This window comes from Streptomyces sp. NPDC059679 (assembly GCF_042734105.1).
Classification (GTDB): domain Bacteria; phylum Actinomycetota; class Actinomycetes; order Streptomycetales; family Streptomycetaceae; genus Streptomyces.
In genome coordinates, this window is sequence record NZ_JBHWES010000046.1 from 1 (window position 1) to 98,661 (window position 98,661).

Sequence of the window (98,661 nt, forward strand, 5' to 3'; positions counted from 1 at the left end):
GGCGGTTTTGGGTGGGGGTTGGGGGCCCCCCCCCCCCGCCTTGCCCGCCCCCCAAAGCCACCACGAACTCACTGGACGGGATCCGCCGGCCCCGTGATCACGGCCGTGACCCGGCTCCCCGGCGGCAGCCGCTCACCACCCGCCAGGTCGTATACGCACCGCAGCATCTTGGCGACGTAGCGGCGCTCCAGGGCCAGGCCGTGCCGCGCCTCGAAGTCCTCGGCGAAGGCCGCCAGCTCGGCGGGGACGCGGCCGTAGCCGCCGCCGTGGTGGTCGTGGTCGATCCCCCAGTTCGCGAAGGTGCGCCCCCACCCCCGCTCGTGCAGACTCGCCACCTCGCCGTCCAGATACCGGGCGCCCTTGACCACCGCGACCCCCAGCGCCCGGGCGTCCTCGGGGAGCGCGGCGGCGATTCCGGCCAGCGTGCCCCCGGTGCCCACCGCGCAGCACACCACATCGCCCGGCCCCAGGCCGGGCAGGTCCGCGACGAGCTCCGAGACGATCTCCGCGGCCCCGCGCGCCGCCGCCACGTTCGTACCGCCCTCCGGCAGCACGTAACACCGGCCCCACCGCTCCTCAAGGTCCCGGACCGTCTCCGGCTCCGCCAGCCCGCGCAGCGTCTCCCGGAACCGCGCCCGGTCCCAGAACGCCAGCTCCATCCCGTACCCCTCGGCCCGCGCCAGGGACCAGTTGCGCTCCGCCCGGGCCAGCTCATCGCCCCGTATGACCCCCACCGTCCCCAGCCCCACCGCGGCCCCGGCGGCGGCCACGGCGCGGATGTGGTTGGAGTACGCGCCGCCGAAGGTCAGCAGCCGCGAGTGCCCCTGGTCGAGGGCGGCCTTCAGGTTGAGGGCCAGCTTCCGCCACTTGTTACCGGGCACCGCCGAGTGCACGAGATCGTCCCGCTTCAGCCACAGCTCCACGCCCCGCCCGGCCAGCCGCTCGTCGCGCACCCGCTGCAGCGGGGACGGCAGCCGGGGCGCGAGGGCGACGGCGGGGTCGACGGGCGTGCTCATCCGTCCATTCTGCGGGGTCTCTGCCTGGTCAGGCACGCGTACTGGATCGCACTGCCTTTGGCGCGCAGCGTGAGCACTGGCACGGCGGCAGGTGCGGGTTGGGGCTGGCTTTGGGTGTCAGGACGACCTAGGTGCACGCACCGAACGACGCGCTGCGGGCCGTGCGCAGAGGTCCACGGCTCGGGGCGCACCCGTTGGCTCCGTCCTTCAGGCGGGGTCGCCGAACGGCGACCCCGCCCCGGACGCCTGAACGTACGCGCGCCCGTCAGGCGAACCGCGCGATGGCGGTCATCGTCGGCCGCATGTTCCGCAGGGCGGGCAGCCGGTACAGCACCGGCGTCAGCGCCCCGAAGTACGGGCCCCGGCCGCGCGGCAGACGCAGCTCGCGCACGTCGACGACGCCCGGGTGGGCCGTACGCACCTTCGCCAGTTCACCGGCGTTCAGGCCCCATGGCATGCCAGGCATGCGGTAGCCCCGCGCGGGGCGCTTCTCGCCGCGCTGGGTGCCGACGCTGAGCCAGCGGGGCACGGCGTCGAAGACCAGCGCCCCGCCCCGGAACCGCTCGGCGCACGCCGCGATCAGCTCCCGCACCTGGGGCGGGCGCAGATACATCAGCAGCCCCTGGGCGGTGAGCAGCACACCGCCCTCGGTGTCGACCTCGTCCATCCAGGACAGGTCGAGCACGGACTGGGCCAGGGTGCGCCGCCGCTCGGTGTCCGGCAGCAGGGCGCGGCGCAGTTCGGCGGTCTCCGGGAGCTCGACACCCAGCCAGTGCGCCCGGCCGTTGTCGATCCGCCAGAACTGGGTCTCCAGGCCCTCGGCGAGGTTGACGACCGTGCCGGTCGGGTGATCGTCGAGGAAGGACTGTACGGCGGCGTCAAAGGACCGTACGCGCAGCGCCTGGCCCTGGGCGAGCAGCGGGTGGGGCGGGCCGAAGGTCTTCTCGAAGGGGAAGTCGAGGCGGTCGACGAGCTCGATGGCCTTGGGGTCGTGGAGCACCGTCCGGGGCTGCCGGGCCTCGTACGCCCGGTGGTAGAGGTTCCATAACAGGGTCTCGGGGAGGCTGCTGAGTCGTACGGTCACCTTGTCCTGGTCCGCCACGATTCCTTGGCTCCTTCCGGCTGTCCATCTTCCGGCCGTATATCCGGGCGAATACCGCCGCGAACGCTAGTGGCCCGACCGGGCAAGGCGTGGGCGTCCACGCCGTATGAGATCAAATCGGGACTTGGGCCTGAAGTTGGGCGCCGGACGGCTGATCGCCGGCCGGTATCTGCTCCTGGACCGGCTCGGCAGGGGCGGTATGGGGACTGTCTGGCGCGCGCGTGACCGGGTGCTGGAGCGCGAGGTGGCCGTCAAGGAACTGCACATTTTCACCGACGGCGGCGAGGAGCACGGACGGCTGCTGCGCCGCATCGACGGCCCATCGCTCGTCCGCCTGCTCGCGGACCACGGGCCGCTGCCGCCGCGGCGGGCCGCCGTCCTCGGGCTGCAAATGCTCGGCGCCCTGGAGGCCGTCCATGCCGCCGGAGCGCTGCACCGCGACGTCAAGCCCGCCAATGTGCTGCTGCGCCGGGACGGCAGTGCGGTGCTCACCGACTTCGGCATCGCGATCCTGGATGACGGCGAGTTCCTGACGAGCACCGGAGAACTGGTCGGATCCGCCGACTTCATGGCGCCGGAGCGGCTGAACGGGGACGCGGTCGGGCCCGCGTCCGACCTGTGGTCGCTGGGCGCGACCTTGTGTGTCATCAGCTCGGGGGAGTCGCCCTTCGGGCGTACTTCGCGCGTCGCCACGCTCCACGCCGTGGCGTTCGGGGAGCCGATGATCCCGGAGCGGGTCGGGCCGCCGCGGCCGGTGCTGGAGGCCCTGCTGCGCAAGGCGCCCGAGCAGCGGCCGTCCGCGGCCATGGTGCGGGACGCCCTGCGGCGCGTCGCGGACGGCGCCACGGACCCCGGCCCGCTGCCGCTGTACGCGGGTCGCCACCGGACGTACGGCCTTTGCCGGCCGCGCAGACCGTGCTGTCCGCGTCGGCTGACGCCGTACGGACGTCGAACCTCATCGCGGACGCGGAGACCCGGACGCATGCGGGCGATCCGGCCTCCTGGGCGGGCGGTTGGGAGCCGACCGCCATCAGCGCCGGCCCCCTGCCCATCGGTCGCGATGACGGCCGCGACGACGATCGCCGACGGGGCCGGAAACGGACGTGGTGGGCGGTGGCGACGACCAGAGCTTGGACTTCGCCCAGAGCTGCAAGGTGAACCCCGGAGCATCAACGATGATTGCCTGGACGACAACAAAGGAACTCTCAACGTGACCGTCTCGGTCACCCACTGAGCCACTGAACCGTTACGGTTCCGGCCCGGGACGCGTCGTATGTCTCCCCTATGCTGGGAACCGTGCCGCATTTTCTCGACACACTGCCCTTTGACTGGAGCAGACCGGAGTCGCGTGAACTCCACGACTTCCTCGCGGGTATCCATTTCCGGGAAGGTCCGGTCGTCGAGTTCGCGGTGCGGGCGGGAGTGAAACCGGCGACGGTCGCATGGGGTCGGCCGATGCATTCCGTCTGGCACGACCTGATCACCAAGGCCCGTAACCAGAATCGACTCCGCGCGCTGCTCGAACAAGTGGCGGAAAACGATGAGGCGGTGGCGCATCGGCTGCGCGAGCTGATGGCGGCGGAGCCGGTGGTGGAGGCCCCGGCGGCCGTCGATTCGGGGGTCGCTTGGAAAGGGTTCGACGCCCGCGACGCATGGGAGCGGCAGATCTTCGACCAGCCGACCCTGCTCGACGTGGCGTTCATGCGGCGCGGGGTCGAGCTCGCCCCGGCCGTGGTGCGGCTGCTGGTGACGCTGGAGAGCGGCCGGGCCTACGGGACCGCGTTCCGGATCGGCGAGGACCTGCTGCTGACCAATCACCACGTCCTCTACGACATCGGCCTCGGCCCCGGTCCTGGCACCGGTCCTGGTCCCGGCCCCGGTTTTGGCCCCGCGACGCGCGTCGAGGCATGGCTGCACTACGAGCTCGACACCGCCGCCCGGCACCGCGCCCATACCGTGGTGCGCTGCCGCCCCGAGACGATCACCGGCGACCCGGCGCACGACTGGGCCGTGATCCGGGCGGACGGGCCGCTGCCGGACGATATTCCCGTCGTCGAATTGGCGGATTCCGAACCGGTCTCGGTCGGCGAGCGGGTCTCCATCATTCAGCACCCGAACGGCGGGGTGAAGAAGATAGGGATGCACCACAACATCGTCCGCCATGTCGATGACGATGTGATCCAGTATTGGACGGATACGGAGGCCGGTTCCTCCGGCTCGCCCGTCTTCAACGAACGGTGGCAATTGGTCGGGCTGCACCATCGGTGGGTGGCCGTCGAGGAGTTGGGGAAGCGGGAATTCCGTAATCAGGGACGCCGGATATCCCGGGTGGCGGAGGGGCTTGCCTCGGCGGGGGTGCTGTAAGAGATATGAGTCTGCTGGACAACGTCCCTTTCGCTGCCGACGATCCACAGGCGCGGGAACTGCTCGTCGCGCTCCTCACCGCATACGACCAGGGCTCCGAGGTACGGGCCTTCGTGCTCGCGGCGGGGATGCGCGCCGCCGAGTTCGCGTGGACGGCGCCCATGGCGGAGGTGTGGCCGCAGGTCCTGCGCCGGGCGGCGGACCAGAGGAGGCTGCGGCGCCTGGTCGGCCTGATCGCCGAGGACCCCAACAGCGCGGCGTACGGGATCATCGCCCGGCTCGCCGCCACCCCGCCCGTCGCCGCGTCTCCGGCCCCCGCACCCCCCTCCTATCAGCCGGGGGACGTACGCCGACTGGTCATGGACGCCCTGGACGACGATGAACTCAACGCACTCTGCCTCGACCATTTCCCTTCGGTGTACGGCGAGTTCGCCCAGGGCATGAGCAAATCACAAAAGACGCTACGGCTGATCGAGTACTGTGCGCGGCGTGATCGGCTACCGGACCTCGTACGACGGGTCGGCGAGGTCAACCCCGTCAGGCACCGCGAGTTCACCGACCGCCTGGAAAACCGAGACGAGAGGTGAGCATGGACGAGCGTGAGCTGAAACTCAATTCCCTGTCGCGGTACGCCAAGACATCACCGCATTTCATCCTCGAGGAACACGGACACTGCGAGGTGCCCGCCGGATGCGGCGGCGTGGTGCTGCGGTGGCGCAATCCGCGGGCCGGAGTTCCCTTCACCATGTGGCTGGAGACGGACGGCCCGGGCGAGATGTATCTCGACGGCACGGCGCCCTCCTCGTCCCGCCCGTTGGTCCCTTTCGGTACGCACGTCCTCGCGTTCGAGATAGCCGCGTACGACCCCGCGTACACCACGCTGATGTTCGCCGGGCTCTACAAGCAGGATGACGACATCCACGTGCGGACCACGGCCTCTGACAGGGGCGAGCAGACGTCCGTGCTCTCGGCGGCGGACGGCAGTTGGAAATACTGCCTCGACGAGCCGGAGGACGACGCCTGGACGCGCCCCGGTTTCGACGACGACGGCTGGCGGCCCATGGTGGAGCGGTCCGAGCGGCGGCCGCCGGAGGATCCGGAGCGGAATGCCGAGCCTTATCGGGTTCGAAAGCTGAGGGAATTCGGCGCGGCCGGCCTGGGGATTCCCGGTGCCGGTGCCGGTGCCGGTGCCGGTGCCGGTGCCGCTGCCGGTGCCGGTGGCGGTGGCGGCCGGGTCTGGGTCCGTAAGGTCTTCAACGTTTCCGATCCGGGCGCGGCCTGACAATTCACGGAGGTTAACGATGCCGGAACGGGCCCCGCTGGTGCTCATCCCGCAATTCTTCGGCAGCCTGGTCTTCGACCGCCGTACGTCGCGATATCTGCCCTTCGATGCCGAGGCCACGGACGTCCTGAGGCGGCTGCGCACGCACCCCATCGACCGCCTGCTCGCGGAGACGGACGACGCGGACCGGTGCGGCCGGCTCCAGCGGTTCTTCGAGCACTTCTACGACCTGGGGTTCTTCACCGTCGACGGCCGGTTCGCCGGTGCCGTCCACGATGACCTGGACGTGCCGCCGGACCATCTCACCGGCCCGCTGGCGGTCCATCTGGAGGTCATCGCTTCCTGCAACCTGGGCTGCACCCACTGTTTCGCCGGTGACCTCCCGCGCCGCGAGAAGCGGCTGAACCTGGAGGAGATCGACCGGCTGTTCGCCGAAATGGCGCGGCTCGGCGCCTTCCGGCTCGGGCTCACAGGCGGTGAACCGCTGCTGCGGAAGGATATTTTCCAGATCATCGATCTGGCCCTGGAGCATGGCCTGGCCCCGTGCATCACCACCAATGGCCTGCTCATCACGGAGGACATCGCCAAGGAATTCGGGAAGCGCGAGCTGGTCTGGCTGAATGTCAGCCTGGAAGGCGCGACCGCCGAGACCAACGACCGGGTGCGCGGGTCCGGCACCTTCGCCAAGGTGCTCGACCGCCTCGCGGTCCTCCGTGAACACGCCCGTTTCACCCTGGCGTTCACCATCATGCGGACCAATCTCGACGAGATCGACGCGTGCGCCGAACTCGCGCATGAAGTGGGCGCGGACACCGCGGTGTTCCGGCCGCTGTACCCGGTCGGCGTCGCCGAGCGGAATCAGGAGCTGATGCCGAGTTTCGCGGATTACACCGAGGCGTTGAACGGCCTGTCCCGACTGGGCGGCCCAAGCCCCGGTAACCCCGCCAGCCCCGGCGATCCCGTGGCTCTGCATCACATCGACCCGTTCAGCCCGCATTCCCGGCAGGAGACGCAGTCCGTCATCCACCAGAACTACGGCTGCGGCGCCGGAAACCTCGTGTGCTCCGTGTCCGTGTCCGGCGACGTCAACCCGTGCAGTTTCCTCGGCCCGGATTTCGTCGCCGCCAACGTACGGGAGACCTCCCTGGCCGAGATCTGGCACCACAGCGCCGGTTTCCAGGCCATACGGGCCCTTCCGCACACCGACCCGGCCAGCGGCCACGGCCAGACCGCCACCTTCGCGGGCGGCTGCCGCGCTCGCTCCCTCGTCCTGGCCGGCTCGGTCAACGCCCCCGACCCCTGGATCGCCGAACAGGTCCAGGCGGAGGCGCGCTCGGGATCGGCGGTCCGCAATCCGCTCGTCATCCTCGATGTATCGGCCCGCTCGCGCGGGCGCGGCTGCCACGGATCGTGCGGGTAGGGGCGATGGGATCCGAACACGAGACGGGCTCCGCCTACGGGACGGGCTCCGCGTACGAATGGCTGCGCACCGACCACACCGCCACCGGCAGCGCCCCCGAGCTGCTGCGGCTCGCCCGCGAGCTGGAGGCCCAGGGCGATCTGCGCACCGCCGCCACCGCGTACGACCGCGCGCGCATGGTCGCGCCGGCCGACTCCGAGATCGCCGAGGCCCGCGGCGCCCTGCTGGACCGGATGGCGGTGGAGGAGCACGGCATCCTCTTCCGCTATGTCCCGGCCGGCTCCTTCGCGATGGGCTCCGCCGACGGCGACCCGGACGAGCGCCCGGTGCACCCGGTCCGGCTCGACGACTACTGGCTGTCCGAGACCCCGGTCAGCTGGGCGGCCTTCTGCGACCTCATGGACTGGGAGCCGGCGCCCGCCGGAATGCCCCGGGAGAAGCGGAAGCGGAAGCGGAGCGCGGCGCTGGACCCCAGCTGGTATCTGCACGAGGCGAACAAGATCCGCCTCCAGTACTGCGAGGACGCGACCGTCCGCGCCACCGACTGGCACGCCCACGCGCCGAGCCACGCCTGGGTCAACGGAGACGGCGAGCAGGTCGACTCCCGCACCCTGTTCGGCACCCCGCGCCGGGACGACCCCCGGCGCCCATGGGCGTACGACCGTAAACCCATGGTCAGCGTGTCCTGGCAGGACGCCGAGGAGCTGTGCGAGCGGCTGTCCACCCGCGAGGTCCGATACGGCCTGCCGACCGAGGCGGAGTGGGAGCGGGCAGCGCGCGGCGGCCTGCCCGGCCACCGCTACCCCTGGGGCGACGCGCCCCCGACCCACGAGCGCTGCGACTTCGACCGCTTCGACCAGTTCGCCATCCTGCCCATGCGGCGCCTGCCGGCCAACGGCTATGGGCTGTACGGGATGAGCGGCGGGGTGTGGGAGTGGACGGCCGACTGGTACGACGCGGCGTACTACCGGACCGGCCCGGGGACCAACCCGACCGGGCCCGCCCGGGGGCAGGAGCGGGTGCTGCGCGGCGGCTCCTGGGCGGACTGCGCCGAGGCGGTCACGGTGTCCTTCCGGATGTCCCGTGAGGCGGGCAGCTGGCGGAAGGGCGGCTGGGGCGCGCATATGACCCCCAACATCGGCTTCCGGCTGTGCCGCAAGGGCCTCGCGCCCGCGGCGACGCGATGACGGGCGACCCCCACGGTGACGCGTACGGTGACGCGTACGGCGACCCCCGCGGCGATCCTCGAAGCGACGCGTACGGCGCCGTGCGCAACGCGGGCGCCGTACGGGCCCTGATCGACCGGGCGCTGTCCGAGGACGAGATCCGGGACCTGTGCTTCGACCACTACCCGGAGGTGTACCGGGAGCTCGCGGCGGCCATGAGCCGCCGCGAGTGCATCCGCAGGCTGGTCGCCTGGTGCCACGACCGGCACGAGCTCGGCGCGCTCGTCGCCCGCGTCGCCGAGATCAACGGGCAGGCCGTCGCCGCGCACGCCGAAGCGCTCGCCGCGCCCTCACGGGACTCACGGGACTCACGGGACTCACGGGACTCATGGGACTCACAGGCCCCACGCGACGCGGCCCCCGAGCCCGTACCGCCGAAACGCCCCCTGACGGCGGGCATCATCCACGCCCTGCCCCCCGCCCCCAGCTTCGTCGGCCGCGCGGACGAACTGGCCGCGCTCAGCCGCTTCTGGCAGGACGGCGAGCCGGGCGTGCTGGCGCTGCTCGGTCTTGGCGGTGCGGGGAAGACCGCGCTGGCGGGGGAGTTCCTGTCCCGGCTGAGGACAGCGGGGGACCCGCCGCCCGACGAGCTGTTCATCTGGAGTTTCTACCTCAACCAGGACGTCAAGGAGTTCCTGGAGGTCGCCTACGCCTACTTCAGCGGTGGCGCGATCGCGCGCGGCAGCCCCATGGGCACCTTCTACCTGCTCACCGAACTCCTCACCGGGCCCGGCCGCAGGCTGCTCGTGCTGGACGGCCTGGAGCGGGTGCAGCGCCCGGCCACCGACCGTCAGGGCGTCTTCGGCGATTTGACCGACCGGCTGCTCGCCCAGGTCATCGACCGCCTGGCCGACGGCCTGGGCGCCACCAAGTGCCTGATCACCAGCCGCCTCCCGCTGCCCCGGCTGGCGCCCTGGCACGGTCGCGGCTACGCCTGGCTCGACATCGACCAGCTGTGCCGCGAGGACGCGGTGTCCCTGATCCGCGACCGCGGCGTACGCGGCGACGACGATGCACTGCACGCACTGATCGACGAGTACGGCGCCCACGCGCTGACCCTCGACCACCTCAGCGGCTACCTGGTCGAATACGCCGCTGCCGACCCGGCCGGCGCCGCCTCCCTGCCCGAGCCGCGCGCCGACTCGGGAGAGCCGCAGGAGCGGCGGCTGGCGCGGGTGCTCGACGCGTACGAGACGGCGCTCAGCGAGCGGGAGACGGCCCTGCTCGCCCGGCTGTGCATCTTCCGCTTCGGCGCGTCCGCCGAGCAGCTGCACTCCGTCTTCACCCGCGCCACCAACCCCCAGATCGCGGGCCCGCTGCACGGCCTCGACCTGCGCGATGTCCTCGCCGCCCTGCGCCACCTCCGCCAACTCCACCTCGTCCTGAACGAATCCGCCGGCCTGTTCACCGTCCACCCCGCGGTCCGCGACCACTTCTACCGCTCCTTCACCGACCCGCGCTCCGTCCACCAGGCCATACGCCGCCACTACAGCGCCCTGGTCACCGGCCCCGGCGTACTGCCCCCCGACCACCCCGAGACCCTGGACCTCCTCGAAGAGCTGGTCCACCACTCGCTCGCGGCCGGCCATGTCGCCGAGGCCGAGGAGGTCTACCGGCTCCGCATGGGCGGCTACCAGCACCTCGCCTGGCAGATCGGCCAGTACAGCCGCTGCGTCCGGGTCCTGGAGGAGTTCCCCACCTGCCCCGACCCCGGCGGCCTCCTCTGGTGCTACCGCGCGATCGGCGACCTCCCCGCCGCTCTGGCCCGTATCGACCCGGACGACAGCTGGTGGCTCGCCATGATCGGCACCCTCAGAGGCCGCCTCGCCGAGGTGGCCGACCTCCTGCGCGGCAGCCGTCGCGACCCCATCCTCGCCGTCTCCCGCGCCCTCACCGGCGCCCTGCCCATCGACCAACTGGCCGACGCCCCCGTCTGGTTCGGCCTCCCGCTCTCCCCTGCCGAATGCCTCCTGGAGGCCGGCCTCCCCGAACCGGCCCGCGCCTACGTCTCCCGCGCCCGCTCGGAACTGGCCGACACCTCCCAGGGCGCCGACTGGAACGACGAGGTCGCCCGCTACGACCTGATCGAGGCCACCCTCGCCTGCCACTCCGGCGACCTCGTCATGGCCCAGAGCCTGCTGGACAAGGCCACCCAGTGGATCGTCACCTCCGGCTCCCAGGAACACCTCTGCCTCCTCCACCTCGCCCGCGCCCGCCTCGCCCGCGCCCAGCGCCACCCCACCCTCGCCGGCACCGCCCTCCGCGAGGGCCTCCGCACCGCCGAGCAGTGCGGCTTCGGCCTCCACCGTCTCGCCCTGCTCCTCGAAAATGCCGAACTGGCCCTCCCCGACGACCCCCACACCGCCACCACCCTCGCCACCACCGCCCTCCACACCGCCTCCGACCCCGCCTGTCACCACGTCTGGGCCATGTCCCGCGCCAGCCACCTCCTGGCCCAGTCCCACCACCGCCAGGGCGATCCCGCAGCCGCCCTGGCCGAACTGACCCGCACCATCGCCCTCCAACGCGACATCGGCGACCCCCGGCTGACCGGGTCCCTGGAGCTCCTGGACCGGATCGAGCGGCGCCGCGGGTGATGGGCGGCGCGGGTGCTCAGCTCAGCACCAGCAGCGTGGCCAGCGCCGGGCCCAGCGCCCCGCCCAGTTGGTAGCCGAGGGTGAACAGGCCGATGGCGGTGGGGCGTTGGGTGGGCGGGACGGCGGAGGCGGCGTCCATGGACTGGGTGGCGTTGGCGCCCGTCGCGCAGAAGACCGCCGCGCCCGCCGCCGCGAGGAGCGCGGGTGCGCTGTGGGCCCACGCCGCCGTGGTCGCGGCCAGGGTCCCGACGGTGAGCAGCACCGCCCGCACCCGGACCCGTCCGAGCCGCGCGGAGATCGCCGCGAAGCCGAGGGCCAGGGCCGAACCGGTGAGCAGGGCCACCAGTTGGCCCGTGGCCACCGCGCCCGTCGACCAGTCGGCCCGTCGGGCGATCAGCCGTGGCACTGAGAACAGCAGCACGAAGTACGACGTGGAGAGCGTGAGCGCGAGCAGCGCCGCTGTACGGAAGACGGGGGTGCGCAGCACCGCTGTCGGTACGAACCCGTCCGGGTGGCGGCGGATGTGCAGGGCGAGCAGTACGGCCGCGCACACCGCCACGCCGATGGCGGGCAGCGGATAGGTGGGCAGCAGGATGAGACCGGTGGCCAGGGTCGCGAGCAGCAGCGCGCCCCGGGTGTCGAAGCGGCCCTCGGCGGGTGTGGCCTTGGCGGCCGGGCCTTCGGCGGGCGAGCCCTCAGCCGGCGGGCCTTCGGCGGGCGAGCCCTCAGCCGGCGGGCCTTCGGCGGGCGTGGCCTTGGCGATGTGGCGCCCGACGGCCGGTACGGCGAGCAGTGCCAGCACCGACACCGCCAGCGCCGCCCGCCAGGACACCGCCTCGGTGATGCGCTCGCCGAGCAGGGGGCCGGAGGCGCCCAGCATGCCGAACCCGGCGCTGATCACACCCATCCGCCGGGCGTCGCCCGCCAGGCTCATGGCCACCGCGATCAGCCCCGCCGCGCCGGCGGCCTGCGCGGCGCGCCCGACGAGGGTGAGCGGTAGCCACGGCGACGCGATGAGCACCACGGTGCCGCCGAGCACGAGACCCGCCCCGGCCCGCAGCGCCGCCCGCGCCCCGCGCCGCCGTAGCAGCGTCGCCATCAGCGGCATCCCCACCGTCATGGCCCACGCGAACGCGGTGACCAGCCAGGCGGCGGTCGCCGTGCCGACGCCGAGCGAACGGCCCATGTCGTCGAGGATCAGGACCGGGGCGTTGGCCCCGGCGGCGACCGGGGTGGCCAGCAACGCCAGCCAGAGCACGGGGACTCGGCGGTTTCGGTCAGTGCTCGTGCCGGTGGCAGCGGTGCTCGTGCCGGCAGCGGCACCGCGTGGGTCCGGTCTTGCGGTGGTGGACAACGATTCCCCCGTCTCATTTGCCTTAAGTGCCTCAAGGTTGATTCTCTCAACGTTGAGATAAAAGCAAGCCTGCTTGTGCGGCGTCAAGTGTCTTAACATTGAGAAGGTCTACGCTGAGGAAGACCGAGCAAGCCGAGGGGAGCGCCGATGAGCGACGTCATCGACCTCATCGTCGAGCAATGGGTGAAGGAGCGCCCCGAGCTGGCGGACGAGCTCTGGCCGGTCCAGGTGCTCGGCCGCGTACAGCGGGTGCAAAGCATCGTCGACAAGTCGCTCAAGGCGTTCTGCGCCGAACATGGCCTGGAGCCGGGCGAGTTCGACGTCCTCACCACACTCCGCCGCTCGGGCCCGCCCTACGCCCTGACCGCCGGTGCCTTCCTCAAAGCCGCCATGGTGACCTCCGGAGCCATCACCAACCGCATCGACCGTATGGAGGCCAAGGGGCTGGTCGAGCGGGTGCGTGAGGGCGGTGACCGGCGCACCGTCCTCATCCAGCTGACCGAGCGCGGCCAGGAGCTCATCGACGCTGTGATGGCCGCGCATCTGCGCAACTACGCCAAGATCCTCGGCGCCCTCGACCGCGACGAGTGCGAGCAGATCGCCACGGGCCTGCGCAAGGTGCTTGAGGCCCACGGCGACGCGGCCATCACCTGAGAGCGGGCACCTGAGAGGCGGCGGAGAGCCGCGTGCTCAGTACCCCAGGGCGACGGTGTGGCCCGCGGTGGCCGGGTCGGCCGCCGCGGTGAGGATGGCGTCGGCAAGGTCGGCGCGTGCGATGGTGATGCCGCCGCGCACATTGCGGTCGGTGGCGGTGCGGTAGGCGCGGCGGCGGCCGTCGGTGAGGCGGGGCGGCCGCATGATCGTCCAGTCCAGGCCGCTGGCCTTGACGGCCTGGTCGGTACGGGCGAAGTCGGCGAAGCCGTCCCGCAGAAACCGCCGCAGCATGGGCTTGACCATGTTCCGGGTGAACGGCCCGTCGCCCTCGTCGACGATATGGCCGCTGGCCGTGACGACTATCAACCGGCGGCTGTCGGTGGCCCGCATCGCGGTGATGATCGCGCGGGCGCCGTCGCTGCACACCGTGATGTCGTCCTTGCCGCGCGGGCCCAGGGCCGATACGACGGCGTCCTGTCCCTTCACCGCCTCCGTGATCGCGTCGAGGTGCTGGAGGTCGGCTTCTACGACCGCTTTTACGACCTCGAGTCGCGGGTGGTCGGCCTGCGGCAGGCGGGCCGGGTCCCGGACGACCGCGGTGATGTGATGACCGGCCTCAAGTGCCTGGTTTACGAGGTGCTGTCCAGTTCCGCCGGTCGCACCGAAAACGGTGATATGCACGATGACCCCCTAGATCCCGTGGGCTAGTGAACACTAACCCCTAGGGTGGGCTAGTGTTTACTAACTGTCAAATCGAGACTGGGAGAGCAGTGGTGAGCACACGGGAGCGGATCCTGGACGCGGCGGCGGACATCCTCCGTACCCGTGGTGTCGTACACGCCACGACCAAGGAGATCGCGCAGACCACAGGCGTATCGGAGCCCACGCTTTACAAGTACTTCGGGGACAAGGAGCGGCTGCTGCTCGCCGTCCTCGAGGAACGGCTGCCCGGCCTGTCCGGCGTCTCGGTCCGTCCGGGCGCGGGCGACGTCGAGGAGAACCTTGCGGAGCTCGCCCACGCGGTCCTGCACTTCTACCAGCGGTCGATCCCGATGCTCGGCGCTCTCCTGGCCGATCCGCGGCGCATGGCGGCACACCGGGTGGCGATGGACCGGCACGGCGGCGGCCCCGACAAGGCGGTCGCCGGCTTCGCCGCCTACCTGCGGGCCGAACAAGACCTCGGCCGCATCGCCGCGGACGCGGACCCGGAGGCGTCCGCGGCGCTGCTGATCGGCGCGTGCTTCCAGGAGGCGTTCCTGCGCTACTACGCCCAGGGCCCGGACGCCGATGCCGCCCCGCGCTCCCAGGCCGAGGCTCTGGCCCGTGCGGTGGTCAGACCGCTGCTGTGACCACTCCTGTGGCCGCGACTAGCGCGACGCGAGGATCCGATTCAGGGCGCGGCGGGTGCGTTCCGCGGCCTCGGGCGCGGCGAAGAGCTGGATCTCCTGGTTGAGGGCCATGTAGAGGCCGACCAGCTCGTAGGCGATCTGCTCCGGGTCGGTGTCGGCCGGCAGTTCGCCCGCCGCGACGGCGGTACGCACCTCGGCGGCGAGCCGGCGCCGCCCGATCCCGAACAGCCGCGCCACCGCGTCGTGTACGAGCCCGTCGCGGGCGTCGAACTCGATGGAGGCGGTGGTGAAGAGGCAGCCGCCGGGGAAGGTGTCGCGGGCCGTCTCCAGGTAGGTGATCCACGCCTCGCAGATGGCGCGCAGCCGGGGCAGCCCGGGCTGCGCGCCCTGCGCGGGCTCCCACACCAGCCGGGAGTAGATGGCTGCCGCGGCGTCCAGGGTGGCGAGTTGCAGCGCCTGCTTGGTGCCGAAGTGGCCGAGCACACCGGCCTTGCTCATCCCCAGGTCGGTGGCGAGGCGCCCGATGGTCAGCCCTTCCAGGCCCTCGACGGAAGCGATGGCGACACCGCGTTCCGTGATGCGCTCCCGAGTTCTGCGGGCCTCGGCGACCGACTTGCGTGGGCTCATGGCGTCAGCATACCCAGCCGGATCCTATTTAGCTTCCGATCGATCGGTTGCTATATTCCGCGGCACGGTCTGCCGTACGTCGAACCGAGGAGAACCGCCGTGTCGCTGTCGCTGTCGCCGAAGCTGTCGCCGTCGCCGTCGCCGTCGCCGTCGCCGTCGCCGTCGGGAAGTCGCATCGCCGCCCTGGGGCACTACCAGCCCTCGCGCGTGCTTGGCAACGAGGAGCTGTCGACGATGGTCGACACCAGCGACGAATGGATCCGCCGCCGCACCGGCATCGCCACCCGCCGTATCGCCGCGACCGGCGAGTCGGTCACCGACATGGCGACCGCCGCCGCGGGCAAGGCGCTCGCCGGAGCCGGACTTCAGTCCTCCGACATCGGTCTGATCACCGTGGCCACCTGCACCGCGATCGACCGCTGCCCGTCGATCGCCGCCCAGGTCGCGGGCCGCCTCGGCATTCCGTCCGCCGTGGCCTTCGACCTGAACAACGGCTGCGCGGGCTTCTGCACCGCCCTCGCCTGCGCCGACCACTCCGTACGGGCGGGTGCCGCCCGCCATGCTCTGGTCATCGGCGCCGAGAAGATGTCCGACGTGACGGATTGGACCGACCGCAGTACGTGCGTACTGCTCGGCGACGGCGCGGGTGCCGCCGTGATCAGTGCCGCCGAGGACACCGGCATCGGCCCCGTCGCCTGGGGCTCCGACCCCACCCGCGGCGACGCCGTACGCCTGGTCGACGACTGGCACCCGTACTTCGCCCAGGAGGGCCAGACCGTCTTCCGCTGGGTCACCGGCGAACTCCCCGCCATCGCCCGCGAAGCCTGCCACCGCGCCGGCCTCGCCCCCGCCGACCTCGCGGGCGTGGTCACCCACCAGGCCAACCTCCGCATCATCGAGGCCGTCGTACGCCAACTCGACCTCCCCGAGGATGTGGTGATCGCCCAGGACGTCGTCGAGTCCGGCAACACCTCCGCCGCGTCCGTCCCGCTCGCCCTGTCCAAGCTGACGGCACGCGGCGACCTGCCTTCGGGCGCCCCGGTGCTGCTGCTCGCCTTCGGCGGCGGCCTGTCGTGGGCGGGCCAGGTGGTCACCTGCCCCTGAGCCCCTGAGGAACAGGCCATGAGAAGCTTCCGGCCATGAACGTTGGGGCGGCGGAACTGCTACTCGGCGGCGTCGTCCTGGTGGGCGCGTCCGTGCAGTGGCTGACGGGGATGGGATTCGCCCTCGTCGCCGTGCCCGCGCTCGTCCTGCTGCTCGGCCCGGCGTCGGGCGTCGCCCTCGCCAACTGCGCGGCCGGCGCCATCTGCGCGGTGGGCCTCGCCGGAGGCGGCTGGCGGCAGGTGCGGCTGAACGCGATGGTCCCCCTGGTCGCCGCCTCCGCCTGCACCGTCCCGGCCGGCACCTGGGTCGCCGCCCACCTGCCCGAACCCGTCCTCCTCGCCGTCATGGGCGGCCTGGTCACCGTGGCCGTCCTGCTCGTCATGGCCGGCACACGCGTACCCGCCCTGAGCGGCGTCAAGGGAGCGCTGACCGCGGGCGCCGCCGGGGGCTTCATGAACTCCTCGGCCGGGGTCGGCGGCCCACCCGTGTCCCTGTACGCCCTGAACGCGGGCTGGGCCGTCCGCGAGTTCGTACCGAACGCGCAGTTCTACGGGATCGTGGTGAACGCCTTCTCCATCGCCGCCAACGGTGTTCCCCGACTGGAGTCGGGCGTATGGGCGTTGGCGGTGGTCGGAATGGCGGCGGGCGCGGTCATCGGCAGGGCGCTCGCCGAGCGCGTCCCGGAGCGGGGCGCCCGGTTGCTGGTCCTCCTGATCGCGTTGGGCGGCGGGCTGTCCACGCTGGTCAAGGGGGTGTGGGAGCTGTGACCCCGGGATGCCCCGGGGGCGGCCCTCACCGTACGTCCGCGCACTTCGGGGTGTCCGGGGTCGAATAACACTCCCGCTTGTGCTGGTCCTCATGCGCGCTCGCGCCCATCGTGTTCGTCACCGCCATGGCGACGAGGGTGATGACCACGACCACCGCCTGGCCGTAGGCCGCCGCCCCCGCGCCGCGTACACCGGCTACAACCCCCGCCACGGCGGCGACGACGGCCACCACGCCCATCTTCACGATGTACGGGCCGACGGGTCCTGGTATGTGCTCCGGATCCCAGGAGAAGTACTCCTCGGCCCAGGCCCCGACAAAGAGCATCGCGACCAGGACCAGTTGGGCCGCGACCACCGCGCAACCCGCACAGCCACGACCGGGCGGCGGCTTCGTCACCGTCTCGCCTCGTCGCGAGGCGGGCCGGCCGCGGCTGTACGGGTGCGTCGGGTCAGCGTCTCGGCGGTCATGGCGTTTCCAGTTGCTCCTCGTGTCCCGTTGTGTCTCGCGTTGAGGTACTGCTCGACCCGGGCGCGTTCCCAGCGTGTCGACCAGGCCCGTGACGTTACGGGAACTCACCCCGCCCACACGGGTCAACTCGCCGATGTACAGCGCCTCTTCGGGAGTCGGCACGCTCGCACCCCTGTCGGTCAGCTCCCCTCCCGCTCCCGCTCCACCGGAAGCCACAGCTCTGCGTCGGCTTCGGCCTTGTCCGGCGACAGCCGGGTGCGCAGGATCTCCGGGCCGGGGCGGCTGCGGTACGGGTTCGACGGGAACCACTCCGTGAACACGTCACGCCACAGGTACTGGATGGCCTCCGGCGCCGGCCCGGAAGTGGTGAAGACCGCCCAGCTACCGGCCGGAACGGGGAGGACGGCCGTACCCTCGGGCGGCGCGACCGCCGAGGTGATCACCCCGTGGTAGTAGTCGAGTTCGGTGCCTTCGGCGCGGCTCGGGTCCAGGTCGTCGCAGACCGCGACGATGCCCTGCGGCTCCAGGTCCGACAGCTTCTCCAGACGCTCCAGGGTCCCTGGCTCGATCCCGCGGATGAAGTCGATGAGCGCCTGGTTCGGCCCCACGTGCACCAGCGGCACCCGGGCCTTGAAGCCGACGACACTGAAAGCCGGTCTGTCCACAACGCGATAACGCATACTGCTGCTCCCTTCGATGGTGAGTCGGAAGGTCAACCGCGGCTGAGAGACAAGCGCCGCACCGCTGCGCCGTGCCTCACCCGGCCCGACACCGTGCATCGCCCGGAACGCCCGCGCGAACGCCTCCCCCGAGCCGTAGCCGTAGCGCACCGCGATCTCCAGCAGCGACTCATCCCCCGCAAGCACCTCGGCCCCCGCGACGGTGAGCCGACGCCGCCGGATGTACTCCGACAGCGGCATCCCCGCCAGCGCCGAGAACATCCGGCGCAGGTGGTACTCCGAGGTGGCCGCGATACGCGCCAGCCCCGCCCCGTCGATGGACTGGTCGAGGTGGCGCTCGATGTGCTCCATGGCCTGGTTGAGCCGATCCAGCACGTCCGGTTTCCTTCCTCTCGTGCGCTCACCACGCTAGGCAGCACGCATCCCCCGGGACCCGACATCCTGTGCCCGATCGGGTCGGGTGCTCCGGACGCCCGCGTTCACGTCCGGCTGACGCCAGATGCGCCTACGCCGCGGTGAACAGCGCCTCGGCGCCGACCGGCCGGAAGCCCGCCGCCTGAAAGGCGCGCACACTGCGCGCGTTGCCCGCGGCCTGTTGCGACCAGACCGGCTCGCCGTCCGGCACCAGCTGCCGCGCGGCCGTGGCCAGCGCCCGGCCCAGGCCCCGGTGGCGTACGCCCTCGTCCACCTCGATCGCCGTCTCCCAGCGCCCGGCCACGCCCCGGCCGAGAATGACCACACCCCCGTCAGCTGCCCAGACCTGGACATCGTCCCGGCGTTTACGCGCCCTGGACACGCGCGGGTGATCGGGGTCGGCCAGCTCGCGCAGCGCCAGCGGGGGGTCGCCCGGCAGGGCACTCGCCACGGTGAGCAGGTCTATGGTGTCGGTCGACCGCCCCGTACGGTCCAGAAACGCCGCCAAGAAGCGCGGATGCATCGTGGCCGCCAACTCGTCGCAGTCGAGGGAGGCCAGCGCGGCGCGTACCCACTGCGGATCCTCGTCGGTGAACACCACGGAGTGCGCGGTGAACGAGATCACCCCGGCATCGCGGTGGCTCGGTTGCGGCACCACGGTCGTGCCGCCGTCGGGCGGTGGGAAGTGCCCGTGTGCCGCCGCGTTCAGGATGGTGGCCAGGGTTTGGCGCATGGCGATTGTCGGCTCCGGCCTCGGTGGGACGTGTGGGACGCATTGCTTTGCCAAGGCTGCCACCGTCAGTGGAAAGCACCGCAGGCGGGCGGACTCGGGCTGTGGCTCTAGGACCACGGCCCGAGGTGTTCGGGCCTCGTGTTCAGTACCGTCCCGGGACATGACCATCGCCAAGGAACCGCGCAGCGCTGAACAACGGCGGCGTGACGTACTCGAAAGACTGCGGACAGAGGAAGACGTCTGGGTCGCGTCGGCGGATGCGGACGGACTGCCGTGTCTGGTGCCGCTGTGGTTCCTCTGGGACGGCGCGGCGATGTGGATGTCGACCAGACTCACCAACCCCACCGGGCGCAACTTGCGGGAATCGGGCCGGGTTCGGCTTGCGCTGGGCGATACGCGGGATGTCGTTCTGATCGACGGGCGGGTGGAAACCTTCACCGCGGAGGAGGTGCCGCCCGCCGCGGCGGACGCGTTTGTGCGGAGGTGGGGCTGGGACCCGCGGAAGGATCACGCCTCCTACGCGTATTTCAAGGTGCTTCCGCAGGTGATACAGGCATCGCATGGGGAGCATGAGTTCAAGGGCAGGCATGTGATGCGCGACGGAGAGTGGACCGACGGGTGAGTTTCAGGATCGGCACACGGGGCTGGTGGGTTGGTCCGCGAGGTAGAGCGACCGTTCACTGCGGGTGAAGGACCTTTGGACCGCTTGGCAAACGTGCCTGATGGAAGAGGCTGGGCCGGGGAGAGAGACGTTCCGTAGATGGATTGTGCCGTCCATGCTGCCGCTGGCGAGGGTGCGGCCGTCTGGGCTGTACGCGACCGATGCCACGTCGTCGGTGTGTCCGGTGAGGGTGGTGCGTGGTCTGCCGGTGGCCACGTCCCACAGTCGCACTGTCGTGTCGGCGCTGCCGCTGGCGAGGGTGCGGCCGTCGGGACTGAACGCGACTGACCCCACGCTCCCGGTGTGTCCGGTGAGGGTGGCGCGTGGTCTGCCGGTGGCAACGTCCCACAGTCGGATGGTCTTGTCGAAGCTGCCGCTGGCGAGGGTGCGGCCGTCGGGACTGAACGCGACCGACTCCACGACGTCGGCGTCTCCGGTCATGGTGGCGCGTGGCTTGCCGGTTGCCACGTCCCATAGCCGGATCTTCCCGCCGTCCTCACCGCTGGCCAGCGTACGGCCGTCCGGACTGAAGCCGATCGACGTCACCCCTTTGCCTTGTGCGGTCAGGGTGGCGCGTTGTTTGCCGGTCGCCACGTCCCACAGCCGCACTGTGGTGTCGATGTCGCCGCTGGCGCCGCTGGCGAGGGTGCGGCCGTCTGGGCTGTACGCGAGCGATGCCACGATGTCGGTGTGTCCGGTCATGGTGGTGTGTTGTTTGCCGGTCGCCGCGTTCCACAGCCGGATCTTTCCGTCCCACCCGCCGCTGGCGAGGGTGCGGCCGTCGGGACTGAACGCGACCGAGTCCACGCTGTCGGCGTCTCCGGTCATGGTGGCGCGCGGCCTGCCCGTCGCCGCGTTCCACAGCCGGATCTTTCCATCCCATTCTCCGCTGGCGAGGGTGCGGCCGTCCGGGCTGAACGCCACGGACCACATACCCTCGCTGTGTCCGCTCAGGGTGGTCCGCGGCCTGTCCTTCGTGACATCCCACAGCCGGACGGTCTTGTCGTCGCCGCCGCTTGCCAGGGTCCTGCCGTCCGGGCTGAATGCCACCGACACCACGGTGTCGGTGTGTCCGGTCAGCGTGGTGTGTTGTTTGCCGGTCGTCACGTCCCACAACCGGACCTTCCCGTCACTCCCACCGCCGGCCAGGGTGCGGCCGTTCGGACTGAATGCCAGCGACTTAACGTCGTCGTTGTGTCCGGTCAGGGTGGCGCGTCGGTTGCCCGTCGCCACGTCCCACAGTCGCACCGTCATGTCGTCGCCGGCGCTTGCCAGGGTTCGGCCGTCCGGGCTGAACGCCACCGCGCCCACGCGGGCGTTATGCGCAGTCAGGACGGTGCGTGGCCTGCCCGTTGTCACGTCCCACAGTCGCACTGTCATGTCCTGGCTGCCACTGGCGAGGGTGCGGCCGTCCGGACTGAACGCCACCGAAGTGACGGCCTCTTTGTGTCCGGTCAGGGAGGTGCGTCGTTTGCCGGTCGCCGCGTTCCATAGCCGGATCTTTTCATCCCATTCCCCGCTTGCCAGGGTGCGGCCGTCGGGACTGAACGCGACCGAGCTCACAATGTCGGCGTCTCCGGTCATGGTGGTACGTGGCCTGCCGGTCGCCGCGTTCCACAGCCGGATCTTGCCGCCTCCATCACCGCTGGCCAGGGGTCGGCCGTCCGGGCTGAACGCCACCGACCACATATCCCCGCTGGATCCGGTCAGGGTGGTCCGCGGCCTACCAGTCGCCGCATCCCACAACCGGACCCTCCCGTCCTCCCCAGCGCTGGCGAGGGTACGGCCGTCCGGACTGAAGACGACCGAGTTCACGGCCTTGGTGTGTCCGGTCAGTCGGCGCTTGAGAGGAAGAGCCGAAGCGGTGAAAAGGCTGGCGGTGGCTTCCTTCGTGGGACTGGTCCGGTACGCCTGGACCGCCAGGAGCGAGGCCAGGTCGGGGTTGGAGTCCAGGAGGCCGGCCGACTGCGCGGCCAGCTGCCGTGAGAGCGCGATCTGTTGGGCGGTGAGCGCCTGGTCTCGTTGCTGCTCGCTGCTGCGGTATTGCTGCCAGGCGATCAGCCCGGCGGTCAGGGCGAGCACGAGCAGGACCGAGACGGTGGTGGCGAACTGGCGCAGGCGTCGGGTGGCGCGGGCGGTTGCCTGCTCTTCGCGGTGGCGGGCGGTGGAGCTGCTGGTGAGGAAGCCTCGTTCCAGAGGGGTGAGGTCGGCGTCAGCTGTGGGGAAGGACTCCTCGGCGGCGGCGAGTCGCGTGCCCCGGTACAGCGCGCCAGGATCGCGGCCGAGGTCCTGCCAGGTGTGGGCGGCGTCGGTGAGCTGGCGGTGGAGGCGCAGGCGGTCGCGGTCCTCGTCGATCCACTTGCGCAGCCGGGGCCAGGCGGCGATGAGGGCTTCGTGGGCGAGGTGCACGGTGTGGCCGTCGAGGATGACCAGCCGTGTTTTCGCCAGGCGCTCCAGTACTTCAGCGGTGGCGGGGGAGGTGTCGGTCTCCAGCTCTTCCCGGGGCGCGGGCCGCCGGGTGTCCTGTGCGCCCTCTCCCGGTGTGATCAGACGCAGCAGGATCCGTCGGGCACAGGAAGCCTGGTCGGGGGTGAGGTGGGTGTACAGGTCTTCGGCTGTCTGGGCAATGGCGCCGTGGACGCCGCCGGCCGCTTCGTAAGCGGTGAGGGTGAGAGCACGGCCTTTGCGGCGGTGCCAGGTCTCCAGCAGAGCGTGGGACATCAGGGGCAGGGCGCCGGGTTCGCCGTCGACTTCGTCGATGATGCGGGCGGTCAGGGTGCGCTCGACGATGAGGCCCGCGGCCTGGGCGGGTTTGACGACAGCCTCGCGGAGTTCGTCGCGGTTCATCGGCGGGACCAGGAGGGTGGCTTCGCGCAGCGCGTCGGCGAGGGGACGGTGGGCGGCCAGGTGTCCGAAGAAATCAGCCCGTACGGCGATCAGCACCCGCAGACGGCTGTCTGGCGCGGCAGCGGTCAGGAGGCGGTCGATGAACGTGGTGCGTTCTGCCGGGTCGGTGCAGAGGGTGTACAGCTCCTCCATCTGGTCCACGACCAGCCATGTGTCCCCCTCCTCGCCCTCTTTGGGGACAAGCCGCAGCTCGTGGTCGCGCAGGGGGTGGGCGCCAGGGGTGATGACGCGCAGGGCTGCTGGGCGTAAGTCCGCGTTGTCGGTGGTGCGTAGGCGCGGGATGAGACCGGCGCGCAGCAGGGAGGACTTGCCGCTGCCGGAGGCGCCGACCACCGCGGTGATCCGGTGGTGGCCGGTCAGGTGCAGCAGGTCGTCGATGAGCTGGTCGCGGCCGAAGAACAAGGCCGCGTCATCGGGCTCGAAGCGGGCCAGGCCCCGGTACGGAGGCTCGGCGTCCTCATCGTCCCGCGGCTCGACGGCTTCCTCTGCAGCAGCCTGCCGCCAGCGTTCCTCCCACTCCTCAGGGGCGCCGCCGCAGGCCCGTACGTAAGCGAGCACCACCGGCAGGCTCGGCAGCCGCTCCCCGGCGGCCGCCTGGGACAGCGTGCTCGCGCCGTGGTCGGTACGCGCGGCCATGGCCCGGTACGTAGGGCTGCCGGCCTCCGCCCGCAGCTTCCGTAACTCAAACGCCAACCGCTGCACCGGACCCGCGCTCGGATCCAGCGGACTCTCAGGACGCCCTGCCATCGGTCACTCCTCCCCCTACCGCCTCCCCCCGGACGCGGATCGACCGCCCGCCAAGCTACGCACGCCCTGCCGGGTCGGCAAGAGCTGTGAGCTGGGGCGCAGGCATTGATCAGACCGGCGGAACAGGGCTGCCATTCAATTCCGCAGCCGCTGAACTCGATGTCAGGCACCAACCGGGCCGACGCCAAGGGGCGTTCACCCCGACCGGTTTCCACATCTCCACTCATCTGGAAGGGCACATTCATCATGAACACACACAGGCGTACCGGGCTCGCCATCGCAGCCGTCATGTGCGGTGCGGCGGTCGCCGCCGGCCCGGCCGCGGAGGCCATCGCGGCTCCCGCGCCGACCTCGGCCTCGAGCGTTGTCACCCCGCAGCCGCTCTCTGTGCGGGGCTCCGCGGACACGGCGAAGGGGGCGGCCACCGTGCAGGCGGCGGCTCACCGTCAGTGGCGGAGCTGGATCTCCGGCGACTACCTCAACCGCCACGGTAAGAAGTGGGTGTCCCAGCCCTACAAGGCGAAGGGCAAGTGGGCTGGCGCTTTCGTGAGGTGCTACAACGACCGCGCGCAGATGCGGGTGCGCATCCTCAACGTCGACGCCGGGCGGTACATCGCGGACACGAAGAAGGTGTGCAACCCCGACGCCAGCATCAAGGTCTGGTCGAACAAGTTCCACCGCGGAGACAAGCTCAAGATCATCCTCATGGGCAACCAGGGCTCCTACGTCTCGGCCTACTACAAGAACTGAGCGCAACGGCGCCGGGCCGGGAAGTCGTACGCCCGCCCGGCGCCGCCGGCCCCGTGCCGCACTCCACTTCAGCAATCACCAAAGGGGGAACCACCATGTTCAGCACACGTGTGACCAGGATCCGCGCGGCGGCGGTGGCCGCTGTCGCCGCGGGTCTGCTGACCGGCGGGATGACCGCCGGAACCAGTAACGCCCTGGCCGCAGCCAAGCCCACGAGCACGAGCACGGTCGTCACCGACTCGGCCGTCAACGCGGCGGCGGCGCAGCCACTGAGCCAGTCGAAGTTCTACGGCAAGTTTCAGAAGCGGGACGAGTGCCCGTACCTCGTGACCTCGCGCGGCACCCACTACTACCTGCCGGGCTACACGGTCGGCGGCAATGGCGGCCTGTACAAGAAGGGCGGCGGCTTCATCGCCTACCCCGGCTGGCGGATCCAGGCGAACGGAACCAAGCAGTACAAGCCCGGCGGCACCACCCTGTGCACGACGTGGGGCGACGACCTCCGCATCAAGGCACGGTCCATCTACGCCCGCTGATCCAGCCCGGCCGCTCCTCGAACAGCGCCGGAGAGGTCCACGCCCCACGGGGCGTGGACCCCACGGGGCCTGGCTCGCAGCGTGCGCTGAGCCTGTGCCGGACACCCCCGCTGACCTGCGCGGACATTCCTGGACTGTCCCGGACACCCGAAATCGTTGCCGAGCCCGCCGGACACTCCGAGGCTCTTTCTCACCGCCCCATGTCGGCGGCTCCACGGCTCCACTCCATCAACCTCCGAAAGGGGTATCACCATGCACAGCACACCGCACAGCACACCTGTGAAAAGCCCGAGCCCGTACATCGTGAACTCGTCCGAGGACGACGACTACTACCAAGGCCGCTGTCTGGTCAGCAGGCCACGGGCAGCTCTCTGCAGTCGCGGCAGCGGGACGGCTCCGCCGCGCGGAAGGCGCGTTCGCAGCCGTCGCAGGTCTGCCACGGCAGGGGATCGGCCGGCAATGTCCGGGGCACGCCAGCGGCGGACTCAGGGACGGCAAGGGGCGGGTCGCTGAGGCGGCAGGCCAGGATGCGGGCTGGGCGGGCGAGTAAGCGGTCCGGGAGGCCGGTGGTGAGCGCGCCGGTGATCTGCCTGGGGCCCACGCCCGCCGCTAGCCACTGCGTGACGGCCGGGGCCAGCTCGGCCACTTCGCGCCTGGAGAGGATCAGCCGTGGGTCGGCGATCCGCAGCGAGGCGAGGAGGGCGACGGCCTGTTCGTCGGCCTCGGCGAGCGGCGGCGGGGGAGTGGCTGCGGGGGTGGGCTCCGGCGCTGGTGGGGTGGGTTGTTGGGGACGCGGTGGCGGGGTGAGCAGGCCCCGTTGCGGTACGTCGCGGACGTACGTACGCGTACGGATCAGCCCGCCGGGCCCGCGCTCGCGGCGCCGCTCCAGATAACCGGCGGCCTCCAACTCACGCAGCGCACGCGAGATCAGGATCTCGCCCTCCGTGAAGTGCTCGCACAGTGCGGCGATGCTCACGGGTGCGCCATCCGGCAGCGAGAGGATGTAGGCCGCCACGCCGATCGTGACCGCGCTTCCGCGCCGCTGTACGAGGGCGTTTGCGATCACCGTGAAGTTGGCGCTGAGACGGGTACGGACGTGGATCACACCGGAGGTCGATGCTCCAGCGTCGATGCGCGCATGCGCGTTAGACTGCGAGTCAGCCATCGGGAAGGTTCTGCTTCCTGATCGGTCAGGCCCTCGTTCGGGATGCCAGTCCCGGCCGGGGGCCGTCGTCTGTCTGGGGTTGTTGCGGCGAACGTAACCGCCTGCATCCCACACCCGCAAGCCGGTCACCCGTACGGGTGATGCGCGGGAAGGGAGGGTAGGTGGGGGGTTCTTTTCCTCAGGTTCTTTAGGGGAGTTCGTGGCCCACCGGGGCCCCGCGTACGAGGACCCGGTGGGCCACGAACGCTGACTACGGCTGACTTTGACCGGCTCCCGGTGGGCTCAGGGGCGGTGGCCGGTCTTCAGTCTGGCTATGAAGACCGCCCAGGACGTCGCGGGGAAGAGCAGCGCCGGGCCTTGAGGGTTCTTGCTGTCACGGACTGGTACGACGCCGGGGATCCCGTCGGCCACCTCCACGCAGTTGCCACCCTCCTGGTTGCTGTAGCTGCTTTTGCGCCAGGCGGCGCCGTTCAGATCGGGACGGGACACTCGCTCCACGGTGGTTGCCCTCCATCACGGATCGGATCATGCCGAGAGACATGTATGGGGGCAGAGATACTGCCCGCAGCCGATCGTAGGTCACCGCAAAACGTCTGACTTCGCTTGGTTCTTCGACGAGTTGGCCGTAATGGGCACCCTCCGTGTAGGCCACCTCCGAGCCGTCCGGCAACGTCAGCACGGTCATGGAGCCACCCATCACGTCGTGCTCGCCCTGCTCGAACGGCAGCACCTGGATGGTGATGTGGCGCTGCTCTGCTGCCTCCAGCAGCCGGGCCATCTGCTCCCGCATGACGGTCGCGCCGCCGATCGGGCGTCTCAACACCGACTCGTCCAGGACGACCCACAAGTCGGGGCGGTCGGGGGACGTGAGCCGCTTTTGTCGACCGAGACGGGCGGCGACCCGCTCCTTCAAATGCTCCTCTCCCGTGAGCGAGAGACCAACGCTCAGGACGGCCCTCGCGTAGTCCTCCGTCTGTAACAGGCCGGGCACGACATGTGCCGCGTACTCCCTGATCGACACCGCCCGTTCCGCGTACGCCATGAACGCCCGCGACCAGTCCGGGAACGCCTCGCGGTACACGTACGGCCACATGTCGATCAGCAGATCGTCCGCCCCGAGGACGGTGTCGAGCCTCTGCGTCAGCTCGAACGTCGGTTTCGCTCCCAAGGCTCGCTCGATTTGAGCGATCCGGGAGCCGACCACGTGCGTCTTCGCGCCCAGCTCCACCTGGGTCAGGCCCGCGGCCGTCCGGAGTCTGCGTACCTGCGACCCGAACAGAGCCGCCATGGACGACTGGGGATCAATACCTTTGGCCAAAACATCACTTCCGTTCCTTACGGGGTGAGAGGTAATGCGTTACGGCCTTTTGAGCGTAGTCCCGCCAGGCGACTCTTGAGTACGGAAAGTCACGATCCGCACACGCTGCGAATCGTACGAAAGAGCGATGGACAGAAATGGACAACAACCGTGCTGAAGGCGAACACGCTCCCGGACGAAGGCGTGCAGTTCCCCTCGACACCGCGTGGGGCGCGGCTCGCCCGACGGCTTGCCGTGCGGCGCATGGGGGAGTGGGGGTATCCGCCCGCCTCGGACACGTCCTGCACCGTGGCGCTGTTGGTGGCGGAACTCGCGTCCAACGCCGTACGACACGGGGGTGTGCCCGGGCGGGACTTCCGGGTCCGCATCACCGTCGAAGTGCCGACGCGCACCATTCGCATCGAGGTCTCGGACGCCCGCGAGGACCGGCTTCCGGTCAGGCCGCCGACGCCCTCGGCGGAGGACGAGACGGGGCGCGGGCTGCTGCTCGTGGAGCTGTTGGCCACGCGGTGGGGGGTGACCCCTCGTCACCCGGTCGGGAAGACGGTGTGGGCGGAGTGCGCCGTGGAAGCGCCTTGATGAAATCCCGACTGAACACCCCTTCACACAGGCAGTCGCACCAGGAACACGCCGGGGCCGACCTCCTCAGAGGGGGTGCGTATCCGGTCGGCGACGCCGGAGGGCCAGACAGTGGCGGATGACCAGATTGCATTTACGCTGGGCAGCCGGTCGGGCCCGACGTCAGTGAGGTCGGCAGCGGTCAAGTCGACAACGATCTTGGCGAGTACGGTTGAAAGCGAATGACCGATTTCACCCATGCTGGATGCGGTGCCCTCCCCTGAGCTGTCCCGCACCACCATGGAGGCGCCGGACCCGGGCTCGAACTTCCGCAGCAGCCGGGCCACGAGGGCGAGCTGCCTGGCGACGGCCCTGAGGCCACCGTCATCGAGAGCATCGCGGTCATGGACGCTGACGTATCTGCCGAGCCGTTTGTGCCGTCGGGCAGGTTCGCACCGTCCTGTGTAGGACCGACGGCTGATGCGGCGCAATTGGCGCGCGACTCTCTTCGTTTGGCGGCGAGCTTTGTCAGTTCGCTTGCCATTGAGGTAGGTCCGGGAGTCCCCTAGCGCATCTGTGAGTTGGTACATGGCCCCCTTGGCTGAAGCGAGGTCGTATGCGAGTGACGCGGGATTACGACGCGCAAGGACGATCGACATCGACATCGACAGGGAAGCCCGCCCGGAAGCTGTCATGTACTCATTATCCGTCGGTGGGGGAATCACCACAGCGGCTCGTCATGCTGGTGTCGAGAAGTCCCTGCGGGTACTCAACGGGCACAGGGGTCGTCCGGCTCCTGCTCGGTGGTGGCGTCCTGGTCGGCGCGGAAGGCGTCCAGCGAGATTTCGGGAGCGGTGCGGGACATGGCTGCGAACTCGCCGCGCGGGGCGAACCGCCTGCGGCGCCGCAGTGGGGCCAGCTCGCCGATGCGGTGCCCGTCGCGCGTGGCGGTGCAGGCTTGGCCGTCCTGGACAGCGTCGGGACTACTCGCGCACATCGCCCGCGCGGCCCGCCGCCGCGGTGGCCGACAGCGCGGTGATGCTGTCTCCGATGGCGACGTAGACCCGACCGAAACCGACCGCGGCTTCGAAGGTCTCCGACGGCTTGTACCTCCACCGTGACTTACCGTTCGCCGCGTTCACGGCCCAGATGAACGGCCACCGATAGTCGTCGTCCGGCTCGTAGTAGTAGCCCACGTCGGTGGCGATCCGCTGGCCGACCAGGACATAGACGGTGGAGTCGGCGACCAGAAGATTCACCAGGCCGACCTTGCCTTCGGGGATCACGGAAGAGCGCCACTTCTCGTCACCGGACCGGGGGTCGAACGCGTGGAGCGTCAAGGTCGTACGCCCGGCGGCGTCGGCGGTCTGCGTGGTGACGAAGACCTGCGAGCCGTTCGCATTCGCCGCCGGGATGCCGAAGCCTCCGTACCCTTTCGCGGGCTGCATTTTGGTCCAGATGCGGTTTCCGGTGGCGGGGTCGAAGGCGATCAGACGGTCGGCCGCGTAGATGAGGGTGCCGCCCGCCGCGCACAGGTTGGGGAGTTGGCTGACATCGCCCATGGCCTCGGGCAGAGGCGTCGTCCATCCCGGAGCGCCCTTCTTCCGGGCGTCGAGCACCTGGAGTTGAGCCTGCCGTCCGCTGCCGTATGTGGAGAGCAGGCGAAACACCCGGTTTCCGGAGGGCGGCACGACCACGGTGGCGAATCCGGCGGACTTGTCGAAGTCGCGCTCCCAGATCTTGCGGCGCGACGCGATGTCCACCGCCCAGACCATGTTGAAGTTTCCTCTTTCGATCGTGCTGCCGGTGGTGTAGACGATCCCGTCCCGCCCACCGGATATCGAGCCGACGTAAAACGGGTGCCGGGCGACGGGCGCCGACCATGCCCGCTTCCCTCTCGCGAGATCCACGGCGACCACCTGTGCGTCCGCATCGCTCGCGGGATCGACGGGGAGCGACCCCCCGGCGCCGAGATAGAGCGTCCCCTCGCGGATCACACCGGCGCAGACTCCCCTGGTCCCGAGGACGTCCAGGCCCAGCAGCGGCAGCTTCCAGCGCGGGTTTCCCGCGGTGTCGAAGCTCCAGACCGCTTCGGCGGACTCGTCCGGGTCGGGCCGAGCCCCCATCCACAGGACGCCGCCCTCGTACGCGATGAGTGAGTCGATTCTCGGGACGCTGCTCCGCCACAGCGGACGCGCTTCCGCCACGTCGCCGATCTTCGGCACCGAGTCCGAGCCTGTGCCCTTGCTGCCGCCATCGCCACCGCCGCCGAAGCGCGTTGCGGCGATCACCCCACCACCGATCAGGGCAGCCGCGCCCCCGGCCAGGCCCAGGAGCGCGCGGCGGCTCGGCCGCGCGGGGTCGGTCTGCACGGCCGTCGGTGACTGCGCGGCCGTCGGTGTCCGGACGGCCGGCGTGGTGTCGAGCGCCGCGAACGGCATCCTGCTGTCCACGACTTCGGTGACCTGGCTGTCCGGACTGTGCCGGCTGTCCGGGCTGTCCGGGCTGTCCGGGGCCAGCGTGGCCAGGACGTCCGTGATGGCGGGCCGATCGTCCGGATCCTTGGCGAGACACGCCTCGATGGTTTCCCGGAGAGGCCCCGACAGGTCTCCGAGCCGGGGCGGTTCGCTGATGATCCGGTGCACGATCGCGGGAATGGTCTCCGCGTCGAAGGGGCCGCGCCCCGTGGCCGCGAAGCCCAGGATGGCGCCGAGCGAGAACACATCGCTCGCGGGCCCGGCTTGGTCCGCGCGTACCTGCTCCGGCGACATGAACGCGAACGTGCCGATGACCACGCCCAGGGATGTCAGCGCGCTGGCGTCCACGGACCGGGCGATGCCGAAGTCGATGATGCGTGGCCCGTCGGCCGCCATGATGACGTTGCTGGGCTTCAGATCGCGGTGCACCAGTCCGCAGCCGTGGATTGCCGCCAGTCCCTCGGCGAGCCCGGCGCCCAGGGCGCGCAGGGCGTCCGGGGCGAGCGGGCCGTCCGTGGTGACGACCTCGTGCAGGGAGGGGCCGGGGATGTACGCCGTGGCCAGCCATGGGGAGGTCGCGTCGGGGTCGGCGGCGATGACCTGTGCGGTGTGGAAGCCGCCGACCGCCCGTGCGGCCTCGACCTCTCGGGCGAAGCGGCGGCGGAACTGCGGATTCCTGGCGTGCTCGGGGCGGATGACTTTGACCGCGACGTGGCGACCGCCGGGAGACCTGCCGAGGTAGATCTGTCCCATGCCACCGGCGCCGAGCCGCCCCTCCAGGACGTAGGGGCCGATCCGGTCGGGGTCTGCCGGGAGCAGGTCGTCCATCAGCGTCCTTTCCGGCCCCGGTGTCGTCTCCCGAGCCCCATGTCCACCACGTCTGCACCGAGTTGGCCGTGGCGAGCCGAGCGCAGTCTGCCAGATGACGTGCGGTAACGGTGCCCCGCAGCGGGCCTGAGCCGTCAGCCGTCAGCCGTCAGCCGTCAGCGGTCAGACGCGGCTGACTGCCGCTGAGTGCATGGGGCCGCCTTCATGACACAGGCCCAGGTCGGCGACCTGGGCCTGGTTGGTCATCCAGAGACGGTGGTCATCCAGGGACGGGACCGCCTGGAGGCTTGGCTCAGCGCCGCAGGCCGAGGACTCCTCGGGGGGTGCCGATGCCGGTCGGGCCGTCGTACCCGATCTTGGCGGTGCAGAGGTAGCTGCCGCCGCAGGAGCCCGTGGATCCCTGGTCGATATCCCAGAACGCCCGGCGGTGGGCGTACGGGTAGGAGTTCGGGCGGTCCGCCGGGCCCGGGTTTCCCGCCAGCGCGTACATTGCGGCGATCAGCGCGGTGGACACACTGGTGCCGCCGATCACCCTCCAGCCCGGGGAGCTGAACGTGGAGTAGAAGGCGAAGCCGGTGGCCGGGTCGGCGAGCGCGGAGACGTCGCCGACGGTGCGCATGGGGCAGTCGGGGTCGGTCTGGAACGGCGGCTTGGGCTGGATCTGGGAGCAGCCGGAGCCGGAACGGCTCCAGGCGCTCTCGTACCAGCCGGAACGCTTCGCCTGGGGTCCCGGCACCCGCCGGAGCGAGCGGTCCAGCGTGGTACCCCCGGCAGCGGTGACGTACTGGGAAGCCGCGGGATAGAAGAAGCCGGAGTAGCCGCCGTTGCCGGCGGCGGCGACGAAGGCGATGCCGGGAAAGTTGAAGTAGGTCTGGTCGAGGGCGAGTTGTCCGGGGTCCTCCGGAAGGCCCCAACTCATGGAGATGAACTTCGCGCCCTGGGTACGGGCTTGCGTCACCGCCGTGAGCATGTTGCTGAGGGAGTTGGTGTCTGCCTCGACGAGCAGGATTCTGCAGCGGGGGCAGGCAGCGCTGACAGCCTCGATGTCGACGGCGGTCTCGGTCGCCCAACCGGGATCGGTGAGTGGTGGCGGTGTGCTGCCGCCGTTCTGGTTGATCTTCCGGAAGCAGCCATTGGCGGTGGTGCACGGCGGGAGGTGGAACGTACGGCGATAGACCGCCAGGTCGCTTTCGGCGTTGGGATTGTCGAACGCGCTGACAATCGCCACTGTCCGCCCATAGCCGCCGTTACGGGGCAGTTGGTATGCGCTTTGAATGTCGCGAGGGTGGTAGCCGGGGACGGGCGGGTTGTCGCTGTCCGGCGGCGAGCTCGTGACCGCCGGAATGTCCGTCCGCAGCTCGGCCAGACATGTGACGGTATCCGGCGCGGGGCTGCAGACGTTCTCGGAGGCCACCGCCTTCCCCGCCCTTTTCGCTGCCAGGGCGTTCGCACCTGGAGGGGCCAGGGCCAGGGTCGCTACCAGGGGCACTGCTCCCAGCAGGAACCGCAGTATGTTTATACGTCTCATGAATTTAGTCGATGCCTTGGGATTAATCCGTATATTCGACCTGGCATCGGAATTGCTTCGAATGGAGCAGCGATCTCACCGCTTTGGCCATTGCTCGCCATTGCTCGCCGGCGCGCCGGACTGGAGTGCTACGAGACCTCGCATTCATCGAGACCCGCGAGCGCCTGTGCCCGCTCCGCCGGGTGCGCCGCGGCCCCCGGCACGCCCAGCGCCATCCGGAACTGCTCGCGTGCCTCGGCGACGCGGCCCACCGCCACGTACGCGCGGCCCAGGCGGCATCGGATGTCCATCTCGATCCGGTCGTAGTGGGGTTCGGTGAGCGGGTCCAGCTCCTGGTGCTGGGAGAGCGCCTGGTGGTGGAGGGCTATGGCGGCGTTCAGGTTTCCCGCGCCCTGCTCCGCCGTACCCAGGCGGGTCAGGGCGAGGGCGTGCATGAAGATGTCCCCGGCCTGTTCGACCAGGTCGGCCGCCCGGCGGAGCAGGGCCGTGGCCTCGCCGTAGTCGCCCAGGCCGACGTGGACGTCGGCGGCGAGGGCCAGGACTCGGCTGAGCATGCGGGGTCTGCCGTTCGCCTTGGCGTGGGTGTGGGCGCCGTCGAAGGCGAGCAGCGCTTCCTCGTTCCGGCCCTGGAGGTGGTGGACGGCGCCGAGGAGGCACAGGCCCATCGAGATCAGCCAGTCGTCGGCGAGCTGCCGGGACAGCTCCACCGCCGCGGTGAGATGGGGGATCGCCTGGTCGGCCCGGCCCAGGTTCAGCTCGGCGGCGGCCAGGCCGCCCAGCGCACGGGCCTCTTCGCGGCGGTCCGCACGGCGGCGGCTGACGTCGAGGGCTTCGGTGAACCAGGCGTGCGCCTGCGGGTAGCGGCCCTGGTAGACGTCGACGATGCCCAGGCAGTTGCGCAGCGCGAGGGCCATCCGCTGGTCGCCGGCCCGGTCCGCGTGCGCGAGCGCGGTTTCGAGGGCCGTACGGCATTCGTGGTAGCGGCCCCGGCCCAGGAAGTGGTCGGTCAGGGCCTCGGCGATCCAGCAGGCGTAGTCGGCTTCGCCGAGCGCGGCGGCGTGGCCGACGACGTCGGCGAGTTCCGCGCTGGCCGCGTCCAGCCAGGCTTCCGCGTCCTTCCAGCCTGCGAACGGCGCTTGGGCGGGCCGCGGGCCGGTGGGGAAGCCGCGGGGGCCCCAGTCGCTGGTGATCCGGCCCGCGTCCAGGAAGAGGCGGAGCGCGGCGGTGCGTGCCGCGGCGGCTTCGGCGGCTTCTGCGGGGGCGGCTTCCGCGAGCCGGCGGGCATGCGCCCGGACCAGATCGTGCAGTCGGTAGCGGCCGGGGCGGGGCTGCTGGAGGAGGCTCGTATCGACCAGGCTCTCCAGCGTCCGCTCGGCCTCGCGGGACGGCCGGTCCAGCATGGCGGCGGCCAGCAGCAGATCGAACTCGACGGTCGGCGCCACCCCCAGGGTGCGGAACCCGCGCTGCTGCTCCGGCGTCAGCTGGTCGTACGACAGGCGGAAGGCCGCCTCCACGCTGCGGTCCCCGGCGCTCAGCTCGCCGAGGCGGTGCTCGTCGCCCGCCATACGGTCCACCAGATACGCCAGCGTCCAGGCGGGGCGGGTCTGCAGCCGCGTCCCGGCGATACGCAGCGCCAGCGGCAGCCCGTCGCACAGCCGCGCCAGCTCATGCGTCGCGTCCGGCTCCCGGTCCGCGCGGTCCTCGCCGACGATGTGCCGGAGCAGGGACACCGCGGCGCCCGTCTCCAGGGGCTCCAGGGTGACCCGCCGATCGGCGTCCAGGCCGGGCAGCCGCCGTCGACCGGCCACGAGCACCAGGCTGCCGGGGCCGGCGGGCAGCAGCGGCCGGATCTGCCGCGTACCCAGGGCGTCGTCGAGTACGAGCAGCAGCCGCAGCGAGCTGGTCGCGGCGCGCCAGGCGGCGGTGAGTTCGTCGAGGTCGTTCGGCACCTCGCTGTCGGCCGCGCCGAGCGAGCGCAGCAACCGGCGCAGCACGCGCTGCGGCGCCAGCTTGTGCCGCCCTCCTGTGCTGTGTGCGCGCAGATCCACGAACAGGCAGCCGTCGGGGTAGTGGGCGCGCAGGCTCTGGGCCGCGCGGACGACGAGGGCGGTCTTGCCGACCCCGGCGGGGCCGTCCACCGTCACGATCGCCATGGAGTCGGGCGGAAGTGGGGCGGTCAGCAGGGCCAGTTCGGGCTTCCGGCCGATGAGGTGGCCCGCGTCGCCCGGCAGTTCATTGACCGCGGGGCGGTGGGGGCGGGGCTGGACGGGCGGAGCGGCGGGGCGTCGTACGGGCTCCTGTGCCGGCTCGCGTACGGGTTCCCGTATGGGCTCGCGTACGGGAACCCGTACTGGCGTCCCTGCCGGCTCGCCTACCGGATCCCGTACGGGCGTCCCTGCCGGCTCGTGTACCGGCTCGCGCCCGAGGAGGTACGCGTCGTCCCGGCGCAGCACCGCCTCGTGCACCCGGTGCAACTCCTTGCCGGGATCGACCCCGAGTTCGTCGCGCAGCCGCTCGCGCATGGCCTGGAAGGCGTTCAGCGCCTCCGCCTGTCGTTCGCTGCCGTACAGCGCGCGCATACGCAGCGCCAGCAGCGACTCGTCGTACGGATCGGAGACGGACAGCGCGGCGAGGTCGTCCAGGGCTTCGCCGGACCGGTCCAGCAGCACCAGGCATTCCAGCCGCTCCAGCTGGAGCTTGCGCTGACGCTCGGCCAGCCGCCGCCGCTCGACCTGCGTGAACGGGCCCGGCAGCCCGGCCAGGGGTTCGCCCCGGAACAGGGCCAGCGCCTGCGAGAACCCGTCCGCGGCGGCGGCCAGATCGCCGGATGCCTTTGCGCGCTGTGCCTCGTCGGCCCGCTCGGCCAGCTCGGCCACATCGAGCCGGACCCCGTCGGCGACGAAACGGTATCCGCCCCGGTCGCTGCGGATGACCGACTGCTCCTGCCCGCTTCCCGCGTCGAGCGCCTTTCGCAGCGGGTAGACATAGCTTGGAAGCACCCGGCGGCCGGACTTCGGCGGGCTTGACCCCCACACCCCGTCCAGCAACTGCTCATGGCTCACCAATACGCCCGGCCGCAGCACCAGCGCGCTGAGCACCGCCTGCCGCCGCACCGGCCCCAGATCCAGCGGCGTACCGTTCCGCCAGGCCCGGACGGGCCCGAGCACCGCGATCCGTAGCCGCTGCGGTCGCCCCTGAGGCGTTCCCCCGTCCACCTCGAAGCCTCCGCCCCCCGCATCATCGAAATTTCATCTGCATTGCAGCGCCTGCGGCGATGGTTGGCAAGACACGACTGAGTACCGCCGGAAGCGTGGGGTCCATGGCTGGGATGAAAAGACGGCATGTGAACAGAGTCGTCTCCGACGCCAGGTTCGCCTTCAATCGGGGCGATTTCACATTCGAGGCCGTCATCGACATCAATCCACGCGCCAACCCCTCCATGAGAAAGATTCGCGGCGCCGTGGACGAACTCGTCTCCGCCATCGAGGCGGTGGGCTGGCAATGCGTCGGGGTCCAACCCTTCCTCGCGTCGGTCGAAATGCAGTTCGTCCGCGCCGTTTGACACGGCCGGCCACCAATGACCGACTACTGAGAGGAACCGATCGTGGAAGTGTCGACTCGACCGTTACGGCGAAATGCTGCCCTGGTCAAGGGCGTGGTTGTCGCCCTGGCCTCCCTCGCCGCCCTGACGGTTCAGGCGTCTCCGGCGGCCGCGGACGACGCCTGCGGCAAGCAGGTCGGCGGAGCGATCCTCGCCAAGTACGACGAGCTGGGCCGCGAGACAGGGCCGCTCGGCTGTCCGAAAGACATCGAACTGGACAACCCCGACGGCGTCGGCAAGCGACAGGAGTTCGCGGGCGGCACCATCTACTGGTCCGCCGCCAGCGACGCGCACCCCGTATGGGGCGCGATCGGCGACAAGTGGGGCGCGCTCGGCTACGAGCGCGGGAAGCTCGGCTACCCGGTCGACGACGAACGCACCAACCCCGATGGCGTCGGCAAGCGGCAGCAGTTCCAGGGCGGCACCGTCTACTGGCATCCGACGCTGTCGAACGGGGCGCACCCTGTGTGGGGGCGTATCGGCGAGCTGTGGGGGCAGTGGGGGTATGAGCGAGGCGCGTTCGGCTACCCGGTGACGGACGAGTACGACGCCGTAAAAGTCGGAGGCAATCTCGCCGAGAACACGGGCGTACGCCAGCGCTTCCAGAACGACCGGTTCCTGCTCTGGAGCCCCGGCCAGGCCAACGCCTTCGAGACCTGCCACAGTGAGTGTGTCGGCTACCTCGGTGTGACCAACGAGCCGTGGGTAAAGCAGACCGAGGTCTACACCAACCTGGGCAACGGCAAGCGCTCCGTCCATGTCACTCCGACCGACGCCGCATTCAAGGACGCGGACGACGATCTGCAGGAAAACTGGCGGCAGGTGTGGGCCAACACGCCCCTGTTCCGGAACGCCACCCAGACCGAGATCAACTCTGTCTCCAAGCAGCTCTACTGCCACGCGGCGTTCGCCTTCCCCAGTCCCGGGGGCGGGCACTTCGGCGGTCCGACCTGGGATCTGGAAACCTGGCGCGCGGACATCCCCTGGGATTCCGCAGAGGCCCTGAGGACCCAGTGCAACTGGGATTAGCGCACTGAACGGAGCCCGCCGGCACCACGCCGGCGGGCTCTTTCGCGTCGAAATTCCACCGGCATGCGGTCCCCTGTCTCCGGGGCCAGGACAACGACGCCGTCGCGGAGTTCCTGAAGAAGGTGCATCTCGAAGGGGCCGGACCCAGGTCGGTGCGGATTCCGAACGGATTGGGGCAGGTCATCTTGGCGGGCGGCAGTATCGTCCCGGCGCGGGCGGCTACCATCGTCCCGAGTCCGAACGGGCTGTACAAGACGGCTTACCCCGTCGTCGGCCCGGACCAGGAGGGTGGAGCGGTGGGCTTCTCCGTGTCGTTCGATCCGGCCACTCCATCGGCGGGTGCGGTAGCTCCCACTCCAGCCAGTCCGGGTCCGAGTGCGAGTCCGGGTCCGGGTCCGAGTCCGGGGTCGAGTCCGGGTCCGGAGCTTGACGACGATTACGAGACCCTTGTCATGGAGGCGTGCGACGCCCTCTCCGATGCCGGTGGCAGCACATTCCACATCAGTGGATTCGGGACCGATGAGTGGCCGTTCGATGTCGCGTACGACATGTCCACGTTCATGGAACAACTTCCACCGCTGCTGGCGGGCGTGCGCGAACGGCGTGAAGTCGTAGTGGATCTGTACTCACAAGGTGTCGAGAGGACCTTGACCTTTCGCCCGGTCGGGAATCTCACGGTGATTCGGTGCGAATCGCGGACCGATTGGATTCCCGACCCGGAATGCGAGACCGTGGAACACGGCGAGCTCGTCGCGATGCTCTCAAAATTGGCCCATGACTTCGCCAGGGGCTTGAAGGCGATCAATTCCGAGCTGTCGGAGGCCGATCCCTTCGCGTGGTGGCTGACGGGCAGGGCGTAGCCTGCGTCAGCCCCAGCCCTCCTCGTCGCGCGGAGCCGACTTGCCGGTGCCGACCGGCTCGCCGTAGTCGTAGCAACATAGCGCCGACCAGGAACGGTAAGTTGGGTCGGACCCATCTGTCTGTTCTCTTCCTGAGGCGGCCCCGTGAGCGACACGTACTCACCGATACCTGAGCTGAATCTGCTCAAGGAGTTCGATGATGAGTGCACGGACTTCTACTCGCCAGGTTTCGAACTGCGCGAGTACAACAAATCATTCTGGCTGGAGTGGGAGAACTCGGAGTTCGATGACCGAGTAATTCCCTTCGCCCAGGCCACCACATCCGGTTCCCTTTACGCGCTGTGGCGGTCCGACGACCGGGCGGACCTCGCCACGCTGCCCGTCCTCTTCCTCGGCGACGAGGGGGATCTCTACGTCGTCGCGCACAATCTGCGGGATCTGTTCTGGGACCTCCTAGACGGAGAGCTCGACGGTCCCGCCCCCACCCGCCAGACGTACCTCGACACCCGCCAGGCGTACCTCGCCTGGCTGAAGCGGAACTTCGGGCCTGCGGCGCCCAGGTTTGAGCGGAGCCCCATGGAGGAGCACGGCTGGCGGTTCGTGGACTGGCTGCTGAGCGTGGGGGAAGAGGATGTCGCTGATGTCGTGATTGAGAATCTTGCCCTTTTTAAGGTGCCGCGCCCCTCGTGATCGGCGACGATCGGGATCGCGTCGAAGGTGAGATTGAAAAAATTAAGGTTCTCGCGTTGCGATCTTAAGAATCTCAAGGTACAAATGAATGGTAGGCGCGTCACCGAGGGTAAGGGAGCCGAGGGTGGACTGGCAGGAGCTGACGGACCTGACGCGCGGACAGCCGTTCGTGGTCGAACGGGTCCGCCTCGCCGACAGCGGCGTCGTGGTCGAGGGGCAGTTCGAGCCGCCGCAGCTGGCCCAGCTCGGCATCGACGACCAGGTGTTCATCGCCGCGTTCGTACGGTCGCACGGTTCGATCAAGGAGATGGAGCGGATCTTCGGGGTGAGCTACCCGACGATCAAGTCCCGGCTGAAGCGGATCGCCGAGCACCTCGACTTCGTCGATACCAACCCGGCACCCACCAGCGCCGATGTCATCGACCGCCTGCAGCGGGGGGAGATCAGCGCCCAGGAGGCGCTGGCCGAGCTGGAGCAGACCCGTTGATCCCGCAGCTGGTGACGGTGCGCTATCGCCGGTCCGACGGCCGCCGACGGCGGCTGTACGTCCCTGTCGTGCCGGTGGTGCTGGTGCTGTCGCCGCTGCTGCTGCTCGCCGTACTGGGCGGAGTGATCGCATGCCGCGTCACCCGGGTGAAGGTGAGCCCGCTGGGCGCGCTGCGGGGGTTGGGGCGACTGCTGTGGGCGCTGCCCGGCACCCGGTTCGAGTACGAGGAGGGTCGAACGGCCTTCCTGGTGAGCGTCAGATGAGTCAGAGGAGCAGGGAGCAGCAATGAACGAGCAGCGCCGCCAGATCCTGGAGATGCTGGCCGATGGCAAGATCACCGCGGCTGAGGCGGAGCGGCTGATCGACGCCCTGGAACGACAACAGCCCGAGTCGCCGCCGGGGGCCGTATCCCGTCCGAAAGCCCGGCCCAAGTACCTGCGGGTGGTGGTGGACGCGGCGGACGGCTCCGGCGAGGGGTCAAGCCGTGTCAATGTCCAGATCCCACTACAACTGCTGCGCGCCGGGGTCCGGCTCACGAGCCTTATCCCTCCGCAGGCGGTCACCAAGGTCAACGCGGAGCTGAGCAAGGCAGGGGTGCCGATCGACCTCGGCGAGCTCAAGCCGCAGCACCTCGAGGAGCTCATCGAGCATCTCGACGACGTCAAGATCGACATCGACGACCCCGACTCCAAGGTGCAGGTGTTCTGCGAGTAACACCGTCACGGCCCCGGGCGCTCAGCCCGTCGCGGCGGGCGCCGGAGAATCCGCCGACGAAATAGCGGACGATATAGCCGACGATATAGCGGACATGGCGGCGGCCTTTCGATCACACCAAGGCCGCCGGTTTCTCGATCTGGACTTCGACGTCCGACGGCAGCATTCGCCTCGGCCCAGTGGCCCGCGGTTCGGTCGTTCTCGGCACCGCGTTCGGTGATCTGGGGGGATCTGGAGGCCGGCATCGCTGTGGGCGCCGCCGTATGGCTCGACGTCACCCAGGGCTGGGCCCCGCACCACAGAAGAACCGGCCCCAACTCACTTACTTCATCAGCCACTTCAGGTTTCCAGCGGGAGGGCTCCTCCATGCCTTCATCTGTCATGCCCACATCCAGGCGCGGCGACGGTGCCGACGGTGCGCAGCCGTCGGCCGCCATCTCCACCGTCGGTCTGCGCAAGTCGTACGGGGACAAGACCGTCCTCGACGGCATCGATCTGCACATCCCCGCCGGCTCGGTGTTCGCGCTGCTCGGCCCGAACGGTGCCGGCAAGACCACCGCCGTGAAGATCCTGTCCACCCTCATCACCGCCGACGGCGGCCAGGCCCGGGTCGCCGGCCACGACATCGCCACCTCACCGGACGGGGTACGTGCCGCGATCGGGGTGACCGGGCAGTTCTCCGCCGTCGACGGGCTGATCACCGGCGAGGAGAACATGCTCCTCATGGCAGACCTGCACCACCTCTCCAAGCACGAGGGACGGCAGGTCACGGCCGAGTTGCTGGAGCGCTTCGACCTCGTCGCGGCCGCGAAGAAGCCCGCCTCCACCTACTCCGGCGGCATGAAACGCCGCCTGGACATCGCCATGACCCTGGTCGGCAACCCGCGCATCATCTTCCTCGACGAACCCACCACCGGCCTCGACCCGCGCTCCCGGCACACCATGTGGCAGATCATCCGCGAGCTCGTCTCCGGCGGCGTCACCGTCTTCCTCACCACCCAGCACCTGGACGAGGCCGACGAACTCGCCGACCGTATCGCCGTGCTGAACGACGGCAAGATCGCCGCCGAGGGCACCGCGGAGCAGTTGAAGCGGCTGGTCCCCGGGGGACACGTGCGGCTCCGCTTCACCGACCCTGGCGCGTACCAGAGTGCCGCCGCCACACTGCGCGAGGCCACCGGCGACGACGAAGCCCTGTCCCTGCAGATCCCCAGCGACGGCAGCCAGCGCGAACTGCGCTCCATCCTCGACTGGCTGGACACGGCCGGCATCGAGGCGGACGGGCTGACCGTGCACACCCCCGACCTCGACGACGTGTTCTTCGCCCTGACCGGCCCGGCCGACGTCCCCAACCAGCGCAAGGAGAACGTCCGATGAGCGCCCTCTCCCTCGCCGTCCGCGACTCGAACACGATGCTGCGCCGCAATCTGCTGCACGCGTGGCGCTACCCGTCCGGAACCCTGAACCTGCTGCTCACGCCGATCATGATGCTGCTGCTCTTCGTCTACATCTTCGGCGACGTGATGAGCGCGGGCATCGGTGGCGGCGGCGCGGACCGCTCCGAGTACATCGCCTATATCGTTCCGGGCATCCTGATGATGACCATCGGCAGCACCGTGATCGGGGCCGCGGTGTACGTCTCGATGGACATGGCCGAGGGCCTCATCGCCCGCTTCCGCACGATGGCGGTCTACCGCGGCTCTGTGATCATCGGGCATGTCGTCGGCAGCGTGCTGCAGTCGATTGCCAGTGTGGTCCTCGTCGGTGCCGTCGGCGTGGCCATCGGCTTCCGGTCCACGGACGCCACCGTCCTGGAGTGGGTGGCGGCATTCGGGCTGCTCGCGCTGTTCGCCCTGGCGCTCACCTGGATCGCGATCGGGATGGGCATGGCCAGCCCGAACCCCGAGGCGGCCAGCAACGCGGCCATGCCGCTGATCCTCCTGCCGCTCATCTCGAGCGCCTTCATCCCGGCCGACACGATGCCGGGCTGGTTCCGGCCGATCGCCGAGTACCAGCCGTTCACCCCGGCCATCGAGACGCTGCGCGGGCTGCTGCTGGGCACCGAGATCGGCCACAACGGGTGGCTGGCCGTCGCCTGGTGCGTGGGGCTGACCTTGCTCGGCTACTTCTGGTCCATGTCGCTGTTCAACCGCGACCCGAAGTAGCGGGAGAGGGACCGGTCAGCAACTCGTCCCACTTCAGCTCCTACTCCAGGGTGGCGTACTCCGACACCGCGTCGGCGTACGCCACCCGGGGCTTGCGCGGCCTATTGACCCTTCTTGTTGATCATGTTGAGCAGGCCGTGGGCTGTGTTGTCGTCGGAGTCGATCCCCTTGAGCTCGGCACCTTCAAAGGTGGCCACCTCGGCGCTGCGGGGGAACATGGCCTGCTCGTACTCGGTGAGCGCGGCCTCGATGTCATCGGGGTGCGCGGCGAGGGCCTTGCCGAGTTCGGCACCGTCGAGCATGGCCAGGTTGGCGCCTTCGCCGTTCGGGGCTTGGAGGTGGGCGGCGTCGCCGAGCAGGGTCACCCCCGGCACCCGGTCCCACCTGAGCTCGGCCGGCAGGGCGTGGAAGGAGCGCAGAACCGGCGCGGTGTCGCCGTCGGTGATCAGCGAGGTGAGCTCCGGTGCCCAGCCGCCGAACTCCTGCGCGATACGTGCGGCGGCCGCGGCGGCATCGGTGAAGTCGATGGCGGCGAACCAGTCCTGCGGCCTGCTGAGCATCACGTAGACGTGCAGCGTGTCGCCGCTCTCCCGGTGGGCGAAGATCTCCCTGCCCGGTGAGGGCGCCATCATCGACCCGCCGCCGACCGTCTTCGCGGCGGCGGGGTGCCGGGTGTCGGCCTCGTACAGGTAGGTCTCGACGCACGACGTACCGGTGTACTCGGGTGTGGCGGTGGTGAGCAGCGGCCGCACCCGTGACCACGCGCCGTCCGCGCCGACCAGCAGGCCGGTGACGGTGGTGGTGCCGTCGGCGAACGTCACCTCGTAGCCGTCATCGCCGAAGGCACGGACGCCGCTCACCTTGTGCCCCCATCGGACGGTGCCGGCCGGAAGCGATTCGAGCAGTATCCGTCGCAGCTCGCCGCGCAGCGCCTCGGGGCGGCCCCCCGTGCCGTCGTCGGCCTCCTCGAACACGACGGTCCCGTCCCGGTCGATGACCCGCATCGCCTGGCGGCCGTCCAGGATGATGGAGCGGAACTCGTCCATCAGGCCGGCCGCCTCGAGGGCGAGCTGCCCGTTGTAGTCGTGGATGTCGAGCATCCCGCCCTGCGTGCGCGCCGACGGGGAGGGCTCCGCCTCGTAGACCGTGGCCGGGATTCCGTGGACGTGCAGGACGCGGGCCAGCGTGAGGCCGCCGAGTCCGGCGCCGATGATCGTGACTGGTGTGCGCATGATGACTCCTCGGGATCGGGCCGCCCGGTGAGTTCCGGCCGGCCGTCTCCCGAAAGGTGCCGGACCCCGCCGATGAGCCACCGACATCCGACCGACGGCCCCCGACGAGCGACCGGCGCGGCACTGCAACGCCACCGCGCCGCCCTCACGCCGGATCCCGTGCCGTTGGTCGCGGTCTCCCGCAGCGGGACCGACTGCGCCGGTCTCGACGCCGCGTACGGCTCGGCGGAACTCCTCGCGGCGTGGCGCTCCTGACCAGATTGCTCCGCGGCCGTGGCCGTGGCCGTGACCGTTGAGGTCAGGGATCGGGCGTACGGCTGGTTACACAACAATGACATTCAGGCGTACAACCGGAGACCTGCCTTCCTCGTCGGACTGTGCGGGGGCGCGGCGCGTGCCGTGTTGAACTCGACCACTCTGAGAGGCAGTTGTATGTCCCGAGCAGGACACAGGATCCGTACCGCACGGCTGGGCGCGCCCCTGGCAGCCGCGGTGCTGCTCGCCGGAGGGCTCAGCGCCTGGGCCCTCACCGGGGCTTCGGCCCAGGCCGCCCCCGCGTCGGTGGACGCCCAGGACGACTTCAATGGCGACGGCTACGCCGACCTCGTCATCGGCGCGCCGAACGCCACGGTGTCCGACAAGGCGAAGGCCGGCTACGTGGCCATCACATACGGCTCGGCGAGCGGACTGTCCACCGCCAACAAGAAGATCGTGAGCCGGTCGACCAGCGGGGTACCCGGCTCCGCGACCGCGGGCGAGCGCTTCGGGCTGACCTTCACCAAGGGCGACCTGGACGGCGACGGCTACGGCGACCTGGTGATCGCGGGCGGCGCCCAGGGCTCCGTCGTGCTGTGGGGCTCCGCCTCCGGGCTCACCGGCGGCACGAACCTCGCCGGGTACGGGCAGGCCCCGCAGGCCGGTGACTTCGACGGGGACGGCAAGACCGACCTCGCGCTGTTCGCCCACAGCACCGTCGCGGGTGACGACCCGCAGGGGGCCAAGGCCGCCCTGTGGAAGGGCCCGATCTCCCGGACCGGCACGCCCGCCGCCGTGCTCAACATCCTCGACAAGTCCGAATGGTGGGGCTACGACGAGGACGACGCCTCCTGCGCCACGGGTGGCGGCTGCGAGGAGGACGGCGACTCGATCAGCGGGCCCATCGTCAACGGCCATGTCGGCGACGTCAACGGCGACGGCAAGGACGACATCGTCCAGTGGGTCTACACCGGTGACGGAACCTGGGGCAACCGGCTGCTGAACGGCGGCGCGTCGGGCTTCACCAAGTCCTGGGTCCCCGGCGAAGGCGCAAGCAGCGACGTCTCGGGCACCGGCGTGGGCGATGTGAACGGTGACGGCTTCGATGACGTGGTGGTCGGCGGCGACGGCTGGGACAGCAAGGTCCGCGTCGCCTACGGCTCGGCCTCCGGCCTGTCCGACGCGAACACGAAGTCGTTCGACCAGAGCCTGCCCGGCCTCTACGGCGCGGAGGAGGAGGGCGACGGCCTCGGCACGGCGGTCTCCGTGGACGACGTGAACGGTGACGGCTACGCGGACATCGCCCTCGGCATCCCCGGCGAGGACTTCAGCGGCCTCACCGACGCCGGTTCGTTCGCCCTGGTCCCCGGCAGCGCCTCCGGCTTCACCGGCACCGGCAGCCAGGTCTTCCACCAGAACACCCCTGGGGTGCCCGGCGTGGCCGAATCGGGCGACAAGTTCGGCGCCACCACCGCGCTCCTCGACGTCAACGGAGACGGCCACCGCGACATCGCCGTCGCCTCCACCACCGAGAACGGCGACAACGGCGCGGTCTGGCTGCTCCGCGGCACGACCACCGGCCTGACCACGAACTCCGCTCTCGCCTTCGGCCCCGACGACCTGTCCGCGCCCGCCACGAAGGCGCAGTTCGGGACCAGCCTGCGCTGACCGTCCTGCGCTGACAGTCCTGTGCTGCCCGTCCGGGCCTAATGACGGCACGGGGCCCGTACGGCCGGCCTCACTCACGTGGCCCCTGGCTCCCCGCCAGGGGCCACGGCTCATGATGTGCGCGGCGCGGGCAGCAGGGGAACCCGGACTGGGAGCAACGCGCGACGCCGCATCCAGCGGTGTGGGCCGGCATCCAGCGCTTCCAGGTCGGCGAGGACGGCGACGGCGCCCACCTCGTCGTCGCCGTCGACCATGGTCGGGCGCTGCGACGACTCGACATCGGACGCCTGCGATTCGTGGCTGATACCGCGGCCTCGTCCGGCGAGATTGTCTCCGCGGTGCTGTCGCCCCGCCCAGATGCATTTCCCTGAGATCTGGGGCGACAAGCTCAGAGCATAAAAAATACAAACCAGAGGTAGCAGAATCGCCTGCGGTGCACCGGCGCGGAGCGTCCGCACACGAAGAGAAACCTGTACAACCAGGAAGGTGTGATCCGATGTCCGTAACCCCCGAGTCCCGCATTGCCCGTTGGGCACAGAACAACGCCGCGGAGTACAGCGACTACCACGTGCCGCAGACCCCGGAGACCGTTCCCGCACTGGGCGCCACCGACGTGGCCGCAGCCGCGCCCGCCGAGGTCCCGACCGCTTTCTGGGTCGGCTACCAGGGCAGTGACAAGCGCGTTCCCGGCACCGGCCTGGCCGCCGGCGGCTCCGTTCAGGACCTGCTGCACGGCCACCCCGGGTTGATCTGACCGTAGATCCGTAAGCCGACCGCTCGACGTCTCCGGCGGAACTCCCGGCCGGGGGCGTCGAGCGGCGATTTCCCGGCACGTCGGTGCCGCCCGCACGTCGGTGCCGCCCGCCCCCACGCCGCGACATTCCTCCGGAGGGCATATGCATGTCGGAGAGCGCGATGCCATTGACGCCGTATTTCGCAAGGTGGAATTACTGACGTCCATTGGCCAGACCATCGGCAGCCTTGAACAGATCGCCACCTCCGCCCAGTTCGCCGACGCCGGTCTCTTCAGCTGGCCCATCGGAAAGCTCCGGGTGCCCCAGCGGTGGCGCGCCGTGGGCGACAACCACCTGGACAAGGTCTTCGGCTACCCCAATGTCATGGCGATGGTGCACACCCGCGGCCTCGCCGGACTCGGACTGCTCCTCCCGGGCGCGAGCCGCGCCCAGCGAGGCGTCCTCGCCGCCACGATGTGTGCGACGGGGTACGGACTGCAGACGCGCGTGCCGTACGGGTTCGACGGCTCCGACCACTTCGCGTTCCTGAACTACGCCTGTGCGGTCTTGGAGAAGGCGTTTCCCCACGATGAACGGGCCCGGGAAGCCGTGGTCACCTTCCTCGCCGCGCAGGCATGCCTCTCCTATTTCACCTCCGGTGCCGCCAAGCTGGTATCACCGGTGTGGCGCGACGGAAGCGCCATCCCACGGATTTTCCGTACCGCCACCTACGGCGACAGCCTCTTCTACCGGACGGTCCGCGACCGCCCGTGGCTGGCCAAGGCGGTGGCGTGGTCCACGATCGCCGGCGAGATGGCCTTCCCGCTGGTCCTGGTGGCTCCGAAGCCCGTCGCCCGGGGGATCCTGGCCACCGGAACGGCGTTTCATCTCGGCAATGCGCGCTTCATGGGACTCAATCGGTTCGTGTGGTCGTTCGGGGCCACCTACCCGGCTGTTGTGCATGTGTCCCGCACGCTGGGGCGCGGCGCCGCTGAGTCTCCGCCCGCCGCGATGGCCAGGAGCGGCGTGACGCGTAACGGTGTGACGCGTAACGGCGTGCTCGCGGCCACAGGGGCTGCGGTGGTCGCGGGGATGGCGGCGCACCGCGTGGTGAAGCGCCGACGGGGGCGGACGAGGGCATCGGTGCCCGGGCGGCTGGTCCGGGTGCACGGGCGTGATGTGCATGTGCTGGCGAACACCGGCGTCGGCGGCACGGGGCCGACGGTCGTCTTCGAGAACGGCATGGCCTGCCCGGCCACCGAATGGGGGTGGGTGCTGGCCGAACTCGGCTCCAGCACCGGCTACGTGGCCTATGACCGGCCCGGGATCGGCTGGAGCGCGGCGGCGTCGGTGCCGCGCGACGCGGAGTGGAGCAGCGCGGGACTGCGCGGATTGCTCGCCGCAGTCGATGCGCGGCCGCCGTTCCTGCTCGTCGGCCACTCGGTCGGAGGGGTCCTGATCCGGTGCTTCGCGCGCCGTCACCCCGAACTCGTCGCAGGGCTCGTGTTCGTCGACTCCTCCCATCCGGATCAGCTCAGGCGGTCACCGGGGCAGCGGCAGACGTTGCCATGGGTCAGGCAGCAAGTGACCGCCACATGGCTGAGGGCCATGGCCGGAACGCTGCACCAGCGCGAGGAGTACCGGCCGTTCGGCTCCCTGCCCGACGGCATGGCCGAGGCGACCGAGCGGCGCATGGCGGCACCGGGCACCTGGTGGGCGACCCGTCAGGAAATGCGCTACTGGCAGCATTCGTGGTCACCCGACGCGGCACAGCTGTCGGCGACTTTCCAGCCCGTGGCGGTGCTCACCGCCGGAGAGACCGTCCGGGCGGACCCGGCGCACACCGCCCTCCAGCGCGAACTGGCAGCCCTGTCCGCCGTCTCGCGGCACGACTTCGTGACGGACGCCGGGCACGACGCCCTGGTGATGGCACCGGAACACGCGCCCAGGGTCGTCGAAGGCATCGAGTGGGTCCGCACCCGCGCCCGCACATCTGAACTCGCCCATGACTGAGAACTCGTCCATGACTGAGAACGCGCCCATGACTGAGAAACGGAACAAGCACCGACACGAGTGAGGAGACCCTGATGGCCCTCCGTACGTCCATTCCCCGGTACGGCCTGTACGGACTTCTGCTGTCCTGGTTCGGGCTCACCGCCGCCCAGCAGTTCAAGAAGCGCCCGCGCTTCCTCGACACGCTCGATCCCGCCAACGTATCCCTCCCCATCTCGACCTTCTTCGCACCGAACCCCGGCAGTACCGATACGCATCTGCTGATGCGGAACCGGCTCGCCGACGGCAGCGTGAGCGAGTGGACGGAGTTTCCGATGACGCAGGCCAGATCATCGAGCCACATGGTCTGGCACCCGGGGCTGCGGGCCGAGAAGGCGCTGCTCGACATCGTCACCGACCTCACGGCTGTGCTGCGTGAGGAGCGGCGCGTGGAGTACGTCCAGCTGACCGTTCCGTATCTCAGTCTGCTGAACTTCGTCACGAGCCGTTGTAAGAGCGTGCCGAATGCCGAGCAAGTGCAGTTCCTGCTGGTGTCCTCGGCGGGGAGTGACGAGAGCGAAGAGCCGTCTGCGCTCTTCGCCTCCGCGTTTCATGACGTCGTAGGAACTCACCGCGCTTGACAGCGGATGCGCTGCGCATGGCCGAGGCGGCTGGGGTTGGGGCGGTTGATTTGTTGTCAATCACTCGCACGAGTGGCCACGATCGCCTCATCTCGAGACAGCTGGGCCCACCTGCGTGAAGCCAACCCGGGAGCGGCCTCCACTCGGGCAAACCATACCCTTTAGCCAATAACCCTGATCACCGGTCAAATCCGCTTGAATGATGAATCGTTCCGCTTGGGCAGCGTGCAGGCGAACCACACCGACTGGAGAGGGGCCAGGAGCATGTCCGACTGGAAACACATCAGCGGGTCACTGGTGCGGATCGCGGTGGGATCCCGGACCAACGTCTGGGCGTCGACCCCGCCGGGGCGATCTACCGCTACAGCAACAGCGACGCCAACCCCGCCAATCCCTGGATCAACATCCGTGGGTCGCTGTCCGACATCGGCGCGGCCGCCGACGGCACCGTCTGGGGCGTCAACGCCGCCGGCGCGATCTACCGCTACACCGGCGACCTGCCCGGCTGACCCGCCCCCTGAGGCGAACCCTGGTGTGCCACGCAACGCCCCCCGGGCACTGCGTGGCACCTCTTCACTCAGGCTGCTCTGGCCTGCCCGGCGGGCGTAGGTGGTGCTCTGGGGGTCAACAACGAAGTTGCCCCGCCCCGGCGTGGAGTAGATCAGCCCTTCGTCACGGAGAACAGGCAGCGCGGACCTCGCGGTCATGTCCGCGATGTCGTACTTCGCTTCAAGGTCGCGAGAGGACGGGACCCGTTCACCCGGCTTGATGCGGCCAGAGCGAATCTGCTGCCGCAGTTCGTCAGCCACCAGCCGGTAAGGCGCAGTGTGGGTATCCCCCGGCAGGCTCATAGCCCGAGGGCGGCCCGTTGAGCCCACCGATCGCGCTAGGCAGTGTCCTGTACCCGGTAGGGCGGCGGCGTAGGTCAGCCGTGACGACGGCCTTCGACGCAGAATCGGTTGCCTTCCGGGTCGGCCAGTACGACGTACGGCCGCCCTCCGGGAGGCAGGCTTTCGGGATAGTGCTGCCAGTCGACCCGCTGTGCTCCCAGCGCCACAAGACGGTCCACTTCCTCGTCGAGGTCACGGTCACCAGCATCAAGATCGAAGTGGATGCGGGGGAACTCCTCTGCCGGACTTTCGCTCACATCCATGGCGATGGCGACCCCGGACTCACCTGGCGGAGGCTCCAGGACGATCCAGTCGTCACCCTCGTAGCGGGGAGATCGCTGCACGTATCCCAGTGCATGGCGCCAGAACTCGCCCGCTCGCTTGTCGTTGTTCACACCCAACGAGACCTGCCTGATCCTCGTCATGCCAGCACAGTAGGCGGCCCTCAGGCGTGCATGTGAGCCTGCCCCTCGATGCCTGTGGTCGCTCGTATCGCTCGTTCGGGCGCGCACCTCGTGCGGGTTCCAGCCCGGGTATCCAGCCTTGACCTCGGGATGTGTCTCCTCGTGAAGGTGAAAGAACATGCCGACGTACGTCGCCTTGCTGAGCTGGACTGATCAAGGGGCCCAAAACTACGAAGACACCGCGAAGCGCGCCGAGACTTTCGGCTCAGCGGTGCACAAGCTCGGGGCCAAGCTTCTGAGCATCTACTGGACCATCGGTCCATACGACCTTGTGGCCGTCGTCGAGGCGCCTGACGACGAAACTGCCACGGCAGCGTTCCTGCAGCTGGGTGGGGTGGGCAACGTCCGTTCCACGACTCTGCGGGCCTTTGGCCGGGAGGAGATGGAGCGCATCATCGCCAAGGCGGCTGGCTGACGATCACGCTCGACCAGGCCTCGTACGTGCTCGAGTACGGCTTCGACGGGTGAGCGGCGAAGGGCCAGCCCGGGAGGATCATCCTCCTCAGCTGGCCCTTCGTTGTGTGCCCCCGGGCAGATTCGAACTGCCGACACCCGCTTTAGGAGTTCGTCACGCTCGCCCAGTGATCATCCCGGAGACGCCTCGCCCCAGCCTGCCCGGTGCGCGGACGAGTCTCGCGATACGGCGATGTGCACTGCTGTTGCCGTCAACGACTGCCGTCAGGCCACCAGCTCAGCGGGCAATCGCCCCGACTCCAGACCTCTTGATCCGTAGGTTCGGCCAGGGGCCTGGTGTGGGCTCTGACGGCTGCCCGGCCTGGTGCTCACTGCGGGCCACTGGTGGGTGCCATGTGTCGTTGTTGCCGTCAGAAGACTTCTCATCCGTAGGTCGCCTGAGCGAAACCGCCCAGCCGTGGGCTGACAGGTAGATTTAAGCCAATCGAGAGATTCGAACGCTCGCCCGGTCGGGCTGCGTTCTCCCACTTCCCGGCTCCTTCGCGCGCCATTCGAGCAGCTCACCCCGGTCTAGATCACCCATAATTCATTGCGCGTGCAGTGAATAATTGCAGGTCAGAGGGTCATTGGGGGCGTCCGAACCCCATCCGTGTGGGTGTGACCAAAAGTCGATGCCTGCTATCACTGGCTACTAGTGGCCGCCTCTCGCGCATGACTCCCATCGCTCATGAGACGCCTCACTGATCCAGACCATGACCACTCGATGAGCGGAGGCCTTATGAACCGACCGCAGTTAGAAGCACGTGGTGATCACCCCCAGAACTGTGCGCATGTCACCGGGTGTCAGGCCACCGCGAGCGCGGCGCAGAGCTCACGTGTGCTGGCCTGGCTTCTGCCAACGGCAACACTGCTCGGGTCCCTCGCGGCTCTCATCACAGCGATCAGGAGCTAGTGCTGTGACCGGGATGGTCCATCGTGATCGGAAGGGCGGCTCGCGGGACGAGCGCACGCGCAACGGCTGGTATTACTGGGGCATGCAGGAAGAGACGGCACGCTCCGCGATCGACACGTTCATCTCCGCGTTTAACGCCTCGGACGACAGCTATGTGACTGCCCTGCTCTCCCAGGCCCTGACCTCAGACGTGGTCTTCTGGGGGCCGTTGGGCCGCGTCGAAGGAATCGCGGCGGTCGAGCGGTTCGTGCTGGACATCCGGCGTCACCCGGCGGGGACCGGCACGATGGTGCGCTGCTCAGCGGTGGACATGCCTGACGAGTGGGCCCGGTACCAGTGGGTCTTCACCACGCCGGATGGAGGCCCCCGCCTGGCGGGAACGGACGTCGTCCATCTGCGGCGGAGCCTCATCGACCAGGTCATCGTCTTTGCGGGGGAGATCGAGCCGTCCGCCTCCTGAGTCGTCCTTCTGTCGCTGTCCTTCTCGCTGCGGATGCGAGCGCGTTCCTTGCGTTGGACGGCGAGGTTCGCCGGGTTGGCGCGTCGCCCGCTTCTCAGTGCTGATGTGCGTCGCCCCGCTCCGATGGCAGCGTCTTCGGCAGGCCGCGCAGCGGGCCGCTGCCGGGGCGGACTGGAAGGCCAGCGACTACGTGTTCACCACGCGCAGCGGTCGGCCGGTGGAGCCGCGAAACCTGTATCGGTCCTTCGGCCGGATCGCGGTGTCCGCCGGACTGCCCCGGGTGCGTCTGCACGACACCCGGCACGGATGCGCCTCGCTGCTCTTCGCGGCCGGGGTCGCCCCGCGCGTCGTGATGGAGATCTTGGGCCACTCGCAGATAGCGGTCACGATGAACGTCTATACGCACGTGAACGACGAGAGTCGGCGTGAGGCGATGGGCCACATGGATCGGCTGCTCAAGCGCCGTAGGTAGGGGACTGCCGTCAACCTCTGCCGTCAACGCCCCCGCGATCCAAGATCGCGGGGGCGTTTTGGCTGTTCAGCCATGGTGCCCCCGGGCAGATTCGAACTGCCGACACCCGCTTTAGGAGAGCGGTGCTCTATCCCCTGAGCTACGGAGGCGCGACGCTCTGCTCCCGCAGCGCGCACCGGCGTCAGTGTAGCGGTTGCGCCGTAGGGGGCGCAGGGCGCTGAGGTGTGGGGGTGCTGGTTGACCGCCGGTTGGCGGATTCTGGGCTGGAGGCAACCCCGTCCTGGCCTCATGGCGTTCACCATGTGTGAAAGACACGGTTCGGACAGGGGCGCCATGGCGAGGACACGACAGTGACGGGCGCGACGCCCGGCTTCGAGGAGTTCGTCGCCGCGCGCGGGCCTCGGCTGCTGAGGGTGGCCTGGCTGCTTACCGGGGATGCGCATCTGGCCGAGGATCTGCTGCAGACCGTGCTGGCCAAGGTGTGGCCGAAGTGGCGGCGGATCGCGGGGGAGAATCCGGAGGCGTACGTACGAAAGGCGCTGGTCAATACGCATGCCTCGTGGTGGCGGCGGCGCTGGCGCGGGGAGGTGCCGCACGACGAGGTGCCGGATACGCGGGCCATGCCGGATCCGTTCGAGGGGGTGGATCTGGAGCAGTCGCTGGCGGCGGTGGTGCGGGGGCTGCCGGTGCGGCAGCGGGCGGTGGTGGTGCTGCGCTATTTCGAGGACCTGAGCGTGGAGGACACCGCCGATGTGCTGGGCTGCTCCACCGGCACGGTCAAGAGCCAGGCGTCCAAGGCGCTGCGTACCCTGCACGGGCTGCTGCCCGCCGCCGCGCTGGTGGAGGGCGGTGAGCGCCGTGGAGGGTGATGAGAGCCGCGACGCCCTCCGTGAGGCGGAGCTGCGGGTGCTGCTCGAGCGCGGGGTGCCCCGCCTGCCCGCTCCCGCTCAGCGGATGCGGCGGGTCCAGCAGCTGGTGGTACGGCGACGGCGGCGGCGCGTGGCCGGGGCGGTCGGGGCCGCAGGGGTGGCCGGGGGAGTGGCCGCCGCCCTGACGCTGGGCGTGCTGGGGCATGTGCCGAGCGGGGGGTCCAGGGGACACGGCGCCACTTATCAGGTGCCGGCCGCCTCGCCCACCGGTATCGGGCCTGATTTCCGCTACCCCGGGCTGGGCGGGCTGACCGTACGGCTGCCGGACGGCTGGAGCGGCCGCAGCGTATGGGGCGGGGAGGAGGCGGGCACGGTGGGGCTGGCCGGGAGCCGGCCCGCAGCCGTGGACGAGGAGGGGTGTGCGGCGGGCATCCAGCGCTACTGCCTGGCGTCGCACGAGCTGCGGCGCGGGGAAGGGCTGCTGGTCCTCCGGCTGGAGAGTGAGAAGGCTCTGGGTGCGACCGACCAGCGGGCGCCGTTGGTGGATACCCGGCCAGGGGACTCCTGCCGCCTCGCGGGGGGTACGCATGAGCTGCTGGGCTGGCGTGCTGCGGCGGGTGGGGTGGCGGGGTCGTATGGGGAGGGCGGGGCGGCCCAGCCGACCAGTTCGGCTGGGGCGTCGAGGTCGGCCGAGTCGGCCGAGTCGGCCGAGTCGGCCGAGTCTTCCAGGTCGTCCAAGTCGGTCGAGCCGTCCAAGTCGTCCACGCCGTCCGAGCTGTCCACGCCGTCCGGGGCGCGGGGGCTGATCATCGCTTCCGCCTGCCTCAACCGGCCCTCCGCCCGCACCCTGAAGCAGGTCCGTTCCATACTCGGCTCCGCCGTCCTCGGCGGTGACGCGGACCCCACCTCCCCCCGCTGATCTACGACGCTCCCCCGAACCGCGCGATGGGGTTCTCCAGCGTCCCGATCAGCTGGAGCGCCCCGGCCGGGTCCGCCAGGTCGAGCATCTGCTGGTTGTTCCGCAGTTGGAGCCGGTTCAGGCAGGACAGTGCGAAGTTGGGCGCGAACATGTCGTACCGCTCGAACTTCTCCGCCAGCTCCGGCACCGACGCCTGGTAGTCCGAGACGCACTCCGCCACCGTCCGCCAAAAGGTGTCCTCCTCCAGCAGGCCCTCGGCGACGAGGATGCCGCTCAGGAAACGCAGGAAGCAGTCGAAGACATCGGTGAAGATCGACAGCAGCTTCTTGTCCTCCGGGACCTCCACCCGGATCCGCGTGACGGCCGGCGGAAGGACCGCGTCCGGGTCCATGACGGCGATCTCCTCGGCGATGTCCTTGAAGATCGCTCGCCGCACGGCGCCGTCCTCGATGACGAGGATGACGTTCTCGCCGTGTGGCATGAAGACCAGGTCGTACGCGTAGAAGCAGTGCAGCACCGGTCGCAGATACGCGTCCAGGTAGCGGCGCAGCCAGCGGGCGGGGGGTAGGCCGGACTCCTCGATGAGGGCGCTGACGAAGGAGCCGCCGGCGGGGTCGGTGTGGAGGAGGGAGGCCATGGTGACCAGGCGCTGGGCCGGTTCGAGGGTGGGGACGGGGCTTTCGCGCCAGAGTGCGGCGAGCATCTTGCGGTACGGGGAGTACTTGTCGGTGGCGCGTTCGTACTGCCGGTGGTGGTAGCCGATGGCGGCGCGTTCGCGGATGATCGAGAAGCGGGCGGCGCGGAGGAGGTCGTCGCCGGCGATCAGGCCCGCGAGCCAGTCGTTGATGGCGGGGGTGGCCTCCATATAGGCGGCGGAGAGGCCGCGCATGAAGCCCATGTTGAGGACGGACAGGGCGGTTTTCACATAGTGCTTGGCCGGGTCGTCGGTGTTGAAGAAGGTACGGATCGACTGCTGCGCGAGGTACGCGTCGTCGCCCGTGCCCAGGCACACCAGGCGCTGCTGGGCGAGCTCGGCGGCGAAGGTGACCGACAGCTTGTTCCACCACTGCCAGGGGTGGACGGGGATGAGGCGGTAGTCGGCCAGGTCGAGGCCGAGGCCGGACAGGGTGTCGGCGAAGCGGGCCAGGGTGGCCTCGCCCAGTTCGTCGCGGATCAGCCCGTCGTAGTCGAGGTCCGTGGAGGAGGTGAAGGTGGCGTGGTCGCGGTGCGCGGCCAGCCAGATCAGCTGGACGGGGCTTGCGGTCTCGGGGGCGTACGAGAGGTATTCGTGGACCCCGAAGCCCAGGCGGCCGTTGTTGGCGACGAAGCAGGGGTGGCCCTCGGTCATGCCGGTCTCGACCGTCTGGAAGTCGGATTTGGCGAGCTCGGCGGCGCTGACCGGCTCGCCGCTGAGCTTGTACGCGGTGCCGGAGAGGGTGGAGCTGATCTCCTCCAGATAGACGGGGAGGATCTGGTCGCCGAGTCCCAGCCGCCCGCGCAGCTCCAGGAAGAAGTCGAGTGCGTCGAGGGGGAGTTCGGAGCCGTCCCGGGTGTCGTGGCGGGTGACGGACTCCGCCTCGACCATCCAGTGGTCCAGGGCCAGCAGGCGGGCCGCGAAGCGGTAGGTCACCGAGCCGTCGTCGCTGGTGACGGCGTAGTGGCCGGGGGTGTCGGGCAGGGGCTCGGGGGCGAGCAGGCGCTCATGGGAGAACTCCGCGAGCGCCTTGCGGACGAGGAGGCGGCCGGCCCGCTCCCAGAGGGCAGGGGTGAGGTGGGCGACGGCGTCTCGGGGGCTCATCGGGGGGCTGCTCCTTGAACGGCTGCGTCGGATGCGGCTGGTGCGTCGGGTGCGTCGGATACGGCTGATGTGGTCGGTACGTTGGGTGCATTGAGTGCGGTCGGTTCGCCGGACGTGCCGGGTGCCGTCGCGGTCCTGCCGGAGGACGCGCCCGCCGTCGCGGCGCGGAATTGGGCGCGGGTGCAGAAGCTGAGGTACGCGTCCTTCTCCGGCTTGGCCACCGTGCCCGCGATCTCGAAGCCGACGGCCGCGTTGAGCCTGTGCACCGCCGTGTTACGGACGTCGGGCTCGACCACGACGCGCCGGGTCGCCGGATCGGCGAAGAGGAACTCCATGACGGTGGTGATCACCGCCCGGGTGAACCCGTGCACCGGGGCTTCGGCCGGCGCGCACAGGAAGTGCATGCCGACGTCGCCCTCCTGGGCGGGGTAGAGGCCCGCCAGCTCCACCCGGGCCGGGTCGTAGCGCTCGGTGAGGAAGGCGGGGCGGCCCTCATGGAGGCCGATGAAGGCGTCGTGGTGCGGATGTTCGGTGATCTTGCGGTACTCGAAGGCGACCTGCGCCACGTCGGCGTCCTGCATCAGCCAGAAGGACGCTTTGGGATGGGTGACCCAGTGGTGCAGCAGCTCGGCGTCGGCGGCCGGGTCGAGGGGGCGTACGGAGAAGTGGCCGAGCGCCGCGTCGAGGTGGGTGAAGAGCGCCGTGGTCATCGCAGCGCCCCCTCGGGGGCCGCGAACTCCTGGAAGGCGATCGTCTTCTCGATGGGGTAGTGCTCGCGGCCCCCGAGCAGCTCGCGGATGATGCACGAGTTGCGGTAGGCGGCCATGCCGAGGTCGGGGGTGACGAAGCCGTGGGTGTGCAGCTCGGCGTTCTGTACGTAGATCTCCCGCCCGGCGGTGGCGGTGTTGATGCTGTAGTCGCGTGCGACCGCGAAGCGCCCGGCCTCGTCCCAGGCGATGCGGTCCCGTACGGGCGCCAGGAACTCCGGCACCTGATGGCGGTAGCCGGTGGCCAGGATCAGGCCCTGGGTGGTGAGGGTGAAGTCCTGGCCCTGCTCCTCCTGGCGCAGCCCGAGGGCGTACGAGCCCCCGGCCGGGCTGCCGTCGGCCGACTCGTATGACGCCTGCCGTAGCACGGTGTTGGTCATCAGCCGGGTCGGGCACGGGCCCCGCCGGTTCTTGATGTAGAGCAGATCGAAGATGGCGTTGATGAGATCGGAGTTGATCCCCTTGTAGAGGTTCTTCTGCGAGGTGTTCAGCCGTTCGCGGGTGTGCGCGGGCAGCCCGTAGAAGTAGTCCACGTACTCGGGGGAGGTCATCTCCAGTGTGAGCTTGGTGTATTCGAGCGGGAAGAAGCGGGGCGAGCGGGTGATCCAGTCGAGCCGGTAGCCGTGTGCGTCGATGTCCTGGAGCAGGTCGTAGTAGATCTCGGCGGCGCTCTGGCCGCTGCCCACGACGGTGATGCTCTCCTTCGCCTGGAGGGCTTCCTTGTGCTCCAGGTACCGGGAGTTGTGGATCAGGTCGCCGCCCAGGTCACGGCAGGCTTCAGGGACGTACGGCGGTGTCCCGGTGCCCAGCACCAGGCGCCCGGCCCGCCAGGTGCGGCGCTCGCCGGTCGCGGTCTCGGTGGTGTGGACCACGTACCGGCCCTCGGCCTCGTCGTACTCGACGGAGGTGACCTCCTGGCCGAAGCGGACGGAGTCGAGCCGGGCGGCCACCCAGCGGCAGTAGTCGTTGAACTCCTCCCGCAGTGGATAGAAGTTCTCGCGGATGTAGAAGGAGTACAGGCGGCCGTTCGCCTTCAGGTAGTTGAGGAAGGAGTACGGGGACGTGGGGTCGGCGAGCGTGACGAGGTCGGACATGAACGGCGTCTGGAGAGTGCTGCCCTCGAGGAACATCCCCGAGTGCCAGTCGAAGTCCGGCTTGCGCTCCAGGAACAGCCCGTTCAGCTCGTCGATCGGGTCGGTGAGTGCGGCCAGGCCGAGGTTGAAGGGGCCCAGGCCGATGGCGATGAAGTCATGGGAAGAGGCGGTGGACACGTGGGTCTCCGGCGGGGTGGAAGGCGGTCAGCTGGCTCGGACCCGGGTGAACTCCGGTTCGGCGTCCCGGGAGGACACGTATCGCTCCGCGTGTCCGGCGATCAGGTCGAGGACGTGGGCGATATCGCCGAGCGAGGTCTCGGGGTTGAGCAGCGTGAACTTCAGGTAATGCGCCCCGTCCACGACCGTCCCGGCCACGACGGCCTCGCCGGAGGCGGCCAGCGCCTCGCGCGCGTGCAGATTCGCCCGGTCCAGCAGTCCGGCGTCGAGCAGTGCGACTGACGGCCCCCCGGTGTAGCGGAAGACCAGCGTGCTCAGCTGTGGCCGGGTGACCACCTCGTACCGCGGATCGGCGTCCAGCAGCCGCCACGCCGCGGCCGCCCGGTCCACCACCTCGTCGAACAGCTCCCCGACGGCGTCCGCGCCCATCACCCGCAGCGTCAGCCACAGCTTGAGCGCGTCGAAGCGCCGGGTGGTCTGCAGCGACTTGTCCACCTGGTTGGGGATCAGCCGCTCCGCGCTGTGGGCCGGATTGAGGTAGTCGGCGTGGTACGTGGCGTGGCTGAGCGTCGTACGGTCGCGCACCAGGACCGCGCTGGAGCTGACCGGCTGGAAGAAGGACTTGTGGTAGTCGACGGTGACCGAGTCGGCGCGCTCGATGCCGTCGAGGAGGTGCCGGCGGCGTGGGGAGACCAGCAGGCCGCAGCCGTACGCCGCGTCGACGTGCAGCCAGGCCCCGGCCCGTGCGCACAGGTCGGCGATCTCGGGCAGCGGGTCGATGGAGCCGAAGTCGGTGGTCCCGGCGGTGGCCACGACCGCCATGACGACCAGGCCCTCGCGGCGGCAGCGGTCGAGTTCGCGGGCGAGCGCGACGGTGCGCATCCGCCGGTCCTGGTCGCAGGGCACGGCGATGACCGCCTCGTAGCCGAGCCCGAGGACGGCGGCCGCCTTGGCGATGGAGAAGTGGCTCGCCTGGGAGGCGAGGATGCGCAGCCGGGGCAGGATCTGGGGTTTGGTGAGCGGCGAACCGGCCGCCGCCGTCTCCTTCTCCACCAGCTTGCACGCCTCGTCGCGGGCGAGCAGCATCGCGTGCAGATTGGACTGCGTCCCACCGCTGGTGAAGATGCCGTCCGCGGCCTCGCCGAGCCCGAGGCGCGCCGCCGTCCAGCCGATCAGGCGCCGTTCGATGAGCGTGCCGCCGGCGCTCTGGTCCCAGGTGTCCAGTGAGGAGTTGACGGCGGAGAGGATCGCCTCGCCGAGCAGCGCGGGGATGACCACGGGGCAGTTGAGGTGGGCGAGATAGCGGGGGTGGTGGAAGTAGACGGCGTCCTTGAGATAGACGCGTTCGAGCTCGTCGAGGGCGGCGGCCGGGTCGCCCAGCGGCTGCTCCAGGTCGATCCCGGTGATCTCGGGGGCGAGTTCGGCCGGGGTGACTCCGGTGAACGGGCGGGTGGTGCGGGCGACGGTGGAGGCCACCAGTCCGACGCCGTCGGACACTGACCGCCGATAGCGGTCCGCCGTACGGTCGTTGAAGAGGTGGGCCCTGCCATCCGCCTCCCCGGGTATCGGCCCTGACGACGGGTCCTCAGCGGCGGGGTGCGCGAGGAGACTCACGGTCTGTCCCTTCTGGGTTGGGCTGCTTGCGGGCATGGGTGTGCCCTGGACACGGCATGGGTGTGCCCTGGACGGAGGTGCGGGGTGGTGAGCGGTGCGGGAGTGACGAGCGGGGCGGGAGTGACGAGCGGCGCGGGGTGCCTGGTGCTGGTGTGCCGCTGGTTCTGCGCTGGTCAGTCGTCGTCCGACGCTGGGCCGGTGCCGCTCACGGCCTCCTCGACGAGCTGGTCGTCGGTCGCGCCCAGCCGCCAGTAGCCGGTGAAGGTGACCGCCTTGCGGTCGTAGCCGCGCTCGCGTACGAGGTGGCGGCGCAGCGCGCGGACCGTACCGGCCTCGCCCGCGATCCAGGCGTACGGGGTGCCCTCGGGCAGCGCCGCGCCGCGTACGCCGTCCAGGAGGAGGGCCGAGCGCGGGGCGGCGGGGTCGGCGCCGTCGCGGACCAGCCAGACGATCTCGGCGTCGGCCTCGGTGGGCAGTTGCTGCAGGTCCTCGGCGTGCTGCACCTCGATCCAGACCTTGGCCCCGATGCCGGCCGGCAGCCACTCCAGGATTCCGGCGACGGCGGGCAGCGCGGTCTCGTCGGCGGCGATGAGCACCCAGTCGGTGCCGGGCGGCGGGCGGAAGTCGACGCCGCCGTTGTCGGGGGCGACCGGGCCGAGGAGCATGGCGCGGTCACCGGGCCGGGCGCGTGCGGCCCAGCGGGAGGCCGGACCGCCCACCGTGGCGGCACTGGCGGCGTCGGCGCCGTGCAGGGCGAAGTCCACGTCGACCTCTTCGGGTTCGCGCCGCTGCTCGCGCACGGTGTACGAGCGCATGACGGCCCGTACGGCGGGGTCCATGGCCCGCCACACCGGGAACCACTCCTCGCCCGCCTCGACCGGCACGATGGGGGCGTCCTGGTGGGGGTGCGGCAGGAACAGCTTGAAGCGCTGGTCGCGGCCGCCGGAGGCGAAGTCCTTCAGGGTGTCGCCGCCGAAGGTGATCCGCACCATGGACGGCCCGAGGACCTGTGTGCGGACGACCCGTACGTCGAAGAATCGGAACGGGACGGAGGCGGGGGACGGGGACGAGGTCTCGACTGATTCGGTGGAGGTGTGGGGGGTGGCGGCGGTGGTCATGGGAGCGGTCTCTTCCCTTCGCTTGCCCTGCCTGGTCAGCTGACCTTCTTCGCGTCCTGGATGGCCTTGGTGAGCGCTTCGATATGCGGTGCGGCGCCCGCGTACGAGAAGCGCGGCTCGCTGCTCCAGGGGACGATCTGGCCGGCCTTGACCGCGGGGAGCTTGGACCAGGTCGGCTTGGCGGTCAGGTCCTTGGGCTGCAAGGTGGCGGTGCGGTTGTCGAGGAACAGCAGGTCGGCACCGTACTTGTCGGCGTTCTCCCAGCTCAGGCTCTCGAAGTAGCCGCCCTTGTCAGTCTTCTGCGGGACGACGAAGTCGACGCCGAGCTCGCGGAAGTAGATCAGGTCGGCGTTGACCGACGGGCTGGAGACATAGAAGAGGTCGGCACTGGCGGAGCAGGCCATGACTTTGATCTTCTTCGACTTGACGGTCTTGCGCAGCGTCTCGGCGGCGGCCTCGAAGCGGGCCTTGGCGTCGGTGACCTTCTTGGCGTTGAGGTCGGCGCCGAGGGCGGCGGCGAGTTCGGCGTAGCGCTTGATGGGCTCGACCATGGAGACCCGGCCGGTGGTGAGGGCGGCGCTGGGCGCCAGGGCGAGGATCTTGTCCTTGGAGTCGTCCGGGACGTAGAACAGGGCGCCCGGGTCGTACATGTTGGTGATCAGCAGCTGCGGGTTGAGCGAGGCGTACTTCTCGACCTTGAACTGGCCCCAGGCGCTGCCGAGGATGGTCACCTTGTCGACGTCGAGGTCTCCGGCCTGCACGTCCGGCTTGCCGTTCCCCAGCTTGGTGGGGCCGAAGACGCCGACGATCTGGTCGTCGATGCCGAAGTCGTACAGCGCGGCCGCCGACCCGATGTACGCGACGACGCGCTCGGGGCGGCCGCCGAGGTCGATCTTCGTCTTGCGGTCGTCGGTGAACGACCAGGATCCGCCGCCGCTTTTGCCCTCCTTGCCCGAGGACCCCGAGCCGTCTTTGCTGCCGCACGCGGTGACGAGGGCGCCGAGTCCGGCGAGGCCGCCGGCGGCCAGCAGGCCGCGGCGGGAGAGGGGGAGGGCTCTGGGGTGGGGCATGGGACGCCTCTCTCGATGCGTACGGGGGCAGCCACGGACATCGCCCGAGGTCCTAGTTAGGTTAGCCTAACCAACCTTGATGTCCAGTGGGCAGGGGCCCGAGGCGGTACGCATCACATGCGGCGCGTCAGAGGTTCATCGGAAGTCCGTCAGAGGTCGAGGACGAGACGGCGGCCGCGGCAGCGCGAGACACAGATCATCATCGATTCGCCCAACTCCCGCTCCTCGCCGGTGAGTACGGAATCCCGGTGGTCCACCTCGCCCTCGACGACATCGGTCTCACACGTCCCGCACGTCCCTTCCCCGCACGAGTACAGAACCGAAACCCCCGCAGCCTCGACCGTCCGCAGCACACTGCGCTCCGGCGGCACGGTCAGGGTCAGCCCGGAGCGGGCGAGGACCAACTCGAAGGAGCCAGCCTCGGATTGGGGGCCGTCCGCCGCCTCGGGGCCCGCGATATCCGTACGGGGCTGGAAGCGCTCGGTGCGCAACGAGCCGGAGGGCCAGGCGCGGCAGCGCTCCTCGGCCGCACGCAGCAGCGGCTCGGGGCCGCAGCAGTAGACGAGGGTGCCCGGGGTGCCTGGGGCGTCCGGGGCGTCCGGGGCGTCCGGGGCGTCCGGGGTGGGCGTGGCGAGGAAGGACGCGAGGTCGAGCAGGCCCGACTCGTCCTGCGGAACGAGCCGTACCTTCGGCCCGTAGCGGTCGGCGAGTTGGCCGGCGAAGGCCATCGAGGCGCGGGTCCGCCCTCCGTACAGCAGCGTCCAGTCGGCACCCGCCGCCTCGGCCGCGGCCGTCATCGGGACCAGTGGTGTGATCCCGATACCGCCCGCGATAAAGAGGTAGCGGGCGGCGGGGCGCAGCGCGAAGCGGTTGCGCGGGCCGCGCACTTGGACGGCGGCGCCCTCGGTGAGTGCTTCGTGGACGTACGCGGAGCCGCCGCGTCCGTCGGGGGCGCGCTGCACCGCGATCTGCCAGCGGGTGCGGTCGGCGGGGTCGCCGCACAGCGAGTACTGACGGGTCAGGGACTCGCCGAGGAGGAGGTCGATATGCGCGCCGGGCTGCCAGGCGGGCAGTTCGCGGCCGGTGGGGTGGCGAAGGGTGAGGATGACGACATCCGTCGCGGCGTCGGCTCTGCCGGTGACGACGAGGGTGTCGGTGAACTCGCCCTCCTGGCCTGCCGATGGCCGTGAGGGGAGGGTGGCGGGGTGGGTTTGGGCGGGTCCGGTCCCGGCGGGTTGGGTGTTCGCGGGCTGGGTGTCGGCGGGGCGGGTCCCGGCGGGCTGGGTGTCGGCGGGTTGGGTGTCGGCGGGTTGGGTGCGGCCTGCGGAGTGGCTGTGGCCCGTGAGGCCGTCGTGGCCCGTGGGGTGGGCCAGCATCCACTTCCACAGCTTCACCGGGTCCTCCGCCGAGCGTTCGGCGCCGCAGTGGCAGACGCCGTGCAGAAGGTCGGTGCCCGGCAGCCAGTCGACCCGGTAGACCTCGGCGGTGGGCGGGCCGCTCATCGCCCGGTCACCGAGGCGGATGCGGCGGATGCGCCGGGTGCGCTGGGAGAGGCAGGCTGGGTGGCGTCCGGGGCGGCGGCCGGGCGCTCGCCCTCGTCCTCGCCCTCGTCCTCGCCCGCGCCCTCGGCGGCGAGGCGGGCGAGGATACGGCGCGCGGCGAGGCCGCCGGTGTCGATGTTGATGCTGAGCTCCTGATAGTCCTCGGGCTCGGTGTCCAGGGCCCGCTGCAGCAGGTTCAGCGCGTCGACGTCCTGCATGACCACGGTGCGGTTGAAGTCGTGGAGGAAGGTGGTGACGTCCGCGTCGTCCTGCGCGAAGTCCCGTGAGACGGCCCAGAAGTCGTACACGGAGTGCTCCGTGGACGGCGTGATCGCGTAGGTGATCTCGACATGGAAGGCGTTGGAGTCGTCGCCGTCCGGCCCGGGCAGCACGCCGACCGGGGCGATGCGGCTGTGCAGCAGATACAGACAGGGGGCGTGGTATTCGATGTCCTGCCAGCGGGTGATGCGGCCCTCGATGCCGGTGGAGCGGGCGTAGAAGGGCGGGCACTCGGCGTCGTCCATGTGCCGGCTCACCCGCACCACGCCCGCGCCCTCGTCGACGGTGGTGGTGATGGGGGTCTCGGCGACCTCGGGGGTGCCGATGTAGCCGCCGTGCAGATACGTCTCGTGGGACAGGTCCATCAGGTTGTCCACGAGCAGCCCGTAGTCCGCGTCGATCGGCTCCATGCCGCCGACGGTCGTCCAGCGCGGGTCGGCCAGCCACGGGGCGCGCGGTATGGCGGTGGGGTCGGCCGACTTGGGGTCGCCGATCCACACCCACACCAGGGAGTCCTGCTCCACGACCGGGTACGAGGCGACCCGGGCGGTGCGCGGGACGCGCTTCTGGCCGGGGACGAAGACGCAGGTGCCGGTGGTGTCGTAGGTGAAGCCGTGGTAGCCGCAGACGACGCGGTCGCCGTCGAGCCGACTGGCCGACAGCGGATAGCGGCGGTGGACGCAGCGGTCGTGGAGGGCGACGACCGCCCCGTCGGACTCGCTGCGGTAGAAGGCGATGGGCTCGCCCAGGATGGTGCGGCCGAGCAGTTCGCGGCCGATCTCGCGTCCGTAGGCGGCGACGTACCACTGATTCCGTGCGAATGCGGTCATGGCATCAGCGTGGTGACGTGCGTCACGTACGGGCAACGGCCCTTCCGCTGGGTGGAAGGGCCGTTGGGCGGGGACAGGAGGGGCGACGGGGCGCGACGGGGCCCTACCGGGCCTACCGGGCTTACGGAGCGTCAGCCGAACTGCCAGAAGACCGAGTTGTCCAGCGTCACCAGGGCGATCAGCAGGACCACATCGGCGACCCCGAGGGCGAGGCCGAGCAGGGCCCGGCCGCGGCGCTGGGTCTGCCGGGCGATCGCCAGTGCGCCCAGGATGATCGCGCACGGTCCGAAGACGGCGTTGAAGAGCAGCAGTCCGATCAGGCCGAGGACGAACGAGGCCACGGCCATGCCGTCGGCGTCCCGGCGCCGCGCGGCCGACGGGGTGGTCGAGGGGGTGTTGGTGGTGGGTGCGGTCAGTGCCATGGGTCAGCTCTCCTTGTGCCCGGCGCGTTCGCGGATGAAGAAGATCAACAGCCAGGTGGCGATGGCGGCGGACGCGACGAGGAAGATCGGGAGCGGGGTGTGGGCCGCCGCTCCCAGAAGGATCCCCACCAGGGCGAGAGCCGCGACGATGAAGAGCATGGGTGCCTCTCTCGGGAGCTGGATCTGAGGTGCGGATGGCGTGCGGGTGCAGCTTCAGTGAACACTTGAGATGACAACTGTTCACTGACTTCAGGATACCCCTGCACACCGCTGGAAAAAGTCGGCGAACGGTTGTTTACTGAATGACATGAGTCACACCCTCGGGGTCCGGCAGGCCCAGAAGCAGAAGACCCGGCGGGCGCTCCTGGACGCGGGGCTGCGGCTGCTGGAGGACCAGAGCCTCAGCAGCCTGGGCCTGCGCGAGGTGACGCGCGTGGTGGGTGTGGCCCCGGCCGCCTTCTACCGGCACTTCCGCGATATGAGCGACCTCGGCGTGGCGCTCGTGGAGGAGTCCCTGGGCAGTCTGCACGGGGTGGTCCGGGTGATCCTCGCCGAGCGGGACGGGGACGAGCAGCTGATCGACGCCACCGTCGAGGCCGTCGCCGAGCTGGTGCGTGGCTATCCGGCGCATATCCGCTTCATCGCACGCGAGCGCCACGGCGGCGTACGGCCCGTACGGGAGGCGATAGCCGCTGAGCTGGGCCGTTTCGCGGACGAGGTCGCCGAGGCGTTCGCCCCGCAGCTCACGGCGGAAGGCTGGTCGCTGGAGGACGTCCGGATGCTGGCCGAGCTGTATGTGGACCACATGGTGATGACCGCGACGGCGTTCCTGGAGGCCCAGCCCGGTGAGCCGTCCGGAGCTCAGTCCGGTGGGCCGTCCGGAGCTCAGTCCGGTGGGCCGTCCGGGGCCCAGCCCGGCGATCAGTCTGGTGAGCCGCCCCAGGCTCAGCCCGGCGAAGGGGCCGGCGACCCCGAGGCCGTACGGCGGGTGGCGGCCACCGCTCGCAGGCAGCTGCTGCTGATCAGCCTTGGCCGCCGCCACTGGCGTACCGGGTGATCTCCACGCGGTAGTCGCCCCGGGCGTCGCGCCCGGTGACCCGGACCCGGACGCCGGTGCCCTGCGCGCCGCCGGTGAAGGTCTTGCCGGGGGCGAAGGCCGCGTCGCTCAGCCCGGGGTGCACATTGTGCTCGTCCGTGCAGCCGCCGCTGCCCGGGGTGCTGTCCACGACGGTGATCGGCCCCTGGCCGGAGTCGATGCGGGTGTCCACCCAGGAGACCAGGACGCCGGCCTTGCAGATCGCTTCGTCGTTGCCCTTGTTGGTGCGCGCCTCCACGGCGTACCCGGCGTACTTCGAGACCGGGACGAAGATCAGCTTCGTTCCGCCCCGGCGGCCGAGCGGGCTCAGGGTGCGCCGTGTGATGCCGGGGCGGGCGATGCACTCGACCTGCCCCGTGCCGAGCCAGCCGAGCTTCCACTTGTGCCAGGCCAGCAGGTCGTTTCCGACGCCCCAGTCCTCGGACATCACGTCCCAGTGGCCCGCGCTGTCCCCGCCGTGCCGGGTGTAGAGGTCGGGCAGCCCGAAGACGTGGCCGTTCTCGTGCGGGAGCACGCGGTAGCCGGTCTGCGCGAGGGTGCCGGAGCCGTCGTCCTGGCGGCTGTAGACGAAGGAGACATTGGCCAGGGGGACGCCGTCGGCGATGGGGGCGTGCTGGTTGTCGGCGTAGGTGACGGACAGCACGGCGCGTGCGGCGGGTGGTCCGGCGTTGGGCGTGACCAGGACGTTGACCAGGTCGTAGCGGCCGAAGTCGACATGCGGGTCGGCGGCCTTGGCGATGTCCGCGACCAGCTTGCGGTAGCCCGGTTCGAAGGGGCTGCCGCGCTTGATGCCGTAGCTGCGGAAGGTGTGGGGCATCCTCAGCCAGTGGTTGATCGGGGTCGCGGACCGGTACTTCAGCCGGCCGTACGAGCTGCGCTTGAACCACCGCGAGGTCTGCGGGAAGAACTCCGCGTAGCGCTTGCGGGCGGTGCCCTGGCCCTTGACGTCCGGGAAGTCGATCATGAGGGTGAGGGCCTTGACCGTCCCGGTGCTGCGGACGTAGCCGTGCCCGGTCGGCAGCCCCTCGGTCATCTGCAGCCCCTTGGCGGGGGCCAGCGCGCAGGGCGCGAGGGCGGCGCCGTACGCCGGGTTGGCCGACAGCGCCGGGGCGCGTACGGGACGGGCGGGGGCGGAGGGTGGACTGGGGGCCGCCGCCGGGGTGGCTGCTGCGGCCAGCGTGACCACGGCGGCCACGGCGAATGCGCTGCCCCGGCGGGGCCTGCGTATTCGGTGGCGCGCGCGGTGGCGCATACGCTGAGGTATCCGGTGGCGCGCTCGATGGCGAGCTCGGCCACGCGCTCGACGGCGGGGCGTCTCGCCTGAGCGCTTGCCGGTCGTCTCGCCCGAGTGCTTCCGGGGCGTCTCGCGTGAGTGCTTCATGGCGAGTCCACCGTGTGGCGGCGCCCGTCCGGGCGCCCGTGGGGTGCGGCCGGGCGGGGGAAAAGGCTGCTCCGTCCGGGCGGCTTGGCCGCCGGACAGGTGTGAGGCAGGTCACCTCCGCTCGCGAAATTTCCGGGGACGGTCTCCCCGTTTAACCGTATGTACGAAACGGGGACCGAGTCCCCGGAAATGTTGAACGCCGAATCTTCGTGCCGGAAGGAGTGCCGTCGTGGGAGTCGCTACCGCCACCACCCAGCAGCCCGCGCGGCCCAGGCTGCGCGCCGACGCCCTGCGCAACAGGGAGCGGATCGTCGCGGCGGCCCGCGAGGTGCTCGTCGAGCACGGGGCGGAGATCTCGCTCGATGAAATCGCTCGACGGGCAGGGGTCGGCAATGCCACCCTTTATCGGCACTTCGCGGACCGCGGCGAGCTGGTGCGTCATGTCACCGTCTCGGTGATGGAGCGCATCGCCGACCAGGCCGAAGTCGCCCTGGCGGAGGAGCCCGACGCCTTCGCGGCGCTGTGTCGCTTTGTGCACGCGGCGGCCGAGGAGCGCGTCGGCGCGCTGTGCCCGCTGCTCTCCGACGGCATCAACAAGGAGCACCCTGACCACATTGCCGCGCATGCGCGGCTGGACGGCGCCATCAACGCCCTGATGGCCGCCGGGCGTGACTCCGGCCAGCTGCGCACCGACATCGACGCCGGTGATCTGATGGTCGCCCTGACTCAGCTCACCAGGCCGCTGCCCGGCGGCGCCTGTGTGAACTTCGACATCTTTGTGCACCGGCACCTACAGCTGTTCCTGGACGGACTGGCTGCCCCGGGGCGCTCCGTACTGTCCGGCTCCGCCGCCACTTTGGAGGATCTCAAGCGTCGTCCGTGACGTACATCACGCGTCGGCCGGTGACCTGGACCGATTAATTCCCGTTCGTTCGCCAGTCAGTCTTTTCGTCGTCAGTAACGGCCCGTAGGCAGAAACCACCCGTAGCGCCGCCGCGTGTTGTCACCTTCCGGTGCGCCGCTACGTCGTTGTTGTGTCAGTCCGTTGCGCTAGTACTTCCTTACGTACGTCCTTTAGTCCGCCAAACGTCCCGTTTGTCACTCTCCGCACCGCTAGGTAGGCCCACCCATGCCTGAAACGGCACAGAACGTCGATCCCCGGCGCTGGAAAGCGCTGATATTCATCGCCCTCGCCCAGCTGATGGTCGTGCTCGACGCGACCATCGTGAACATCGCGCTGCCCTCCGCCCAGGACGCCCTGGACATCTCCGACGGCAACAAGCAGTGGGTCATCACGGCCTACGCGCTGGCCTTCGGTGGTCTGCTGCTCTTCGGCGGACGCCTCGCCGACCTGTGGGGTCGTAAGCAGACCTTCATCGTCGGCCTGATCGGCTTCGCGGCCGCCTCGGCGCTGGGCGGCGCCGCGCTCAACTCGCCCATGCTGATGGGCGCCCGTGCGCTGCAGGGCATCTTCGGCGCACTGCTCGCCCCGTCGGCGCTCTCGCTGCTGGCGGTGACGTTCACCGATGCCAAGGAGCGCGCCAAGGCGTTCGGCATCTTCGGCGCCATCGCGGGTGGTGGCGGTGCCGTCGGTCTGATCCTCGGCGGTGTGCTGACCGAGTACATGAACTGGCGCTGGACGTTCTTCGTCAACATCCCGTTCGCCATCGTCGCCGCGGTCGGCGCGATCGCCGTGATCCGCGAGCCCGCCGAGAGCCGTAACCCCGCCAAGCTCGACATCCCCGGCGTTCTGCTGGCCACACTGGGCCTGGTCTCGCTGGTCTACGCCTTCACCCGCGCCGAGAGCGACGGCTGGACCGCCGGCATCACCCTGGGCCTGTTCGTCGCGGCCGTCGTGCTGCTGGCCGCCTTCGCGGTCGTCGAGTCCCGGGTCAAGGCGCCGCTGCTGCCGCTGCGCGTCGTGACCAACCGCAACCGCGGTGGCGTCTACCTGGCGCTGGGTCTGGCCGTCATCGGCATGTTCGGTCTGTTCCTGTTCCTCACCTACTACATGCAGATGGTGAAGGGGTACAGCCCGGTCAAGAGCGGTCTGTCCTTCCTGCCGATGATCGTCGGCATGATCACCGGGTCCACGCAGATCGGCACCCGGCTGATGACCCGGGTCCCGGCCCGGATGCTGATGGGCCCGGGCTTCCTGGTCGCCGCGGTCGGCATGCTGCTGCTGACCCAGATCGACCTGGACACCTCGTACCCGCTCCTGATCCTGCCCGCGTTCCTGCTGCTGGGCCTCGGTATGGGTACGGCGTTCATGCCGGCAATGAGCCTGTCCACGTTCGGCATCCAGCCGCGTGACGCGGGTGTCGCCTCCGCGATGGTCAACACCTCGCAGCAGGTCGGCGGCGCGATCGGCACCGCGCTTCTCAACACCATCGCCACCAGCGCGGGGGAGAAGTACGGCAAGGCGCACGTGGCCACGGCCAAGTCGCCGGAGCTGCTGAAGCTGCAGTCGCAGGTGCACGGCTACACCACCGCCATCTGGTGGGCGGTCGGCATCCTGGTGGTCGCCGCGGCGATCGCCGTGACCTTCGTCAACGCCGGGCGGCAGGACGGCAGCTCTGCGGCCAGCGGCTCCGGTGAGGGCGCGGCCGAGGACGCGATCCCGGTCATGGCGCACTGATACGCGTACGGCACGGCCGTCGCTCGTACGACGCGGAAAGCCCCGCTCCTTCGGGAGGAGCGGGGCTTTCCGCTGTTCTGGCGCCCGCTTCGGCGTTCAGGTCAGCGCGTTCAGGTCAGCGCGTTCAGGTCAGCGCGGCCGGGTTCGGTGGCCGGGTTCAGTGCGGCCAGGTCAGCGCAGCCAGGGGAGGTCGGCGCCCTCCGGCTGAAGACCGTCGGCGATGATGCGGCAGATGTCGCCGAACTGGCCGATCTGCTCCGGTGTGAGCCGGTCGAATATGGCCGCGCGCACGGCCTCGACATGGCCGGGCGCGGCCTTCTTCAGCACCTCGAACCCCTCGTCCGTCAGCACGGCGTTCTGCCCGCGCTTGTCGGAGGTGCAGTCCTCGCGCCGTACCCAGCCGTTCTTCTCCAGACGGGTGATGGCGTGCGAGAGACGGGACCGGGTGATCTTCGCGGCCGCGGCCAGCTCCGTCATCCGCAGCCGGTGGCGAGGCGCCCAGGAGAGCTTCACCAGCAGGCCGTAGTACACATGAGGCAAGCCCGCGTCGCGCTGCAACTGACGGTCGAGATGGTCTTCGAGCAGCATGTTCGCCTGGAGGTAGGACTGCCAGGCGTGCTGTTCATCGTCGGTCAGCCAGCGGGGTTCTTCGGCGTCTGCGGGGGTCGTCATCGCGTCCACGATCTTATTGTAAGAACTATTTCTTGAAATTTAAACTACTGGGCACTACAGTGGTTCCGAAAAGTTTTCTTGAGACTTCAAGTTATGGCTACGGGAGCCGCCATGTCCGCCGCCACGCCGTCCTCGTCCGTATCGGGCGGGCGCATGCCCGCCCTCTACCTCAGCCACGGTGCTCCGCCGCTCGCCGACGACCCGGTCTGGCCCGGTCAGCTCGCCGCCTGGTCGGCGGGGCTGCCCCGGCCCACGGCGATCCTGATGGTCTCCGCCCACTGGGAAGAGGCCCCGCTGGCCCTCGGGGCCACCCAGGCCGTGCCGCTGGTGTACGACTTCTGGGGCTTCCCCGAGCACTACTACCAGGTGCGGTACGACGCCCCCGGCGCGCCCGAACTCGCCGAGCGCGTGCGCAAGACGCTGCGTACGGCGGGCACGCCCGTCCAGGACATACCGGACCGGGGCCTGGACCACGGCGCGTACGTCCCGCTCGTCGAGATGTACCCGGACGCCGACATCCCCGTCCTGCAGGTGTCGATGCCGACCCTCGATCCGAGCGAGCTGATGGCCATCGGCCGCAAGCTCGCCCCGCTGCGGGACGAGGGCGTGCTGATCGTCGGCAGCGGCTTCTTCACCCACAACCTGGCCGCGCTGCGGAACGCGGGGCCGACGCCGCCCGGCTGGTCGACGGAGTTCGACGACTGGGGGCAGCGAGCGCTGGACGCCCAGGACGTCGACGCGCTGCTGGACTTCGAGCGCAAGTCCCCGGCGGGCCGCCTGGCCCACCCGCGCACGGAGCACTTCGCGCCGCTGTTCGTCACCCTGGGCGCCGCGGAGTCCGACCTCGGCGGCCAGCGCAGCGTCATCGACGGCTTCTGGATGGGGCTGGCCAAGCGGTCGGTGCAGTTCGGCTGACGGTCGCGAGGTTGCGCGTTCGCGCGGTCGCGAGGTTGCGCGTTCGCGCGTGGGGTTACGCGTGCGGTCATGCGATCGGCTCGATGAGCGCGCATGCGCGCAGGGCCGCCGCCACGGCGAGGTCGTCGCCCCCGCCCTCGTCGGTCGTCGCCATGACATCGAGCACGGTGTCGGTCAGCTTGATCGCGTGCTCGTCGCCGTGCGCGGCGGCGCGCGTGAAGATCTCCTCGGCCCGCTCGGCGGGCGTGGCCCCGGCCGGTACGGGCGGCAGCTCGCCGTGCGGAAGGCCGGTGGGCGGCGCGTACGCGGCCAGCACCGCGGCGTTCGCCGCCCACGCCGCGTCCAGGCTGGTCGCCCACAGCTCGCGGGGGAGCGCGGGCAGGGTGCGCAGCACGGCATTGGGCGCGGTCACGGCGTGGACCAGCATGATCGGCGAGCCGTGGGCGTGGGTGGCGTAGCGGTGGGCGGCGGCCCGTACGAGCTCGGTCAGCAGCTCGCGCGCCTGATCCGGGCCGAGCGCCCCGGAGGCGGGGCCGAGCGCCCCGGAGGCGGGGCCGAGCGCCCCGGAGGCGGGGTCGAGCGCTCCGGAGCCGGGGCCGGGCCAGACCGGGAACGTAGTGATCTGCGCCAGCCGGTCGCGGATGCCACCGCTCTGGTCCGCGACGCGCGGTACGGCGGCCATCGCCTCGGCGGCGGTGCGCGGGGCGGGCCCCGGCAGCCGGTCGAGCGGGGGCAGCGGGGCGTGGCGGGCGGCCCAGTAGCCGAGGGCGTGGGCCAGCTCATGGGTGCGTGGCCCGTTCGCGAGCTCGTCGGCGGGGGAGTGGGCGCTTCGGAGGACGGTGGCGGAGTGCGTCTCGCCGAGCAGGGTGCGTACCGCGTGGCCGACGCGGATGACCGGGTGCGTCGCCCCGCCGGCGATCCCGGGCAGCAGCCGCGGCCACCACTCGGCGAGGACCTGGCGCCAGGGGTGGTCGGCGAGCTCGCGGGTGAAGTACGCGGTCCAGTCGGCGATCCGGCGCGGGTCGCCGAGCGCCTCGGACCAGTTCTCCGCGGTGACGGTGGCGTACGGGGTCGGCATGTCCTCGAGCTTGTTGGCGTAGAGGTCGAGCCAACGGTGCACCGAGGGGCCCCGTCCATGCCGGACCAGGGCCTCGACGGCCATCGGGGCGTGGTTGGTCAGCCAGCCGCCGCGCTCGGGGCCTGTGGTGTGCAGCCGGGCCAGTGCTTCGTCGAGTGTGCCGCTCGTGTCGTCCATGCACGCCACGCTAGGCAGGGGCCGCCGGGCCCCGTAACGGTCCGGCGATGTACGGGAGCGGGGTCCGCGGACCTACGCCGCGCGGCCCCGGTCCACCGGCCTGACAGCCGCTCTCAGTCGGCCGGGTGCGTGCGGAAGATATAGAAGGACGCGGCGTACATCGCGAGCCCGCCGCCGAGGCCCATCATGGAGGAGCGGAACACGGAGTGCTCGCTCAGGCTGTACAGGAAGCCGAAGGCGCAGCCGAAGAGCGCCCCGTACGCGGCCGACCTCAGCTCCGGCATCAGGGCGGACTGGACCCGGCCGACCAGATAGCACAGCGCCCCGACGACCACGGCCGTCGCCAGGCCGAGCAGGCCGGCCGGGAGGATGGGGGTCCCCTCGTTGTGGTCGATGAAGATCGCGTACCCGCCGGCGAAGATGCCCAGGACGAGCGGGACCACCCAGGACGCGGAGGGATGCAGCCGGACCTGGGCGTGGGGGTGGGGGACGCGTAGGTGCGGGTGGTGGCGGTGGCGCGCCGGAGCGGCGGTGGGGGCGGTGGGGGCGTTCATGGCGGGCTCTCCTTCCTCGACGCCCTGACCTGTCTCTCTCCAGCGCACACCCGGGTGACGGGCCGGGCAACTCGGTCGGGTGTTGCCCAGGTGTTGCGTGGTGGAGTGGTCGCGCAACCAGAATCCGGCCGCTGACGTCTTCGGAGGTGAGAGCAACCGCGGGCGCCGCAGCCCGACGGTGAACGGTCGGAAACGGGGGTGATGGCCGTGGCCGGCACCCGCCCTGACCTGCACTTTCGGGTGTTATGAGGGCAAATCGACACCGTGTGTCGGGACAGGGTACTGCATGATCGCGAAAACGTGTGCGCGCCATGGGAATTCTGTCCGGATTCCAGTCGTTGTTTCCATCGGACGGGGCACCCGGCAGGAACACCGTCCATAGTCCGCGCCCGATCCATCTGTAAGGGAGCACGCATGGCAACCCGTGCCGTCGCCCGCAATCAGGCCACCAGTAGTGGCGCTGATGGGGCCAACAGTGTTCGCGCCACAGGCGGGGAGATCGCCGATCGCGACCTGGTCGGCATGTATCTCGACGAGATCGCTCGCACCCCGCTGCTCGACGCGGCCAAGGAGGTCGAGCTGTCTCAGGCAATCGAAGCGGGTGTCTATGCCCAGCAGATCCTGGACGGTGAGATCGAGGACGCCCTGGCGGCCGGTGCGAGCCGTGGGGAGCTGGAGGCGATAGCCGCCGAGGGCGCCCGCGCCAAGGACGTCTTCATCCGTTCCAACCTGCGCTTGGTCGTGGCCGTCGCGCGCCGGTACCCGCGCAGCGGGCTGCCGCTTCTCGACCTGATCCAGGAGGGAAACGCGGGCCTGGTCCGCGCGGTGGAGAAGTTCGACTACACGAAGGGCTTCAAGTTCTCGACGTATGCCACGTGGTGGATCCGCCAGGCCATCACGCGCTCGATCGCCGATCAGTCCCGCACCATCCGGCTGCCCGTCCATCTGGTCGAAGAGCTTGGCCGGATCCGGCGGGTGCAGCGCGAGTTCAACCGTGAGCACGGCCGTGAGCCGGAGCACTCGGAGATCGCGGCGGAGCTGGGCTCCACGACCGAGCGCGTCTCGGATGTGCTCGACTGGGCCCGTGACCCCGTCAGTCTGAACATGTCGGTGGACGACGAGGGCGAGACCCAGTTCGGCGATCTGCTGGAGGACACCTCGGCCGTCTCGCCCGAGCAGTCGGTGATGACACTGCTGCGCAGCGAGGAGCTGGAGGATCTGATCGGCCGGCTCGACGACCGCACGGCCTCCATCATCAAGGCCCGGTACGGCATCGACGACGGGCGGGAGCGCACGCTCACCGAGGTCGGCAAGCAGCATGGCCTCACGCGCGAGCGGATCCGCCAGATCGAGAAGCACGCGCTGCTGGAGCTGAAGAAGATGGCGCGCCAGACCGGCTTCGACGAAGCGGCCTGAGCCACCGTCCCCCGTATCCCTTTCCCCGTTTTCCCTGTCTCTGGCCTCTGTCCGTCTCTCTGGTCGCTGTCCGCAGTGGCCGCCCATGGCCGAGCCCCGGCGCCTCTTCCCCCCCCAGGCGCCGGGGCTCAACCCTGGACTGCTCAGACGGCGAAACCGCCGTCCACGGCGATCGACGCCCCGGTGATGTACCGGCCGTCGTCCCCGGCGAGGTGGGAGACGGTCGCGGCGATCTCCGACGGCTGTCCGTAGCGGCCGAGCGCGGTGAAGCCGCTCTGCATGGCGGCGCTCTCCCCGTCGGCGGGGTTCATATCGGTGTCGATGGGGCCAGGGTGGATGAGGTTGACGTTGATGCCGCGCGGGCCGAGCTCGCGGGTCAGCGCCTTGGTCAGGCCGGTGAGGGCCGTCTTGCTCATCGCGTACAGCGAGCCGCCGGGGAAGGCGACGCGCTCGGCCATACAGCTGCCGATGTTGATGATGCGCCCGCCGTCGGTCAGATGGTGGGCGGCGGCCTGGGCGGCGAGGAAGGGCGCGCGGACATTGACGGCGAGGACGCGGTCCACGTCCTCCAGCGTCAGGTCGCCGAACGGGCCGAGCACGCCGGCGCCCGCGTTGTTGACCAGGATGTCGAGCCGCCCGAACTCCGCGGCCGCCGCGGCCACGGCCTCGCGCACCGCGCGCGGGTCCGCGCTGTCGGCCTGGACGGCCAGGGCCCGGCGGCCCAGCGCCTTGATCCGGTCGACGACGGCGGCCGCCCGCTCCTCGTTGTTCTGATACGTCAGCGCGACGTCGGCGCCGTCTTCGGCGAGCCGGAGCGCCACCGCTTCGCCGATGCCCCGGCTGCCGCCTGTGACCAGTGCCGCCTTGCCGTCGAGTGCCATGTGTGTCCCTCGTCCTGTCTTCGGTTGCTTTGTTGTGGATTGAGCCGTCCTGGAGGACATGACTCGATCCTCGTGGGGCGGGAGCGGGGATTCCGGCGGCATTCGGACGTCGCGCTGGCGCGCCAATATGCCCGATCGCGTCCGGCTTCGGTCCGGGGATGTCCGTACGGGATTGTTTCCTGCCCGAGTCTGTTTACTTCCCGGCTTTAGGGACGTAATCTGGCCGCGAAATCACAGGTTCGGGCATGGAAAGGACGTAAACCCACATGTACGCACCGGAGCGGCAGCAGGAGATCCTCCGGCTGGCCCGCGAGAGCGGCCGGGTGGATGTGCTGTCCCTTGCCGAGGAGTTCCAGGTCACCGCCGAGACGGTGCGGCGTGACCTGCGGGCGCTCGACAGGGCGGGCCTGGTCCGCCGCGTGCACGGGGGTGCCATCCCGGCCGGCCGTCTCGACTTCGAACCCGACCTCGCCGAGCGCGAGAGCACCGCCGCCGACGAGAAGGACCGCATCGCCCGCGCCGCCGTCGCCGAACTGCCCGCCGACGGCAGCGTGATCATCGACGCGGGCTCGACTTCGGCCCGGCTCGCCGCCGCGGTCCCGCTGGAATCCGACCTCACGGTCGTCACCCACGCGCTGCCGATCGCCGCCCGGCTCGCCGACCACCCCGGTATCGCCCTCCACCTCGTCGGCGGCCGGGTCCGCCACCGCACGCGCGCCGCGGTGGACGCATGGGCGCTGCGCGGCTACGGCGAGATCAAGGCCGATGTCGTCTTTCTCGCCACCAACGGCTTCTCGCTCGAGGGCGGCCTGACCACCCCCGATCTCGCGGAGGCCGCCGTCAAGCGCGCCATGGTCGCCGCCGCCCGCCGGGTCGTCCTCCTCGCCGACTCGTCCAAGTTCGGCCAGGAGCACTTCGCCAGGTTCGGCGATCTCGGCCATGTCGATCTGCTCATCACCGACACCGGGCTCAGCCCGCAGGACGCCCTCGCCATCGAGCGGCAGGGCACGGAAGTAGCGCGCGTATGATCCTCACCGTCACCCCCAATCCCAGCCTGGACCGTACCTACGAGATTCCGGCGCTGGAGCGCGGCGCCGTACTGCGCGCCGCCGCCGACCGGGTCGACCCCGGCGGCAAGGGCGTCAATGTCTCGCGGGCCGTGGCCGCGGCCGGGCACCGCACGGTCGCCGTGCTGCCGCTGGGCGGGCCGGAGGGCGCGCTGCTGGCGCGGCTGCTCGGCGGGCTGGGGATCGAGGCCGCAGGCGTCCCCGTGCAGGGCTCGACCCGGGTCAATATCTCCGTGGCCGAGCCCGACGGCACCCTCACCAAGATCAATGCGGCCGGTCCCGAGCTGACCGCCGCCGAGGCGGAGGCACTGCTGGAGGCCGTACGGACGCAGTCCGCCGACGCCGACTGGATCGCCTGCTGCGGCAGCCTGCCCCGCGGGCTCGCCCCCGAGTGGTACGCCGAGCTCGTGGCGCGGGCCCACCGCGCGGGCGCCCGGATCGCCCTGGACACCTCCGGCCCCTCGCTCACGGCGGCCCTGCGCGAGCGCCCCGACGTCGTCAAGCCGAACGCCGAGGAGCTGGCCCAGGCCGTGGGCCGCCCGCTGGCCACCATCGGCGACGCGGTCAAGGCGGCCGAGGAGCTGCGGGCGCTCGGCGCGCGCGCCGTCCTGGCCAGCCTCGGCGCGGACGGCCAACTGCTCGTCGACGAGACGGGCACCTACTTCGGCGTGGCTCAGGTCGCCGCCGTCCGCAGTAATGTCGGTGCGGGCGACGCTTCCCTCGCCGGATTCCTCGCGGCGGGCGGCCTCGGGCCGGCCGCCCTGGCCTCGGCCGTGGCCCACGGCGCGGCCGCCGTACAACTGCCGGGCAGCGTCATGCCCACCCCGGCCGATCTGGACCCGTCCGCCGTCACCACGACCGCGGACGTCCCGCTGGACCGCGCACTCACGGAGCCCGCGTGACCAGCCCGACCCTGTCCCACCCCCTCCCACCCCCAGTCCCCACTCTGCCGCCCACCTTCCCCGGGGCGGTACCGCATGCAAGGGAGCCGCGAGATGAGTGAGCTGATCACCGCGGACCTGGTCGACCTGGACCTGTCCGCCGATACCAAGGAAGCGGCTGCCCGGTCGCTCGCCGAACGCATGGTCGCGGCCGGCCGCGTCACGGACCTCGACGGCTTCCTCGCCGACGTGGCAGCCCGTGAGGCGCAGATGCCGACCGGCCTGGACGGCGGCATCGGCATACCGCACTGCCGCAGTGAGCATGTCACCGAGCCGACCCTGGCCTTCGGGCGCAGCGCCGCGCGCATCGACTTCGGCGCCCCGGACGGGCCGGCCGACCTGATCTTCCTGATCGCCGCTCCCGCGGGTGCGGACAGCGATCACCTGACCATTCTGTCCAGCCTGGCGCGCCAGCTGATGAACGCCGAGTTCACCGGCGCCCTGCGCGCGGCCGAGGACCCACGACAGGCGGCTGCCCTGATCCGTGGCGACCAGCCGGAGCCGTCGGCAGCCGATGCCGAGGCGAGCACCAAGACCCCGGCGGCCGACGCCTCCGTCGACCAGGCGGCTGCCGCGTCGGGTGTGGCCGCTTCCGGTGCCGGGTCCGAGCCCGCGGCGGCTGCGGCTTCCGAGCCTTTCCGGATCGTGGCCGTCACCTCCTGCCCCACCGGCATCGCCCACACCTATATGGCAGCCGAGTCGCTGGAGAGAGCGGCTCAGGACGCCGGGATCGAGCTGGTGGTCGAGACCCAGGGCTCGGCCGGGTTCGACAGACTCGCCCCCGCGACCATCGCCGCCGCCGACGCTGTGATCTTCGCGCATGACGTGGAGGTGCGGGACAAGGAGCGGTTCGCCGGGAAGCCGACCGTGGACGTCGGGGTGAAGGCGGGCATCAACCGCCCGGCGGAGCTGATCGCCGAGGTGCGCGAGAAGGCCGCGCGCGGCGAGATCAGCGCACTGGCCGCCGCCTCCGCGGGCGCCGACCGCTCGGCACCGATGGACCGGGCCGGCGAGTCCGGCGACCGCTTCGGCACCCGGCTGCGCAAGTGGCTGATGACGGGCGTCAGCTACATGGTCCCGTTCGTGGCCGCGGGCGGTCTGCTGATCGCGCTGGCCTTCGCCATCGGCGGTTACGAGATCGCGAGCGCCAAGTCCGTCGCCGACCACTTCGTATGGACTGAGACGGACAGCTGGGCGGCGCTGCTCTTCCAGATCGGCGGGGCCGCGTTCACCTTCCTGGTGCCGGTCCTGGCGGGCTATATCGCCTACGGCATGGCCGACAGGCCCGGTCTGGTGCCCGGCTTCGTCGGCGGCTACATCGCGACCACCATCAAGGCGGGCTTCCTCGGCGGCCTGGTCGCGGGTCTGATCGCGGGCGCGGTCGTCATGGGCATCCAGCGGTTCAAGGTCCCGGCGTCGCTGCGGGGCATCATGCCGGTCGTGGTGATACCGCTGATCTCCTCGGCGGTCGTCGGCTTCCTGATGTTCGTGGTGATCGGCAAGCCCATCGCCTCCGCCCAGAAGGGCATGACCGACTGGCTCAACGGCCTCTCCGGCACGAACGCCATCATCCTCGGCGTCATCCTGGGCCTGATGATGTGCTTCGACCTGGGCGGTCCGGTCAACAAGGTCGCTTACGCCTTCGCGACCGGCGGTATCGCGGTGTCGGACCCGAGCACCGGCAGCCTCAAGATCATGGCCGCGGTGATGGCGGCCGGTATGGTCCCGCCGCTGGCCATGGCCCTGGCCACCACCGTCCGCGGACAGCTGTTCACCAAGACCGAGCGGGAGAACGGCAAGGCGGCCTGGGTGCTGGGAGCCTCCTTCATCAGCGAGGGCGCGATCCCCTTCGCGGCGGCGGACCCGCTGCGGGTGATCCCCTCCTCGATGGTGGGCGGCGCGGTCACCGGCGCGCTGTCGATGCTCTTCGACTGCACGCTGCGCGCCCCGCACGGCGGCATCTTCGTGGTCCCGCTGATCGGCCAGCCGTTCCTGTACCTGCTGGCCATCGCGGCGGGCACGGCGGTCTCGGCCGGTCTGGTCATCGTCCTCAAGGGGATGCGCAAGACCACCCGGCCCGAGACGGCCACCCCGGCCGCCGACGGTGAGCCCGCCACGGGCGCCGGTGCCGGCGGCGAGACCAAGGTGCCCGTCACGGTCTGACCTGGCCGGCCTCCACCACAACCACTGCCACATCCACCGCCGCCATCCGCGGCGTGCTCCCCTCGGCGGTGAGACGGACCCCCTCCGTCTCACCGCCGAGTCATGCGCGGGGCGATACATCATCCGTCACCTCCGTCGGCAGGTCGCGCGATGCGTAGTAGGCGCCGAGCGCGGCCTCGCTGCCCGACCCCATGGCGGTCGCGATCCGCTGGAAGCGGGCGGAGCGCAGATCGCCCGCGGTGAAGACCCTCGGGTGCTGACGGGAGGGCGGACAGTAGCCCGAGGCGTCGGCGGCGAGGTCCCCGCCGGGCGGCGTCGGGCCGCTGCCGAGGTTCCGGAACCCCTGGTGGCAGGTCAGGGTCCGCCGGTCGCCCTCCACGGTCAACACCTCGGCCGTAAGCGGCTTCTCGGCCGTGAGTGACGCCTCGGGCACGGGTGGCTTCCCGAGCACGGGGGGATCCCCGGGCGAGGGCGGTACGAGGGTCAGATGGCGGACCGGCACCAGCTCGACCCGCGGGTCCTGGGCGATCTCCTCGGCCTTGTACGCGTCACCCGGCGGACAGGCCACGACGAACCGGCTCTCCAGGCCCGGATGGGCCCGCAGCAATGTGCCGAGCGGTCGATCGGCGCCGAGGACCAGCGCGGTGCGGCCGGCGAGCGCGGCCGGGTCCGCCTCCCACAGCGGAGGCAGCGCCAACCCCTCCCGACCATCGATCCACCCCACGTCCTCCGGCCGCAGCGGCCCGACACCGGTGGCGACCACGGCGTACGGCGCGGTCAGCAACAGACCGGAACCGGACGCCTCCGTGGGCACGGTGGCCACCTCCACCCGGTCCTCATAGGCGCCGATCCGCATGGCGCGCCGACCGAGCTCCAGCCGGCACAGGCCGCTGCGGGCGACATCGGCCGTGATCGCCGCCGCCAGAGCCGGGCCGGTGGAGAAGCCCAGCACATTGCCGAGCACCGGGATGCGCTCCAGCGTCCGGCACAGCGCCTCACCCGGATCGACGAGCACGGACCGCATACCGAGGCCCGCGGCCATCACCACGGCGGCACAGCCGGCCGGGCCACCGCCGACGACGATCAAGTCGGCCTCCACGGCGGTGCTGTTCACGGCGGAGGTATCCATGGCCATGGCGGTGGTGTCCACCGCGGTGGTGTCCGTCATCGGGCTCCCCTCACTCCCCTCGCCCCGTCTCCGCGGGGCTCTCCCTACGGGTCCCTCTACGGGGCTCCGACCCCGTCCTCCGTCTAGTCCTCCGGTCCGGCCTGTCCGGGGCCGTACAGGTCGCGGTACGAGGGGAACACGCCCCCCGGCCCGTCCACCCCCTCGGCCGCCAGTACCCCCTTGACCACCGCCCGGGTCAGCACATCCGCCCCCGCGGCCAACACGTCGTTCAGCGCCCCGGCCTCCATATGCACCCCGAACGCCGGGTCCTGCCCGCCGTCGGCGTCCTCGGGCACGAGCGGGCGGTCGCCCGTCGCCAGGGCGAAGACCGTGTCGCCGTCGGACAGCAGATGCACCGGCCGCACCGCGCGCGCCAGGCCGTCATGCGCTGTGCCCGCGAGCTTGTGCGCCTGGGCGCGGGTGAGCACCGCGTCCGTGGCAACCACTGCCAACGTGGTGTTCAGCGGGGGCCGTACGGAGGCCGCCGAGCGCCGCTCCGACTCGGCCCGCGCGTCGGTCAGTCGACGCTGCGCCCTGGCGTGTTCTGCCTCGCCGGGGCGCCGCGCCCGGCCGCCGCCCCGCGCCAACTCATCTGGCCCGTACGGCCCGTACGGCTCGCCGAACCACTCCCCGTACAGCGCGCCCGTCAGCGGATCGACCACCGAGCCCGCCGCGTTCACCGCCGCAAGCGCGGCCACGGTGATCCCGGACGGCAGGACCACGCTCGCCGATCCGATGCCTCCCTTGACGCCGCCCGCCACCGCGCCCGCGCCGGCCCCCACACTGCCCTGCACGACCGGCGCGCCCATGTCCGTACCGGCCGCGGCGTCGATGGCCGCGCGCCCCAGCGCGGCGTCCGGCCGGGCCCGCCAGTCGCCCCCGCGCCCGAGGTCGAAGAGGGCGGCGGCCGGTACGACCGGCACCACCTGGGCCGGGTCGGGTCCGACCCGGAAGCCGCGGCCCCGCTCCTCCAGCCAGGCGGCCACTCCGGAGGCGGCGTCCAGCCCGAACGCGCTGCCGCCGGTCAGCACCACGGCATCGACGCGCTGGACGAGATTGCGCGGATCGAGGGCGTCGGTCTCGCGGGTGCCGGGGCCGCCGCCCCGGACATCGACCGCGGCGATCGCACCTCCTTCGGGGGCCAGCACGACGGTTGTGCCGGTGAGCCATCCGCCGTCGGTCCGCTGCGCATGGCCGATGCGCAGCCCGGGTACGTCTGTCAGGGCGTCGACCTGGCCGGGGCGGGCGGGTCGGGGTGTTGTCCGGTCGGTATCCATGGGCGCTATGCGTAGCACGGAGGCCGTGGCGAAGGGCCCGCGGGCACAGGAGCCTTCGGATGGGGCCCTCATCAACAAGACGTTCATCAGACGTTGATTGGCCGACGGCAGGCTGTGCGATATGCCGTTCGCCCGCGTCCGAAGGAAGACCAACGTGCCCAGTACGTCTCGGACGGAGGAGCCCCCGACCCTGGCCGCCGCCGCGCGGCAGATACCCCGGGTGGCCCTCCGCTGGATCAGTGAGCCGGACTGCGAGGAAGAGCTGACGCACGCCGAACTGCTGGACCAGGCGGGCCGGGCGGCGGCGGCCCTGACCAGGCTCGGCGTGCGCGCGGGGGACCGGGTGGCGGTGCATCTGCCGCTGATCCCCGAGTCCGTGATCGCCACGCTCGCCTGCGGCCGCCTCGACGCCGTACGCTCCACCCTCCCCGTCGGGCTGCGCGCCCATGAGCTGCGCGACCGGCTGGCGGGGATGGACGCGAAGGTGCTGATCACCGCGGACGGCGACTGGCGGTGCGGGGAGCCGCAGTCGCTCAAGCCGCTGATCGACCGGGCGCTGGCGGGCAACACGCGGATCCCCAAGGTCCTGGTCGTCCACCGCCTGGCCCGCCCCGTGTCCTGGACGCCTGGCCGGGACCTGTGGTGGCACGAGCAGCTGGCCGCCGCCCTCGCCGACGCGCCGTGAGGCCGGCCGTACTCTTGACGCATGAGCACCGCCCCTGACCCCGGACCGCGCGACCCGGCAGCCGCGCTGATCTTCGACGATCCGCTGGCGCAGCAGTCCTCGGACGACACGGACCGCGGCTGGGGTGAGCGGTCGCCCGGCGGCGACGTCGGCGATGGCGCCGACAGCGCCGCGGACCTGGCCCGCTTCCTCGACGAGAAGCCGCCCCACCACCTCTGAGCTCCGGAACCCCGAGGGCTCAGGTGCTCGATCGGCTGCCGCGCTGCGCGATCAGCTCGTCCCTTATCTCGCGGAGCAGCGCGATCTCGGCACTCTCCGTCTCGGCCTGCTTCTCCTCTTCCTGCCGCTCCTTGGCGGCCTTCCGCGCCAGATAGCGCGACATCGGCAGCACCATCAGGAAGTACACCACCGCCGCTGTGATCAGGAAGGTGAGCACGGCGCTCAGCACGGTCCCCCAGAGGATGGGGATGCCCTTGGTGACCTCGCCCGCGGCGTTCGTCTCGCAGGGGGCCTCCAGGCAAGAGCGGTACTTCTCCAGGTCCTTGGTGCCGAAGGCGCCGACGACCGGATTGATCAGGCCCTTCACTATGGAGTTCACGACACTCGTGAACGCGGCTCCGACCACGACCGCGACAGCCAGATCGATGACGTTGCCACGCATCAGGAAGGCCTTGAAGCCCTCCACGACGCTCTTCTTTTCCTCGCTCAACCCTTTGCCTCTCTCTTGCCGCACCGATTCTGGAGCGGACGGCTCCGCAACCTACGGTCAAGAACGGCACAGCGCCACCGCCAACCTCGATGTGGACGCCGCACCGGCCAGGGCCGCCGCGGTCGGCCGCGGCACCGCGAGCACCACCAGCGCTCCACCACCCGCCGCTCCGCCACCCGCCGCTCCGAGATCTCCGGTCTCGACGTCCGCGGCTGCCACACGCCCCGGCCGCGGCACATCGGTCACCCGCGCGCCACGAACGACCACATGCGCGGCGGCCGGGCCGCGGACCTGATCGGATCCCGGGGCGGCCAGCACATCCACTCGGTCGCCGGGGCGCAGCAGCCGCACGGACGCCGCGTCGGCGATGCGCACCGGCGCGGACACCACGGCCGGAGGCGGCTCGTGTCGGCCGTCGTCCGGTGGTGAGGACGCCGCCGGACGCGGGTCGGAGCCGCCGGAGGGCGCGGCGGCAGCCAGCGCGGCCGCGCTCATCGCCAGACCCGCCGCCATCGAGCGCCGTCGCCGCCGTAACGCGCGCCGCAGCCGGTCTCCGCCTCGGCTCACCCTCACCGGTCCGAACCGTGCCACCGCGCACGTCGGGGGAGTGCGACGGGACCGCTCGGCCCAGGACGGAGCCGAGCGGGGCCGGGACGCGGGCGAAGACGCCGAAGACGCCGAAGGCGAGGAGAGGGATGGAACAGGCGATAGAGAGGACGGAAGGGGCGGAAGGGGTGGAGGCGATAGAGGGGATGAGGAGGGTGAGGAGGGTGAAAGGGACGGAGGGCGAAGGAACGGGTCGGACACGGCAATCACCGCCTGTCGTGAGAGGTCAGGAGCTTCTGGCCCCTTCACGATGCCCGCCCTCGCCGGATCCCGCTGGGGCCTGTGCACAACCCCCAGGCTGTGGATAACTCCGTCACCCGTGCGGGTAAGCCCGCCGTCCGCTACGGCAGTTCGATCCCCAGGTCCCAGCCGTCGTGCCCATGCGCGCACAGACAGTCCCGCGCCTCGGTGGCCGGCAGTGCGCCCACGGCGTCGAACAGCACGTCGCGCAGCCGCTCCAGGTTCTCCCCGAACACCCGCAGCACTTCCCCGTGCGAGACCCCCTCGCCCGTCTCCGCCCCCGCGTCCAGGTCCGTGACCAGCGTCAACGACGTGTAGCAGAGCTCCAGTTCACGGGCCAGCACCGCTTCCGGATGCCCTGTCATGCCGACCACCGACCACCCCTGCGCCGCATGCCACCGAGACTCGGCCCGGGTGGAGAAGCGCGGCCCCTCGATCACGCACATCGTGCCGCCGTCCACCGGCTCCCAGTCGCGCCCACGTGCCGCCGCCACCGCGATCTGCCGCCCTGTCGGGCAGTACGGATCGGCGAAGGTGGTGTGCACCACGTTCGGCACCCGCCCGTCCGGCAGCGCCTCGCCGTCGAAATAGGTCTGGACGCGGCCCTTCGTGCGGTCCACCAGCTGGTCCGGCACCAGCAGCGTGCCCGGTCCGTACTCCGGCCGCAGCCCGCCCACCGCGCACGGGCCGAAGATCTGCCGCACGCCGACCGAGCGCAGCGCCCACAGGTTGGCGCGGTAGTTGATCCGGTGCGGGGGCAGGTGGTGCTTACGGCCGTGGCGCGGGAGGAAGGCGACCTTCCGCCCGGCGATCTCGCCGAGGAAGAGCGAATCGCTCGGTGCGCCATAGGGAGTCTCGACAGTGATCTCGGTCACGTTGTCGAGGAAGGAGTAGAACCCCGACCCGCCGATGACCCCTATCTCCGCCATCTCCGCATACGTGCTGCTGGTGGTCTCCGCCATGCGATCACCCTAGCCAGCGCCGTCCGCGCATACGACATCGCGCCGCTCTCCCTCAAGGGAGAGCGGCGCGATGTCGTATGCGATTGAGGCGGTCGCGCGTCAGGCGGCCGACGAGGTGCTGCTCGACGTGGACGACGACGAACTCGACGACGAGCCCGAGCCCGAGGAAGAACTCGACGACGAGCCCGACGACGAAGACGTGTCCGAGGAGGAGGACGAAGACGAGGAGCCCTCGCTCTTCGCGGCCGTCGACTTGGACGAACCGCCGCTCGTGCTGCTGGACGAGGAGCCGCGGCTGTCGTTCCGGTAGAAGCCCGAGCCCTTGAAGACGATGCCGACCGCCGAGAACACCTTCTTCAGGCGTCCCTTGCAGTTGGGGCACTCGGTGAGCGCGTCGTCGGTGAACTTCTGCACCGCCTCGAGGCCCTGGCCACACTCGGTGCACTGGTACTGATAGGTCGGCACTTACTCCTCCTGGCACTCTCACTCAATGAGTGCTAACGACGCTCCATAGTGCAGTATTCCGGCCCGCCAGTCCACTGCGGCGGGCCATACGGTGACCCAGGCCACGCGGCCCGGCCCGGTAGCCGCGCGGCCTGCCCCGTCACTCGGCTCTCGTGCCCAGCCAGCCCGCCAGCTTGCCGCCCCGGCCCACCGCCCGCAGCCGCTCCTCCGCCGCGTCCCGCACCGGGTCCGTGGCCACGACCAGCAGCTCGTCGCCGCGCCGCAGCACGGTCGAGGGCTGCGGCACAAAGCTCTTCCCGTCCCGTACGACCAGGGTGACCGCGGCCCCCGTCGGCAGCCGCAGCTCGCCGATCTCCACGCCGTGCATCCTGGAGTCCTTGGGGATCGACAGCGACAGCAGATGCCCGCGCAGCCGCTCCAGCGGCGCCGACTCGATGCCGAGGTCCGCCGCGGCCTCCTCCTCGCCCAGGCGCAGCCGGCGCGCGACCCAGGGCAGCGTCGGGCCCTGCACCAGGGTGTAGACGATCACCAGCACGAAGACGATGTTGAAGACGCGGCGGCTGTCGGGCACGTTCGAGACCATCGGGATGGTGGCGAGCACGATCGGCACCGCGCCGCGCAGCCCCGCCCACGACAGCAGGGCCTGCTCCCGCCATGGCATCCGGAAGGGCGCCGCGCTGACCAGCACGGAGAGCGGCCGGGCCACCATGGTCAGCGCCATTCCGACGCCGATGGCCGGCCAGATGTCGTCGCCCAGCTCGTGCGGGGTCACCAGCAGGCCGAGCAGCACGAACATCCCGATCTGCGCGATCCAGCCAAGCCCCTCGGCGAAGCCGCGCGTGGCCGGCCAGTGCGGCAGCTTCGCATTCCCCAAGATCAACGAGGCCAGGTAGACGGCGAGGAAGCCGGAGCCGTGGGCCAGTGCCCCGCCCGCGTACGCGATCACGGCGATCGCCATCACCGCGATCGGGTACAGGCCCGAGGCGGGCAGTGCCACATGCCGCAGGCCGTACGCCCCCAGCCAGCCGATCGCCAGCCCCACCACGGCGCCGATGGCCAGCTCCAGGACGATCTCGCCGAGCATCACGTACCACGGGCTTATCGCGCCCTGGGCGGAGAAGGCGACCACCAGGATCACCACCGGGGCGTCGTTGAAACCGGACTCCGCCTCCAGGGTGCCCGTGAGCCTCCTGGGCAGCGGCACCTTGCGCAGCACGGAGAAGACCGCCGCGGCGTCCGTGGACGACACCACCGCGCCGATGATCAGCGCCTGCCGCCAGTCGAGCCCGACCAGATAGTGCGCGGCCACCGCCGTGACCCCGACGCTCACCGCGATCCCCGCGGTGGACAGCACCGCGGCGAGGGGGAGGGCGGGTTTGATTTCCCGCCACTTCGTGCCGAGGCCGCCCTCGGCCAGGATGACCACGAGCGCGGCATAGCCGAGGACCTGCGTGAGCTCGGCGTCTTCGAAGACGACGCCGATCCCGTCCTGCCCGATCGCGACGCCGAGGCCGAGGTAGATGAGCAGGGTCGGCAGACCGCTGCGCGTCGAGACCCTGACGGCCGCCACCGCTACGAGCAGGACGAGAGAGCAGATCAGCAGGAGTTCGTTGAGGTGGTGGACAGTCAGCGGCCGAACCTTTCTCACGGGAGCGGCCGGAAGGCTCCCCGACCGACCGGAACTTCATTGCCTTACCTAATATTTTACGGGTTCTTGACGCGGGTGGCTGACATGGATTTTTCGCGGGTGGTGGCCGGTGGGCGGCCCCAGTCATGACTCCGCGTAGGGGCGGCGACAGCGCTGCGCCTATGGTTGCTCCAGCACTCCAGGATCACCCTGCCCCTCCGAAGGACAGCGATGCCCGCCAACAAAAACGGCCCTTCTGGCAAGAAGAAGGGCCGACGTGCCCGCCTGATCGTGATCGCAGTCGTGCTGCTGCTCGTGGGGGGCGTCGGATACGGCACGTACTGGAGCATCAGTACGGTGCGTGCCTCCTTCCCGGAGACCACGGGATCGCTGCAGCTCAAGGGGCTGTCCGGGCCCGTGCAGGTCAAGCGCGACGGCTACGGGATACCGCAGATCTACGCCGACACCCCTGAGGATCTTTTCCGCGCCCAGGGGTTCGTCCAGGCCCAGGACCGCTTCTGGGAGATGGACGTACGCCGCCACATGACGGCCGGTAGGCTCTCCGAGATGTTCGGCTCCGGACAGGTGGAGACCGACGCGTTCCTGCGCACCCTGGGCTGGCACCGGGTCGCGAAGCAGGAGTACGACACCAAGCTGTCGCCGACCACCAAGAAGTATCTGCGGGCCTATTCCGACGGGGTCAACGCGTATCTCGCGGACCACCAGGGCAAGGAGCTGTCCGTCGAGTACGCGGCTCTGGAGTTCGAGAACGACTACAAGCCCGAGAAGTGGACCCCGATCGACTCGGTGGCCTGGCTCAAGGCCATGGCGTGGGATCTGCGCGGCAATATGCAGGACGAGGTCGACCGCGCCCTGGCCTCCAGCCGGTTGACCGCCAAGGAGATCGAAGAGCTGTACCCGGCCTACCCGTACAGCCGCAACAAGCCGATCGTGGACGCGGGCGCGGTGGACGAGACCACCGGCGCCTTCGACCCCAAGGCGACCGCGACGGGCACCTCCGCCGACTCCACCGCGAACGGGGTCGCGGACGCCACCCAGGGCTTCCAGACCCAGCTCACCTCGCTCTCCAAGACCCTCGACGACGTACCGGCGCTGCTCGGCCCGAACGGCACCGGCATCGGCTCCAACTCCTGGGTGATCGCGGGCCGGTACACGACCACCGGCAAGCCGCTGCTCGCCAACGACCCGCATCTGGCCCCGCAGCTGCCGTCCGTCTGGTACCAGATGGGCCTGCACTGCAACCAGGTCAGCGCCGCGTGCCCGTACGACGTGGCGGGCTTCACGTTCTCCGGTATGCCGGGGGTCGTGATAGGCCACAACCAGGACATCGCCTGGGGCATGACCAACCTGGGCGCCGACGTGACCGACCTCTACCTGGAGAAGGTCACCAACCAGGGCTATCTCTACGACGGCAAGCAGACGCCGTTCAAGACCCGCGAGGAGACCATCAAGGTCGCCGGCGGCAAGTCCCGGACGATCACCGTCCGCTCGACCCGGCACGGCCCGATCGTCTCCGACCGCGACGACGAGCTCGGGGACGTCGGCAAGAGCGCACCGGTCGGCAGCGACGTCGGCGACGTGGCCCCTGACCGCGGCGACGGCTACGCGGTCTCGCTGCGCTGGACCGCGCTGGACCCGTCCAACACCATGGACGCGGTCTTCGGGCTCAACACCGCCAAGAACTTCACCGACTTCCGCAAGGCGGCCCGCGACTTCGCCGTCCCGTCCCAGAACCTGATCTACGCCGACACCAAGAACCACATCGGCTACCAGGCGCCCGGCAAGATCCCCACGCGCTCCAAGGGGGACGGGCGTTACCCGGCACCCGGTTGGGACTCGCGCTACGACTGGAACGGCTACATCCCGCAGTCCGAGCTGCCCTGGGACTACGACCCCAAGCGGGGCTACATCGTCACCGCCAACCAGGCCGTCATAGGCAAGGACTACAAGTACAAGCTGACCGACGACTGGGGATACGGGGCGCGCAGCCAGCGGATAACCGACCTGATCGAGTCGAAGATCAAGGACAACGGGAAGATCTCGACCGATGACATGCAGTCCATGCAGATGGACAACAGCAGCGAGATCGCCGAACTGCTGACCCCCTACCTGCTGAAGATCAACGTCAAGGACGACTTCGTCAGGGAGGCGCAGAAGCTCCTGGAGGGCTGGGACTACACCCAGGATTCGGACTCCCCGGCCGCCGCCTACTTCAACGCCGTCTATCGCAACGTCCTTATGCTCGCGTTCGGAAATAAACTTCCGAAGGAGCTGCGGGTGGAGGGCCAGTGTCTGCGCGTCCGGCCCGCCGATGACTCCGGCCCCGCCGACGACCTGAACGGCAAGGCGCGGCTGGTGCGCGAATGCGGTCAGCGCGACGCGGCGTCGGCCCAGCCGGACGGCGGCGACCGCTGGTACGAGGTCCTTCGGAAGATCATCAAGGACCCCAAGAACCACTGGTGGAAGACCACCGGCAGCCGCCTGGAGCCCGCCGCCACCAACCGGGACCAGCTCCTGGGCGAGGCCATGAAGGACGCGCGCGCCGAGCTCACCGCCAAGCTGGGCAAGGACATCAACAGCTGGAGCTGGGGCCGACTGCACCGGCTGACGCTGAAGAACCAGACTCTGGGCACCGACGGCCCGGGTGTGGTGCAGTGGCTCCTCAACCGCGGCCCCTGGAACCTGTCCGGCGGCGAGGGCGCGGTCAACGCCACCGGGTGGAACGCGGCGGGCGGCTACGGCGTCACCTGGGTGCCGTCCATGCGGATGGTCGTCAACCTCGACGATCTGGACAAGTCGCGGTGGATCAACCTCACCGGCGCCTCCGGGCACGCCTACAACGCGCACTACACCGACCAGACGGAGAAGTGGGCGAAGGGTGAGCTGCTGCCCTGGTCCTTCAGCAAGAGCGCGGTGAAGAAGTCGACGGACGACGAGCTGGCGCTCACGCCCTGACCCCTCCCGCCGGCGCGCCTACGCACGCCCCCCGCGAGACCCCCGCCCATGCGGCGAGCAGGTTTCGCGAGGGGCGTGCGGTCGTATAGGGGCTCGCCCAAGACAGGGGCTCGCCCAAGTCGTACAGGGGCTCGCCTAAAGGGACCGGAAGCGGTGCACCGCCGAGGGCGTGACCGCCGCGTGCACCGGCCGGTCGTGGACCTCACCCGGGACCTCGTCGAGCACCTCGCCGTCGTACAGCAGCACCACCAGCGCCGGCTGGGCCCCCGCCCGGTCCAGCCGGGCCAGCACCCGGTCGTACGAACCGCCGCCGCGGCCCAGGCGCACCCCGCGCCGGTCCACCGCGAGCCCGGGCAGCAGCACGACGTCCGCCCCGGTGACCGCCTCGGGGCCCAGCCGCGGCCCGTCCGGCTCCAGCAGCCCCCGCCTGGCGCGCACCAGCCGCTCGGGGCCCTCGTCCTGGCCCCAGTCGAGGTCGTTGTCCTCCTGAAGAACCGGGAGCAGCACCCGTACACCCCGTGCCCGCAGCGCCTCCCTCAGGTCCCGTGTGCCGGGCTCGCTGCCCACCGAGACATACGCGGCCACCGTCCCCGCCTCCGCGAGCTCCGGCAGCTCCAGCGCGCGACACGCCAGACGCGCCTGGGCGTCCGCGATGTCATCCGCCGTCAACCTGGCTCTCACCGCGATGAGGCTTCGCCGCAACTCCGGCTTACTACCTTCGGCATTGATCACTGAGTGCACAAACTTCCTGTCTCATGTCATATTCATCGAACCCTCATCAACCGCTCAAAGGCACCCGATAGGGTTCAGTACATGACTCAAGCGCGTACTCGGATCAGCAAGGCTGTCATCCCCGCCGCGGGGCTTGGAACCCGCTTCCTGCCGGCCACGAAGGCCACCCCCAAGGAGATGCTGCCGGTCGTCGACAAGCCGGCGATCCAGTACGTCGTCGAGGAAGCCGTCACCGCCGGGCTGTCCGATGTGCTCATGGTCACGGGCCGTAACAAGCGGCCCCTGGAGGATCACTTCGATCGCAACTACGAGCTCGAAGAGGCCCTGAGCCGCAAGGGCGACGAGACCCGACTCGCCCGCGTGCAGGAATCCAGCGATCTCGCGACCATGCACTACGTCCGCCAGGGCGACCCCAAGGGCCTCGGCCACGCCGTGCTCTGCGCCGCCCCGCACGTCGGTGACCAGCCCTTCGCCGTCCTCCTCGGCGACGACCTCATCGATGCCCGCGATCCGCTCCTGTCCCACATGGTCGAGGTGCAGGAGGAGCACGGCGGCAGCGTCATCGCCCTGATGGAGGTGGACCCCGCCCAGATCCACCTCTACGGCTGCGCCGCGGTCAAGCCGACCCTGGACGGCGACGTGGTGCGGGTGACCGGGCTCGTCGAGAAGCCGGACCCGGCCGACGCGCCCAGCAACTACGCCGTCATCGGCCGCTATGTCCTCGACCCCGCTGTCTTCGACGTGCTGCACGCCACCGAGCCCGGGCGCGGCGGCGAGATCCAGCTCACCGACGCCCTGCAGGCGCTCGCCGCCGATCCGGACCTCGGCGGGCCGGTCCACGGGGTCGTCTTCAAGGGGCGCCGCTACGACACAGGCGACCGTGGCGACTATCTGCGTGCCATTGTCAGACTCGCGTGCGAACGTGAAGACCTGGGCCCGGATTTCCGGGACTGGCTTCGCCGTTACGTCACCGAGGAGATGTAGCACTGTGAGCAGCACCGCAGCACGCGCCACCGACCAGGGCCCGGATCAGGAGCCGGGGCCGGGCCAGCGGCCCGGCTCGTCCGGGCCGGGCCGGGGCGAGGATCGGGGCGGGGGCCGGAGCGGCGATGGCCGGGGTGAGAGTCGGGGTGCGGACCGTTTCTGGACGGTGGCCGAGCATCTCGACGACATCCTCGACCATCTCCACCCCCTCGACCCGATCGAGCTGCAGCTGCTCGAAGCCCAGGGTTGCGTCCTCGTCGAGGACGTCACCGTCCCCGCCGCCCTCCCGCCGTTCGACAACAGCTCCATGGACGGCTATGCCGTCCGTACGGCCGACATCGCGGCGGCGACCGAGGACTACCCCGCGGTGCTCACCGTCATCGGAGACATCGCGGCGGGCAGCGAGACCGCGCCCGCCGTCGCGCCCGGCGAGGCCGCGCGCATCATGACCGGAGCCCCGCTGCCGCCCGGCGCCCAGGCCGTCGTGCCCGTCGAGTGGACCGACGGCGGCCTCGGCCAGGGGCCGGTCACCGCCATGCCCGCCCACAGCGAGGCCCCTGAGGGCGCGAGCGGCAGGGTGCGGGTGTACCGCCCGGCCACGACCGGGCAGCATGTGCGTCCCCGCGGCTGCGACGCCAGGGCGGGCGAGCTGGCGCTGGGCGCCGGCACGATCCTGGGGGCGCCGCAGATCGGGCTGCTGGCCGCGCTCGGGCGCGCCACGGTCAGGGTGCGGCCGCGGCCGCGCGTGGTGGTCCTGTCGACCGGCAGCGAGCTGGTCCAGCCCGGCCAGGAGGCGGGCCCGGGCCGGATCCACGACTCCAACAGCTTCCAGCTCACCGCCGCCGCGCGGGACGCCGGGGCGATCGCCTTCCGGGTGGGCGCGGTCGCCGACGACGCCGGGACACTGCGGGCCACCGTCGAGGACCAGCTGAGCCGGGCGGACATCGTGGTCACCAGCGGTGGCGTCAGCGTCGGCGCGTACGACGTGGTCAAGGAGGCCATGCGGGAGGTCGACTTCCGCAAGCTGGCCATGCAGCCGGGCAAGCCCCAGGGGTTCGGGCGGGTCGGCCCGGACCGCGTCCCGTTCATCGCCCTCCCCGGGAACCCGGTCAGCTCCTATGTCTCGTTCGAGCTGTTCGTACGGCCCGCGATCCGCACCCTGATGGGCACCGGCCCCGTCCACCGCCCCATCGTGCGGGCCCGCTGCCCCGAGGGCGTCGAGTCCTCCCCGCGGGGGCGGCGCCAGTTCCTGCGCGGCTGGTACGAGCCGCCGGGGATGGACGCCGAGACCGGCCTCGTCACCCCTGTGGGTGGCGCGGGATCCCACCTGATCAAGGCGCTCGCGCACGCCAATGCGCTGATCGTGGTCCCCGAGGAGACCACGGAGGTCGCCGCCGGCGCCGAAGTGGACGTCGTCCTGCTCACCTAGGCGCCTGGCCGCCGCCCGCGGCGGGTACGGTGTCGTCCCACAGGAGCCACCTGGCCCGGACCGGGAGAACGATGAGCAGCGCCCAGGACCATCTCACCCATCTCGACCCATCGGGCGCGGCGCGCATGGTCGACGTCTCGGACAAGGACGTCACCGCCCGCACCGCCCGCGCCACCGGCCGCGTGCTCGTCGCCCCGCGCGTCGTGGAGCTGCTGCGCGGCGATGGCGTCCCCAAGGGCGACGCCATCGCCACCGCGCGCATCGCGGGCATCATGGGCGCCAAGCGCACCCCGGACCTGATCCCGCTGTGCCATCCGCTCGCGCTCTCGGGCGTGACCGTGGACCTCGCGGTCGCCGACGACGCCGTGGAGATCACCGCCACGGTCCGCACCACCGACCGTACGGGCGTCGAGATGGAGGCTCTGACGGCGGTCAGCGTGGCCGCGCTGACGGTGATCGACATGGTCAAGGCCGTGGACAAGTCCGCGGTCATCACGGACGTACGGGTGGAGGAGAAGACGGGCGGCAAGTCCGGCGACTGGAGCCGGGCATGAACGGCTCGCCGACCTACCGCGCCCTGGTCGTCACCGCCTCCAACCGCGCCGCAGCCGGGGTCTACGCCGACAAGGGCGGCCCGCTGCTCGTGGAGGGGCTGGCGGCGCTGGGCCTCGCGGTCGACGGGCCGCGGGTGGTCCCCGACGGCGACCCGGTGGAAGCGGCCCTGCGCGAGGCGGTCGCCGCTTCGTACGATGTGGTCGTGACCACGGGCGGCACGGGGATCTCGCCCACCGACCACACCCCCGAGGCGACCCGCCGCGTGCTCGACTACGAGATTCCGGGCATCGCGGAGGCAGTCCGCGCCGAGGGGCTGGCCAAGGTGCCCACCGCCGCGCTCTCCCGCGGCCTGGCCGGGGTCGCCGGCACCACCCTGATCGTCAACCTGCCCGGGTCGACCGGCGGCGTACGGGACGGGCTCGCGGTCCTGGGGCGGATCCTGGTCCACGCGGTCGAGCAGCTGCACGGCGGCGACCACCCCAGACCCGCGGACCCTCCTGATCCCGCCGGTTCTGCGGGTCCTGCCGGTTCTCCCGGGAGCGCGAGCTGAACGCGCCCTGGCCCGTCATGCTGGCGGACGGCGATACGGTCCTCCGCCCCATAAAGCTGCGTGACCAGCGCGCCTGGCGCGAGGTCAACCAGCGCAACCGCGAATGGCTGCGCCCCTGGGAGGCCACCATTCCGCCGCCCCCGCCCGCCGGCCCCGTCACCCACCGGCCCACCTACCGCCAGATGGTCCGCCATCTGCGCGCCGAGGCACACGCCGGGCGGATGCTGCCGTTCGTCGTCGAATACCGGGGACGGCTGGCCGGACAGCTGACCGTGGCCGGGATCACCTGGGGCTCGATGTGCTCGGGCCATATCGGCTATTGGATCGACGAGGCGGTCGCCGGCCGCGGAGTGATGCCGACCGCCGTCGCGCTCGCCACCGACTACTGCTTCCGTACGGTCGGACTGCACCGCATCGAGGTGTGCATCCGGCCCGAGAACGGGCCGAGCCGGCGAGTGGTCGAAAAACTGGGATTCCGCGAAGAGGGGCTGCGCCCCCGCTACCTCCATATCGACGGCGCCTGGCGTGACCACCTGGTCTTCGCCCTCACGGCGGAGGAGGTTCCGGAGGGATTGTTGGCCCGGTGGCACCGGATGAGGCCCAGCGCATCACAGAAATAAAATATGTGTTCGAAAACGCCCGGCATTTGAGCACATTCCCAACCTGGTCATCCCACCAATCACAAAAAAAGTTCGAGATATCAGCCAGATCGTGCGACACACCGCGCCAATTGGCAGATGGCCTCGCGCAGACCCCTCTACCGTGTGACCGTGAGCAGCAGTGGCCTCATCTACGCAGTCATCGTCGGGGCCTGGGCCGCCTATTTGGTGCCGATGTGGCTCCGTAGGCAGGACGAGCTCAATGAAGCCCGTCCCACGGAGCGCTTCAGTACCGCCATCCGGCTGTTGTCCGGGCGCGCGGGAATGGAGCGTCGATACGCCAAGGAACGGGCGGAGCTCGAGGTCCTGGGGGGCCTGGAGGGCCAGGAGGGCCGCGCCGACGATACGGACCGCCCCGAGGCCGGGGCAGACCCCGTCGCCCCGGACCGGCGCGTGGCCGACCCGGACGCCGTGACCGACGCGGTCGACGTCCGGGCGTTCGCCGACCCCGTGACCATGCGCACGCCGGTGCCACCCCCCGCCCCACCCGCCGACAGCCCCGCCCCGGCCCCCTCCTCCGGCCCTTCCGGTTCTTCTGGCCCTTCCGGTCCTTCCGGGCCCTCCGGTCCTTCCGGTTCTCCCGGCGCTTCCGGGCCTTCGGGGTCGGCTCCCACGGCCGCGGCCCGCAGTGGGCGCGCGAAGGTGCTCGCGCGCCGTCGGCGCACCACCATCGTGCTCTTCCTCGCCTTCACCCTCGGCGCGGTCGTCGCGGCGGTCGGCGGCCTCACCTTCCTGTGGGCCCCGGCCCTCCCGGCCGTCCTGCTGAGCGCGTACATCGCCTATCTGCGCACCCAGGAGCGCCGCCGCTTCGCCTTCACCATGGACCAGCGCCGCGCCGAGCTGGCCGCCCAGCGCCTCCGCGAGCGCCGTCCGCACCCCCGCCCGCCCGCCGAGGACCCCACCGCCGACGACGGCCCCGCGGAGCCGCCCGCCCGTGCCGAGGCCGCCCGCCCGGCCCCGGCCGGCTCCCCGCACGCGGCGGGCCGCCGCGCCCTGGTCGAGCAGACCGACCATGCGGAGTGGGTGGACCAGCAGCGCGAGCGTGACCGCGGCCCGTCCACCGGCGAGAGCTGGGAGCCGGTGCCCGTCCCGCTGCCCACCTACGTCACCGCGCCCGTCGCCCCCCGCGCCACCGGCAACGTCGACCTGGGCGCCCCCGACGCCTGGAGCTCCGCCCGCTCCAGCACCGCCGAACCCACCCACGCCCCCGACCTCGCCACCCACCAGCCCCCCGCCGCCCGAGCCCCCCGCGAGCGGGGCCGCACCCCCTTGTTCGACCAGTACGCGGACGAGGACCGCCCCCGCGCCGCCAACGAGTGACCCTGACCAGCGGGGACCGGTCCGGGGGCCGCGAGGAACGGATTTCCAAGCACCCCGGAGGGGATGCTAGAGTTTCACTCGCTGCAAGGGCCTGTGGCGCAGACTGGTAGCGCACCTCGTTCGCATCGAGGGGGTCAGGGGTTCAAATCCCCTCAGGTCCACACAGCTCAAAGCCCCCGCCGGGAATTTCGGCGGGGGCTTTTTGGTGCCGTACAGCAGCGGAGTACAGCAGCTACTTTCGGTCCGTCCCGCCCAGGTGCTTGCCGAGCTTCCGCAGCGCCCGACGGGTCGCCTCGGAGGGGACGTGGGTGTAGACCTCCATCGTCACGGCGATCTTGCTGTGCCGGAGGATCTGCATCGCGATGCGCGGGTGCACGTCCAGGGCGGCGAGCAGCGACCCGCAGGTGTGACGGGTGTCGTGCAGCCGGATTCCGCGTACGCCCGCCTTAGCCGACCGGGCGGTGAACTCCCGGTTGAAGTTCCTGGGCTCGATCGGTGTCCCGTACCGCGTGGTGAAGACGAAGTCCGAGTCCGTCCACAGGTCGCGGGCCGCTTGCTTGGCTGCTTCCTGCGCCTTCTGGCGGAGCTGCAACGCCGTAACGCAGATCTGGGGGAGGGGCAGGGTCGCCGTGGAAGCCTCCGTCTTCGTCTCGTCGTGCACCAGCTGGCGGTTGATGCGCTGCAACTGACGCTCCACGGTGATCTCTCCCGCGTCGAGATTGACGCTCTCCCAGGTCAGACCGAGGACTTCACCGCGCCGGAAGCCGAGGACCAGGATCAGCACGTATGCCGGATAAAGCGGGTCGCCTGCCTTCCGCGCCGCCTCCAGGAACGTCCGCGCCTCCTCCACCGACCACGGCTCGCGCTTCCGCTTCCGGCCGGAGCGGACCTTGACCAGAGCGGCCACGTTCTTCGTGATCAGCTCTTCCGTCATGGCGTTCGTGAGCGCCGAGCGGAGGACCGCGCGGGCGTCCTGGACGGTTCGCCGGGACGCGACTTGGCCACAGCAACGGCCGATCGCGCAGCACCGTTGCCGACGGGCCGGGTTCTTGTCCTCCTTCGGACGCGCGGCGTCTTTGCCCTGGGCGCAGCACTGGCACTGTTCGAGCAGCTTGTTCACCCAGGTCCGCACGTCGCGCACGGTGAGCTTGTCGAGCCGCTTCGCGCCGAGGCCGGGGGAGATGTAGAGGCGTACGTGCATGGCGTACGTCTCGGCCGTCTTGGGCTTGAGGTCCGGCCCGACGACTTCTCGCAGCCAGTAGGCGAGGTACTGCGCCAACGTGGGGGCAGAAGTGGCCACCGGCCCCTTCTTCGCCTCGGTGTGAAGCTTGATCCACTTGTCGTGAACCTCGGTCCGCGTCTTGCCATAGACGTACTTGCGCTTCTTCTTGCCGTCCGGGGTGGTGACCCAGGCGTAGGCGGCGAAGCCGTTCTTGTAGGGGTAGATGGAGCCTTCACCGTTGCTGCGCTTGCCGCTCATGCGGACCACCTCTCGGTCTCGTCCTGAGCGCAGCGGTTGATGTACTCGTCCACCCAGGCCGGGAGGATGCGCCGGTTACGGCCGACCTTGACCGAGCGGATTTCGCCGGTGAGGACGAGCATCTTGGTCTTGGACAGGCCGAAGCCGAGCATCTCGGCAACCTCGGCCGTGGTGTGCCACTTGCGCGTGATTGCGGCCGTGGTCATCGGGTGGGTTCTCCTTCCGTTTCGAGGGGCGGGGGTGGCGGTCATGACCTCGGGGATGGTCACAGCCAGGGGGCTCCTTCTGTCTTGAGTCGTTGGGCTTGGGTGAGGTCGTGGCGTACTTGGGCGGCAATGAGTTCTTCGCCGGGGCTGTAGCCGGAGGCGAGGTATTGCCAGTGGGAGAGGACGAGGGTGGTTTCCTCG

At 70.4% G+C, this 98,661-nt stretch carries 95 protein-coding genes, 2 tRNA genes and 3 pseudogenes; 54 read left to right on the forward strand and 46 right to left on the reverse strand.

Going from position 1 to position 98,661, the window contains the following annotated elements; translation table 11 throughout:
- Positions 1-68: 68 nt before the first annotated feature.
- Together ACFV2X_RS36010 and ACFV2X_RS36015 are read right to left on the reverse strand one after the other, a co-directional pair.
- A complete protein-coding gene (locus ACFV2X_RS36010) occupies positions 69-1,016 on the reverse strand; it encodes a 1-aminocyclopropane-1-carboxylate deaminase/D-cysteine desulfhydrase (protein WP_385624906.1) in 948 nt (315 codons plus the stop codon).
- Between the two features lie 265 nt (positions 1,017-1,281).
- Positions 1,282-2,118 carry a class I SAM-dependent methyltransferase gene (locus ACFV2X_RS36015; RefSeq protein ID WP_385624908.1) on the reverse strand — a complete coding sequence of 279 codons (837 nt, stop codon included), beginning with the start codon at positions 2,116-2,118 and terminating at the stop codon, positions 1,282-1,284.
- A 124-nt stretch (positions 2,119-2,242) separates the two neighbouring features.
- On the opposite strand from ACFV2X_RS36015, the gene ACFV2X_RS36020 reads away from it, so the two are divergent.
- From ACFV2X_RS36020 to ACFV2X_RS36050, 7 genes are all read left to right on the forward strand, one after another.
- Positions 2,243-3,352 carry a serine/threonine-protein kinase gene (locus ACFV2X_RS36020; RefSeq protein ID WP_385624911.1) on the forward strand — a complete coding sequence of 370 codons (1,110 nt, stop codon included), beginning with the start codon at positions 2,243-2,245 and terminating at the stop codon, positions 3,350-3,352.
- Positions 3,353-3,414: 62 nt separating this feature from the next.
- Positions 3,415-4,482, forward strand: a complete 1,068-nt coding sequence (locus tag ACFV2X_RS36025; RefSeq protein ID WP_385624913.1) for a trypsin-like peptidase domain-containing protein — start codon at positions 3,415-3,417, stop codon at positions 4,480-4,482.
- A gap of 5 nt (positions 4,483-4,487) precedes the next feature.
- Positions 4,488-5,069, forward strand: coding sequence for an effector-associated domain EAD1-containing protein (locus ACFV2X_RS36030; protein ID WP_385624915.1), 582 nt, complete (start codon positions 4,488-4,490; stop codon positions 5,067-5,069).
- 2 nt (positions 5,070-5,071) lie between these two features.
- Complete coding sequence (locus tag ACFV2X_RS36035; protein WP_385624917.1) at positions 5,072-5,764, forward strand: hypothetical protein; 693 nt, start codon at positions 5,072-5,074, stop codon at positions 5,762-5,764.
- Between the two features lie 19 nt (positions 5,765-5,783).
- Positions 5,784-7,184, forward strand: a complete 1,401-nt coding sequence (locus ACFV2X_RS36040; protein ID WP_385624920.1) for a radical SAM/SPASM domain-containing protein — start codon at positions 5,784-5,786, stop codon at positions 7,182-7,184.
- Between the two features lie 5 nt (positions 7,185-7,189).
- Positions 7,190-8,371: a formylglycine-generating enzyme family protein gene (locus tag ACFV2X_RS36045; protein ID WP_385624923.1), complete on the forward strand. Its 1,182-nt coding sequence runs from the start codon at positions 7,190-7,192 to the stop codon at positions 8,369-8,371.
- Entirely contained in the window at positions 8,335-11,007 is a 2,673-nt protein-coding gene (locus ACFV2X_RS36050) for a hypothetical protein (RefSeq protein ID WP_385624925.1), read from the forward strand. The genes ACFV2X_RS36045 and ACFV2X_RS36050 overlap by 37 nt, the downstream gene beginning before the upstream one ends.
- 16 nt (positions 11,008-11,023) lie before the next feature.
- On the opposite strand, the gene ACFV2X_RS36055 is transcribed toward ACFV2X_RS36050, so the two are convergent.
- A complete protein-coding gene (locus tag ACFV2X_RS36055; protein WP_385624928.1) occupies positions 11,024-12,265 on the reverse strand; it encodes an MFS transporter in 1,242 nt (413 codons plus the stop codon).
- A 243-nt stretch (positions 12,266-12,508) separates the two neighbouring features.
- On the opposite strand from ACFV2X_RS36055, the gene ACFV2X_RS36060 reads away from it, so the two are divergent.
- Positions 12,509-13,015 carry a MarR family winged helix-turn-helix transcriptional regulator gene (locus tag ACFV2X_RS36060; protein ID WP_385624930.1) on the forward strand — a complete coding sequence of 169 codons (507 nt, stop codon included), beginning with the start codon at positions 12,509-12,511 and terminating at the stop codon, positions 13,013-13,015.
- 36 nt (positions 13,016-13,051) lie between these two features.
- Here ACFV2X_RS36060 and ACFV2X_RS36065 read toward each other — a convergent pair whose 3' ends face one another.
- Complete coding sequence (locus ACFV2X_RS36065) at positions 13,052-13,696, reverse strand: NAD(P)-dependent oxidoreductase (protein ID WP_385624933.1); 645 nt, start codon at positions 13,694-13,696, stop codon at positions 13,052-13,054.
- Between the two features lie 92 nt (positions 13,697-13,788).
- Here ACFV2X_RS36065 and ACFV2X_RS36070 point away from each other — a divergent pair, with 92 nt between their 5' ends.
- Positions 13,789-14,364 (forward strand): TetR/AcrR family transcriptional regulator, encoded by a 576-nt coding sequence (locus ACFV2X_RS36070; RefSeq protein ID WP_385624936.1) that lies wholly within the window; start codon positions 13,789-13,791, stop codon positions 14,362-14,364.
- An 18-nt stretch (positions 14,365-14,382) separates the two neighbouring features.
- Here ACFV2X_RS36070 and ACFV2X_RS36075 read toward each other — a convergent pair whose 3' ends face one another.
- Complete coding sequence (locus tag ACFV2X_RS36075; protein ID WP_385624939.1) at positions 14,383-14,991, reverse strand: TetR/AcrR family transcriptional regulator; 609 nt, start codon at positions 14,989-14,991, stop codon at positions 14,383-14,385.
- 105 nt (positions 14,992-15,096) lie between these two features.
- Between ACFV2X_RS36075 and ACFV2X_RS36080 the strand changes: the two genes are divergently transcribed.
- Together ACFV2X_RS36080 and ACFV2X_RS36085 are read left to right on the forward strand one after the other, a co-directional pair.
- Positions 15,097-16,095, forward strand: coding sequence for a beta-ketoacyl-ACP synthase III (locus ACFV2X_RS36080; protein WP_385625128.1), 999 nt, complete (start codon positions 15,097-15,099; stop codon positions 16,093-16,095).
- A gap of 35 nt (positions 16,096-16,130) precedes the next feature.
- Positions 16,131-16,862 (forward strand): TSUP family transporter, encoded by a 732-nt coding sequence (locus ACFV2X_RS36085; protein WP_385624942.1) that lies wholly within the window; start codon positions 16,131-16,133, stop codon positions 16,860-16,862.
- Positions 16,863-16,887: 25 nt separating this feature from the next.
- Here ACFV2X_RS36085 and ACFV2X_RS36090 read toward each other — a convergent pair whose 3' ends face one another.
- The 3 genes from ACFV2X_RS36090 to ACFV2X_RS36100 all read right to left on the reverse strand — a co-directional run bounded on the left by ACFV2X_RS36090 (position 16,888) and on the right by ACFV2X_RS36100 (position 19,158).
- A complete protein-coding gene (locus ACFV2X_RS36090; protein WP_385624945.1) occupies positions 16,888-17,259 on the reverse strand; it encodes a DUF6234 family protein in 372 nt (123 codons plus the stop codon).
- A 251-nt stretch (positions 17,260-17,510) separates the two neighbouring features.
- The gene (locus tag ACFV2X_RS36095) at positions 17,511-18,386 is read right to left on the reverse strand and encodes a helix-turn-helix domain-containing protein (RefSeq protein WP_385624948.1); all 876 of its coding nucleotides are present in this window, start codon (positions 18,384-18,386) and stop codon (positions 17,511-17,513) included.
- A gap of 130 nt (positions 18,387-18,516) precedes the next feature.
- Complete coding sequence (locus ACFV2X_RS36100) at positions 18,517-19,158, reverse strand: GNAT family N-acetyltransferase (RefSeq protein ID WP_385624949.1); 642 nt, start codon at positions 19,156-19,158, stop codon at positions 18,517-18,519.
- A 160-nt stretch (positions 19,159-19,318) separates the two neighbouring features.
- Between ACFV2X_RS36100 and ACFV2X_RS36105 the strand changes: the two genes are divergently transcribed.
- On the forward strand, positions 19,319-19,780 hold the full coding sequence (locus ACFV2X_RS36105) for a pyridoxamine 5'-phosphate oxidase family protein (protein WP_385624951.1): 462 nt from the start codon (positions 19,319-19,321) through the stop codon (positions 19,778-19,780).
- Positions 19,781-19,783: 3 nt separating this feature from the next.
- Here ACFV2X_RS36105 and ACFV2X_RS36110 read toward each other — a convergent pair whose 3' ends face one another.
- A complete protein-coding gene (locus ACFV2X_RS36110; protein ID WP_385624954.1) occupies positions 19,784-23,473 on the reverse strand; it encodes a helix-turn-helix domain-containing protein in 3,690 nt (1,229 codons plus the stop codon).
- A 246-nt stretch (positions 23,474-23,719) separates the two neighbouring features.
- On the opposite strand from ACFV2X_RS36110, the gene ACFV2X_RS36115 reads away from it, so the two are divergent.
- On the forward strand, positions 23,720-24,223 hold the full coding sequence (locus ACFV2X_RS36115; protein ID WP_385624956.1) for a hypothetical protein: 504 nt from the start codon (positions 23,720-23,722) through the stop codon (positions 24,221-24,223).
- A gap of 95 nt (positions 24,224-24,318) precedes the next feature.
- Positions 24,319-24,759 (forward strand): hypothetical protein, encoded by a 441-nt coding sequence (locus tag ACFV2X_RS36120; RefSeq protein ID WP_385624959.1) that lies wholly within the window; start codon positions 24,319-24,321, stop codon positions 24,757-24,759.
- 349 nt (positions 24,760-25,108) lie between these two features.
- Here ACFV2X_RS36120 and ACFV2X_RS36125 read toward each other — a convergent pair whose 3' ends face one another.
- The 3 genes from ACFV2X_RS36125 to ACFV2X_RS36135 all read right to left on the reverse strand — a co-directional run bounded on the left by ACFV2X_RS36125 (position 25,109) and on the right by ACFV2X_RS36135 (position 27,212).
- Positions 25,109-25,924, reverse strand: coding sequence for a hypothetical protein (locus tag ACFV2X_RS36125; protein WP_385624961.1), 816 nt, complete (start codon positions 25,922-25,924; stop codon positions 25,109-25,111).
- A gap of 282 nt (positions 25,925-26,206) precedes the next feature.
- Positions 26,207-26,341: a DUF397 domain-containing protein gene (locus tag ACFV2X_RS36130; protein WP_385624963.1), complete on the reverse strand. Its 135-nt coding sequence runs from the start codon at positions 26,339-26,341 to the stop codon at positions 26,207-26,209.
- Complete coding sequence (locus ACFV2X_RS36135) at positions 26,298-27,212, reverse strand: Scr1 family TA system antitoxin-like transcriptional regulator (RefSeq protein ID WP_385624965.1); 915 nt, start codon at positions 27,210-27,212, stop codon at positions 26,298-26,300. Before ACFV2X_RS36135 ends, ACFV2X_RS36130 begins: the two co-directional genes overlap by 44 nt.
- A gap of 180 nt (positions 27,213-27,392) precedes the next feature.
- On the opposite strand from ACFV2X_RS36135, the gene ACFV2X_RS36140 reads away from it, so the two are divergent.
- A complete protein-coding gene (locus tag ACFV2X_RS36140) occupies positions 27,393-27,821 on the forward strand; it encodes an ATP-binding protein (RefSeq protein WP_385624967.1) in 429 nt (142 codons plus the stop codon).
- A gap of 23 nt (positions 27,822-27,844) precedes the next feature.
- Here the strand turns inward: ACFV2X_RS36140 and ACFV2X_RS36145 are convergent, their stop codons facing one another.
- The 5 genes from ACFV2X_RS36145 to ACFV2X_RS36165 all read right to left on the reverse strand — a co-directional run bounded on the left by ACFV2X_RS36145 (position 27,845) and on the right by ACFV2X_RS36165 (position 35,848).
- Positions 27,845-28,147 (reverse strand): hypothetical protein, encoded by a 303-nt coding sequence (locus tag ACFV2X_RS36145; RefSeq protein ID WP_385624970.1) that lies wholly within the window; start codon positions 28,145-28,147, stop codon positions 27,845-27,847.
- Between the two features lie 422 nt (positions 28,148-28,569).
- Positions 28,570-28,797, reverse strand: coding sequence for a prevent-host-death protein (locus ACFV2X_RS36150; protein WP_385624973.1), 228 nt, complete (start codon positions 28,795-28,797; stop codon positions 28,570-28,572).
- Entirely contained in the window at positions 28,784-31,105 is a 2,322-nt protein-coding gene (locus tag ACFV2X_RS36155) for a protein kinase (protein ID WP_385624976.1), read from the reverse strand. The genes ACFV2X_RS36150 and ACFV2X_RS36155 overlap by 14 nt, the downstream gene beginning before the upstream one ends.
- Before the next feature lie 292 nt (positions 31,106-31,397).
- Positions 31,398-32,633, reverse strand: a complete 1,236-nt coding sequence (locus ACFV2X_RS36160) for a S8 family serine peptidase (protein ID WP_385624979.1) — start codon at positions 32,631-32,633, stop codon at positions 31,398-31,400.
- Between the two features lie 128 nt (positions 32,634-32,761).
- Entirely contained in the window at positions 32,762-35,848 is a 3,087-nt protein-coding gene (locus tag ACFV2X_RS36165; protein ID WP_385624982.1) for a BTAD domain-containing putative transcriptional regulator, read from the reverse strand.
- A gap of 104 nt (positions 35,849-35,952) precedes the next feature.
- On the opposite strand from ACFV2X_RS36165, the gene ACFV2X_RS36170 reads away from it, so the two are divergent.
- The 9 genes from ACFV2X_RS36170 (at position 35,953) to ACFV2X_RS36210 (ending at position 42,179) form a co-directional block, all read left to right on the forward strand.
- Positions 35,953-36,195: a hypothetical protein gene (locus tag ACFV2X_RS36170; RefSeq protein ID WP_385624984.1), complete on the forward strand. Its 243-nt coding sequence runs from the start codon at positions 35,953-35,955 to the stop codon at positions 36,193-36,195.
- A 42-nt stretch (positions 36,196-36,237) separates the two neighbouring features.
- On the forward strand, positions 36,238-37,263 hold the full coding sequence (locus ACFV2X_RS36175; protein ID WP_385624987.1) for a DUF2599 domain-containing protein: 1,026 nt from the start codon (positions 36,238-36,240) through the stop codon (positions 37,261-37,263).
- Positions 37,264-37,715: 452 nt separating this feature from the next.
- Positions 37,716-38,123 carry a hypothetical protein gene (locus tag ACFV2X_RS36180; RefSeq protein WP_385624990.1) on the forward strand — a complete coding sequence of 136 codons (408 nt, stop codon included), beginning with the start codon at positions 37,716-37,718 and terminating at the stop codon, positions 38,121-38,123.
- Positions 38,124-38,267: 144 nt separating this feature from the next.
- Positions 38,268-38,813 (forward strand): hypothetical protein, encoded by a 546-nt coding sequence (locus tag ACFV2X_RS36185; protein WP_385624992.1) that lies wholly within the window; start codon positions 38,268-38,270, stop codon positions 38,811-38,813.
- Positions 38,814-38,937: 124 nt separating this feature from the next.
- Complete coding sequence (locus ACFV2X_RS36190; protein ID WP_385624995.1) at positions 38,938-39,300, forward strand: DUF2089 domain-containing protein; 363 nt, start codon at positions 38,938-38,940, stop codon at positions 39,298-39,300.
- A complete protein-coding gene (locus ACFV2X_RS36195; RefSeq protein WP_385624998.1) occupies positions 39,297-39,563 on the forward strand; it encodes a hypothetical protein in 267 nt (88 codons plus the stop codon). Before ACFV2X_RS36190 ends, ACFV2X_RS36195 begins: the two co-directional genes overlap by 4 nt.
- Positions 39,564-39,585: 22 nt before the next feature.
- A complete protein-coding gene (locus tag ACFV2X_RS36200) occupies positions 39,586-40,014 on the forward strand; it encodes a hypothetical protein (protein WP_089514559.1) in 429 nt (142 codons plus the stop codon).
- Between the two features lie 381 nt (positions 40,015-40,395).
- Positions 40,396-41,391, forward strand: coding sequence for an ATP-binding cassette domain-containing protein (locus ACFV2X_RS36205; RefSeq protein WP_385625001.1), 996 nt, complete (start codon positions 40,396-40,398; stop codon positions 41,389-41,391).
- On the forward strand, positions 41,388-42,179 hold the full coding sequence (locus tag ACFV2X_RS36210; protein WP_385625004.1) for an ABC transporter permease: 792 nt from the start codon (positions 41,388-41,390) through the stop codon (positions 42,177-42,179). Before ACFV2X_RS36205 ends, ACFV2X_RS36210 begins: the two co-directional genes overlap by 4 nt.
- A gap of 101 nt (positions 42,180-42,280) precedes the next feature.
- Here the strand turns inward: ACFV2X_RS36210 and ACFV2X_RS36215 are convergent, their stop codons facing one another.
- The gene (locus ACFV2X_RS36215) at positions 42,281-43,411 is read right to left on the reverse strand and encodes an FAD-dependent oxidoreductase (RefSeq protein ID WP_385625007.1); all 1,131 of its coding nucleotides are present in this window, start codon (positions 43,409-43,411) and stop codon (positions 42,281-42,283) included.
- A gap of 72 nt (positions 43,412-43,483) precedes the next feature.
- Between ACFV2X_RS36215 and ACFV2X_RS36220 the strand changes: the two genes are divergently transcribed.
- The 7 genes from ACFV2X_RS36220 (at position 43,484) to ACFV2X_RS36250 (ending at position 49,210) form a co-directional block, all read left to right on the forward strand.
- A complete protein-coding gene (locus ACFV2X_RS36220; protein ID WP_385625137.1) occupies positions 43,484-43,666 on the forward strand; it encodes a hypothetical protein in 183 nt (60 codons plus the stop codon).
- A gap of 177 nt (positions 43,667-43,843) precedes the next feature.
- The gene (locus ACFV2X_RS36225) at positions 43,844-45,334 is read left to right on the forward strand and encodes an FG-GAP-like repeat-containing protein (protein ID WP_385625010.1); all 1,491 of its coding nucleotides are present in this window, start codon (positions 43,844-43,846) and stop codon (positions 45,332-45,334) included.
- 179 nt (positions 45,335-45,513) lie between these two features.
- Complete coding sequence (locus tag ACFV2X_RS36230) at positions 45,514-45,705, forward strand: hypothetical protein (RefSeq protein ID WP_385625013.1); 192 nt, start codon at positions 45,514-45,516, stop codon at positions 45,703-45,705.
- A 125-nt stretch (positions 45,706-45,830) separates the two neighbouring features.
- Positions 45,831-46,088 carry a hypothetical protein gene (locus tag ACFV2X_RS36235; RefSeq protein WP_385625016.1) on the forward strand — a complete coding sequence of 86 codons (258 nt, stop codon included), beginning with the start codon at positions 45,831-45,833 and terminating at the stop codon, positions 46,086-46,088.
- A 187-nt stretch (positions 46,089-46,275) separates the two neighbouring features.
- Positions 46,276-48,081: an alpha/beta fold hydrolase gene (locus ACFV2X_RS36240; RefSeq protein ID WP_385625018.1), complete on the forward strand. Its 1,806-nt coding sequence runs from the start codon at positions 46,276-46,278 to the stop codon at positions 48,079-48,081.
- A 74-nt stretch (positions 48,082-48,155) separates the two neighbouring features.
- Entirely contained in the window at positions 48,156-48,701 is a 546-nt protein-coding gene (locus tag ACFV2X_RS36245; RefSeq protein ID WP_385625020.1) for a hypothetical protein, read from the forward strand.
- Positions 48,702-49,054: 353 nt separating this feature from the next.
- Entirely contained in the window at positions 49,055-49,210 is a 156-nt protein-coding gene (locus ACFV2X_RS36250) for a tectonin domain-containing protein (RefSeq protein WP_385625130.1), read from the forward strand.
- A gap of 180 nt (positions 49,211-49,390) precedes the next feature.
- Here the strand turns inward: ACFV2X_RS36250 and ACFV2X_RS36255 are convergent.
- Positions 49,391-49,552, reverse strand: a pseudogene (locus ACFV2X_RS36255) (GntR family transcriptional regulator); the annotation flags it as partial.
- Between the two features lie 74 nt (positions 49,553-49,626).
- Positions 49,627-50,016, reverse strand: coding sequence for a VOC family protein (locus tag ACFV2X_RS36260; protein WP_385625023.1), 390 nt, complete (start codon positions 50,014-50,016; stop codon positions 49,627-49,629).
- Positions 50,017-50,173: 157 nt separating this feature from the next.
- Here ACFV2X_RS36260 and ACFV2X_RS36265 point away from each other — a divergent pair, with 157 nt between their 5' ends.
- The 3 genes and pseudogenes from ACFV2X_RS36265 to ACFV2X_RS36275 form a co-directional block, all read left to right on the forward strand.
- Complete coding sequence (locus ACFV2X_RS36265) at positions 50,174-50,470, forward strand: GYD domain-containing protein (protein WP_385625025.1); 297 nt, start codon at positions 50,174-50,176, stop codon at positions 50,468-50,470.
- 1,033 nt (positions 50,471-51,503) lie between these two features.
- Complete coding sequence (locus tag ACFV2X_RS36270) at positions 51,504-51,881, forward strand: nuclear transport factor 2 family protein (protein WP_385625132.1); 378 nt, start codon at positions 51,504-51,506, stop codon at positions 51,879-51,881.
- A 103-nt stretch (positions 51,882-51,984) separates the two neighbouring features.
- Positions 51,985-52,353: pseudogene (locus ACFV2X_RS36275) on the forward strand (tyrosine-type recombinase/integrase); the annotation flags it as partial.
- A 73-nt stretch (positions 52,354-52,426) separates the two neighbouring features.
- On the opposite strand, the gene ACFV2X_RS36280 reads toward ACFV2X_RS36275, so the two are convergent.
- Positions 52,427-52,502 (reverse strand) — tRNA-Arg (locus ACFV2X_RS36280).
- A gap of 201 nt (positions 52,503-52,703) precedes the next feature.
- On the opposite strand from ACFV2X_RS36280, the gene ACFV2X_RS36285 reads away from it, so the two are divergent.
- Positions 52,704-53,222: a SigE family RNA polymerase sigma factor gene (locus ACFV2X_RS36285; protein ID WP_385625027.1), complete on the forward strand. Its 519-nt coding sequence runs from the start codon at positions 52,704-52,706 to the stop codon at positions 53,220-53,222.
- Positions 53,203-54,141 carry a hypothetical protein gene (locus ACFV2X_RS36290; RefSeq protein ID WP_385625029.1) on the forward strand — a complete coding sequence of 313 codons (939 nt, stop codon included), beginning with the start codon at positions 53,203-53,205 and terminating at the stop codon, positions 54,139-54,141. Before ACFV2X_RS36285 ends, ACFV2X_RS36290 begins: the two co-directional genes overlap by 20 nt.
- Position 54,142: 1 nt before the next feature.
- Here ACFV2X_RS36290 and ACFV2X_RS36295 read toward each other — a convergent pair whose 3' ends face one another.
- The 10 genes and pseudogenes from ACFV2X_RS36295 to ACFV2X_RS36340 form a co-directional block, all read right to left on the reverse strand.
- Positions 54,143-55,939, reverse strand: a complete 1,797-nt coding sequence (locus ACFV2X_RS36295; protein WP_385625032.1) for an IucA/IucC family protein — start codon at positions 55,937-55,939, stop codon at positions 54,143-54,145.
- Positions 55,940-56,091: 152 nt separating this feature from the next.
- Positions 56,092-56,649 (reverse strand): annotated as a pseudogene (locus ACFV2X_RS36300) (GNAT family N-acetyltransferase); the annotation flags it as partial.
- Entirely contained in the window at positions 56,646-57,977 is a 1,332-nt protein-coding gene (locus ACFV2X_RS36305; RefSeq protein WP_385625035.1) for a lysine N(6)-hydroxylase/L-ornithine N(5)-oxygenase family protein, read from the reverse strand. The pseudogene ACFV2X_RS36300 and the gene ACFV2X_RS36305, both read right to left, overlap by 4 nt.
- Positions 57,978-58,004: 27 nt before the next feature.
- A complete protein-coding gene (locus ACFV2X_RS36310; protein WP_385625038.1) occupies positions 58,005-59,591 on the reverse strand; it encodes a pyridoxal phosphate-dependent decarboxylase family protein in 1,587 nt (528 codons plus the stop codon).
- 173 nt (positions 59,592-59,764) lie between these two features.
- Positions 59,765-60,709 carry a siderophore-interacting protein gene (locus ACFV2X_RS36315; RefSeq protein WP_385625041.1) on the reverse strand — a complete coding sequence of 315 codons (945 nt, stop codon included), beginning with the start codon at positions 60,707-60,709 and terminating at the stop codon, positions 59,765-59,767.
- A gap of 35 nt (positions 60,710-60,744) precedes the next feature.
- A complete protein-coding gene (locus tag ACFV2X_RS36320) occupies positions 60,745-61,779 on the reverse strand; it encodes an ABC transporter substrate-binding protein (RefSeq protein WP_385625044.1) in 1,035 nt (344 codons plus the stop codon).
- A gap of 149 nt (positions 61,780-61,928) precedes the next feature.
- Positions 61,929-63,155, reverse strand: a complete 1,227-nt coding sequence (locus ACFV2X_RS36325) for a PDR/VanB family oxidoreductase (protein WP_385625133.1) — start codon at positions 63,153-63,155, stop codon at positions 61,929-61,931.
- 122 nt (positions 63,156-63,277) lie between these two features.
- A complete protein-coding gene (locus ACFV2X_RS36330; RefSeq protein WP_385625047.1) occupies positions 63,278-64,429 on the reverse strand; it encodes a Rieske 2Fe-2S domain-containing protein in 1,152 nt (383 codons plus the stop codon).
- Positions 64,430-64,560: 131 nt separating this feature from the next.
- Positions 64,561-64,851 (reverse strand): DUF4190 domain-containing protein, encoded by a 291-nt coding sequence (locus ACFV2X_RS36335; protein ID WP_385625050.1) that lies wholly within the window; start codon positions 64,849-64,851, stop codon positions 64,561-64,563.
- A 3-nt stretch (positions 64,852-64,854) separates the two neighbouring features.
- Complete coding sequence (locus ACFV2X_RS36340) at positions 64,855-65,010, reverse strand: hypothetical protein (protein WP_385625053.1); 156 nt, start codon at positions 65,008-65,010, stop codon at positions 64,855-64,857.
- Positions 65,011-65,158: 148 nt separating this feature from the next.
- Here ACFV2X_RS36340 and ACFV2X_RS36345 point away from each other — a divergent pair, with 148 nt between their 5' ends.
- Positions 65,159-65,908, forward strand: coding sequence for a TetR family transcriptional regulator (locus tag ACFV2X_RS36345; RefSeq protein WP_385625056.1), 750 nt, complete (start codon positions 65,159-65,161; stop codon positions 65,906-65,908).
- Here the strand turns inward: ACFV2X_RS36345 and ACFV2X_RS36350 are convergent.
- Positions 65,874-67,199 carry a M6 family metalloprotease domain-containing protein gene (locus tag ACFV2X_RS36350; protein ID WP_385625059.1) on the reverse strand — a complete coding sequence of 442 codons (1,326 nt, stop codon included), beginning with the start codon at positions 67,197-67,199 and terminating at the stop codon, positions 65,874-65,876. The genes ACFV2X_RS36345 and ACFV2X_RS36350 overlap by 35 nt on opposite strands.
- A gap of 358 nt (positions 67,200-67,557) precedes the next feature.
- On the opposite strand from ACFV2X_RS36350, the gene ACFV2X_RS36355 reads away from it, so the two are divergent.
- The gene (locus tag ACFV2X_RS36355; protein WP_385625062.1) at positions 67,558-68,211 is read left to right on the forward strand and encodes a TetR/AcrR family transcriptional regulator; all 654 of its coding nucleotides are present in this window, start codon (positions 67,558-67,560) and stop codon (positions 68,209-68,211) included.
- A 246-nt stretch (positions 68,212-68,457) separates the two neighbouring features.
- A complete protein-coding gene (locus tag ACFV2X_RS36360) occupies positions 68,458-69,966 on the forward strand; it encodes an MFS transporter (RefSeq protein WP_385625065.1) in 1,509 nt (502 codons plus the stop codon).
- A gap of 171 nt (positions 69,967-70,137) precedes the next feature.
- On the opposite strand, the gene ACFV2X_RS36365 is transcribed toward ACFV2X_RS36360, so the two are convergent.
- Positions 70,138-70,647 carry a MarR family winged helix-turn-helix transcriptional regulator gene (locus ACFV2X_RS36365; RefSeq protein ID WP_385625068.1) on the reverse strand — a complete coding sequence of 170 codons (510 nt, stop codon included), beginning with the start codon at positions 70,645-70,647 and terminating at the stop codon, positions 70,138-70,140.
- Between the two features lie 102 nt (positions 70,648-70,749).
- On the opposite strand from ACFV2X_RS36365, the gene ACFV2X_RS36370 reads away from it, so the two are divergent.
- A complete protein-coding gene (locus tag ACFV2X_RS36370; RefSeq protein WP_385625071.1) occupies positions 70,750-71,553 on the forward strand; it encodes a dioxygenase in 804 nt (267 codons plus the stop codon).
- 67 nt (positions 71,554-71,620) lie between these two features.
- On the opposite strand, the gene ACFV2X_RS36375 is transcribed toward ACFV2X_RS36370, so the two are convergent.
- Positions 71,621-72,808, reverse strand: coding sequence for a questin oxidase family protein (locus tag ACFV2X_RS36375; RefSeq protein WP_385625074.1), 1,188 nt, complete (start codon positions 72,806-72,808; stop codon positions 71,621-71,623).
- Between the two features lie 113 nt (positions 72,809-72,921).
- A complete protein-coding gene (locus tag ACFV2X_RS36380) occupies positions 72,922-73,362 on the reverse strand; it encodes a hypothetical protein (protein ID WP_385625077.1) in 441 nt (146 codons plus the stop codon).
- A gap of 414 nt (positions 73,363-73,776) precedes the next feature.
- Here ACFV2X_RS36380 and ACFV2X_RS36385 point away from each other — a divergent pair, with 414 nt between their 5' ends.
- The gene (locus ACFV2X_RS36385) at positions 73,777-74,778 is read left to right on the forward strand and encodes an RNA polymerase sigma factor RpoD/SigA (RefSeq protein ID WP_089505296.1); all 1,002 of its coding nucleotides are present in this window, start codon (positions 73,777-73,779) and stop codon (positions 74,776-74,778) included.
- A 143-nt stretch (positions 74,779-74,921) separates the two neighbouring features.
- Here ACFV2X_RS36385 and ACFV2X_RS36390 read toward each other — a convergent pair whose 3' ends face one another.
- Entirely contained in the window at positions 74,922-75,659 is a 738-nt protein-coding gene (locus ACFV2X_RS36390) for a 3-oxoacyl-ACP reductase family protein (RefSeq protein ID WP_385625081.1), read from the reverse strand.
- A 266-nt stretch (positions 75,660-75,925) separates the two neighbouring features.
- Here ACFV2X_RS36390 and ACFV2X_RS36395 point away from each other — a divergent pair, with 266 nt between their 5' ends.
- From ACFV2X_RS36395 to ACFV2X_RS36405, 3 genes are all read left to right on the forward strand, one after another.
- Positions 75,926-76,687 (forward strand): DeoR/GlpR family DNA-binding transcription regulator, encoded by a 762-nt coding sequence (locus tag ACFV2X_RS36395; RefSeq protein ID WP_014179044.1) that lies wholly within the window; start codon positions 75,926-75,928, stop codon positions 76,685-76,687.
- Entirely contained in the window at positions 76,684-77,628 is a 945-nt protein-coding gene (gene pfkB / locus ACFV2X_RS36400) for a 1-phosphofructokinase (RefSeq protein ID WP_385625084.1), read from the forward strand. The genes ACFV2X_RS36395 and pfkB overlap by 4 nt, the downstream gene beginning before the upstream one ends.
- Before the next feature lie 93 nt (positions 77,629-77,721).
- Positions 77,722-79,830 carry a fructose-specific PTS transporter subunit EIIC gene (locus ACFV2X_RS36405; protein WP_385625087.1) on the forward strand — a complete coding sequence of 703 codons (2,109 nt, stop codon included), beginning with the start codon at positions 77,722-77,724 and terminating at the stop codon, positions 79,828-79,830.
- Between the two features lie 100 nt (positions 79,831-79,930).
- On the opposite strand, the gene ACFV2X_RS36410 is transcribed toward ACFV2X_RS36405, so the two are convergent.
- Both ACFV2X_RS36410 and ACFV2X_RS36415 read right to left on the reverse strand, forming a co-directional pair.
- Positions 79,931-80,998, reverse strand: coding sequence for a pyridine nucleotide-disulfide oxidoreductase (locus ACFV2X_RS36410; protein WP_385625090.1), 1,068 nt, complete (start codon positions 80,996-80,998; stop codon positions 79,931-79,933).
- A gap of 83 nt (positions 80,999-81,081) precedes the next feature.
- Positions 81,082-82,275: a P1 family peptidase gene (locus tag ACFV2X_RS36415; RefSeq protein WP_385625093.1), complete on the reverse strand. Its 1,194-nt coding sequence runs from the start codon at positions 82,273-82,275 to the stop codon at positions 81,082-81,084.
- 154 nt (positions 82,276-82,429) lie between these two features.
- Here ACFV2X_RS36415 and ACFV2X_RS36420 point away from each other — a divergent pair, with 154 nt between their 5' ends.
- Positions 82,430-82,960 (forward strand): AMP-binding protein, encoded by a 531-nt coding sequence (locus ACFV2X_RS36420; RefSeq protein WP_385625096.1) that lies wholly within the window; start codon positions 82,430-82,432, stop codon positions 82,958-82,960.
- A gap of 21 nt (positions 82,961-82,981) precedes the next feature.
- Positions 82,982-83,179, forward strand: a complete 198-nt coding sequence (locus ACFV2X_RS36425) for a hypothetical protein (protein WP_385625098.1) — start codon at positions 82,982-82,984, stop codon at positions 83,177-83,179.
- Between the two features lie 19 nt (positions 83,180-83,198).
- Here the strand turns inward: ACFV2X_RS36425 and mscL are convergent, their stop codons facing one another.
- From mscL to ACFV2X_RS36450, 5 genes are all read right to left on the reverse strand, one after another.
- Complete coding sequence (gene mscL, locus ACFV2X_RS36430; RefSeq protein WP_089505288.1) at positions 83,199-83,669, reverse strand: large conductance mechanosensitive channel protein MscL; 471 nt, start codon at positions 83,667-83,669, stop codon at positions 83,199-83,201.
- Between the two features lie 57 nt (positions 83,670-83,726).
- On the reverse strand, positions 83,727-84,242 hold the full coding sequence (locus tag ACFV2X_RS36435) for an RcpC/CpaB family pilus assembly protein (RefSeq protein ID WP_385625101.1): 516 nt from the start codon (positions 84,240-84,242) through the stop codon (positions 83,727-83,729).
- 374 nt (positions 84,243-84,616) lie between these two features.
- Positions 84,617-85,477 (reverse strand): S-methyl-5'-thioadenosine phosphorylase, encoded by an 861-nt coding sequence (locus ACFV2X_RS36440; protein WP_385625103.1) that lies wholly within the window; start codon positions 85,475-85,477, stop codon positions 84,617-84,619.
- Between the two features lie 99 nt (positions 85,478-85,576).
- Complete coding sequence (locus tag ACFV2X_RS36445) at positions 85,577-85,942, reverse strand: FmdB family zinc ribbon protein (protein ID WP_385625106.1); 366 nt, start codon at positions 85,940-85,942, stop codon at positions 85,577-85,579.
- 139 nt (positions 85,943-86,081) lie between these two features.
- Positions 86,082-87,590, reverse strand: coding sequence for a potassium/proton antiporter (locus tag ACFV2X_RS36450; RefSeq protein WP_385625108.1), 1,509 nt, complete (start codon positions 87,588-87,590; stop codon positions 86,082-86,084).
- A 210-nt stretch (positions 87,591-87,800) separates the two neighbouring features.
- Here ACFV2X_RS36450 and ACFV2X_RS36455 point away from each other — a divergent pair, with 210 nt between their 5' ends.
- Positions 87,801-90,545 (forward strand): penicillin acylase family protein, encoded by a 2,745-nt coding sequence (locus ACFV2X_RS36455; protein ID WP_385625111.1) that lies wholly within the window; start codon positions 87,801-87,803, stop codon positions 90,543-90,545.
- Between the two features lie 135 nt (positions 90,546-90,680).
- Here ACFV2X_RS36455 and ACFV2X_RS36460 read toward each other — a convergent pair whose 3' ends face one another.
- On the reverse strand, positions 90,681-91,274 hold the full coding sequence (locus ACFV2X_RS36460) for a 5-formyltetrahydrofolate cyclo-ligase (RefSeq protein ID WP_385625135.1): 594 nt from the start codon (positions 91,272-91,274) through the stop codon (positions 90,681-90,683).
- An 84-nt stretch (positions 91,275-91,358) separates the two neighbouring features.
- On the opposite strand from ACFV2X_RS36460, the gene galU reads away from it, so the two are divergent.
- From galU to ACFV2X_RS36495, 7 genes are all read left to right on the forward strand, one after another.
- Entirely contained in the window at positions 91,359-92,261 is a 903-nt protein-coding gene (gene galU / locus ACFV2X_RS36465; RefSeq protein ID WP_385625113.1) for a UTP--glucose-1-phosphate uridylyltransferase GalU, read from the forward strand.
- Positions 92,262-92,265: 4 nt separating this feature from the next.
- On the forward strand, positions 92,266-93,690 hold the full coding sequence (gene glp, locus ACFV2X_RS36470; protein ID WP_385625115.1) for a gephyrin-like molybdotransferase Glp: 1,425 nt from the start codon (positions 92,266-92,268) through the stop codon (positions 93,688-93,690).
- A gap of 71 nt (positions 93,691-93,761) precedes the next feature.
- Positions 93,762-94,244: a cyclic pyranopterin monophosphate synthase MoaC gene (moaC, locus tag ACFV2X_RS36475; RefSeq protein WP_385625117.1), complete on the forward strand. Its 483-nt coding sequence runs from the start codon at positions 93,762-93,764 to the stop codon at positions 94,242-94,244.
- Positions 94,241-94,795: a molybdenum cofactor biosynthesis protein B gene (locus tag ACFV2X_RS36480; RefSeq protein ID WP_385625119.1), complete on the forward strand. Its 555-nt coding sequence runs from the start codon at positions 94,241-94,243 to the stop codon at positions 94,793-94,795. The genes moaC and ACFV2X_RS36480 overlap by 4 nt, the downstream gene beginning before the upstream one ends.
- Positions 94,796-94,812: 17 nt before the next feature.
- Positions 94,813-95,415, forward strand: coding sequence for a GNAT family N-acetyltransferase (locus ACFV2X_RS36485; protein ID WP_385625121.1), 603 nt, complete (start codon positions 94,813-94,815; stop codon positions 95,413-95,415).
- Between the two features lie 150 nt (positions 95,416-95,565).
- Positions 95,566-96,774, forward strand: coding sequence for a gephyrin-like molybdotransferase receptor GlpR (gene glpR, locus ACFV2X_RS36490; protein ID WP_385625123.1), 1,209 nt, complete (start codon positions 95,566-95,568; stop codon positions 96,772-96,774).
- 87 nt (positions 96,775-96,861) lie between these two features.
- Positions 96,862-96,935, forward strand: a tRNA-Ala gene (locus ACFV2X_RS36495).
- Positions 96,936-97,006: 71 nt separating this feature from the next.
- Here ACFV2X_RS36495 and xerC read toward each other — a convergent pair.
- A complete protein-coding gene (gene xerC, locus ACFV2X_RS36500; protein ID WP_385625124.1) occupies positions 97,007-98,254 on the reverse strand; it encodes a tyrosine recombinase XerC in 1,248 nt (415 codons plus the stop codon).
- The gene (locus ACFV2X_RS36505) at positions 98,251-98,460 is read right to left on the reverse strand and encodes an excisionase family DNA-binding protein (protein ID WP_385625126.1); all 210 of its coding nucleotides are present in this window, start codon (positions 98,458-98,460) and stop codon (positions 98,251-98,253) included. Before ACFV2X_RS36505 ends, xerC begins: the two co-directional genes overlap by 4 nt.
- Positions 98,461-98,661 lie beyond the last annotated feature (201 nt).

Excerpts from the sequence above, each read along its gene's own strand:
- ACFV2X_RS36110 (WP_385624954.1), bottom strand. The coding sequence starts at position 23,473 with ATGGCAGGGCGTCCTGAGAGTCCGCTGGATCCGAGCGCGGGTCCGGTG.
- ACFV2X_RS36085 (WP_385624942.1), top strand. The coding sequence starts at position 16,131 with ATGAACGTTGGGGCGGCGGAACTGCTACTCGGCGGCGTCGTCCTGGTG.
- ACFV2X_RS36390 (WP_385625081.1), bottom strand. The coding sequence starts at position 75,659 with ATGGCACTCGACGGCAAGGCGGCACTGGTCACAGGCGGCAGCCGGGGC.
- ACFV2X_RS36260 (WP_385625023.1), bottom strand. The coding sequence starts at position 50,016 with ATGACGAGGATCAGGCAGGTCTCGTTGGGTGTGAACAACGACAAGCGA.
- ACFV2X_RS36395 (WP_014179044.1), top strand. The coding sequence starts at position 75,926 with ATGTACGCACCGGAGCGGCAGCAGGAGATCCTCCGGCTGGCCCGCGAG.
- ACFV2X_RS36105 (WP_385624951.1), top strand. The coding sequence starts at position 19,319 with ATGACCATCGCCAAGGAACCGCGCAGCGCTGAACAACGGCGGCGTGAC.
- ACFV2X_RS36455 (WP_385625111.1), top strand. The coding sequence starts at position 87,801 with ATGCCCGCCAACAAAAACGGCCCTTCTGGCAAGAAGAAGGGCCGACGT.
- ACFV2X_RS36030 (WP_385624915.1), top strand. The coding sequence starts at position 4,488 with ATGAGTCTGCTGGACAACGTCCCTTTCGCTGCCGACGATCCACAGGCG.
- ACFV2X_RS36315 (WP_385625041.1), bottom strand. The coding sequence starts at position 60,709 with ATGACCACCGCCGCCACCCCCCACACCTCCACCGAATCAGTCGAGACC.
- ACFV2X_RS36440 (WP_385625103.1), bottom strand. The coding sequence starts at position 85,477 with ATGGCGGAGACCACCAGCAGCACGTATGCGGAGATGGCGGAGATAGGG.
- xerC (WP_385625124.1), bottom strand. The coding sequence starts at position 98,254 with ATGAGCGGCAAGCGCAGCAACGGTGAAGGCTCCATCTACCCCTACAAG.
- ACFV2X_RS36060 (WP_385624930.1), top strand. The coding sequence starts at position 12,509 with ATGAGCGACGTCATCGACCTCATCGTCGAGCAATGGGTGAAGGAGCGC.
- ACFV2X_RS36220 (WP_385625137.1), top strand. The coding sequence starts at position 43,484 with ATGAGCCACCGACATCCGACCGACGGCCCCCGACGAGCGACCGGCGCG.
- ACFV2X_RS36100 (WP_385624949.1), bottom strand. The coding sequence starts at position 19,158 with ATGCGCCAAACCCTGGCCACCATCCTGAACGCGGCGGCACACGGGCAC.
- ACFV2X_RS36485 (WP_385625121.1), top strand. The coding sequence starts at position 94,813 with ATGCTGGCGGACGGCGATACGGTCCTCCGCCCCATAAAGCTGCGTGAC.
- ACFV2X_RS36040 (WP_385624920.1), top strand. The coding sequence starts at position 5,784 with ATGCCGGAACGGGCCCCGCTGGTGCTCATCCCGCAATTCTTCGGCAGC.
- ACFV2X_RS36180 (WP_385624990.1), top strand. The coding sequence starts at position 37,716 with ATGGAGGCGTGCGACGCCCTCTCCGATGCCGGTGGCAGCACATTCCAC.
- pfkB (WP_385625084.1), top strand. The coding sequence starts at position 76,684 with ATGATCCTCACCGTCACCCCCAATCCCAGCCTGGACCGTACCTACGAG.
- ACFV2X_RS36410 (WP_385625090.1), bottom strand. The coding sequence starts at position 80,998 with ATGACGGACACCACCGCGGTGGACACCACCGCCATGGCCATGGATACC.
- moaC (WP_385625117.1), top strand. The coding sequence starts at position 93,762 with ATGAGCAGCGCCCAGGACCATCTCACCCATCTCGACCCATCGGGCGCG.
- ACFV2X_RS36425 (WP_385625098.1), top strand. The coding sequence starts at position 82,982 with ATGAGCACCGCCCCTGACCCCGGACCGCGCGACCCGGCAGCCGCGCTG.
- ACFV2X_RS36215 (WP_385625007.1), bottom strand. The coding sequence starts at position 43,411 with ATGCGCACACCAGTCACGATCATCGGCGCCGGACTCGGCGGCCTCACG.
- ACFV2X_RS36325 (WP_385625133.1), bottom strand. The coding sequence starts at position 63,155 with ATGCTGGCCCACCCCACGGGCCACGACGGCCTCACGGGCCACAGCCAC.
- ACFV2X_RS36360 (WP_385625065.1), top strand. The coding sequence starts at position 68,458 with ATGCCTGAAACGGCACAGAACGTCGATCCCCGGCGCTGGAAAGCGCTG.
- ACFV2X_RS36405 (WP_385625087.1), top strand. The coding sequence starts at position 77,722 with ATGAGTGAGCTGATCACCGCGGACCTGGTCGACCTGGACCTGTCCGCC.
- ACFV2X_RS36295 (WP_385625032.1), bottom strand. The coding sequence starts at position 55,939 with ATGAGCCCCCGAGACGCCGTCGCCCACCTCACCCCTGCCCTCTGGGAG.
- ACFV2X_RS36415 (WP_385625093.1), bottom strand. The coding sequence starts at position 82,275 with ATGGATACCGACCGGACAACACCCCGACCCGCCCGCCCCGGCCAGGTC.
- ACFV2X_RS36135 (WP_385624965.1), bottom strand. The coding sequence starts at position 27,212 with ATGGCGGCTCTGTTCGGGTCGCAGGTACGCAGACTCCGGACGGCCGCG.
- ACFV2X_RS36210 (WP_385625004.1), top strand. The coding sequence starts at position 41,388 with ATGAGCGCCCTCTCCCTCGCCGTCCGCGACTCGAACACGATGCTGCGC.
- ACFV2X_RS36335 (WP_385625050.1), bottom strand. The coding sequence starts at position 64,851 with ATGGCACTGACCGCACCCACCACCAACACCCCCTCGACCACCCCGTCG.
- galU (WP_385625113.1), top strand. The coding sequence starts at position 91,359 with ATGACTCAAGCGCGTACTCGGATCAGCAAGGCTGTCATCCCCGCCGCG.
- ACFV2X_RS36330 (WP_385625047.1), bottom strand. The coding sequence starts at position 64,429 with ATGACCGCATTCGCACGGAATCAGTGGTACGTCGCCGCCTACGGACGC.
- ACFV2X_RS36370 (WP_385625071.1), top strand. The coding sequence starts at position 70,750 with ATGTCCGCCGCCACGCCGTCCTCGTCCGTATCGGGCGGGCGCATGCCC.
- ACFV2X_RS36150 (WP_385624973.1), bottom strand. The coding sequence starts at position 28,797 with ATGTGCGCGAGTAGTCCCGACGCTGTCCAGGACGGCCAAGCCTGCACC.
- ACFV2X_RS36480 (WP_385625119.1), top strand. The coding sequence starts at position 94,241 with ATGAACGGCTCGCCGACCTACCGCGCCCTGGTCGTCACCGCCTCCAAC.
- ACFV2X_RS36245 (WP_385625020.1), top strand. The coding sequence starts at position 48,156 with ATGGCCCTCCGTACGTCCATTCCCCGGTACGGCCTGTACGGACTTCTG.
- ACFV2X_RS36375 (WP_385625074.1), bottom strand. The coding sequence starts at position 72,808 with ATGGACGACACGAGCGGCACACTCGACGAAGCACTGGCCCGGCTGCAC.
- ACFV2X_RS36155 (WP_385624976.1), bottom strand. The coding sequence starts at position 31,105 with ATGGACGACCTGCTCCCGGCAGACCCCGACCGGATCGGCCCCTACGTC.
- ACFV2X_RS36385 (WP_089505296.1), top strand. The coding sequence starts at position 73,777 with ATGGCAACCCGTGCCGTCGCCCGCAATCAGGCCACCAGTAGTGGCGCT.
- ACFV2X_RS36225 (WP_385625010.1), top strand. The coding sequence starts at position 43,844 with ATGTCCCGAGCAGGACACAGGATCCGTACCGCACGGCTGGGCGCGCCC.
- ACFV2X_RS36205 (WP_385625001.1), top strand. The coding sequence starts at position 40,396 with ATGCCCACATCCAGGCGCGGCGACGGTGCCGACGGTGCGCAGCCGTCG.
- ACFV2X_RS36345 (WP_385625056.1), top strand. The coding sequence starts at position 65,159 with ATGAGTCACACCCTCGGGGTCCGGCAGGCCCAGAAGCAGAAGACCCGG.
- ACFV2X_RS36170 (WP_385624984.1), top strand. The coding sequence starts at position 35,953 with ATGGCTGGGATGAAAAGACGGCATGTGAACAGAGTCGTCTCCGACGCC.
- ACFV2X_RS36235 (WP_385625016.1), top strand. The coding sequence starts at position 45,831 with ATGTCCGTAACCCCCGAGTCCCGCATTGCCCGTTGGGCACAGAACAAC.
- ACFV2X_RS36320 (WP_385625044.1), bottom strand. The coding sequence starts at position 61,779 with ATGCCCCACCCCAGAGCCCTCCCCCTCTCCCGCCGCGGCCTGCTGGCC.
- ACFV2X_RS36120 (WP_385624959.1), top strand. The coding sequence starts at position 24,319 with ATGTTCAGCACACGTGTGACCAGGATCCGCGCGGCGGCGGTGGCCGCT.
- ACFV2X_RS36505 (WP_385625126.1), bottom strand. The coding sequence starts at position 98,460 with ATGACCACGGCCGCAATCACGCGCAAGTGGCACACCACGGCCGAGGTT.
- ACFV2X_RS36125 (WP_385624961.1), bottom strand. The coding sequence starts at position 25,924 with ATGGCTGACTCGCAGTCTAACGCGCATGCGCGCATCGACGCTGGAGCA.
- ACFV2X_RS36200 (WP_089514559.1), top strand. The coding sequence starts at position 39,586 with ATGAACGAGCAGCGCCGCCAGATCCTGGAGATGCTGGCCGATGGCAAG.
- ACFV2X_RS36380 (WP_385625077.1), bottom strand. The coding sequence starts at position 73,362 with ATGAACGCCCCCACCGCCCCCACCGCCGCTCCGGCGCGCCACCGCCAC.
- ACFV2X_RS36115 (WP_385624956.1), top strand. The coding sequence starts at position 23,720 with ATGAACACACACAGGCGTACCGGGCTCGCCATCGCAGCCGTCATGTGC.
- ACFV2X_RS36045 (WP_385624923.1), top strand. The coding sequence starts at position 7,190 with ATGGGATCCGAACACGAGACGGGCTCCGCCTACGGGACGGGCTCCGCG.
- ACFV2X_RS36160 (WP_385624979.1), bottom strand. The coding sequence starts at position 32,633 with ATGAGACGTATAAACATACTGCGGTTCCTGCTGGGAGCAGTGCCCCTG.
- ACFV2X_RS36340 (WP_385625053.1), bottom strand. The coding sequence starts at position 65,010 with ATGCTCTTCATCGTCGCGGCTCTCGCCCTGGTGGGGATCCTTCTGGGA.
- ACFV2X_RS36035 (WP_385624917.1), top strand. The coding sequence starts at position 5,072 with ATGGACGAGCGTGAGCTGAAACTCAATTCCCTGTCGCGGTACGCCAAG.
- ACFV2X_RS36270 (WP_385625132.1), top strand. The coding sequence starts at position 51,504 with ATGCAGGAAGAGACGGCACGCTCCGCGATCGACACGTTCATCTCCGCG.
- ACFV2X_RS36075 (WP_385624939.1), bottom strand. The coding sequence starts at position 14,991 with ATGAGCCCACGCAAGTCGGTCGCCGAGGCCCGCAGAACTCGGGAGCGC.
- ACFV2X_RS36265 (WP_385625025.1), top strand. The coding sequence starts at position 50,174 with ATGCCGACGTACGTCGCCTTGCTGAGCTGGACTGATCAAGGGGCCCAA.
- ACFV2X_RS36010 (WP_385624906.1), bottom strand. The coding sequence starts at position 1,016 with ATGAGCACGCCCGTCGACCCCGCCGTCGCCCTCGCGCCCCGGCTGCCG.
- ACFV2X_RS36350 (WP_385625059.1), bottom strand. The coding sequence starts at position 67,199 with ATGCGCCACCGCGCGCGCCACCGAATACGCAGGCCCCGCCGGGGCAGC.